Source organism: Sphingopyxis selenitireducens (genome assembly GCF_051550705.1).
GTDB lineage: Bacteria > Pseudomonadota > Alphaproteobacteria > Sphingomonadales > Sphingomonadaceae > Sphingopyxis.
Window position 1 is genome coordinate 626,213 of record NZ_JBPULG010000001.1, and the last position, 112,805, is coordinate 739,017.

General features: G+C 64.5%; 109 protein-coding genes and 1 pseudogene (2 of these 110 running past the window's edge). 50 read left to right on the plus strand and 60 right to left on the minus strand.

The window, feature by feature from the left end; genetic code table 11:
• The 4 genes from ACSYDV_RS02885 to ACSYDV_RS02900 all read left to right on the plus strand — a co-directional run.
• On the plus strand, window positions 1-147 hold the 3' portion of the coding sequence (locus ACSYDV_RS02885; RefSeq protein ID WP_438322233.1) for a hypothetical protein. 771 nt of this gene lie to the left of the window's left edge; 147 of the gene's 918 nt are visible here — the last part of the coding sequence; its start codon lies beyond the left edge, outside the window; its stop codon occupies window positions 145-147.
• Between the two features lie 27 nt (window positions 148-174).
• Window positions 175-627 carry a hypothetical protein gene (locus tag ACSYDV_RS02890; protein WP_438322234.1) on the plus strand — a complete coding sequence of 151 codons (453 nt, stop codon included), beginning with the start codon at window positions 175-177 and terminating at the stop codon, window positions 625-627.
• Window positions 628-705: 78 nt separating this feature from the next.
• Window positions 706-2,001, plus strand: coding sequence for a serine hydrolase domain-containing protein (locus ACSYDV_RS02895; RefSeq protein ID WP_438322235.1), 1,296 nt, complete (start codon window positions 706-708; stop codon window positions 1,999-2,001).
• 44 nt (window positions 2,002-2,045) lie between these two features.
• On the plus strand, window positions 2,046-2,726 hold the full coding sequence (locus ACSYDV_RS02900; protein WP_438322236.1) for a glutathione S-transferase C-terminal domain-containing protein: 681 nt from the start codon (window positions 2,046-2,048) through the stop codon (window positions 2,724-2,726).
• On the opposite strand, the gene ACSYDV_RS02905 is transcribed toward ACSYDV_RS02900, so the two are convergent.
• Window positions 2,723-3,241, minus strand: coding sequence for a sterol desaturase family protein (locus ACSYDV_RS02905; protein WP_438322237.1), 519 nt, complete (start codon window positions 3,239-3,241; stop codon window positions 2,723-2,725). The two genes, ACSYDV_RS02900 and ACSYDV_RS02905, sit on opposite strands and share 4 nt — an antisense overlap.
• A gap of 91 nt (window positions 3,242-3,332) precedes the next feature.
• Here ACSYDV_RS02905 and leuC point away from each other — a divergent pair, with 91 nt between their 5' ends.
• The 5 genes from leuC (at window position 3,333) to ACSYDV_RS02930 (ending at window position 7,009) form a co-directional block, all read left to right on the plus strand.
• Window positions 3,333-4,763 carry a 3-isopropylmalate dehydratase large subunit gene (gene leuC / locus ACSYDV_RS02910; RefSeq protein ID WP_438322238.1) on the plus strand — a complete coding sequence of 477 codons (1,431 nt, stop codon included), beginning with the start codon at window positions 3,333-3,335 and terminating at the stop codon, window positions 4,761-4,763.
• Window positions 4,760-5,359, plus strand: a complete 600-nt coding sequence (gene leuD / locus ACSYDV_RS02915; protein ID WP_438322239.1) for a 3-isopropylmalate dehydratase small subunit — start codon at window positions 4,760-4,762, stop codon at window positions 5,357-5,359. The genes leuC and leuD overlap by 4 nt, the downstream gene beginning before the upstream one ends.
• Before the next feature lie 24 nt (window positions 5,360-5,383).
• Window positions 5,384-6,379 carry an NADPH:quinone oxidoreductase family protein gene (locus ACSYDV_RS02920; protein ID WP_438322240.1) on the plus strand — a complete coding sequence of 332 codons (996 nt, stop codon included), beginning with the start codon at window positions 5,384-5,386 and terminating at the stop codon, window positions 6,377-6,379.
• 17 nt (window positions 6,380-6,396) lie between these two features.
• Window positions 6,397-6,660 carry a DUF167 domain-containing protein gene (locus ACSYDV_RS02925; RefSeq protein WP_438322241.1) on the plus strand — a complete coding sequence of 88 codons (264 nt, stop codon included), beginning with the start codon at window positions 6,397-6,399 and terminating at the stop codon, window positions 6,658-6,660.
• Between the two features lie 61 nt (window positions 6,661-6,721).
• Window positions 6,722-7,009, plus strand: a complete 288-nt coding sequence (locus tag ACSYDV_RS02930; protein ID WP_438322242.1) for a hypothetical protein — start codon at window positions 6,722-6,724, stop codon at window positions 7,007-7,009.
• A 53-nt stretch (window positions 7,010-7,062) separates the two neighbouring features.
• Here ACSYDV_RS02930 and sdhA read toward each other — a convergent pair whose 3' ends face one another.
• The 5 genes from sdhA to ald all read right to left on the minus strand — a co-directional run bounded on the left by sdhA (window position 7,063) and on the right by ald (window position 11,247).
• On the minus strand, window positions 7,063-8,865 hold the full coding sequence (sdhA, locus tag ACSYDV_RS02935; RefSeq protein WP_438322243.1) for a succinate dehydrogenase flavoprotein subunit: 1,803 nt from the start codon (window positions 8,863-8,865) through the stop codon (window positions 7,063-7,065).
• Window positions 8,862-9,254 (minus strand): succinate dehydrogenase, hydrophobic membrane anchor protein, encoded by a 393-nt coding sequence (gene sdhD, locus ACSYDV_RS02940; RefSeq protein ID WP_438322244.1) that lies wholly within the window; start codon window positions 9,252-9,254, stop codon window positions 8,862-8,864. Before sdhD ends, sdhA begins: the two co-directional genes overlap by 4 nt.
• The gene (gene sdhC / locus ACSYDV_RS02945) at window positions 9,254-9,691 is read right to left on the minus strand and encodes a succinate dehydrogenase, cytochrome b556 subunit (protein ID WP_438322245.1); all 438 of its coding nucleotides are present in this window, start codon (window positions 9,689-9,691) and stop codon (window positions 9,254-9,256) included. Before sdhC ends, sdhD begins: the two co-directional genes overlap by 1 nt.
• 186 nt (window positions 9,692-9,877) lie before the next feature.
• Entirely contained in the window at window positions 9,878-10,108 is a 231-nt protein-coding gene (locus tag ACSYDV_RS02950) for a hypothetical protein (RefSeq protein ID WP_438322246.1), read from the minus strand.
• 23 nt (window positions 10,109-10,131) lie between these two features.
• Window positions 10,132-11,247 (minus strand): alanine dehydrogenase, encoded by a 1,116-nt coding sequence (gene ald / locus ACSYDV_RS02955; RefSeq protein WP_438322247.1) that lies wholly within the window; start codon window positions 11,245-11,247, stop codon window positions 10,132-10,134.
• Window positions 11,248-11,439: 192 nt separating this feature from the next.
• Here ald and ACSYDV_RS02960 point away from each other — a divergent pair, with 192 nt between their 5' ends.
• Genes ACSYDV_RS02960 through ACSYDV_RS02970 form a run of 3 tightly spaced genes read left to right on the plus strand, consistent with a single transcriptional unit; the run spans window position 11,440 to window position 14,703 of the window.
• Complete coding sequence (locus ACSYDV_RS02960) at window positions 11,440-12,792, plus strand: methyl-accepting chemotaxis protein (protein WP_438322248.1); 1,353 nt, start codon at window positions 11,440-11,442, stop codon at window positions 12,790-12,792.
• A 43-nt stretch (window positions 12,793-12,835) separates the two neighbouring features.
• Window positions 12,836-13,735: a subclass B3 metallo-beta-lactamase gene (gene bla, locus ACSYDV_RS02965; protein WP_438322249.1), complete on the plus strand. Its 900-nt coding sequence runs from the start codon at window positions 12,836-12,838 to the stop codon at window positions 13,733-13,735.
• A complete protein-coding gene (locus ACSYDV_RS02970; protein WP_438322250.1) occupies window positions 13,732-14,703 on the plus strand; it encodes a 50S ribosomal protein L11 methyltransferase in 972 nt (323 codons plus the stop codon). Before bla ends, ACSYDV_RS02970 begins: the two co-directional genes overlap by 4 nt.
• Before the next feature lie 37 nt (window positions 14,704-14,740).
• Here the strand turns inward: ACSYDV_RS02970 and ACSYDV_RS02975 are convergent, their stop codons facing one another.
• The 13 genes from ACSYDV_RS02975 to ACSYDV_RS03035 form a co-directional block, all read right to left on the minus strand.
• Window positions 14,741-15,361 carry a molybdenum ABC transporter ATP-binding protein gene (locus tag ACSYDV_RS02975; protein ID WP_438322251.1) on the minus strand — a complete coding sequence of 207 codons (621 nt, stop codon included), beginning with the start codon at window positions 15,359-15,361 and terminating at the stop codon, window positions 14,741-14,743.
• Window positions 15,351-16,046: a molybdate ABC transporter permease subunit gene (gene modB / locus ACSYDV_RS02980; RefSeq protein WP_438322252.1), complete on the minus strand. Its 696-nt coding sequence runs from the start codon at window positions 16,044-16,046 to the stop codon at window positions 15,351-15,353. The genes ACSYDV_RS02975 and modB overlap by 11 nt, the downstream gene beginning before the upstream one ends.
• Complete coding sequence (modA, locus tag ACSYDV_RS02985; protein ID WP_438322253.1) at window positions 16,046-16,801, minus strand: molybdate ABC transporter substrate-binding protein; 756 nt, start codon at window positions 16,799-16,801, stop codon at window positions 16,046-16,048. The genes modB and modA overlap by 1 nt, the downstream gene beginning before the upstream one ends.
• 32 nt (window positions 16,802-16,833) lie before the next feature.
• Window positions 16,834-18,201, minus strand: a complete 1,368-nt coding sequence (locus ACSYDV_RS02990; RefSeq protein WP_438322254.1) for a PepSY-associated TM helix domain-containing protein — start codon at window positions 18,199-18,201, stop codon at window positions 16,834-16,836.
• Between the two features lie 13 nt (window positions 18,202-18,214).
• Window positions 18,215-20,215 carry a TonB-dependent receptor family protein gene (locus ACSYDV_RS02995; protein ID WP_438322255.1) on the minus strand — a complete coding sequence of 667 codons (2,001 nt, stop codon included), beginning with the start codon at window positions 20,213-20,215 and terminating at the stop codon, window positions 18,215-18,217.
• Between the two features lie 71 nt (window positions 20,216-20,286).
• Complete coding sequence (locus ACSYDV_RS03000) at window positions 20,287-20,679, minus strand: hypothetical protein (RefSeq protein ID WP_438322256.1); 393 nt, start codon at window positions 20,677-20,679, stop codon at window positions 20,287-20,289.
• A 40-nt stretch (window positions 20,680-20,719) separates the two neighbouring features.
• On the minus strand, window positions 20,720-21,889 hold the full coding sequence (locus tag ACSYDV_RS03005; RefSeq protein WP_438322257.1) for a sterol desaturase family protein: 1,170 nt from the start codon (window positions 21,887-21,889) through the stop codon (window positions 20,720-20,722).
• An 80-nt stretch (window positions 21,890-21,969) separates the two neighbouring features.
• The gene (gene ligA / locus ACSYDV_RS03010; RefSeq protein WP_438322258.1) at window positions 21,970-24,111 is read right to left on the minus strand and encodes an NAD-dependent DNA ligase LigA; all 2,142 of its coding nucleotides are present in this window, start codon (window positions 24,109-24,111) and stop codon (window positions 21,970-21,972) included.
• A gap of 1 nt (window position 24,112) precedes the next feature.
• Entirely contained in the window at window positions 24,113-24,508 is a 396-nt protein-coding gene (locus ACSYDV_RS03015) for a putative quinol monooxygenase (RefSeq protein WP_438322259.1), read from the minus strand.
• Window positions 24,505-25,191 carry a GNAT family N-acetyltransferase gene (locus ACSYDV_RS03020; protein WP_438322260.1) on the minus strand — a complete coding sequence of 229 codons (687 nt, stop codon included), beginning with the start codon at window positions 25,189-25,191 and terminating at the stop codon, window positions 24,505-24,507. Before ACSYDV_RS03020 ends, ACSYDV_RS03015 begins: the two co-directional genes overlap by 4 nt.
• Window positions 25,188-26,858 (minus strand): DNA repair protein RecN, encoded by a 1,671-nt coding sequence (recN, locus tag ACSYDV_RS03025; protein WP_438322261.1) that lies wholly within the window; start codon window positions 26,856-26,858, stop codon window positions 25,188-25,190. Before recN ends, ACSYDV_RS03020 begins: the two co-directional genes overlap by 4 nt.
• Before the next feature lie 47 nt (window positions 26,859-26,905).
• Window positions 26,906-27,700 (minus strand): outer membrane protein assembly factor BamD, encoded by a 795-nt coding sequence (locus ACSYDV_RS03030; protein WP_438322262.1) that lies wholly within the window; start codon window positions 27,698-27,700, stop codon window positions 26,906-26,908.
• Between the two features lie 82 nt (window positions 27,701-27,782).
• Entirely contained in the window at window positions 27,783-28,517 is a 735-nt protein-coding gene (locus tag ACSYDV_RS03035) for a peptidylprolyl isomerase (protein ID WP_438322263.1), read from the minus strand.
• Window positions 28,518-28,615: 98 nt separating this feature from the next.
• On the opposite strand from ACSYDV_RS03035, the gene ACSYDV_RS03040 reads away from it, so the two are divergent.
• The 3 genes from ACSYDV_RS03040 to ACSYDV_RS03050 all read left to right on the plus strand — a co-directional run bounded on the left by ACSYDV_RS03040 (window position 28,616) and on the right by ACSYDV_RS03050 (window position 30,344).
• Window positions 28,616-28,993 carry an ArsR/SmtB family transcription factor gene (locus ACSYDV_RS03040; protein WP_438322264.1) on the plus strand — a complete coding sequence of 126 codons (378 nt, stop codon included), beginning with the start codon at window positions 28,616-28,618 and terminating at the stop codon, window positions 28,991-28,993.
• Between the two features lie 2 nt (window positions 28,994-28,995).
• Window positions 28,996-29,529 (plus strand): SRPBCC family protein, encoded by a 534-nt coding sequence (locus ACSYDV_RS03045; RefSeq protein ID WP_438322265.1) that lies wholly within the window; start codon window positions 28,996-28,998, stop codon window positions 29,527-29,529.
• 503 nt (window positions 29,530-30,032) lie between these two features.
• Entirely contained in the window at window positions 30,033-30,344 is a 312-nt protein-coding gene (locus ACSYDV_RS03050) for a TFIIB-type zinc ribbon-containing protein (RefSeq protein ID WP_438322266.1), read from the plus strand.
• Window positions 30,345-30,455: 111 nt separating this feature from the next.
• Here ACSYDV_RS03050 and pnp read toward each other — a convergent pair whose 3' ends face one another.
• From pnp to ACSYDV_RS03080, 6 genes are all read right to left on the minus strand, one after another.
• Entirely contained in the window at window positions 30,456-32,768 is a 2,313-nt protein-coding gene (gene pnp, locus ACSYDV_RS03055) for a polyribonucleotide nucleotidyltransferase (protein ID WP_438322267.1), read from the minus strand.
• A gap of 192 nt (window positions 32,769-32,960) precedes the next feature.
• The gene (rpsO, locus tag ACSYDV_RS03060) at window positions 32,961-33,230 is read right to left on the minus strand and encodes a 30S ribosomal protein S15 (protein WP_088472857.1); all 270 of its coding nucleotides are present in this window, start codon (window positions 33,228-33,230) and stop codon (window positions 32,961-32,963) included.
• A gap of 26 nt (window positions 33,231-33,256) precedes the next feature.
• A complete protein-coding gene (truB, locus tag ACSYDV_RS03065) occupies window positions 33,257-34,159 on the minus strand; it encodes a tRNA pseudouridine(55) synthase TruB (RefSeq protein ID WP_438322268.1) in 903 nt (300 codons plus the stop codon).
• A 32-nt stretch (window positions 34,160-34,191) separates the two neighbouring features.
• The gene (locus ACSYDV_RS03070; protein WP_438322269.1) at window positions 34,192-34,608 is read right to left on the minus strand and encodes a DUF6491 family protein; all 417 of its coding nucleotides are present in this window, start codon (window positions 34,606-34,608) and stop codon (window positions 34,192-34,194) included.
• A 57-nt stretch (window positions 34,609-34,665) separates the two neighbouring features.
• Window positions 34,666-35,208, minus strand: a complete 543-nt coding sequence (locus tag ACSYDV_RS03075) for a GNAT family N-acetyltransferase (protein ID WP_438322270.1) — start codon at window positions 35,206-35,208, stop codon at window positions 34,666-34,668.
• Window positions 35,201-35,803, minus strand: a complete 603-nt coding sequence (locus tag ACSYDV_RS03080) for a thymidine kinase (protein WP_438322271.1) — start codon at window positions 35,801-35,803, stop codon at window positions 35,201-35,203. Before ACSYDV_RS03080 ends, ACSYDV_RS03075 begins: the two co-directional genes overlap by 8 nt.
• 216 nt (window positions 35,804-36,019) lie before the next feature.
• Between ACSYDV_RS03080 and ACSYDV_RS03085 the strand changes: the two genes are divergently transcribed.
• A complete protein-coding gene (locus ACSYDV_RS03085; RefSeq protein WP_438322272.1) occupies window positions 36,020-37,435 on the plus strand; it encodes a WS/DGAT/MGAT family O-acyltransferase in 1,416 nt (471 codons plus the stop codon).
• 83 nt (window positions 37,436-37,518) lie between these two features.
• Here ACSYDV_RS03085 and rbfA read toward each other — a convergent pair whose 3' ends face one another.
• From rbfA to rimP, 6 genes are read right to left on the minus strand one after another with little or no spacing between them, the layout of a single operon-like run.
• Window positions 37,519-37,920, minus strand: coding sequence for a 30S ribosome-binding factor RbfA (gene rbfA / locus ACSYDV_RS03090; RefSeq protein ID WP_438322273.1), 402 nt, complete (start codon window positions 37,918-37,920; stop codon window positions 37,519-37,521).
• Window positions 37,917-38,474, minus strand: coding sequence for a DUF1697 domain-containing protein (locus ACSYDV_RS03095; protein ID WP_438322274.1), 558 nt, complete (start codon window positions 38,472-38,474; stop codon window positions 37,917-37,919). Before ACSYDV_RS03095 ends, rbfA begins: the two co-directional genes overlap by 4 nt.
• Window positions 38,475-38,510: 36 nt before the next feature.
• A complete protein-coding gene (gene infB / locus ACSYDV_RS03100) occupies window positions 38,511-41,093 on the minus strand; it encodes a translation initiation factor IF-2 (protein ID WP_438322275.1) in 2,583 nt (860 codons plus the stop codon).
• Window positions 41,094-41,110: 17 nt separating this feature from the next.
• Complete coding sequence (locus ACSYDV_RS03105; protein ID WP_438322276.1) at window positions 41,111-41,887, minus strand: DUF448 domain-containing protein; 777 nt, start codon at window positions 41,885-41,887, stop codon at window positions 41,111-41,113.
• Window positions 41,868-43,508, minus strand: a complete 1,641-nt coding sequence (nusA, locus tag ACSYDV_RS03110) for a transcription termination factor NusA (RefSeq protein ID WP_438322277.1) — start codon at window positions 43,506-43,508, stop codon at window positions 41,868-41,870. Before nusA ends, ACSYDV_RS03105 begins: the two co-directional genes overlap by 20 nt.
• On the minus strand, window positions 43,508-44,053 hold the full coding sequence (rimP, locus tag ACSYDV_RS03115; protein WP_438322278.1) for a ribosome maturation protein RimP: 546 nt from the start codon (window positions 44,051-44,053) through the stop codon (window positions 43,508-43,510). The genes nusA and rimP overlap by 1 nt, the downstream gene beginning before the upstream one ends.
• Before the next feature lie 206 nt (window positions 44,054-44,259).
• Between rimP and ACSYDV_RS03120 the strand changes: the two genes are divergently transcribed.
• The 3 genes from ACSYDV_RS03120 (at window position 44,260) to ACSYDV_RS03130 (ending at window position 46,413) form a co-directional block, all read left to right on the plus strand.
• The gene (locus ACSYDV_RS03120) at window positions 44,260-44,535 is read left to right on the plus strand and encodes a metal/formaldehyde-sensitive transcriptional repressor (RefSeq protein ID WP_438322279.1); all 276 of its coding nucleotides are present in this window, start codon (window positions 44,260-44,262) and stop codon (window positions 44,533-44,535) included.
• A gap of 11 nt (window positions 44,536-44,546) precedes the next feature.
• Window positions 44,547-45,491: a CDF family Co(II)/Ni(II) efflux transporter DmeF gene (dmeF, locus tag ACSYDV_RS03125; RefSeq protein ID WP_438322280.1), complete on the plus strand. Its 945-nt coding sequence runs from the start codon at window positions 44,547-44,549 to the stop codon at window positions 45,489-45,491.
• Between the two features lie 94 nt (window positions 45,492-45,585).
• On the plus strand, window positions 45,586-46,413 hold the full coding sequence (locus ACSYDV_RS03130) for an ABC transporter ATP-binding protein (RefSeq protein ID WP_438322281.1): 828 nt from the start codon (window positions 45,586-45,588) through the stop codon (window positions 46,411-46,413).
• Window positions 46,414-46,423: 10 nt separating this feature from the next.
• Here ACSYDV_RS03130 and ACSYDV_RS03135 read toward each other — a convergent pair whose 3' ends face one another.
• Window positions 46,424-47,596: a benzoate/H(+) symporter BenE family transporter gene (locus ACSYDV_RS03135; RefSeq protein ID WP_438322282.1), complete on the minus strand. Its 1,173-nt coding sequence runs from the start codon at window positions 47,594-47,596 to the stop codon at window positions 46,424-46,426.
• A gap of 315 nt (window positions 47,597-47,911) precedes the next feature.
• Here ACSYDV_RS03135 and ACSYDV_RS03140 point away from each other — a divergent pair, with 315 nt between their 5' ends.
• The 6 genes from ACSYDV_RS03140 (at window position 47,912) to ACSYDV_RS03165 (ending at window position 51,668) form a co-directional block, all read left to right on the plus strand.
• A complete protein-coding gene (locus ACSYDV_RS03140) occupies window positions 47,912-48,118 on the plus strand; it encodes a cold-shock protein (protein ID WP_438322283.1) in 207 nt (68 codons plus the stop codon).
• 2 nt (window positions 48,119-48,120) lie between these two features.
• Window positions 48,121-48,378, plus strand: a complete 258-nt coding sequence (gene infA, locus ACSYDV_RS03145; RefSeq protein WP_438322284.1) for a translation initiation factor IF-1 — start codon at window positions 48,121-48,123, stop codon at window positions 48,376-48,378.
• Window positions 48,379-48,597: 219 nt separating this feature from the next.
• Window positions 48,598-48,792 (plus strand): hypothetical protein, encoded by a 195-nt coding sequence (locus tag ACSYDV_RS03150; protein WP_438322285.1) that lies wholly within the window; start codon window positions 48,598-48,600, stop codon window positions 48,790-48,792.
• Between the two features lie 315 nt (window positions 48,793-49,107).
• Complete coding sequence (locus ACSYDV_RS03155) at window positions 49,108-50,100, plus strand: glycosyltransferase family 2 protein (RefSeq protein ID WP_438322286.1); 993 nt, start codon at window positions 49,108-49,110, stop codon at window positions 50,098-50,100.
• A gap of 16 nt (window positions 50,101-50,116) precedes the next feature.
• The gene (locus ACSYDV_RS03160) at window positions 50,117-51,238 is read left to right on the plus strand and encodes a cell wall hydrolase (protein WP_438322287.1); all 1,122 of its coding nucleotides are present in this window, start codon (window positions 50,117-50,119) and stop codon (window positions 51,236-51,238) included.
• A 43-nt stretch (window positions 51,239-51,281) separates the two neighbouring features.
• Window positions 51,282-51,668, plus strand: coding sequence for a VOC family protein (locus tag ACSYDV_RS03165; protein WP_438322288.1), 387 nt, complete (start codon window positions 51,282-51,284; stop codon window positions 51,666-51,668).
• 27 nt (window positions 51,669-51,695) lie between these two features.
• Here the strand turns inward: ACSYDV_RS03165 and ACSYDV_RS03170 are convergent, their stop codons facing one another.
• The 5 genes from ACSYDV_RS03170 to ACSYDV_RS03190 form a co-directional block, all read right to left on the minus strand.
• Entirely contained in the window at window positions 51,696-53,408 is a 1,713-nt protein-coding gene (locus ACSYDV_RS03170; protein ID WP_438322289.1) for a helicase HerA domain-containing protein, read from the minus strand.
• Window positions 53,409-53,490: 82 nt separating this feature from the next.
• Window positions 53,491-54,264, minus strand: a complete 774-nt coding sequence (locus ACSYDV_RS03175) for a TIGR02186 family protein (protein WP_438322290.1) — start codon at window positions 54,262-54,264, stop codon at window positions 53,491-53,493.
• The gene (locus tag ACSYDV_RS03180; RefSeq protein ID WP_438322291.1) at window positions 54,261-55,169 is read right to left on the minus strand and encodes a sulfite exporter TauE/SafE family protein; all 909 of its coding nucleotides are present in this window, start codon (window positions 55,167-55,169) and stop codon (window positions 54,261-54,263) included. Before ACSYDV_RS03180 ends, ACSYDV_RS03175 begins: the two co-directional genes overlap by 4 nt.
• 106 nt (window positions 55,170-55,275) lie before the next feature.
• A complete protein-coding gene (locus ACSYDV_RS03185; RefSeq protein WP_438322292.1) occupies window positions 55,276-56,409 on the minus strand; it encodes a hypothetical protein in 1,134 nt (377 codons plus the stop codon).
• Window positions 56,406-57,845 carry a glycosyl transferase family protein gene (locus ACSYDV_RS03190; protein WP_438322293.1) on the minus strand — a complete coding sequence of 480 codons (1,440 nt, stop codon included), beginning with the start codon at window positions 57,843-57,845 and terminating at the stop codon, window positions 56,406-56,408. Before ACSYDV_RS03190 ends, ACSYDV_RS03185 begins: the two co-directional genes overlap by 4 nt.
• A gap of 148 nt (window positions 57,846-57,993) precedes the next feature.
• Here ACSYDV_RS03190 and nhaA point away from each other — a divergent pair, with 148 nt between their 5' ends.
• From nhaA to ACSYDV_RS03210, 4 genes are all read left to right on the plus strand, one after another.
• Window positions 57,994-59,280 (plus strand): Na+/H+ antiporter NhaA, encoded by a 1,287-nt coding sequence (nhaA, locus tag ACSYDV_RS03195; RefSeq protein WP_438322294.1) that lies wholly within the window; start codon window positions 57,994-57,996, stop codon window positions 59,278-59,280.
• Window positions 59,280-60,632, plus strand: coding sequence for a hypothetical protein (locus ACSYDV_RS03200; protein WP_438322295.1), 1,353 nt, complete (start codon window positions 59,280-59,282; stop codon window positions 60,630-60,632). Before nhaA ends, ACSYDV_RS03200 begins: the two co-directional genes overlap by 1 nt.
• Window positions 60,633-60,785: 153 nt before the next feature.
• A complete protein-coding gene (locus tag ACSYDV_RS03205) occupies window positions 60,786-61,550 on the plus strand; it encodes a tryptophan 2,3-dioxygenase family protein (RefSeq protein WP_438322296.1) in 765 nt (254 codons plus the stop codon).
• On the plus strand, window positions 61,547-62,674 hold the full coding sequence (locus tag ACSYDV_RS03210) for an aminotransferase class V-fold PLP-dependent enzyme (RefSeq protein WP_438322297.1): 1,128 nt from the start codon (window positions 61,547-61,549) through the stop codon (window positions 62,672-62,674). The genes ACSYDV_RS03205 and ACSYDV_RS03210 overlap by 4 nt, the downstream gene beginning before the upstream one ends.
• A 103-nt stretch (window positions 62,675-62,777) precedes the next feature.
• On the opposite strand, the gene ACSYDV_RS03215 is transcribed toward ACSYDV_RS03210, so the two are convergent.
• Window positions 62,778-64,517, minus strand: coding sequence for an N-acyl-D-amino-acid deacylase family protein (locus tag ACSYDV_RS03215; protein WP_438322298.1), 1,740 nt, complete (start codon window positions 64,515-64,517; stop codon window positions 62,778-62,780).
• Window positions 64,518-64,644: 127 nt separating this feature from the next.
• On the opposite strand from ACSYDV_RS03215, the gene ACSYDV_RS03220 reads away from it, so the two are divergent.
• Both ACSYDV_RS03220 and ACSYDV_RS03225 read left to right on the plus strand, forming a co-directional pair.
• Window positions 64,645-65,406, plus strand: a complete 762-nt coding sequence (locus ACSYDV_RS03220; RefSeq protein ID WP_438322299.1) for a class I SAM-dependent methyltransferase — start codon at window positions 64,645-64,647, stop codon at window positions 65,404-65,406.
• Window positions 65,407-65,414: 8 nt separating this feature from the next.
• Window positions 65,415-65,720 (plus strand): alkylphosphonate utilization protein, encoded by a 306-nt coding sequence (locus ACSYDV_RS03225; RefSeq protein WP_438322300.1) that lies wholly within the window; start codon window positions 65,415-65,417, stop codon window positions 65,718-65,720.
• A gap of 103 nt (window positions 65,721-65,823) precedes the next feature.
• Here ACSYDV_RS03225 and ACSYDV_RS03230 read toward each other — a convergent pair whose 3' ends face one another.
• The 13 genes from ACSYDV_RS03230 to ACSYDV_RS03290 form a co-directional block, all read right to left on the minus strand.
• Complete coding sequence (locus tag ACSYDV_RS03230) at window positions 65,824-67,113, minus strand: acyl-CoA dehydrogenase family protein (RefSeq protein ID WP_438322301.1); 1,290 nt, start codon at window positions 67,111-67,113, stop codon at window positions 65,824-65,826.
• A 21-nt stretch (window positions 67,114-67,134) separates the two neighbouring features.
• Window positions 67,135-68,478, minus strand: a complete 1,344-nt coding sequence (locus tag ACSYDV_RS03235) for a phosphotransferase (RefSeq protein WP_438322302.1) — start codon at window positions 68,476-68,478, stop codon at window positions 67,135-67,137.
• Window positions 68,479-68,553: 75 nt separating this feature from the next.
• A complete protein-coding gene (locus ACSYDV_RS03240) occupies window positions 68,554-69,450 on the minus strand; it encodes a TonB family protein (protein ID WP_438322303.1) in 897 nt (298 codons plus the stop codon).
• A gap of 96 nt (window positions 69,451-69,546) precedes the next feature.
• Complete coding sequence (locus ACSYDV_RS03245; RefSeq protein ID WP_438322304.1) at window positions 69,547-70,539, minus strand: cupin-like domain-containing protein; 993 nt, start codon at window positions 70,537-70,539, stop codon at window positions 69,547-69,549.
• 161 nt (window positions 70,540-70,700) lie between these two features.
• Window positions 70,701-71,630: an electron transfer flavoprotein subunit alpha/FixB family protein gene (locus ACSYDV_RS03250; RefSeq protein WP_438322305.1), complete on the minus strand. Its 930-nt coding sequence runs from the start codon at window positions 71,628-71,630 to the stop codon at window positions 70,701-70,703.
• Window positions 71,627-72,376: an electron transfer flavoprotein subunit beta/FixA family protein gene (locus tag ACSYDV_RS03255; protein ID WP_438322306.1), complete on the minus strand. Its 750-nt coding sequence runs from the start codon at window positions 72,374-72,376 to the stop codon at window positions 71,627-71,629. The genes ACSYDV_RS03250 and ACSYDV_RS03255 overlap by 4 nt, the downstream gene beginning before the upstream one ends.
• A 184-nt stretch (window positions 72,377-72,560) precedes the next feature.
• The gene (gene sucC / locus ACSYDV_RS03260; protein WP_438322307.1) at window positions 72,561-73,766 is read right to left on the minus strand and encodes an ADP-forming succinate--CoA ligase subunit beta; all 1,206 of its coding nucleotides are present in this window, start codon (window positions 73,764-73,766) and stop codon (window positions 72,561-72,563) included.
• 185 nt (window positions 73,767-73,951) lie between these two features.
• A complete protein-coding gene (locus ACSYDV_RS03265; protein WP_438322308.1) occupies window positions 73,952-74,263 on the minus strand; it encodes a hypothetical protein in 312 nt (103 codons plus the stop codon).
• 9 nt (window positions 74,264-74,272) lie between these two features.
• Complete coding sequence (locus ACSYDV_RS03270; protein WP_438322309.1) at window positions 74,273-75,391, minus strand: serine hydrolase; 1,119 nt, start codon at window positions 75,389-75,391, stop codon at window positions 74,273-74,275.
• A gap of 172 nt (window positions 75,392-75,563) precedes the next feature.
• Window positions 75,564-76,202, minus strand: a complete 639-nt coding sequence (gene msrA, locus ACSYDV_RS03275) for a peptide-methionine (S)-S-oxide reductase MsrA (RefSeq protein WP_438322310.1) — start codon at window positions 76,200-76,202, stop codon at window positions 75,564-75,566.
• 384 nt (window positions 76,203-76,586) lie between these two features.
• Window positions 76,587-77,801 (minus strand): pyridoxal phosphate-dependent aminotransferase, encoded by a 1,215-nt coding sequence (locus ACSYDV_RS03280; RefSeq protein WP_438322311.1) that lies wholly within the window; start codon window positions 77,799-77,801, stop codon window positions 76,587-76,589.
• Window positions 77,802-77,942: 141 nt separating this feature from the next.
• Window positions 77,943-79,763 carry an aminodeoxychorismate synthase component I gene (gene pabB, locus ACSYDV_RS03285; RefSeq protein WP_438322312.1) on the minus strand — a complete coding sequence of 607 codons (1,821 nt, stop codon included), beginning with the start codon at window positions 79,761-79,763 and terminating at the stop codon, window positions 77,943-77,945.
• 53 nt (window positions 79,764-79,816) lie between these two features.
• Window positions 79,817-80,347 (minus strand): hypothetical protein, encoded by a 531-nt coding sequence (locus ACSYDV_RS03290; RefSeq protein WP_438322830.1) that lies wholly within the window; start codon window positions 80,345-80,347, stop codon window positions 79,817-79,819.
• Between the two features lie 148 nt (window positions 80,348-80,495).
• Between ACSYDV_RS03290 and ACSYDV_RS03295 the strand changes: the two genes are divergently transcribed.
• Together ACSYDV_RS03295 and ACSYDV_RS03300 are read left to right on the plus strand one after the other, a co-directional pair.
• The gene (locus ACSYDV_RS03295) at window positions 80,496-82,163 is read left to right on the plus strand and encodes an AMP-binding protein (protein WP_438322313.1); all 1,668 of its coding nucleotides are present in this window, start codon (window positions 80,496-80,498) and stop codon (window positions 82,161-82,163) included.
• 104 nt (window positions 82,164-82,267) lie between these two features.
• Window positions 82,268-82,558: pseudogene (locus tag ACSYDV_RS03300) on the plus strand (GIY-YIG nuclease family protein).
• A gap of 119 nt (window positions 82,559-82,677) precedes the next feature.
• Here ACSYDV_RS03300 and ACSYDV_RS03305 read toward each other — a convergent pair.
• From ACSYDV_RS03305 to ACSYDV_RS03315, 3 genes are all read right to left on the minus strand, one after another.
• A complete protein-coding gene (locus ACSYDV_RS03305) occupies window positions 82,678-83,331 on the minus strand; it encodes a hypothetical protein (RefSeq protein WP_438322314.1) in 654 nt (217 codons plus the stop codon).
• Window positions 83,332-83,346: 15 nt separating this feature from the next.
• A complete protein-coding gene (locus tag ACSYDV_RS03310; protein ID WP_438322315.1) occupies window positions 83,347-84,225 on the minus strand; it encodes an AbiTii domain-containing protein in 879 nt (292 codons plus the stop codon).
• A gap of 231 nt (window positions 84,226-84,456) precedes the next feature.
• Entirely contained in the window at window positions 84,457-85,740 is a 1,284-nt protein-coding gene (locus tag ACSYDV_RS03315; protein ID WP_438322316.1) for an NADH:flavin oxidoreductase/NADH oxidase family protein, read from the minus strand.
• Between the two features lie 155 nt (window positions 85,741-85,895).
• Between ACSYDV_RS03315 and ACSYDV_RS03320 the strand changes: the two genes are divergently transcribed.
• From ACSYDV_RS03320 to ACSYDV_RS03335, 4 genes are all read left to right on the plus strand, one after another.
• On the plus strand, window positions 85,896-86,330 hold the full coding sequence (locus ACSYDV_RS03320) for a MerC domain-containing protein (protein WP_438322317.1): 435 nt from the start codon (window positions 85,896-85,898) through the stop codon (window positions 86,328-86,330).
• A 101-nt stretch (window positions 86,331-86,431) separates the two neighbouring features.
• Window positions 86,432-86,896, plus strand: a complete 465-nt coding sequence (locus ACSYDV_RS03325) for a Fur family transcriptional regulator (protein WP_438322318.1) — start codon at window positions 86,432-86,434, stop codon at window positions 86,894-86,896.
• 132 nt (window positions 86,897-87,028) lie between these two features.
• Window positions 87,029-88,552: a fumarate hydratase gene (locus tag ACSYDV_RS03330; RefSeq protein WP_438322319.1), complete on the plus strand. Its 1,524-nt coding sequence runs from the start codon at window positions 87,029-87,031 to the stop codon at window positions 88,550-88,552.
• Window positions 88,549-89,058, plus strand: a complete 510-nt coding sequence (locus tag ACSYDV_RS03335; RefSeq protein ID WP_438322320.1) for a hypothetical protein — start codon at window positions 88,549-88,551, stop codon at window positions 89,056-89,058. The genes ACSYDV_RS03330 and ACSYDV_RS03335 overlap by 4 nt, the downstream gene beginning before the upstream one ends.
• A gap of 48 nt (window positions 89,059-89,106) precedes the next feature.
• On the opposite strand, the gene ACSYDV_RS03340 is transcribed toward ACSYDV_RS03335, so the two are convergent.
• The gene (locus tag ACSYDV_RS03340; RefSeq protein ID WP_438322321.1) at window positions 89,107-90,207 is read right to left on the minus strand and encodes a DUF481 domain-containing protein; all 1,101 of its coding nucleotides are present in this window, start codon (window positions 90,205-90,207) and stop codon (window positions 89,107-89,109) included.
• Between the two features lie 318 nt (window positions 90,208-90,525).
• On the opposite strand from ACSYDV_RS03340, the gene ACSYDV_RS03345 reads away from it, so the two are divergent.
• Window positions 90,526-90,801 carry a hypothetical protein gene (locus ACSYDV_RS03345; RefSeq protein WP_438322322.1) on the plus strand — a complete coding sequence of 92 codons (276 nt, stop codon included), beginning with the start codon at window positions 90,526-90,528 and terminating at the stop codon, window positions 90,799-90,801.
• Window positions 90,802-90,804: 3 nt separating this feature from the next.
• Here the strand turns inward: ACSYDV_RS03345 and ACSYDV_RS03350 are convergent, their stop codons facing one another.
• Genes ACSYDV_RS03350 through ACSYDV_RS03360 form a run of 3 tightly spaced genes read right to left on the minus strand, consistent with a single transcriptional unit; the run spans window position 90,805 to window position 93,530 of the window.
• The gene (locus tag ACSYDV_RS03350; RefSeq protein WP_438322323.1) at window positions 90,805-91,725 is read right to left on the minus strand and encodes a TraB/GumN family protein; all 921 of its coding nucleotides are present in this window, start codon (window positions 91,723-91,725) and stop codon (window positions 90,805-90,807) included.
• A 29-nt stretch (window positions 91,726-91,754) separates the two neighbouring features.
• Window positions 91,755-92,894: an MBL fold metallo-hydrolase gene (locus ACSYDV_RS03355; protein WP_438322324.1), complete on the minus strand. Its 1,140-nt coding sequence runs from the start codon at window positions 92,892-92,894 to the stop codon at window positions 91,755-91,757.
• Window positions 92,895-92,897: 3 nt separating this feature from the next.
• Window positions 92,898-93,530, minus strand: coding sequence for a cell cycle transcriptional regulator TrcR (locus tag ACSYDV_RS03360; protein ID WP_438322831.1), 633 nt, complete (start codon window positions 93,528-93,530; stop codon window positions 92,898-92,900).
• A gap of 311 nt (window positions 93,531-93,841) precedes the next feature.
• On the opposite strand from ACSYDV_RS03360, the gene ACSYDV_RS03365 reads away from it, so the two are divergent.
• Window positions 93,842-97,351, plus strand: a complete 3,510-nt coding sequence (locus ACSYDV_RS03365) for a CHAT domain-containing tetratricopeptide repeat protein (protein WP_438322325.1) — start codon at window positions 93,842-93,844, stop codon at window positions 97,349-97,351.
• Window positions 97,352-97,502: 151 nt separating this feature from the next.
• On the opposite strand, the gene ACSYDV_RS03370 is transcribed toward ACSYDV_RS03365, so the two are convergent.
• Window positions 97,503-98,504: an NAD(P)H-quinone oxidoreductase gene (locus ACSYDV_RS03370; RefSeq protein WP_438322326.1), complete on the minus strand. Its 1,002-nt coding sequence runs from the start codon at window positions 98,502-98,504 to the stop codon at window positions 97,503-97,505.
• A gap of 111 nt (window positions 98,505-98,615) precedes the next feature.
• Here ACSYDV_RS03370 and ACSYDV_RS03375 point away from each other — a divergent pair, with 111 nt between their 5' ends.
• The 3 genes from ACSYDV_RS03375 (at window position 98,616) to ACSYDV_RS03385 (ending at window position 99,786) form a co-directional block, all read left to right on the plus strand.
• Entirely contained in the window at window positions 98,616-98,813 is a 198-nt protein-coding gene (locus ACSYDV_RS03375; RefSeq protein ID WP_438322327.1) for a DUF1192 domain-containing protein, read from the plus strand.
• A gap of 306 nt (window positions 98,814-99,119) precedes the next feature.
• Window positions 99,120-99,458 carry a hypothetical protein gene (locus tag ACSYDV_RS03380; protein ID WP_438322328.1) on the plus strand — a complete coding sequence of 113 codons (339 nt, stop codon included), beginning with the start codon at window positions 99,120-99,122 and terminating at the stop codon, window positions 99,456-99,458.
• 67 nt (window positions 99,459-99,525) lie between these two features.
• The gene (locus ACSYDV_RS03385; RefSeq protein ID WP_438322329.1) at window positions 99,526-99,786 is read left to right on the plus strand and encodes a hypothetical protein; all 261 of its coding nucleotides are present in this window, start codon (window positions 99,526-99,528) and stop codon (window positions 99,784-99,786) included.
• Between the two features lie 73 nt (window positions 99,787-99,859).
• On the opposite strand, the gene ACSYDV_RS03390 is transcribed toward ACSYDV_RS03385, so the two are convergent.
• Window positions 99,860-100,732: an OmpA family protein gene (locus ACSYDV_RS03390; protein ID WP_438322330.1), complete on the minus strand. Its 873-nt coding sequence runs from the start codon at window positions 100,730-100,732 to the stop codon at window positions 99,860-99,862.
• Window positions 100,733-101,099: 367 nt separating this feature from the next.
• Here ACSYDV_RS03390 and ACSYDV_RS03395 point away from each other — a divergent pair, with 367 nt between their 5' ends.
• The 8 genes from ACSYDV_RS03395 to ACSYDV_RS03430 all read left to right on the plus strand — a co-directional run.
• On the plus strand, window positions 101,100-101,882 hold the full coding sequence (locus ACSYDV_RS03395; RefSeq protein ID WP_438322331.1) for a hypothetical protein: 783 nt from the start codon (window positions 101,100-101,102) through the stop codon (window positions 101,880-101,882).
• Window positions 101,883-102,329: 447 nt separating this feature from the next.
• Complete coding sequence (clpA, locus tag ACSYDV_RS03400; RefSeq protein ID WP_438322332.1) at window positions 102,330-104,672, plus strand: ATP-dependent Clp protease ATP-binding subunit ClpA; 2,343 nt, start codon at window positions 102,330-102,332, stop codon at window positions 104,670-104,672.
• 63 nt (window positions 104,673-104,735) lie between these two features.
• Entirely contained in the window at window positions 104,736-105,575 is an 840-nt protein-coding gene (gene map / locus ACSYDV_RS03405; protein ID WP_438322333.1) for a type I methionyl aminopeptidase, read from the plus strand.
• Window positions 105,576-105,771: 196 nt separating this feature from the next.
• Window positions 105,772-107,955, plus strand: a complete 2,184-nt coding sequence (locus ACSYDV_RS03410) for a PQQ-dependent dehydrogenase, methanol/ethanol family (protein WP_438322334.1) — start codon at window positions 105,772-105,774, stop codon at window positions 107,953-107,955.
• A 351-nt stretch (window positions 107,956-108,306) separates the two neighbouring features.
• Complete coding sequence (locus ACSYDV_RS03415; protein WP_088472916.1) at window positions 108,307-108,645, plus strand: P-II family nitrogen regulator; 339 nt, start codon at window positions 108,307-108,309, stop codon at window positions 108,643-108,645.
• A gap of 74 nt (window positions 108,646-108,719) precedes the next feature.
• Window positions 108,720-110,132 carry a type I glutamate--ammonia ligase gene (gene glnA, locus ACSYDV_RS03420; RefSeq protein ID WP_438322335.1) on the plus strand — a complete coding sequence of 471 codons (1,413 nt, stop codon included), beginning with the start codon at window positions 108,720-108,722 and terminating at the stop codon, window positions 110,130-110,132.
• A gap of 165 nt (window positions 110,133-110,297) precedes the next feature.
• Window positions 110,298-111,776 carry a PQQ-dependent sugar dehydrogenase gene (locus ACSYDV_RS03425; RefSeq protein ID WP_438322336.1) on the plus strand — a complete coding sequence of 493 codons (1,479 nt, stop codon included), beginning with the start codon at window positions 110,298-110,300 and terminating at the stop codon, window positions 111,774-111,776.
• A gap of 58 nt (window positions 111,777-111,834) precedes the next feature.
• Window positions 111,835-112,805 carry the 5' portion of a M20/M25/M40 family metallo-hydrolase gene (locus ACSYDV_RS03430; protein ID WP_438322337.1) on the plus strand. Its footprint extends 340 nt past the window's final position, so only the first 971 of its 1,311 coding nucleotides appear in the window; its start codon is at window positions 111,835-111,837; its stop codon lies beyond the right edge, outside the window.

Sequence of the window (112,805 nt, forward strand, 5' to 3'; positions counted from 1 at the left end):
GACGGCAGAGGAACCAACGGCGCCGCATTCGATCCCGACGATGCGGATGTCAGCGTGTGGCTGCGCCGCCGACCGGCTGGCGAGGAACCGACGCCGAGCGTCAAATGGAATACATATTGGCGCAGCGGTTTTCCCGGGCCGAAATGATGCCTGCCAGCGATTGATGGGAAGGCAATGCTGACCACCCTGTCACCCAACCCCGGAACCAGCTGGCTACAGCTTGGCGGCTGGCTGTCGGTGGGGGCCGCATTGCTCCACCTGGGCTGCATATGGGGTGGTCCCGAATGGTACCGCTTCTTTGGGGCGGGCGAAGGTATGGCGCGTGCCGCCGCGCGAGGCGAATGGATACCCGCGCTGGTCACGCTGGCGATCGCCGGCATCCTGCTGATCTGGGCCGCCTATGCCTTTTCGGGCGCGGGCTCGCTGCCGCGCCTGCCGTTGCTGCGAACCGGACTGCTGGTCATCACGGCCATCTATCTGCTGCGCGCGATCATCTTCGTACCCCTGCATATGTGGCGTCCGCAGCATTCGGATAGTTTCGCGGTCTGGTCTTCACTGATCGTCCTTGTCTATGGCGCGGTGTATGCCGTCGGGACTTTCAAGGCGTGGCGCTATCTTGCGCCCTGATCCGCTCCGAGGGTGACGGCGGAGGAAGTCGCGGCTAAGACGGCGACGATAATGAGGTCGCAGTCTGATCACGGGTCCATGAAGCGCGTTTACCTTCTTCTAATCGCTATCGTCGCGCTGGGGTCGGCGGGCTGGTTCGGCCTCCACGCCTTTGGCGGGAAGCACCGGCTTGCGAGCGTCCTGATCCCGTTAAGGGCCGCTGAAAACCTGCCCGACACGCCTGCTGAATGGCGCGGCCGGATCGATTATCAGGCGCTCGACAGGCAATTGTCCGACCTCTCGCGGCGACCCGAAATGGCGGGGCTGGCGGTGGCGGTGGTCGAAGACGGCGAATTGCGCTTCGTGCGCACCTATGGCGTCGCCGACAGTTCGACCGGAGCGCCGGTGACGGCGCATACGTTGTTCCGCTGGGCCTCGGTTTCCAAAACCGCGACCGGCGTATTGGCGGCGGCGCTGGCCAATGATGGCACCGTCGACCTTACCCGTCCGGTCGCCGACTCGCACACGACGCTGCGCCTGCCCGGTGGCGCCGAGGCGCGGGTGACGTTGGAAGACGTGCTCGCCCAGCGCACCGGCCTCACCAAAAACGCCTATGACGAGAAGCTGGAGGAAGGACAGAACCCTGCGCTGCTGCGCGGAGGCCTTGCCGCCGCCCCCCTGCAATGCGAGCCCGGCACCTGCCACACCTATCAGAACATCGCCTTCGATGCCGCGAGCGAGATATTGGGTGCGGCCGCGAACAAGCCTTTCCCGAACTCGGTCGAAGATCGATTTTTCCTCCCGCTGGGCATGGTCAGCGCAGGATATGGCATGGCCCGGCTGACGGGCGCCAAAGACTGGGCAAAGCCGCACCGCGGTGCGCAGGTTCGCCCGATCAAGGAAGCCTATTGGCGCGTTCCTGCCGCCGCAGGGGTCGAAAGCGATATCGTCGATTTCGCCACATGGATGCAGGCGATGATGGGCGCCCGGCCGGACGTCTTGCCAGCCCCGGTGCTGCAGCTTGCCCATCATTCGCGCGTCGGCACGGCGCGGCTCTATGGCGGCCCCTTGCGCCAGGCCATCAGCGAGGCGAGCTATGGCCTCGGCTGGCGAAACTTTACCTACGCCGGCCACAGGCTCGAAGGCCATTCGGGCGCAGTCGAGGGTTATCGCGCGACAATGATTTTCGAACCGGCGACGCGGACCGGCGTCGTTGCCCTGTGGAACAGCGATTGGGGATTTCCATTCCGCATCCCGTTCGCGGCGATCGACAGCTATCACAAGCGCGAAGACGCGCGCTGGCTCGACCTCAGCGAACTGCCGCCGCAACCGGGCACCGCCGCCCGGACCATTTCGGTTGCTCAGGATAGGAACGGGCCGGTCCCGACACCCTGATTTCGGATTGCGTGGGACACCCATCACCCAAAGGAGCGCGAAGCATGTATGTGTTGATCACTGCCAACCGCAATTACTCAAGCTGGTCGCTGCGTCCGTGGGCGTTGATGATGGGGCTTGGCATCGCGTTCGAGGACCGGATCGAGCCTTTCACCAAGCCCGCCAATTATGATGATTTCCGCAGCTTCTCGCCGACCGGACAGGTGCCGGCGCTACTGCATGACGGGCGGACGATTTACGACTCACTCGGCATCACCCTCTATCTCGCCGACCGGCACGACGGCGTCTGGCCCACCGACCCCGACGCCCGCGCCTGGGCGCAATGCGCCGCGGCAGAGATGCACAGTGGCTTTTCGGCGCTCCGTAACGACTGCACGATGAATGTCGGGGTCCGCGTAACGCCCAAGCCGATGTCCGACGCGCTCACGGCCAATGTCGCGCGCCTGCGCGAATTGTTCGAAGAAGGACTCGCCCGCTTTGGCGGGCCATTTCTTGCGGGTGACAGCTTTACCGCAGCCGACGCCTTTTTCGCCCCGGTGGCCTTTCGCATCCGCACCTATGGTCTCAACGTCGGCGCGGGACAGGCTTGGGTCGACCATATTCTTGCGCATCCCGCGATGCTGGAATGGGAACGGCAGGCGCTCGCCGAAAGCTGGCGCGAGGCGGGGCATGAGGAAGAATTGCGTGCCTGCGGGGCGATCATCGCGGATTATCGGGCGGGCTAGTCGACCAACGCCTCACGCACCACCGCAATCCCGGCTTCGCGCTGCGCCTTCAATTCGCTCTTCAGCTTTGCCGGATCGCGCGCAAAGACGAAGCCAAAACTGACCCCACCCTCTTTGCCGATCGTCGCGTGGTGGAGTTTGTGCGCCTGCACCAGCCGTTTTGCGTAGCCCCGGCGCGGCACCCAATGAAAATAACGCTGGTGGACCAGCCCGTCATGCACCAGCGTATAGATGATGCCGTAGAAGAGGATGCCAAGCCCGATCCACGTCCCCGGCTCCCACGCCGCCGCGCCCCGGATCATCGGGCTGCCGATCGCGAACATCGAAATGCTCATCGCGGCGCCGAAAATCCCGAACAGATCGTTCTTTTCCAGTCGCTTGCTATGCGGTTCATGATGATCGCGATGCCAGGCCCAGCCGAAACCGTGCATGATATATTTGTGGCTCGCCCAGGCGACGACCTCCATCGCGAGGATGGTGGCGATGACGAGTGCTAAGATGGCGGCGGATGACATGCGGTGGTTATACACGAACTGGCGCGACCGAAAATTGCGTTTTCGTGTCCCACTCGCTTGCATTGTTGTCGCACAGGCTTAAGTGATCCCCATGACCCAGCCCCGCACCCTGTATGAGAAAATCTGGGACGCGCATGTTGTCGAACAGCGCCCCGACGGAACCGCTCTGATCTTCATCGACCGCCACCTCGTCCATGAAGTCACCAGCCCGCAGGCGTTCGCCGGACTACGTGCGAACGGACGGACGGTGCGCCGTCCCGACCTGACGCTGGCGGTTCCCGATCACAATCTGCCGACGACCGCGCGCAAGGATGCGGCGGGCAACAAGCTGCCGATCACCGACACCGAAAGCGCGGCGCAGTTGGCGGCGCTTGAAAAGAACGCGCCCGAATATGGCATCCGCTATATCGACGCCTTTGCGCCCGAACAGGGCATCGTCCATGTCGTCGGGCCCGAGCAGGGCTTTTCGCTCCCCGGAACGACAATCGTCTGCGGCGACAGCCATACCGCATGCCACGGCGGCATCGGCGCGCTAGCGTTCGGCATCGGAACGAGCGAAGTCGAGCATGTGCTCGCGACGCAGACCCTGCTGCTCCAGCCCGCAAAGACGATGGAAGTGCGCGTCGAGGGCGAAGTCGGCCCCGGCGTCAGCGCCAAGGACATCATCCTCCACATCACCGGGACCATCGGCGCTGCGGGCGGCACCGGCCATGTCATCGAATATACCGGCAGCGCGATCCGCGCCCTGTCGGTCGAAGGCCGCCTGACCGTCAGCAATATGGCGATCGAAGGCGGCGCGCGCGCAGGGCTGATCGCGCCCGACGAGACGACCTTCGCTTATCTGAAGGGTCGCCCCTATGCGCCCAAAGGTGCCGATTGGGACGCGGCGGTCGCCTATTGGAAGAGCATCGCCACCGATCCCGGCGCGACCTATGACAAGACGGTCATCATCGATGCCGCCGACATCGCGCCGAGCGTGACCTGGGGCACCAGTCCCGAGGATGTCGTGCCGATCACCGGCACCGTCCCCGATCCCGCGAGCTTCGCCGACCCGTCGAAGCAGGCCGCTGCCGAAAAGTCGCTAGCCTATATGGGCCTGACCCCCGGCACCCCGATGAGCGAAGTTCCGGTCGAGAATATCTTCATCGGCAGTTGCACCAACAGCCGCATCGAGGATCTGCGCGCGGCTGCGGCCGTGATCAAAGGCCGTCACAAGGCCGACAATGTCAAATGGGCGATCGTCGTCCCCGGTTCGGGACTGGTGAAGGCGCAGGCCGAAGCCGAAGGGCTGGACCGCATCTTCACCGACGCCGGCCTCGAATGGCGCGAGCCGGGCTGTTCGGCCTGCCTCGCGATGAACCCCGACAAGGTGCCCGCGGGCGAACGCTGCGCCAGCACGAGCAACCGTAATTTCGTCGGCCGTCAGGGGCCCGGCGCACGCACCCATCTGGTGTCGCCTGCGATGGCGGCGGCGGCGGCGGTCACCGGAAAGCTCACCGATGTGCGGGAGTTGATGGCATGACCCCGATCGAAAAAGTCGAAGGCCGCGCGATCCCGCTAGGCCTCAAAAATGTCGACACCGACGTCATCATCCCCGCGCACTGGCTGAAGACCGTCAGCCGCGAGGGCATGGGCAAGGGTGCCTTCGAAAGCCTGCGCGCCGATCCCGACAATCTTTTCGACAGCGCCGAATATAAGGGCGCGCCGATCCTGATCGCGGGCGACAATTTCGGTTGCGGGTCGAGCCGCGAACATGCGGCATGGGCGCTCGGCGACCTTGGCATCCGCGTCGTCATCGCACCCTCCTATTCGGACATTTTCTCGGGCAATGCGGTCAAGAACGGCATCCTGCCCGTCGTGCTTCCCCAATCGGCGATCGACCGGTTGATGGAGGTCGCGAAGACCGATCCGGTGCATGTCGACCTCGACACCCAGACAGTGACGACCCCGTTCCAGGACCGTTTCGCCTTCGAAATAGACCCGTTTCGTAAAATGTGCCTGCTCGGCGGGCTCGACGAGATTTCGCTGACCGAAAAAAGCGATGCAGCGATCGGCGCCTATGAAGCGAAGATCGCAAAGACACAGTCGTGGCTTCAGCCCGCGACGATCGAAAGCTGATACAGCAATCAAAAGGAGAAGATGATGAAGGCTCTCTTGTCGACGCAAACCGGCGGCCCCGAAACGCTTGAGATCGGCGAGCTTCCGCGCCCGGTCGCAGGAGCGGGCCAGATCGTCGTCGATGTGAAGGCCTGCGCGGTCAATTATCCCGACGTGCTGATCATCCAGGACAAATATCAGTTCAAGCCGCAGCGCCCCTTCGCACCGGGCGGCGAGATCGCCGGCATCGTCGCCGAGGTCGGTGAAGGCGTGACCGCGTTCAAGACCGGCGACCGCGTGATCGCGGCGTGCGGCAACAGCGGCATGGCCGAAGCGGTCGCCGTATCGGTCAACAACGCCTATCCGCTGCCCGAGGGCCGCGACTTTGCCGAGGGCGCATCGCTGTTGATGACCTATGGCACCAGCATCCACGCGCTCGACGACCGCGGCCACCTGAAGGAAGGCGAAACCCTGCTCGTCCTCGGCGCTTCGGGCGGGGTCGGGATCGCCGCCGTCGAGCTCGGCAAGGCGATGGGCGCGCGCGTCGTCGCCGGCGTGTCGAGCGAAGCCAAGGGCGATATCGCGCGTCAGGCCGGGGCGGACGAAGTCGTCGTCTATGGCCATGCACCGTTCGATAAGGACGCATCAAAGGCGCTCGCCGAACAGTTCAAGGCGGCGGTCGGCCGCGATGGCGCCAACGTCATCTATGATGCCGTGGGCGGCGATTATTGCGAGCCCGCGCTGCGCTCGATCGCGTGGGAGGGCCGCTATCTGGTCGTCGGCTTCCCCGCCGGCATCCCGCGCCTGCCGCTCAACCTGACCTTGCTGAAAAGCTGCGACGTTGCCGGTGTCTTCTGGGGCGCCTTTGCCGCACGCGAACCCGAGCGCAACCGCGCCAATATCGCGCGGCTGTTCCAGCTGTGGGAGCAGGGCAAGATCAGCCCGCGGGTGACAGAGACGTTCGCGCTGGCCGACGGCGGCAGGGCGATCGCGAAGCTTGAGGACCGCAGCGCGGTCGGCAAGCTGGTCATCACCATCTGAAATATCGCCCCGACCTGGTGCTGACGGCGGCGCTGCACGATCTGGCAGCGCCGACCGGCCGGCTGGAGGTGCGGGTGACGCCCGGTGCGAGCCGCGACGCGGTGGCGATCGCCGATGGCGCCGTCCAGCTGAGGGTCACCGCGCCGCCCGCCGATGGCGAGGCAAATGACGCGGTGCTGCGGCTGCTCGCCGCGGCGCTGGACCGGCCGCGCCGCGACCTGACGCTGCTGCGCGGAGCTACGGCGCGAATCAAGCTGATCGGGATCGCGAATTCCGGTTAACGCTTTGTCAGGGGCTCGGCGCTATGCACGATGCAGGACTAGTTGGGCCAAGGTTAGAACAATGGCAATTCGCCGTTCGAAGCGTCAAAATGGCGATGTCAGCATCGCGAATATTTCGCGTACCCGCCGCGCGCAGCTGGTTGCCGAATTCGAAGGCGAGCTGGGCATCGATCATAAGGCGCGCGCCAAGGCGGCTGCCGACGAACGCCGCTGGATCCTCATCAAGACGATCATCGTCTGGACGCTCGCGCTCATATTTTTCAGTATCGCATGCCAGAGGCTATGGCTGATGAGCCAGAATGCCGAGCATCCCTTCGCCGAGATCAACCCGTTCGAACACTGGTTTTGACGGGGTGCCAAGGTGCCGCCCCGGCCGTAGCCGGGGCGACCTGCCTGTCCTGATCAGTAAACGCGCGCCTTCGGCTTGATATATTCGACGTCGTCGGACAGCGTATATTCGTGGACCGGACGGTAATCGAGCTTCACGCCACCGCCCTTTCCGCCCCAGCCGTCGAACCAGCTGATCGTGTGCTTCATCCAGTTCGGATCGTCGCGGTTCGGGAAATCCTCATGCGCGTGGGCGCCGCGGCTTTCCTTGCGGTTAAATGCCGAATGCATCGTCACCGTCGCCTGCGCGATCAGATTGTCGAGCTCGAGCGTTTCAATGAGGTCGGTGTTCCAGATCAGGCTGCGATCAGTCACGCCGATGTCCTGCATCCGGGCATAGGTTTTCGCGAGCTTTTCCTTGCCTTCGGCCATCAGCTCGTCGGTGCGGAACACCGCCGCGTGCTGCGACATCGCGCGCTGCATCTCGACGCGGACTTCGGCCGTCGGCGAGCCGCCATTGGCGTGGCGGAAATGGTCGAGGCGGCCGAGCGCGAGGTCGGCGCTGTCCTTCGGCATCGGCGCCTGCGCCGCGCCGGGCTTGACGATATCGCGGAGGCGATGGCCCGTTGCGCGGCCGAAGACGACCAGATCGATCAGGCTGTTCGAGCCGAGGCGGTTGGCGCCATGGACCGACACGCACGCCGCTTCGCCGACCGCGAACAGGCCGGGGACCACGGTGTCGGGACCGTCCTTGCCGAGCGTCACGACTTCGCCATGATAGTTACAGGGAATGCCGCCCATATTGTAATGGACCGTCGGCACGACCGGCAAAGGCTGGCGCGTCAGATCGACGCCCGCGAAAATCTTTCCGCTCTCGGTAATCCCCGGCAGGCGCTCGGCGAGCACCGCAGGATCGATATGGTCGAGATGCAGGTAGATATGGTCATTGTGCGGACCAACGCCGCGGCCTTCGCGGATTTCGAGCGCCATCGAACGCGACACGACGTCGCGCGACGCCAGATCCTTCGCCGACGGGGCATAGCGTTCCATGAAACGCTCGCCTTCCGAATTGGTGAGGTAACCGCCCTCGCCGCGCGCGCCCTCGGTGATGAGAACGCCCGCGCCATAGATGCCGGTCGGGTGGAACTGAACGAATTCCATGTCCTGCAAAGGCAGGCCGGCGCGCAGCACCATGCCGCCGCCATCGCCGGTGCAGGTGTGCGCCGAGGTCGCGGTGAAATAGCAGCGGCCGTAACCGCCGGTCGCGAGCACGACGGCCTGCGAACGGAAGCGGTGGATGCTGCCATCCTCAAGGCACATGGCGATCACGCCGCGGCACACGCCATTGTCCATGATCAGGTCGAGCGCGAAATATTCGACGAAGAAGTCGGCGTCATATTTCAGCGACTGCTGATAGAGCGCGTGGAGCATCGCGTGGCCGGTGCGGTCGGCGGCGGCGCAGGTGCGCTGCACCGGGGGACCTTCGCCCATATTCTGCATATGGCCGCCGAACGGGCGCTGATAGATGGTGCCGTCCTGATTGCGGCTGAACGGCACGCCGGCATGTTCGAGTTCGTAGACAGCCTGCGGGGCTTCGCGCACCATATATTCGATCGCGTCCTGGTCGCCGAGCCAGTCGGAACCCTTGACGGTGTCGTACATATGCCATTGCCAATGGTCGGGCGAATTATTGCCAAGGCTGGCGGCGATGCCGCCCTGCGCCGCGACGGTGTGGCTGCGCGTCGGAAACACCTTGGTGATGCAGGCGGTTTTCAGCCCGGCTTCGGCGCTGCCCATCGTGGCGCGCAGGCCCGAACCACCAGCGCCGACGACGACGGTGTCATAGATATGGTCGATAATCTTGTAGGCGTCGCTCATGCCGGCGCTCCCCCGCCAAAGGCGATACGGGCGATCGCGAACAGGCCATAAGCCGCGCCGCCGATCGCGTAGAAATTCAGGACGACCAGCGCGAACAGACGCGCCGCTTCGCCATGGGCATAATCCTCGATCAGCACTGTCAGGCCAAGTCGAAGGTGCCAGAATACGCTGACCACCATCAGCATCAGCGCGAGCGCGACGGTCGGGTTTGCAGCCCAGCGCAGCACCGCGGCATGATCACCCAGCGGCAACCGGACCAGCGAGACGAACAGAAAGCCGACGAGCAGGATATTGGCGAGCGCGGTCAGCCGCTGCTGCAGCCAATGGTGCGAACCATGGCCCGACGCGCCGAGCCCGCGAACTTTTCCAAGATGCGTTCCGTTGCCCATCAGAGTGCCCCTGCGAGGATATAGAGCCAGGTCGCGGCTGTCGCGAGGACACCGCTGATCATCACGACGGTCGACCAGAGCTTGTTTGTCTTGAGCTCATAGCCTGCCCCCGTGTCGAGCACGAAATGGCGCAGCCCGGAGAAGAGATGCTGGAAAAAGGCCCAGGTCAGGCCGACCAGCACGATCTTGCCAAGGATATTGGTCACCTGATGAAAGGCGCCGCCGGCGGGGTCGTGCCAGACGCAGGCGACAAAGGCCGCATAGGCGTCCGGACCCGCAGCAAGCGCGCCGAGCCACCAGAGGAACATGCACGCGCCAACGATGGCGAGGCCGTCACCGCTGACGCGATGAAGGATCGAGACCGTCATGTGCGGCCCCCATTTATACACCTGCAAATGCGGTGCGCGCGGTCGTCCGCTCGTTTCTTTGCCAGCCATATCAGCCCCGTTTTGTGACTCTCATCGGTCGATGGGCGCCGGTTTAGCGCCGTAGCCGCGATATGCAATTGCTTAGGGCACAAAATATACGCCCCGTCGCCATACAAAGGCCGGGGGCGTCATCGGCCGGGGCCGGACCCGGCGACGCGCTCTGCTTTCGCAATGCCGGCGCCGGGGATTTCGCGCCTATTTCTTGTCGCGGTTCGCGTAGAGCAGCGCGGCAAGCACCGCAGCCGATCCGATGCCTATCCCGGCAGCGGCGGTTTTCCAACCGCGGCCGCGCTTGCCCGCCTTGGCTTCGGCCTCGGCGGCGTCCGCGGCGTCTTTCTGCTGCTGGCGCTCGCGCGCAGCGCGCAGAACCTCATTTTCCTCGTGCTCGTCTTCCTGCCCGGGGAGGGGGTCATTTTGGTCGGTCATTGTCTGTTCTGCATCCTCTTTTATCAGACGAGCGCCTGTTCGACAGGCACATAATCGGTTCCGACCGCTTCCGCTACGGCTTCGAACGTCACCTTACCATTCCAAACGTTCAAACCCTGCGCAAGATGCATGTCGCGTTTCAAAGCGTCTTTCCACCCCAGATCGGCGATGCGCAGCGCATGCGGCAGGGTGACATTGTTGAGGGCATAGGTGCTGGTCCGCGCGACGCCGCCGGGCATGTTGGCGACCGCATAATGGACGATGCCGTCGACGACATAGGTCGGCTCGGCGTGGGTGGTCGCATGGCTGGTTTCGAAACAGCCGCCCTGATCGATCGCGACGTCGACGAGCACCGATCCCGCCTGCATCGTCTTCAGCATGTCGCGCGTGACGAGCTTCGGAGCCTCGGCCCCCGGGATCAGCACCGCACCGATAACGAGGTCAGCCTCCGCCACGCATTCGGCGAGGTTGGCCCGGTTCGAAAAGCGGGTTTTCGCGCGCGCTTCGAAGAAGGTGCCGACGCGTTCGAGGACTTCGGGATCGCGGTCGAGGATCGTGACGTCGGCGCCCAAGCCTGCAGCCATCTGTGCCGCATTGAAGCCGACGACGCCGCCGCCGATGATGCACACCTTACCCGGTGCGACGCCCGGGACGCCGCCGAGCAGCACCCCGCGCCCGCCATGCGCCTTTTCAAGCGCGGTTGCGCCGGCCTGGATCGACATGCGACCCGCGACCTGACTCATTGGCTTGAGCAAAGGCAGGCCGCCGTGCGGGCTGGTGACGGTTTCATAGGCGATGCACACCGCACCCGATGCCATCAGGTCACGAGTCTGGTCGGGGTCGGGGGCGAGGTGGAGATAGGTGTAGAGGATCTGCCCTTCGCGCAGCATCGCGCGTTCGGCGGGCTGGGGCTCCTTGACCTTCACCACCATGTCACAGGCCGCGAAAATCTCTTCGGCCGTCCCGACGATTTCGGCGCCCGCCTCGACATAATAGCGGTCGTGCGCGCCAATCCCCTCGCCCGCGCCAGTCTGCACCAGCACGCGGTGCCCGTGGGCATGGAGTTCGCGAACGCTTTCGGGGGTCAGCCCGACGCGATATTCGTGATTTTTGATTTCCTTGGGGGTGCCGATGATCATCTGCCGCTCTCCAGTCCGGTTCTTGCGCGACAATAGCCGCGCGCATCATCGACTGTATAGCACCGCGTGAAAATTCACCCGCTGGTTAACGACGCTTTTACTATCGGCGCTCCATATCCGACCGGTCAATCCGTCCGCAAAATGCGGGCACAGACCCGCGCGTCGCAAAAGATCGTCCAAGGGAACAGGATCATGGTGAAGGAAAATCCGATTCACAGGCAGCAAATCGATCCGGTGCCGATGGCTGATCGTTTTCCTTTATACGATCTCGACGGACAGCTCGCTGCGAACGCCGCCGAAATTCATGCGATCGTCGCCGGACGCGAAGAAGCGATCGGCAGGGCCTATTGGGATGCCTTCAACGCGCTGCCCACCATTGAGCGCCGGGTCGACGGCGAATTGCTCGCCTCCTATATTCGGGGCAGCGCGCGCCATGCCGCCGCCAAATATTCCGATCCGGCGGGGCAGGAAGTCGCGACGATCGCCTGCCAGAACACCCATATGGCGCGCCGCGTCAAAGTGCCGCTTGCATCGGTCCTGTCGTGCCTCGCCGAAAGCCAGCGACTGACGATCGAATATATCGTCGAAGCCTGTGCCGGCGACGGGCCGCGCATCGCGCGGTTGACCAGCGCGATCAATCGCCTCTCGATCCTAGAGGTCGATATCATGCAGCGTTATGCCGAAAAGCTCGATCGCGCCGCCATTTCGAGCGACCGTCAGGCGCTGGCGGGCGATTTCGACCGCTCGATCGCCTCGCTCGTCCAAGACAGCGACGGGGTGCGCCAGCAGCTTGCCAGACAGGCAGCTTCGGCCGATCAGGCGGCGAAAGGCATGATCGCCAAGACGAGCGAAGTTGCCGCCGCTTCCGAACAGTCGGCGATGGCGATGCGCGAAGCTGCCTCGACCGCGGCGGGCCTGATCCGTGCGATCGAGGATGCGCGCAGCGAAGTCGAAGCATCGGCCAGCGTCGCGACCCGCGCCTCCGAACAGGCTGGCGAAGCCGTCGCCATGTCCGCAACCCTGTCGCACCACGCCGAATCGATCGAGTCGATCCTGGGCCTGATCCGCGAGATTGCGGGGCAAACCAACCTCCTCGCCCTCAACGCCACCATCGAGGCGGCGCGCGCTGGCGATTCGGGACGCGGCTTTGCCGTCGTCGCGCAGGAAGTGAAGAGCCTCGCCAACGAAACCGCCCGCGCGACCGACGATATCGCGGGCAAGATCACCGCGATCCAGCAGGCAACGCGCGGATCGGTCAGCGCCAACCAGTCGATCCAGGCGACGATCATCGAGGTCCAGCAGTCGGCGCAGCGCATCCGCGACGCGATGGACGCGCAGGCGCAGACGGTCACCTCGATTACCGCAGCCGTCGACGAAACCGCGCTCGCCGCCGATTCCATGTCGTCGACGATCGCGAGCATCCGCAATGATTCGGGGATGGTCGCGGGTGAGATCAGCACGCTGAGCGCCGAATTCGGCAAGATGGGCCAGCGCCTTCAGTCGCTGGAAAAGGCCGCGAGCGAGTTCAGCCGCCGGGTCGCCTGATCGGCGGCTTGGCAAGCCCCGTCCCCCTGCCTAAGGCGGGAGGATGTCCACCAGAATCGCCTTCTTCGCCGCGCTCGCGCTTGCCGGCTGCGCGCCGCAAACAACCGCGGCCTCCCCCGCCCCGGCGCCGACTGGAAAGGCGCTCGCCGCCGCCTGCAAGGACCGCGACGGCTGGAGCGACGCCGCACCGCCCGCGAAGATTTTCGGCAACAGCTATTATGTCGGCACCTGCGGCATTTCCGCCGTCCTGATCGACGCGCCGGGCGGGCTGGTCCTGATCGACGCCGCGACCGAGGAAGCCGCGCCTGCGATCCTCGCCAATATTCGCGCGCTCGGCTTCGATCCGAAAAAGATCGCCTATCTGCTCGCGAGCCACGAGCATCTCGACCACGTCGGCGGGTTGAAGGGGTTGCAGGACGCGACCGGGGCCAGGGTTATCGCGCGCCGCGAGGCTGTTGCCGCACTGACCAGCGGCGAACCCGACGCGACCGACCCGCAGCGCGGCGGCATTCCCTCGTTCAGGGGCGTCACGGTTTCGGGCGAACTGCGCGACGGCGAAACCTTGCCCATCGCCGACATCGAACTGACCCTCCACGCGACCCCCGGGCACACACCGGGCGGAACCAGCTGGACGTGGAAAAGCTGCGAAGGCACCGACTGCCACACCATCGCCTATGTCGACAGCCTGAGCGCGGTGTCCGCCGACGGCTATCGTTTTGCCGACCACCCCGAATATGTCGCAGTGCTGCGCGCAACGCTCGACAAGGTGCCTGCCCTGCCCTGCGACATATTGATCACCCCGCACCCGGGCGCGAGCGACCTGTTCGCGCGGCTGGCGGGCGACGCTCCGATCGCCGATCCGGGAGCGTGCCGCAGCTATGCCCAAAGCGCACGCGACCGTCTGGACACACGCCTCGCCAAGGAAGCCGGAGAAAAACGATGAGCTGGATCGTCTCCCTCCCCTGCACCCGCGCCGAAGCCGAGGCACTGAGCGGCGATGTGCCGGCGCTCGACGCACTGGCGCAGGCACCCGTCGTCGTGACGCACGAACTCAATGAAGATCGCGACGAATGGCAGGTCGATGCCTATGTCGACGACAAGCCAAGTGCCGAATTGCTCAAGACGCTGGTATCGCTGGTCGCGAGCGCCAGGGGCTTGAAGCCCAAGGTCGCGGAATTGCCCGAAGAGGATTGGGTGACGCTGAGCCAGCAGGGGCTCGAACCGGTGCAGGCGGGGCGGTTTTTCGTCCACACGAGCAGCTTTGCCGACCGCGTTCCGGCGGGCAGCACATCCTTCCTGATCGATGCGAGCCAGGCGTTCGGCACCGGCGGCCACGATACGACCGCAGGCTGTCTCGCGATGCTAGACCAGCTGAAGCACATGGGGACCAATCCGCGCGACATCGCCGACATCGGCACCGGCACCGGGCTGCTGGCCTTTGCCGCAATGGCGCTTTGGCCGCGCGCGAAGACGATCGCGTCGGATATCGACCCCGCCAGCATTTTCGTCACCCGCGACAATGCGGGGATCAACGGCGTTCCGCTGGGACGCAGCGGCGGGCGGCTGGCGCTCGCGGTCGCGCCGGGAACCAACCATCCGGCGATCAGGCATCGCGCGCCCTATGATCTGGTGATCGCGAACATCCTTGCGGGGCCGCTGATCACGCTGGCGCCCGACATCGGAGCGGTCACCGCATCAGGTGGCCATGCGATCCTCGCCGGGCTGATCGCGCGGCAGATGGAGCCGGTCCTCGCCGCTTATCGCGCGCAGGGCTTCCGCCTTGTCGCGCGCGGGGGCAGTGCCGAGTGGCCGTGCCTGTTGCTGATCAAGCGCCACCGGTACGGATATCGCCGCAAGGAACGCGCCTATCACCGCGCGAGCCCGTCGGATGCGAGTTTCGGGAGCTGGTGATCCGCGGCCGAGCGAAAGCGAGGTTTCAGGCGGCACTTTAGCCGTCTAGCGCAATGACCTCGGTTGCCAGCCGGTCGACCTCGGCGCGGTCGTGGCTGACATAGAGGATCGGCAGTTTCAACGTATCGCGAATCCGCTCGATCACCGTCATGATATCTTCGCGCCGCGCCGCGTCGAGCGACGACAGCGGTTCGTCCATCAGCAGGCATTGCGGTGCCCGCAAAAGCGCGCGGCCGATCGCGACGCGCTGCGCCTCGCCCCCCGACAGGCTGTGCGGCCAGCGGTCGAGCAGATGGCCGATGCCGAGGAACTCGACCGCCTCGTCGAGCGCCATCCAGCGATCCCCGGGATCGGCAAGATGATGGCCATAGAGCAGGTTCGCGCGGACGCGGCGGTGCGGAAAGAGCCGCCCGTCCTGAAAAACATAGCCGATCCGCCGCGCTTCGGGCGGCACGTCGACGCCGTCGCCGAACAAGGTGCGATCGCCGATCCGGATATGGCCGCGATCGGGCTTGAGCAGTCCGGCGACCATGTTCAGAATGCTGGTCTTGCCCGCCCCCGACGGGCCGAAAAGGGCCGTCAGCCCGGCCCCCGCCGTAAAGCGCGCACCGATACGACGGTCGCCCAACCTGCGTTCGACGTCAACGTCAAAGGACATGGCGATCCTGCCCCCTATGGCCGCGCCGCACCAGCCACTCTGACGCGACGAGCGCGGCAAGCGACAGCGCGACCGACAAGAGCGCGAGCCGCGTAACCGTCGCCTCGCCGTCCGGAACCTGCAGCGCAGAATAGATAGCGAGCGGAAGCGTGCGCGTTTCGCCGGGGATGTTCGAGACAAAGGTGATCGTCGCGCCAAACTCGCCGATCGAGCGCGCGAAGCCGAGAACGAGCGCCGCGAGAATACCCGGGAGCGCGAGCGGCAGGCTGATCGTCCAGAAGCTGTGCCAGGCGCTGGCGCCCAGCGTCCGTGCCGCGCCCTCGAGCCGGCGGTCGATCGCCTCGATCGAAAGCCGCATCGCACGCACCATCAGCGGCAGCGCCATGATCGCCGCTGCGAGTGCGGCGCCGGTCCAGCGGAACATCAGGCTGACCCCGAACGCCGTTTCGAGCCAGCGCCCGACCGGACCGAAAGGACCGAAAGCGATGAGCAGCAACCAGCCGGTGACCACCGGCGGCACCACCAGCGGCAGATGGACGAGGCCGTCGATCAGCACTCGCCCGGGAAAGCGCTTGCGCGCGAGGAGCCATGCGAGACCGAAAGCCAGCGGCAAGGTCGCCAGCACCGCGACGCCGCCGACCTTCAGCGACAGCGCGACGATCCCCCATTCTTCGGCTGAGAGCATCAAGGGGCCGAAAAGCCGTGGCGAGCAAAGATGGCGCGCCCTTGCTTCGACAGCAGGAAGGCCCGGAAGCCCGCAGCGTCTTTATGCCGCGACGCCTTGAGCAGCGCGACCGGATAGCGGATCGGCGGATGGCTCGACGCGGGGAAGGTGCCGACAACACGGACGCTGCGCGACGCCCGCGCGTCGGTGGCGTAAACGATGCCGAACGGCGCGGCGCCGCGTTCGACGAGCGCCATCGCGGCGCGGACATTTTCGGCGGGTGCGACCCTTGCCGCGACGCCATTCCATACGCCGAGCGCGGTCAGCGCCGCTTTCGCATATTTTCCCGCGGGCACCGCATCGGGATCGGCGAGCGCGAGCCGCCCGCTTCCGAGCGCGCGTGCAAGCGGAAAGCCGCGCGCGGGGGTCAGCTTGACCGTGCTGCCAACCGGCGCGATCAACACCAGCCGGTTGCCGAGCAGGGTCGTGCGGCTGTTCGCGCGCAGCAACCCCGCCTTGGCCACCGCATCCATCCACGGCTCGTCGGCCGACAGGAACAGGTCGGCAGGCGCCCCCGCGAGCAATTGCCGCGCGAGCGCCGACGAGGCGGCGAAGGAAATGACGGGCTTGGGATGTCCCTTTGCCGCCCACGCGTCGGCGGCTTCGGTGAGCGATTCCTGCAGACTCGCCGCCGCCATCACCAGCGGCCCGCGTTCCGCCGCCGTCGCAGCGGGGGTGAGGAGGAGGGCGAACAGGGCGAGGATAAAGCGGACCATTGCCAACCTATAGAATGGACACCGCGCCGCGCCTAGGCCTTCGCCGCCACCCCCGGCCCGATCCCCAGCCAACGCGCCGCGCGCGGAAGACGGGGCAGGATCAGCCGATCGACGATCCAGAGCAAAATCAAGGACGCCGCCAGCAACGGCAGCAACGCCGCGAGCAGCAGGACGATCGCCGCCACGCCCTTCAACTTCGCAGAATCGCGAGAATGTGGCGGAGCCCCAAGCGTATCGCCCGGCTTGCGGCGGCGCCACATCAGGAAGCCCGATATCGCGAGCGTGATCAACATCAGCGCGGTGAAAACGCCGATCAGCTGGCTGATGATTCCGAACAACGCGCCTTCGTGCCACGCAATGCCGATACCGACGATGCGGTCGATGACATGCTTGTCGGCGAAACCGCTGCGCGACACTTCAATCCCGGTCACGATATCATAGCTGACCTTGCGCACCAGCGGCCGGTTCTGCGTCTGGGTCGTCAGCGTCCAATGATTGCCGTTGGGCGGACCGAACATGTTCGGCGCACCCGGGGGCTGAATAATCACCGGGGCGGGAAGCATTTCATTTTGCGCGCGCAGCACGATGCGATCGAGCGCGACGCGCGGCTCCGCCCCCTCGACAACCGGCGCAGGTATCGCCTTCGCCATGGCCTTATGGTCGTGCGCCGCATGATGATCGGCACCCCCGCTCTTCCAGTCCTGCGTCCCCGAGATCCAGCCCATTTCGGCGCGCACAGCGCGAAAGCCCTGCGCCCACACATCGGTCCAGGGCAAGGCGGTGAACAGCAGCAACAGCGCGAGCCCGGACACCCAAAAGCCGGTTACGGCGTGGAGGTCGCGCAGCGCAGCCCGGCGGCCCAGCATCATCCGCGGCCACACCACCCCGGCCAGCCCGCGCCCGCGCGGCCACCAAAGATAGAGGCCGGTCAGGATCATCACGATCGCCCAGCTCGCGGCGAGTTCGACGATGATCCTGCCGGTCCTGCCGATCAGCAGGCTGCCGTGAATCTTCGCCAACCATGCCGAGATACGGTCGTCGGGGTTGGCCGACCCGATCACCCTTCCCTGCGGCGACACGGCGACGTCGCGCATCGCCCCGTTTGTCAGGCCGACATGGACGATCGCGGCATCGCCGGGTGCCTCCGGCAACCTGTAATAATGAAATGACGCGCCCGGGAAGGCGGCGAGCGCCGACGCGACCTGCGCATCGGCATCGACACGCTCGGCCGCCGGCAGTCCGTGCCACGCCCGCTCCTGCCATCGGTCGAGCTGCGGCTTGAACAGATAGGCCGCCCCCGTCACCGACAGCATCAGGATAAAGGGGATGACGAACAGTCCGGCATAGAAATGCCAGCGCCAGATCGTGCGATAGAGCGGAATCCGGTTGGTGTCGGTCATCCCCGTCCTCCCTTTAGAAGCGCGCGCGAATGCCCGCCGACACGGCGCGCCGCTCGACCGGATAATAGATCGCCGAACTATCGGTCACCGCGATCGCGGCGCTGATATCGCCGATCGCCTTTTTGCCCATGATGTTGCGAACATCGACAAAGGCATCGACCCCCTCGGCGACGCGTGCACCGCCGGTCACGCCGATCAGCGCATAGCCGGGGGTGTTCACCCGGTTATGATAGTCGGCGAAGGGGCCGTCCGGAATCCACTCAAGATTCGGAGCGATATGCAGCGCGTCGGTACCGATCCGGAGTTCGGAGCGATAGACGTGGCGCGGCACGACCGGCAAGCGGTTGTCGCCATAGCTGGCGTCGCCGCGAAAGCGGAAGTTGCTGTAGGTGTAAACCTGCCGCAGCCGCAGCCAGTCGGTGGCTGTCAGTTCCAGCGCCGCTTCGACGCCTTCGTGCCGGGTGCGGTTCGCGTTGAAGGTCGACGCCGGAATGTCAGGCCCGACGACATATTGCAGCATCTCGCCACGAATGTCGGATCGATAGGCGGTCAGGTCCCACTTCACCGGCCCGGACCGCCCGCGCGTTCCAATCTCCGCCGTCCACGCGCGCTGCGGGTCCAGCGCAACGAAACTGGCAATTTGCGCCAGTTCGCTGAAGCCCGGAAATTCGACCGAGCGGCTGTAATTGGCGTAGATCTGAACATCGGATGCCGGCTCGAACAACAATCCGACCTTCGGCGAGAAGGCGTTGAAATCGGCGCGGCCGACCGTGCCCGCCTGCGCGGGAGCGGCCGCGTTGACGTTGATGACCTGCTTGCGCGTACCGTCGGCATAGATGCCGCCCGCCACAAGCGTCAGGGTTTCGACCGGGCGCAGGCGCACTTCGCCATAGAGCGTCGCGGTGCGTGCATCCTGATCGGCGTTGAACCGCACCACACCGCGCTTGCCCGCGAGATTGGCGAAGCGCTTCGAACGAATATCGCCGACGCGCAGTTCGCCGCCCAGCGTCGCCTCGACCCGGTCGCCGGCATAGTCGAGGCGGAAATAGCCGCCGCGATCGAGGCTTTGCTGGTCGATCACCTCGAAGATCGGGTGATAAAGCGACTTGGCGTTGACGAAGCCGCCGACGTCCAGCTTCATCGCGCCCCAGTCGAAGCTGGTGCGGTTCTGGATGCGCAGCGAATCGACGTCGCGCGCATGATCGTTCGCAACGCTCCCCGCATTGGCCACGCGCGGCATCGTCAGCGCGTCCCTCCGGGTCAGCGCACCAGGGATCTGCTGGTCGATATTGTTGAAGCTGACATAGAGGCGGTTCGATACGACATCGCTGAATTTCATCCCGACATTGCCGTGGAAGCGAAAGCTGCGTCGTTTGGCGTGGTCGCGGTCGCCGTCCGAGGTGTCGGCGCTCACCGCGCCCCACGCATCGACGCGCTCGCCCGCAACGCCGGCAGAAACCAGACCCCGGATGCTGTCAAAGCTGCCGACATCGCCGCGCAGGTAAATCCCCTGTGCGGTGCGGCCCGTCGGGGTCACACCATTGACCGCGCCGCCGAGCGTTCCCGACCCGAAGCGCAGCGCATTGGCGCCGCGATACACCTCCAGATGATCGAAGAAGATCGGCTCGAGCTCCTGGAAATCGCCATTGTCGTCGGCGAGATTGATCGGCACGCCGTCCTGAAGCAGCGTCAGACCGCGCATGTGGAAACCGCGCGACAGGCCCGAACCCCGGATCGAAATTCGCACCTCCTGCCCATAGCGCGGCTGAAGATAGACGCCGGGCGAGAAGGCGAGCGTGTCGCGGAGGCTGACAATCGACTTGTCGGCATAGTCGTCGTGGCGGACGATATCGGCGCCGCCGGGCGTCCGGGCAACGCGCGCTTCGGCGGCGTCGGTTATTTCAGGGGCGGTGACGATGATCGTCGCGTCGGCTTCTTCGGCATGGGACGCAGCCGGGACGAACGAAAAGACGAGCGCCAGCAAGGGCGCCGCGCGGAAAGCGTGCAAATTCATGAGTAATCCTTCGGAAGATACAGATTTGGGCCGTGACCCACGCAGATGCGCGGACGGCCGGTCAGACTGGATCAGGCGAAGGCAGGTGGTCCGGTGCTGGGCGGCAGCGGCGAGGCCACGCCCGGGGCATAGCCGATCGTCGGAACGGAACCCGGGGTCGGCTCGGCAACCAGCGGCGCGGTCGGCAGGACGGGCGCGACAGGGACGATCGGTGCGACGGCGAGCGCGCCCCACGGACAATGCTGATCGCTGACGGCGGCGTCATGATCGCCGACTTTTTCGATCGGGATGGTGATCGTGCCGCCCGGGTTGGCGGGGTCCGAACAGACGCGCACGGTGATCGTGCCCATCGCGTCGCTCTCGATCATCCAGCCCGGCGCGACCAGCACCCGCGCGGCGAGCGCGAGCAGCAGCGGCAGCAAAAGCAGGATGCCGGGACGGCGAAAGGCGGCGAGCAGGCTCACGGGCGGTGCCTTATGCTTACGGCCAGCGACTGACAAGCGGCTACTCGGCCGGTGTCTCGTCGATCTTCTTGCCGGTGCGCGTCCACGGATAGAGGAACTGCCCCCAATAATTGCGCGGAACATCCTCGGGAATGCCGTAATTTTCGGGCCAGCGATCCCTCGGCAGGTGAAAGGTGCCGAACATCTTGTCGATCCACGGGAAGTGGATCGCGAAATTGACGTCGAACGCCTCGCGCTCCAGCCCATGGTGCCAGTGGTGGAAACGCGGGGTTGCGATCCAGTGGCCCAGCCGGTTGAAATTGCCACCGACATTGGCGTGAAGCAGCGACGACCAGACGTAAACGAAACCGATATAGGCCTGCATCACCGAAGGCGCGAAGCCGAGCGTGAAAAGCGGCAGCGAGGTGATCGAGCGCAACAGGATGATCTCGACGAAATGCATCCGCGATCCCGCCAGCCAGTCCATCGATTTCGCGCTGTGATGCACCGCATGGAAGCCCCAGAGGAAGGGATAGCGGTGGAAGGTGCGGTGGAACCAATATTGCGCCATGTCCGATGCCACCAGGACGATCGCGAACTGCACAAGCCACGGCAGGCTGGCGACCGCAGCGCGAAACGCGTCCCAGTTGCTCGTGCTGTCATTGATGATCGTCGAGGGCGCGAGCGCGAGGAAACCCAGTACCTGCACGAACATCGTGCTCACCAGATAATAGAACAGATCCTCACGCCATTCGGTGCGGAACAATCGCTGTTTCCGGCGATGCGGAAAAGCGCGTTCGAGCGGCGCGAACATGAATCCGGTCACGAGCAGATTGACGACGAAGAAGTCGAGCCCGAAGAAAATGCCCCAGCTTTGCGTCTCGTCAGGCTGGACATTGGCGCCCCCGATCAGCGCGGCGGCAAGGCCGATCATCAGCGCGGTCGCGCCGAGGGCCTTGCGCGGACGGAGCAGCAGACTGAGCAGTGCCAGCGCATAGCTGGCGAGCAGGGTCAGGTGGACGGCGCTTCGAAACCCGCCCCAATTCTTGACGATCGCGAGTTCGGGGGTCGCGAACCAGTCGGGAAAACGCAGCGCGATGACCATGAAAAAGCCGGCGATCGCAAACAGCAGTCCGAAAAAGCCCGAGAGCCAGCCGCTGCCGAACCGCCGCACCTCGGTATGCGATTCGAGGTCGCGCATGAGGTTCTGAAGATAATCACGCTTGGCCATGTGGTCCCTTGCCTCTCGATCGGGGTGACGAGGATAGTGGTTGTCTTACCCCGCGCCTGTGACGAGGCGCACCGTCCTTATTATCCCGCCGCCGCGACAATCTCTGCCCATTCGGCTTCGTCGATCACCCGGATGCCAAGCGCGCTCGCCTGCTTCAGCTTCGATCCCGCACCCGGCCCGGCGACGAGCAAATCGGTCTTCGCACTGACGCTCCCGGCCGCCTTGGCGCCCAGCGCCTCGGCCTGCGCTTTCGCCTCGTCGCGGCTCATCGTCTCGAGCTTTCCGGTGAACACCACCGTCATTCCTGACACTTCGCTGGCGCGCGTTTCGACCACATAGAGCGGCGGCGAGACCTCGGAGAGAAGATCGTCCCACAGCGCGCGATTGTGCGGTTCGTGGAAGAAATCACCGAGCGCCTCGGCGACCGCCGGGCCGATCCCGTCGGCGCGAACTTCGAGGATCGCTTTGATCGCCTCCATCTTGCGCGCCATATATTTGCCGTCGGATTCGCCCTCCGCGCGCGGGTTGGCGTCGAGCCAGGCCTGCATCTCGGCCGCCTTGCCCGGAAGTCGCGTGATATCGCCGAGCCCCTTGAGCAGGTCGCGCGCGGTCACCGCGCCGATATGACGGATGCCAAGCCCGAAGAGCAACCGCGCCGCGTCAGGCGAACGCTTCGCCTCGATCGCAGCGAAGAGATTGTCGACCGACTTTTCCTTCCATCCCTCACGCGTCAGCAGTTCGGCGCGGTGGTTCTTCAGGCGATAGATGTCGGCGGGGCCGTTCAACCAGCCGGCCTCGATAAATTCGGCAATGCTCTTCTCACCCAGCCCCTCGATGTCGAGCGCGCCGCGGCTCACGAAGTGGCGGAGGCGCTCGAATTTCTGTGCGCCGCAGATGAGACCCCCGGTGCAACGCACGTCGACCTCGCCCTCTTCGGCCACGGCTTCGCTGCCGCACTCGGGGCAATGATCGGGAAAGATATAGGGCGCGCGGTCTTCGTCGCGGGTCAGATTTTCGACGACCTGCGGGATGACGTCGCCGGCACGCTGGACGACGACGCGGTCGCCCGGACGCACGCCAAGGCGGCCGATCTCGTCGCGGTTGTGGAGCGTGACGTTCGACACCACGACGCCGCCGACGGTCACCGGGACAAGCCGCCCGACCGGGGTCAGCTTACCGGTGCGCCCGACCTGAATGTCGATCGATTCGAGCGTAGTCTGCGCGCGTTCGGCGGGGAATTTATGCGCGATGGCCCAGCGCGGCGCCTTGGCGACGAAGCCGAGGCGCTGCTGCCATGCAAGGCTGTCGACCTTGTAGACGACGCCGTCGATATCATAGGGCAGTTCGGCGCGCTGGCGCTCGATCGCGGCATAATGGGCGAGTACGGCCTCGACGCTTTCGAAGCGCGCGAGCAGCGGCGACACGGGGACACCCCAGCTTTCGATCAGCCGCATCATCTCATATTGCGTCGCGGCGGGAACGGCGCTGACTTCGCCCCAGCCGTGCGCAAGGAAGCGCAGCGGACGCGCGGCGGTGACGCTGGCATCCTTTTGGCGCAGCGATCCAGCAGCGGCATTGCGCGGATTGGCGAACTGGCGCGCCTTCTCGGGATCGTCCGCCTCGGCGAGCAGGCGCGCGTTGAGCGCGGCAAAATCCTCCTTCGCCATAAAGACTTCGCCGCGAATCTCGAAGATTTCGGGCACATCGCCTTTCAACTGCTGCGGAATGTCGGCAATCGTCCGCACATTCGGCGTCACATCCTCACCCACACTGCCGTCGCCGCGCGTCGCCGCCTGAACCAGAATGCCCTTTTCATAGCGCAGCGAACAGGACAAGCCGTCGATCTTGTCCTCGGCGGTCAGCGCAACCGGGGCGTCCTCGGCCAAGTTGAGGAACCGCCGCACCCGCGCCGCAAATTCGGCGACATCCTCACCATTGAACGCGTTGTCGAGGCTCATCATCCGCTGGGCGTGGGTGATCTTCGAGAGCGGCGACGCCTCAACCGCCGCACCGACCAGATTGTTAGGGCTGTCGGCGCGGACCAGATGCGGGAAAGCCGCCTCAAGTTCATTGTTGCGCCGGACGAGCGCGTCATAGTCGGCGTCCGAAATTTCGGGCGCGTCCTCGGCATGATAGCGCTTGTTGTGATGGGCGATCTGTTTCGCCAGCCGCATCAGTTCATTGGCGGCGGCGGCTTCGGAAATCTGCGAGACGTCGGTCATGTCAATCCTGCTTCGCCACCGGCTTGAATTCCGCGCGCGTTCCGAAGCCCGCGATCAGCGGGCGGCCTCGGGCGATCGCGGCCTGAACCGCAGGCAGCGTCAGCGACGCCGCATGGGCTTCCTTGTCCCGCCATATCTCGACGATCCACAGCGCATCGGGATTGGCGCTATCCTCGCCCACCAGATAGCCGAAATTGCCCGGCATCGCATCGGTTCCCTCGGTCAGGATAGCCGCAAGCGCGGCGCGTTGGCCGGGCTGTGCAATCATCTGACCGATCAGGCCATATTCGGGAATTATTTCTTCCATCTGCGCCTCCAGCGCGTTCAGCTTGCCCACAGGGAAAAGCATGGCCGCCATCGCGAACAGCGATGTCAGATGCTGACGCCGGTCGATCACCGCGCGATCACCAGCACATGCACCTCCCGCCGGAGGCGGAAGCCGAGTGTTTCATAGAGCGCAATCGCGCCTTCATTGTCGGCATAGCTGTGCAAAAACGGTTGTTCGCCGCGCGTCACCATCGCGCGCATGACATGGCCGATCAGCGCGCGCGCGAGCCCTCGCCCACGGCAATCGGCCCAGGTCGACACCCCGCTGACCTCGGCCATCCCGGGCATCAACATGCGCTGCCCCGCCATGGCGAGGAGGCGGCCGTCCTCGCGAACCCCGAAGAAAGGGCCGTAGAGATGCGTCTTCGACCCCCATGGGCCGGGCTTCGCATGGTCGGCGAGCGCGGCCATTTCGGCGACGTCGGCGTCGGTGAGCGCGATGATTTCGGGGTCGTTCGCGCGCGGTTCGGGCGGCGGGCCTTCGGCGACCATCTGTGCCAGCACCGCGCGTTTGATCTCGCGCGCGCCAGCCGGAACCGGCCAGGGCGCGTCCTCGACGATCCATAGCTCGCCCTCATCGGGGATCAGCGCCGCGAGCGCAGCCTGCGCCTCGGCGCTCTGATCGGCGGCGGCGCCGAACGGTCCATAGCCGCGATCGATCCGCACAGCGCGGGCGCCGCCCTCCGCGATATGCGCCTGCCGGCCGGTGAGCATATTCCAGACGGGACGGTCGAGGGGGTGAGCATCGCTCATGCCGCGACCTCCAGCAAGCGCTTCGCCTGCGCGCGCGCTTCGTCGGTGACTTCGGCGCCCGACAGCATACGCGCGATTTCCTCGCGGCGGCCGGCTTCGGAAAGTGCGTGAACGCTGGTGCGGGTGACAATGCCTTCGCTCGACTTGGCGATGACGAAATGCGCGGCGCCCTTGGCGGCGACCTGCGGGCTGTGGGTGACCGCGAGCAATTGCTTGCCTGCGCCCGCCAGGCGCGCCAGCCGTTCGCCGATCGCGCTCGCCACCGCGCCGCCGACACCGCGATCGATTTCGTCGAAGATGATCGTGTCTGCACCGCCCTCTTCGGCAAGCGCCACCTTGAGCGCGAGGATGAAGCGCGACAATTCACCGCCCGATGCGATCTTTGCGAGCGGTGCGAACGGCGCGCCGGGGTTGGTGGAAATGAGAAACTCGATGCGGTCCATGCCGTCGGCACCCCACCGTTCGGCGGGCAGGCGCTCGACGAGGGTCTGGAAACGCGCGGCGTCGAGCTTGAGCGGCACCAGTTCGCCCGCCACTGCGGCATCCAGCCGGACGGCGGCCTTGGCGCGGAGGTCGGAGAGCGCGGTCGCGGCATGGGTATAGGCTGCGGCGGTTTCCGCCACCGCGTGCTCAAGCTTTGCGAGCCCGGCGCTCCCACCTTCGATGGCATCGAGCCGCGCCGCCATGTCACCCGTCAGTTCGGCGAGCGCATCAGGCTGGCACCCATGCTTGCGCGCCATCGCCCGCAGTTCGAACAGCCGCGTCTCGGTCGCCTCGAGCCGTTCGGGGTCATATTCCATCGCGCGCGCCGCTTCGTGCAACCGCGCCTCAGCCTCGTCGGCCTCGATGATCGCGCGGTCGAGCCCTGCAAGTGCTTCGGCGAGCAGCGGATGGTCGCCCGCCAGCCGGTCGAGCCGCCGCGCCGCGCCGCGCAGCTGAGCGGGGCCGCTTTCGCTGCCCTCGAACGCGGTCATGATCGCGCCGAGGTCGCCGGCGATCTTCTCGCCCTTTTGCATCACCGCGCGCGCTTCGGCGAGTTCTTCCTCTTCGCCCGGTTGCGGGTTCAGCGTCTGGAGTTCGGCGACGCAATGCATCAGCCATTCGCGATCGCGCTCGGCCTCGGCCAGCGCGCTGCGCGCCGCCGCCAGCGCTTCCTCGGCGCCGCGCCACGCGGCGTGGGCGGCCGCCACCCCGGCGGTATCGGCGCGAGCGTAAGTGTCGAGCAGCGCGCGGTGGCCGGCGGGCGCGAGCAGGCCGCGATCGTCATGCTGGCCGTGGATTTCGACAAGATAGCTTCCGACTTCGCGGAGCAGCGCCGCCGAGCAGGGCTGATCGTTCAGGAAGGCGCGGCTGCCACCATCGGCTTTCAGCGCTCGGCGGATCAGCAGCGGTTCGCCCGGCTCCAGCGCGACGTCATTTTCGGCGAGCAGCGCGGCGAGCGGCGTTCCGGCGACGGGCGGCGCAAAGCTTGCCGTCACCTGCGCCTTGTCGCACCCCTGCCGCACCAGCGCATTGTCGGCGCGCATGCCGAGCGCGAGGCCAAGCGCATCGAGCAGGATCGACTTGCCCGCGCCGGTCTCGCCCGTCAGCACGCCCAGCCCGGCCTCGAAATCGAGGTCGAGCCGTTCGATCAGAACGATATTGGCAATGGACAGAGCGGTCAGCACAGCGCGTCCTTACCGCAGAACAAAGCGCGAATCTATTCCCGGCGAAATCAGGCGGTCGGCGCGTGCTTCTGCATCAGCTTATAGGCACGGTCGTACCATTTGGTGCCCGGATAGTTGGCGCCCAGAACCGCAGCCGATTTCTTCGCCTCTTCGGGGATGCCCAGCGCCAGATAGCATTCGGTCAGGCGATAGAGCGCCTCGGGCGTGTGGCTGGTGGTCTGGAACTTCTGCGTCACTTCGCGAAAGCGGATCGACGCGGCGAGCCAGTTGGAGCTGCGCTGATAGAAACGCCCGATCTCCATCTCCTTGCCCGCGAGGTGATCCTGTACCAGATCGACCTTGAGCCGCGCGTCGGCGGCATAGCGGCTGTCGGGATAGCGGCGGATCACTTCGCCGAGCGCGTTCGACGCCTGCTGGGTGATTTTCTGGTCGCGGGTGACGTCGCTGATCTGCTCATAATAGCTGAGCCCGATCAGATAATAGGCATAGGCCGCGTCTTTGTTGCCCGGATGGATCGCAAGGAAGCGCTGCGCCGATTCGATCGCCGGGGTATATTCGCGGTCCATATAATAGGAAAAGCTGCTCATCAGCTGCGCGCGGCGTGCCCAGGGCGAATAGGGGTGCTGGCGCTCGACCTCGTCGAACAGCGCGGCGGCGATCCGGTAATTGCCCTGATTGAGCCGATCCTGCGCCGCACGATACAGCGTGTTGACGTCGCGCGCGACATAACGCGTGTCTTTCTTGACGCCGGCACCCCCGCCGCAGGCCGCCAAAAGCGGCGTGATCACTAGGGTGGCGGCGAGCAGGCGCGCCATGGCACGCGAGGAGGAGCGCTGAGTCATGCGGGCGGTATAGCCACAGCGCGGATGAACGCAAAATAAATGATCGCGCTTTTCTGAGGTCGGGCGCCGGCCCGCTGGAAATTCACGGCGCCTTGACGATACAGCCCGTCGGCGCACCGGCAGGGGCGGGTACGCGGCGCGCGGTCTTGATCGTCACCATCGGCGCCAGCATCTGACCCTTCATCACCCCTTCCCCCAGCGTTTCGGACACCGGAGCGGCATAGATTTTTTCCGCCACCTCGCCGCCCGCGACGATTTCGCCGAACACGGCAAAGCCTGCATTGTCGCCGCCCAGCTTGGGGTCGGCATCGAAACCCTTGATTTCGCTGAGCAGCAAAAAGAAGTCGCTCGTCGCATCGCCGGGCGCCAGCCGCGCCATCGACAGCGCGCCCTTGCAGTTGGTGAGGCCGGTGACGTTGGTCGGCTCATGCGCGATCGGAGGAAAGTTGAGGCGCGGATCGCCGCGATTGCCCGCCTGGATCAGCATATTCGCGGGCCCCCAGCTGCGCGTCGAGCGATAAAATTGAAACCCGTCCATCCGCTTTGCATCGACATAGCGCAGGAAATTTTTCGCGGTGACCGGCGCGCGCTTGTCCTCCAGCCGCACGGTGATGGTGCCAAGGTCGGTGGTGAGGGCGACATAGGGCCGCGTGTCGGGGGCGTCAGGCGCATCGGGCTTGGACGGCACCGGCAAGGCCGGCGGAGGTGGCGGCGGCGCCAGGGTCGGCGCCGGACGCGTCTGCGGCGTCGGGGGCGGTGCGGGTTGGGCCGCTACGGCGGCGGTCAGGGCGAGCGCGGGCAAGACGATGGTCAACATGACCCGAGCATAAGCGGAAAAGGCGTCCGCTGGCGAGTCCGCGCGCATAATTAAACCATATGGTTGACAATATCCCGGAATGCTTCATATTAAACCACATGGTTGAACATGATTCGCAAACACTCGACACGATCTTCCACGCACTCGGCGATGCCACGCGCCGCGCGATGCTGGGCGAGCTTGCGGCGGGTGAACGCACGGTCGGCGAGCTCGCCGAACCTTTCGCCATGTCGCTCGCGGCGGCGTCGAAACATATCAAGGTTCTGGAAAAGGCCGGACTGGTCCGCCGCGACGTCCGCGGGCGGACGCATCATTGCAGCCTCGAACCCGTGCCGCTCGCGAGCGCCGACCAATGGCTCGGCATGTACCGCCGCTTCTGGACCGATCGCCTCGACACCCTCGAACAGCTGCTCCGCGCCGAGGATGTCGCCCCCTCTCCCCCGGAAAAGCCCCTCCGCCCGAGAAAAGGAGAATGACGATGAGCACGTCCCTTGCCGCCGACAATTACGGCCTGTTGACCGAACCCGCGACGCTGACGATCGAGCGCCTGCTCCCCGGCCCGATCACCCGCATCTGGTCCTGGCTCACCGACAGCGAACTCCGCCGCCTGTGGCTTGCTGCGGGCGCAATGGAGGAAAAAGTCGGCGTGCCGATCGATCTCGTCTGGCGCAACGACGAATTGACCGACCCGCCGGGCACGCGCCCCGAAGGCTTTGGCGACGAGCATCGCATGACGTGCGAGGTCATCGCGATCGACGCACCCCGCCTGCTGTCGATCAGCTGGGGCAGCACCGGCGGCGTAACCTTCACGCTCGTGGAAAAAGGCGATGAGGTGCTGCTGACGATCGTCCACAAGCGCGTCGAGGACCCTTCGGTGCTGCTCAATGTCAGCGCGGGCTGGCACGCGCATGTCGATGTGCTGGAGGCACGGCTGCGCGGCACGACACCGATACCGCACTGGAATAATTTTGAGCAGTTGCGCAGCGCCTATGCCGAGCGGCTGTTCGGCTGAGCCTGCCGGAATCGGATCGGGAAGAGGCGACGGAAGCGGCCTCTTCCGGTGTCGGGAACGACCGGTTGTTGACGTACTTGGTCCGTCGCCCCCGCGAAGGCGGGGGCCGCTATCGGCGTAGCGTAAGGTTGCCCGCGGCCCCCGCCTTCGCGGGGGCGACGCCTTGGCCAACGTCTGCTCCCCACCCCGTAACGGTCATTCGCGCCCTCCCCCGCCGCTATGCACGCAATCGGACACCCCATCATAATCCTGCCATTGAATTTGCGCGCGCAGAGCTTATTTCAGGGTTGCGGGCCGGGCCCCTCTGACGATCGCATCGATCGTGATGTCGGACCGCATCGGGGATACTCGATGTTGGCTCGACCTATATGCTTCCCAAGCCACGTCGATACCCCGGTTGGATCAAAACCCGGAGTCTATGTGATGTCGCATCTATTTTTCGCCTCTGCCCGCGGGCAGGAACCCGGCAATCGGTTTCGCCCGGCCAGCGGGAGGATCGCGCGATGAGCGGCCCCGCCGTGGGCATGCCCTGTCCCGTCTGCAAAGTGCCGCTGTCGATGAGCGACCGGCAGGGCGTCGAGATCGACTATTGTCCGCAATGCCGCGGCGTATGGCTCGATCGCGGCGAACTCGACAAGATCATCGAGCGCAGCGTCACCGCCGAACCGGCGCCGTCAGCCCCGCCGCCGCAACAGCGCTATCCGCAAAGCGCCCCGCCCCCGGCCTGGGGTCAGGAGCACCAAGGACATCATAAAGGATATCACAAAGGGTATCCGAAGCGCCGCAAATCCTTTCTGGAAGAATTGTTCGACTAGGCTGTCAGACGGGGCCGGTTTGATCGGCCCCGTCACACTTGTCATCGTTTCCCAACGCATAAAAAAGGGGCCGCTTTCGCGGCCCCTTTCTTTTATCCGATAGCGGACGACTTAGTCCTTCAGGAAGTCGGGCACATGGCCCTGGTCTTCCGGACCGTCGTTGCGCTCGCGGCGGGGGCCGCGATCGCCGCCGCCGTCGCGACGCGGACCGCGGTCACGGCCGCCACCGCCCCCACGCGGGCCGCGATCGCCACGGTCACCGCCGTCACGGCGGGGGCCACGGTCGCCGCGCGGTTCGCGGGGTTCACGCGGCGGGCGCGTGTCTTCCAGCTCTTCGCCGGTTTCCTGATTGACGACGCGCATCGACAGGCGAACCTTGCCGCGCTGGTCGATCTCGAGCACCTTGACCTTGACTTCCTGGCCTTCGCTCAGGACGTCGGCGACCTTCTCGACGCGCTCGTTGGCGATTTCGCTGACGTGGACGAGACCGTCCTTGCCGCCCATGAAATTCACGAACGCGCCGAAATCGACGAGGTTGACGACCTTGCCGTCATAGATTTTTCCGACTTCGGCTTCCTCTACGATGCCCGAAATCCACGCGCGCGCGGCTTCGATTTGCGACGGATCGCTCGACGAAATCTTGATCAGCCCTTCGTCGTCGATGTCTACCTTGGCGCCGGTGGTCGCGACGATCTCGCGGATCACCTTGCCGCCGGTACCGATGATGTCGCGGATCTTCGACTTGTCGATCTGCATCGTCTCGATACGCGGCGCGTGCGCCGACAGTTCGCTGCGGGTTTCGCCGAGCGCCTTGGCCATTTCGCCGAGGATGTGTGCACGGCCTTCCTTGGCCTGATTCAGAGCGGCTTCGAAGATCTCGCGCGTGATGCCCGCGATCTTGATGTCCATCTGCATCGTGGTGATGCCTTCGGACGTACCGGCCACCTTGAAATCCATGTCGCCGAGATGATCTTCGTCACCAAGGATGTCCGACAGGATCGCATAATCCTTGCCTTCGAGGATCAGGCCCATTGCGATGCCCGAAACGGGGCGCTTGATCGGCACGCCGGCGTCCATCATCGCGAGCGAACCGCCGCAGACCGACGCCATCGACGACGACCCGTTCGACTCGGTGATGTCGCTGGTGAGGCGGATCGTGTAGGGGAACTCGTCCTTCGTCGGCAGCACGGGGTGCAGCGCACGCCATGCGAGCTTGCCATGACCGACTTCGCGGCGGCCCGGCGCGCCGAAGCGGCCGACTTCACCGACCGAATAGGGCGGGAAGTTATAGTGGAGCATGAAGTTCTGGTACGACAGGCCATTCAGGCCATCGACCATCTGTTCGCTTTCCTTGGTGCCGAGCGTTGCCGTGGCAATCGTCTGCGTTTCACCGCGGGTGAACAGCGCCGAACCATGTGCGCGGGGCAGGAAGTGCGTTTCGGCAACGATCTGACGGATTTCCGTCGTCTTGCGGCCGTCGATGCGCTTGCCGTCCTTCAGGATGGCGCCGCGAACGATTTCGGCTTCCAGCTTCTTGACCAGCTTGGACGCGGCGAGTTGATCCTGCGGAGCGGCATCGGCGAAAGCTTCCTTGGCCTTGCCGCGCGCTTCGTTCAGCGCGTTCGAACGCGCCGACTTGTCGGTCAGCTTGTAAGCGGCGGCGATATCCTTGCCGATCAGCTTCTTCAGCTTGTCCTTGGCGGCGGTCAGATCGGCCTGTTCGGCCATCGCCCAAGGCTCCTTGGCAGCCTGTTCGGCAAGCTTGACGATCGCCTTCACGACTTCCTTGCACGCATCATGCGCGAACAGGACAGCGCCCAGCATGACCTCTTCCGACAGCTCGTTGGCTTCGGATTCGACCATCATCACGGCGTCATAGGTCGCGGCGACAACCAGATCGAGGTCGCCTTCGGCAACCTGCGCATCGGTCGGGTTCAGGATATATTCGCCATCGATATAGCCGACGCGCGCGGCGCCGATCGGGCCCATGAAGGGAACGCCCGAAATCGTCATCGCGGCCGACGCGGCGACGAGCGCCAGAATGTCGGGCTCGTTATGGCCATCATAGCTCAGAACCTGAGCGATTGCATTGATTTCGTTATAGAAACCTTCGGGGAACAGCGGACGGATCGGGCGATCGATCAGGCGGGAAACCAGCGTTTCCTTTTCGGTCGCGCCGCGCTCGCGCTTGAAGAAGCCGCCGGGGATGCGTCCCGCGGCCGAATATTTTTCCTGATAATGGACGGTGAGCGGGAAGAAGTCCTGCCCCTCCTTGACCTTCTTTGCGGCGGTGACGGCGCACAGGACAACCGTTTCGCCCAGCGTCGCCATGACGGCGCCGTCGGCCTGACGGGCAACCTTGCCCGTTTCGAGGGTCAGCGTTTCACCGCCCCACTCGATCGATACTTTTTTCACGTCAAACATGAGATTTCCTTCGCCCGCCGGGCCCGATGCCGGGCGGGGCCTCTAGTTCCGGGTAATCCGACCCGGGGCGGTACGGGGCGTCTGTCTGCCCCAATGGCGGTCCCGCCGGATGCGGGAGAGCCCGTTTGGCGCCCCATTTTGCGGACGCCAATATGACAGCGGCCCCGGAAATCCGGGGCCGCTGAAAATCTCTTACTTACGAAGGCCCAGCTTCGCGATGAGAGCCTGATAACGGCCCTCGTCCTTCTTCTTCAGATAGTCGAGCAAGCTGCGACGCTTGTTGACCATCATCAGGAGGCCGCGGCGGCTGTGGTTGTCCTTGTGGTGCGCCTTGAAGTGATCGGTCAGCGTGTTGATGCGATCGGTCAGGATGGCGACCTGGACTTCCGGCGAACCGGTATCGCCCTTTGCGCGGGCATTGTCGTTGATGACTTCGGTTTTGCGCTCGGCGGTAATCGACATATATTTTTTCCTTCGAACATCCTGAATTAAAGATTGAAGCCGCGCACGACCTTCAGCGTTCCCGCCAAAGCCTCGATCAGGGCGATGGGACGCATATCGCTGTCCCGTCCCCAATAGAGCCCGTCGTCCGTGCTTACCCCGGTCCAGACGCGACCCTGGCGGATCGCCCCCACCGCTTCCGGGGAAAGGTTCAGAGCCGGGATGTCGACCAGCCCTGCCTCAAGCGGCAGAATGAAATCTGATTGGGCGGCGCCTTGGCCGAAAGCGTTCAATTTGTCCAGCGAAATCGCCTGTTCAAGCCCGAACGGCCCCGCCTTGGTGCGCCGCAGCATTATGACATGCCCGACGCTGCCGACCGCATGCGCGATGTCACGCGCGAGGGAGCGGATATAGGTGCCCTTGGAGACATGGGCGGTGAGGGTGACCGATTCGAGCGGGCCCTCTCCACTTTCCGGGTCCCCGGCATGACGAAGGGAGTGGATCGTCACGCTCCGCGGCTTCATCTCGACGACCTCGCCCTTGCGCGCGAGATCATAGGCGCGCTGACCGTCAACCTTGATCGCCGAAAAAGCCGGCGGCACCTGCTCGATCGGCCCGGTGAAACGCGGCAGCACCGCCGCGACATCGGTCAGCGTCGGCCGCACATCGCTCGTCGCGACGACCTCGCCCTCGGCATCGAGCCCGTCGGTCTGGACGCCGAATTTTATGGTGAAATCATAGATTTTGCTCGCATCGAGCATCCGCCCGCACAGCTTCGTCGCTTCACCCAGCGCGATCGGCAGCACACCGGACGCGAGCGGATCAAGCGTCCCGCCATGGCCGACCTTGACCTTGCCCAGCCCCGCCTCGCGGCACACGCGCTTCACCGCGCCGACCGCCTGCGTCGAGCCGAGCCCCAAAGGTTTGTCGAAGATGATCCAGCCGTTCATGCCGCGCCGCTACGGCCCGGACATGCCGCTTGTCAATTTTGCGCGGGTGTCTTTGCGGCTTCGGCCGCCTTCCGCGCGGCCGCCCTCTCCTTCTTCGTCGGCGGCGGGGCCGAGGTAACGAAGGAGCTCAGCTGGCAGCGCTCACCGCGCACGACGATCGACGCAAAGCGGTCGAGCCTTGAGATACCGCGCGTATCGACCCCGATCACCTGCGCGAAATCGAGGTCGCGGCAGAATCCGGCGAAAGTGCCATAATACCAGTCGCCACGGCGGTCCTGAATCCAGATGCCTCGATCGCGGTCGGCGCGCCAGTTGCGGATCGAACTGTCGCTCGGAAAGACGATGCTCGATTCAACGCCCAGCGCGCGTTCAGCCTTGGCCGGTTCTGCGGCGGCGGCACCCAAGGGAAGCAGCGCGGCTGCGAGCAGGATGGATAGTGTCTTTTTCATGCACGATCCTTAGCAAAACGGGACTGAACCGGCACTGACCCCCTTGTTAGGCTGCGTTCATCCGCGGGCAGCCCATTCGTCGGCGAGCAGCGACCAGAGCCCGGTGTCGCGGACATAACCGGTCCAGATGATCCGCTCCGAACGCAATACGCCTTCCTTGGTGCAGCCGAGCTTCGCGACCGCCGCCTGACTCCGCTTGTTGCGCTCGTCGATGCGGAATTCGATGCGGCGGATACCCGATGCGAAAGCATGATCGATCATCAATCGCTTCACCCGGCCGTTGAATCCGGTACCGCGATGATCGGGATGGATGAAGCTGTTGCCAATCTCGACCGCCTGCGCCGAGACGTCGGGGCGTAGCCAGGCGGTCATGCCGACAAGCGTGTCGCCGTCCATGATCGCATAGGGCATGCGCCCGCCCGTCCCGGTCAGCACATCAAAGCTCGCGTCGAAATGATCGGGATCGAAGCTCGACGAATAGATCGTCCAGATGTCGGCGTCGGCGGCACAGACCGCGCGCAGCGCATCGCGGTGCGCCTCGGTAAGCTTGACGAGATTCAGGTCGCCGTCGGCGAGTTCGACATAAAGACGGTCAAGCATCGATCGACCCCTCGGCGGTCTCGCGCCGTTTCTGCATGAAATGCCGGCGGCACATCGCAACATAGCGATCGTTGCCGCCAATCTCGGTCTGCGCGCCCGCGACCACCGCGCGGCCCTGTTCATCGACGCGAAGGTTCATCGTTGCCTTGCGGCCGCATTCACACACCGCTTTCAGCTCGACGAGCGCATCGGCGATACCCAGCAACGCCGCCGATCCGGGGAAAAGCTCGGCCGAGAAATCGGTGCGAAGGCCATAGCAGAGCACCGGAATGTCCGCCTCGTCGGCCAGCCGCGCGAGTCCCAGCACCTGTTCGCGGGTCAGGAACTGCGCTTCGTCGACGAGGACGCAGGCGAGCGGGCGCTCGGCATGTTCGGCATTCACCGCTGCCCACAGGTCGCTGTCGGGATCGAACTTGTGCGCCTCGGCCATCAGTCCGATACGACTCGTCACCTGCCCCACGCCGTAACGATCGTCGAGCGCGGCGGTCCACAACATCGTTTCCATGCCGCGCTCGCGATAGTTGAAATCCGCCTGCAACAGCGTCGTCGATTTGCCCGCGTTCATGCTGGCATAATAGAAATATAGCTTGGCCATGGGTGTGCGATAACCTGTCCACCCATGCTCGTCACCCCGGACTTGATCCGGGGTCCCGCTTTTCAGACGCCAGAGAGCGGGACCCCGGATCAAGCCTGTCCTGAGCTTGTCGAAGGGTCCGGGGTGACGAAGAGAGGGGAGGCCGCTTGACTCGGCCACTGCCGCTGTCATGCTATCCCTAACAGACGCAGCACAAATAGTGGGGAGAGCTGCCACATGCGCTTGATGCCGGTGAGCGACGCAATGTTCCTTGTGGGCGAAAGCCGCGAAATGCCGATGCATATCGGCGGCATCAACCTCTACACCCTGCCCGACGATGTCGATGAAACCGATTGGCTGAACGAACAGCTCGCACTGTTGCGGCAATCGGAAGGCCTCAGACGCCCGTTCAGCGAGCGGCTCAAGCTGACCCCGTTCGGCCAATATGGCCCGATCCGCCTCGAACCCGACCGCGACATCGACATGCACTATCATGTCCGGGCGGCCGCGCTGCCCAAGCCCGGGCGCTATCGCGAGATGTTCGAACTCGCCTCCCGCCTTCATTCGGGCTTGCTCGACCGCACCCGCCCCCTGTGGGAAATCACGCTGATCTCGGGCCTGCCCAACCGGCAGATCGCGACCTTCAAGAAAGTGCATCACGCGCTGATGGACGGCGCGGCGAGCATTCATTTCTATAATTCGATGCTGTCCGCCGACCCCAAGGAGCGGCGCAACTTCTCACCGCTCTCGGTCGAGGCCTATGAAGCCTATAAACGGCAATTCCCCATGGCGAAAAAGCCGCCGCGCCCCAGCCTGACCGATATCAAGGCCATCGGCGATTTCCTGAAGGAGCAATGGGGCAACAGCGTCGGAGTGACGAAAGCGCTCAACCAATATGTCGCGGCGATGTTCGGGATGGGCGGCGACGGGCTGACCACCCCCTTCAGCGGCGTTCCGCGCACCAGCTTCAACCGCAACATCACCGGGGCGCGCCGCTTCGTCGCGCAAAGCTGGTCGCTCGAGCGCGTCCGCGCGATGGGCAAGGCCTACGACGGAACGATCAACGACGCGGTGCTTGGCATGTGCGCGGGGGCGATGCGCAAATATCTGCAATCGCTCAACGAGCTGCCCGACAAGCCGCTCAAGGCCATGGCGCCGGTCTCGATCCGTCCCAAAGGCGATGTCGATTCGGGCAATTCGGTCGCATCGGTGACCGCCAATCTCGCGACGCATATCGACGACCCCGCCGAGCGGATGGCGACGATCCAGGCATCGATGAACTCGGCAAAGGCGCAGCTGCGCGCGATGACCGCCGGACAGATTCAGCTCTACACCGCGATCACCAGCTTTCCGATGATGCTGACCGCGCTCACCCGAACCGCCGATCGTTTTCCCGCTTATTCGGTAACGATTTCAAATGTCCCGGGGCCGCGCGAGCAGATGTACTGGAACGGCGCGCGGCTCGACGGCATGTATCCCGCGAGCATCCCGGTCGATGGCATGGCGATGAACATCACGCAGGTCTCGAACAACAAGAATATCGATTTCGGCATCACCGCGTGCCGGAAAAGCGTGCCGCATGCCCAGCGGATGATCGACTATCTGGAGGAAGCGCTGGTCGAACTGGAGCAGGCGGCGGGGATCAAGAAATAAGCGTCGCCCCCGCGCAGGCGGGGGCCGCTGGCAACCTTGCACTTCGCCGATAACGGCCCCCGCCTGCGCGGGGGCGACGACAGTTATTCGCCCTCGTCCCGCTCGCCCAGATCGCGCGCCACCTTCGGGTCGCGCAGCAATTTGTCGATGTGGCTCGCCTCGTCGAAGCTTTCGTCCGACAGGAATTTCAGCTTCGCGGCATATTTCATCGTCATTTTCTCGGCGACGCTTTTTTGCAGCCACGCGGTGTTGGTGCGCAGCGCCTTCAGCACCGCCTCCTCTTCCCGGCCCAGCAGCGATTTCACGAACACCGTCGCATGGCGCAGGTCGGACGACATGCGCACTTCGGTGACGCTGACCGGATGTTTGGCCAGAAGATCGTCATGCACATCGCCGCGCGCGAGGATTTCGGACAGGATATGGCGCACCTGCTCGCCAACGCGGAGCGACCGGACCGTGGGGCCTTTTTCCTTTTCGGTTTTCATCGGGCGTCCTTTGCCTCTTCGTCCAGTTTTGCGACGATCCGTGCGATCGAACGCATGTTGCGCGCGGTGCCCTTGCACCCCAGCCGCCTTTCGATCCACGCGCCGGTCAGCTTGCTGTCGGCCACCCCGTCGCCGAAATCGATGAACAGCGCGCGGTCGCCCAGCGCCAGCTTCTCGTTGCCGCGCCCTTTGTGATCGGCGACCAGCGCATCGAATTGCGCCTGCGTCGGCTGCCCGTCGAGGAACATCGTGTGGACGAACTTGTCCTCATTCGTCCCTGCAAACGGGTTGTCGGCGATCGCGGCGGCCAGCTCGTCGCGGCTGCGCACCAGCGCGGCGGCGGTCATGTCGAACCGCTCGTCGACCATCAACGTCAATTTCTCTTCGAGCCCGCGCGTCGGCCGCGCATCATGGTCGAACAGGACATTGCCGCTCGCGACGACGGTCTCGACCGAGGTGAAATCCTCGGCCTCGAACGCCGCGCGCAGGTCGGCCATCTTCAGCCGGTTTCCACCGACATTGATGCTGCCGAACAATGCCACATAGCGAGCCATGCTGGCGCCTCCTGATCCGCGCGGAGCGGACGCCTTTTACAGCGTCCGGTCGCGCAGTTCGACTTCGAAGACTTCGAGGTTATCACCCGCCTTGATGTCGTTGGTATCCGACAGCACGACACCGCATTCCAGACCGGCGCGCACTTCGGCGACGTCGTCCTTGAAGCGGCGCAGCGAGGCGATGGTCGTCGCCGAGACGATGACATCGGCCCGCGTGAGACGCGCATGGAGCCCCTTGCGGATGACACCTTCGAGCACGAGCAGACCCGCGGCCTTGTCGCGCTTGCCGGCAGGGAACACATCCTTGACCTCAGCGCGGCCGACGACGGTTTCGATCCGTTCGGGGCCCAGCTCGCCCGCCATTTCCTTCCGGATCTCGTCGGTCAGGTGATAGATGACGTCATGATACATGAAGCGCACTTTTTCGCGCTTCGCAATATCGCGCGCCTTGGCGTTCGGACGGACGTTGAAGCCGATGATCGGCGCCTTCGTCGCCGCCGCCAGCGTCACGTCGCTTTCGGTGATCGCGCCGGCGCCCGACTGAAGCACGCGGACGCGGATCTCGTCGGTCGACAGCTTGTTCAGCGCATTGACGATCGCCTCGACCGAACCCTGCACGTCGCCCTTGATGATCACCGGATACTGGATGACGTTGGCCTTGTCGGCGAGCGCCTCGAACATGCCTTCGAGGCTGACCGGCGCCTGGACGGTACGCTTGCGCGTTGCCTGTTCCTGACGATAGGTCGCGACTTCGCGGGCACGGGCTTCATTCTCGACGACGGTGAGCGTGTCGCCCGCCATCGGAACGCCGCCCAGACCCAGCACTTCGACCGGCATCGACGGCGTGGCGGTTTTGATCTGCTTGCCCTGATCGTCGATCAGCGCACGAACGCGGCCGCTTTCGGCACCGCAGACGAAGATGTCGCCGACCTTCAGCGTCCCGCGGCGGACGAGGATCGTCGCCACCGGGCCGCGGCCCTTGTCGAGCTTGGCCTCGATCACCGTGCCTTCGGCGGCGCGGTCGGGATTGGCCTTGAGCTCCATGATCTCGGCCTGCATCGCAATCGCTTCGAGCAGCTTGTCGAGACCGGTCTTCTTGAGCGCCGACACTTCGACATTCTGGACGTCGCCGCCCATTTCCTCGACCACCAGCTCATGTTCGAGCAGGCGTTCGCGGACGCGCTGCGGATTGGCGCCTTCCTTGTCGACCTTGTTGATCGCGACAATGATCGGCACGCCGGCCGCCTTCGCATGCTTGATCGCCTCGATCGACTGCGGCTTCAGCCCGTCGTCGGCCGCGACCACCAGAATGACGATGTCGGTGACATTGGCACCGCGCTGACGCATCTCGGTAAAGGCTTCGTGGCCCGGAGTGTCGAGGAAAGTGACGATGCTGCCATCGGGGGTTGCGACCTGATAGGCGCCGATATGCTGGGTGATGCCACCGGCTTCGCCCGCAACGACATTGGCACCGCGCAGCGCGTCGAGCAACGACGTCTTGCCGTGATCGACGTGACCCATGATCGTGACGACCGGCGCGCGCGGCTTCAGATGCTCGGCATCGTCGATATCCTCGTCGTGGCGGATGTCGACATCGCCTTCGCTGACGCGGATGATCTCGTGCCCGAATTCGGTGACGAGCAGTTCTGCGGTGTCCTGATCGATCGTGTCGGTACTGGCCGACGGAACGCCCATTTTGAACAACGCCTTGATCAGGTCGTTGGTCTTTTCCGCCATGCGGTTGGCGAGTTCCTGAACCGTGATGCTTTCGGGCACGACGACTTCGCGGACCTGCTTCTCGCGCGGGCCCGACGACGTCATGTGCGAACGCTTTTCCTTTTCGCGGGCGCGCTTCAGCGCCGCGAGACTGCGCGCACGTGCGCCTTCATCCTCGTTCAGCGCGCGCGTGACGGTCAGCTTGCCCGACTGGCGGCGGCTGTCGCCGCCACGGGTTGCCTTCGGCTCGGGGCGCTTGGGTTCGGGGCGCGGCGGTGCCGCAACGGGCGTGAAACGGCGCGGCGCGGGTGCGGCAGCGGTCGTCGCGCGCGGCGCCGCAGCGGGGGTTGCGGGAGCAGGCGCAGCCGTGCTTTCCGCTTTGGCAGCGGGAGCCGGGGCAGCGGCCACGGGTTCGGCGGCGGGCGCAGCCACAGGCGCGACCGGTTCCGGCGCAGCAACAGGCGCCGGCGCAGCCTTTTCGGCGGCGCGAGCCTTTTCTTCTTCAATCGCACGGGCGCGCGCGGCCTCTTCGCGGCGGCGCGTTTCCTCGAGCGCGTTCATGCGCGATTCCTCGGCCTCGCGCAGCAACTGGGCCTGACGCTCCTGACGCGACATCAGGCTGTTCGCCTCGCTGGCGCGCGGCGGCGGTGCCGGCCTCGGCGGCGGCGGGGCAACGGGGGCAGCCACCGGAGCGGGCGCGGGCGCCGGAGCGACCTCGACCTCTTCCGTTTCGGGAGCAGCGGCTTCGCCGGGACGGCCGAGCACGCGGCGACGCTTCACCTCAACCACCACCGTATTGCGACGGCCGTGGCTGAATTGCTGCTGCACCTGGCCCGATTCGACCGTCCGCTTGAGCCCCAGCGGCTTGCGGGTCAGCGTCGGCTTGTCCTGTTCGTCACTCATCGAAAACCATCATTCCTTCAAAACGCGTCCGAAGCGGCGGTGCCAGCTGGCGCCGTCCCAATTTCTTCCTCGCCCGCGGGCGGCGGAGTCTGCGGATCGGAATCGCGATTGGACGCGTCCCTACTCCATCCTGTGAAAAACTGCCAGCGGCTCAAATGCGCAAGCACACGGGCCGCGGCGCGGGCGTCAGTCAACGCCAGATGCACCGCATTCTCGCGCCCCAATGCCATAGATAGGGTGCCTCGGTCCACCGGCAAGACCAGACCTTCGCGCCCGGTGCCTTCGGCATCCTCACCGACCCGCCACGCCTGCGCCAGTTTCTTGCGTCCATCCTCACCGGCATCGCTGGCGTGGAGGAGCAGGCGAACCTGTCCCTTGCGCGCGGCCTGCTCGATACGTTCATTGCCGCTGATCAATGTACCGGAGCGCGCCTCGAGCCCCAGGCGGTCGAGCGTCGCGCGCATCAGCTGCGCCTCGATCCGCGCGCCCAGATCATCGGGAATGACCAGGGCTTTGGCATTTTCCTGCAGCGCGCGGGCGAGCCCGCCTTTCAGCTTGCCCTTCGCCTGCGCGGCTTCGAGTTCGGCGCGAGGCACGCCGATCCACGCGCCGCGACCGGGCGCCTTGCCATGCACATCGGGTGCGATCTGGCCATCGGGGCCCAGCGCCAGACGCACAAGCTGGCCCGCCGGCGCAACTTCGCCGGACAAGACACAGCGCCGCTCGGGCACATGTTGGCCGCGCCGACCAGCGCGGTCTGGTTCGCTCAGCTGATCATTGTGCGGGGTCCGCATCGGCGGCCTCCCCGGCTTGCGGCGCGGCTTCTTCCACCGGCTCGACCGACTCTTCGTCGTCGAACCAGTGAGCGCGCGCCGCCATGATGATCTCGTTGCCCTGCTCTTCGCTCAGGCCATATTCGCCCAGCACGCCGCCCTTGTCCTCGGCGCGTTCACCACGCGGCGGGCCGCGACGGTTGTCGGTGCGCTTCTTCGCGATCAGTTCGTCGGTCGCAAGGTCGGCAAGATCGTCGAGCGTCTTGATCCCGGCCTTGCCGAGTACGACCAGCATCGCCTCGGTCAGGTGCGGAATATCCGCCAGCGCATCTTCGACGCCCAGTTCGCGGCGCTCGGTGCGGGCAGCTTCTTCGCGGCGCTCAAGCCCTTCGGCGGCGCGGCTCTGCAGTTCCTGCGCCAGTTCCTCGTCGAACCCTTCGATGCTCGCCAGCTCGTCGATGCCGACATAGGCGACTTCTTCGAGTTCGCCGAAGCCTTCGGCGACCAGCAGCTGGGCCAGGGTTTCATCGACGTCGAGTTCTTCCTGGAACATCGACGAGCGTTCGACGAATTCGCGCTGGCGCTTTTCGCTGGCGTCGGCCTCGGTCATGATGTCGATCTGGCTGCCGGTCAGCTGGCTGGCGAGGCGGACATTCTGGCCGCGGCGGCCGATGGCGAGCGACAGCTGATCGTCGGGAACGACGACTTCGATGCGGCTGTCATCTTCGTCGATGACGACGCGCTGAACCGTTGCCGGCTGAAGCGCGTTGACGACGAAGGTCGCGGTATCTTCCGACCAGGGAATGATGTCGATCTTTTCGCCCTGCATTTCCTGCACGACTGCCTGAACGCGGCTGCCCTTCATGCCGACGCACGCGCCGACGGGGTCGATCGAGCCATCATAGCTGATGACGCCGATCTTGGCGCGCGAACCCGGGTCGCGCGCGGCGGCCTTGATCTCGATGATGCCGTCATAGATTTCGGGCACTTCCTGCGCGAACAGCTTCTTCATGAAGTCGGGGTGGGCGCGGCTGAGGAAAATCTGCGGGCCGCGGGTTTCGCTGCGCACCGACAGGATCAGCGCGCGGACGCGATCACCGACGCGCATCAATTCGCGCGGGATCTGCTGGTCGCGGCGGATCACACCTTCGGCGCGGCCGAGGTTGACGACGATGTGGCCGAATTCGACCGACTTGACGACGCCGGTGATGATTTCGCCGGCGCGGTCCTTGAACTCCGCATATTGACGCTCGCGATCGGCTTCGCGGACCTTCTGGAAGATCACCTGCTTCGCCGACTGGGCGTCGATGCGGCCGAGGTCGACGGCGGGCAGCGGATCGACGATGAAGTCGCCGATCTTGGCGTCCTTCTGCAGCTTCTGCGCGGCAGTCAGATCGACCTGCTTGAAATAATCCTCGACCTGCTCGACGACTTCGACGACGCGCCACAGGCGCAGGTCGCCGGTCTGGACGTCCAGCTTGGCGCGAATATCATTCTCGGCGCCGTAACGGGCGCGCGCGGCGCGCTGGATCGCTTCCTCGATCGCCTCGATGACGATCGCCTTGTCGATCATCTTCTCGCTGGCGACGCTATTGGCAATCGCCAGCAGTTCGGCGCGGTTGGCAGAAATGGCAGTGGCCATCAGTCCTGTCCTTCTTCTTCCAGTTCATCGGCGCCGTCGCTCGACAGCGGGATGGTTGCGGCAATTAATTTGTCGGTAAGAACGAGCTTTGCGGTGTCGATCGCATCGAACGGCAACTTATGCTCGACCTCTTGTGTGTCCCGTATCGTCACGACATCGTCCTCGATGCCGATCAGTATTCCGCTAAAGCGCTGACGCCCGTCGCGCTTTTCCTTCAGCGCGACCTTGGCTTCATGCCCGGCCCAGTCGGTGAAATCGGAGCGGCGCGTCAGCGGCCGGTCGATGCCGGGCGACGAGACTTCCAGCCGATACGCCTGATCGATCGGGTCCTTGCCCGCTTCCTCGAGCGCATCGAGCCGGTCCGAAATGCGGCGCGACAGGTCGGCGCAATCCTCGATCGTCAGCTGACGTGTCGTGGGGCGTTCGGCCATCACCTGCAGCGTCGGGTCGCTCTCGCCGCCGAAGAAGGCGACGCGCACGAGCGCAAGGCCCATCGCCTCGGCTTCGGGCGCGATGATCGCATTCAGGACGTCAAGATCGGCCAATATATTATCCCAAAAATCATGGTCGAAAAGCCATGCAGGAACGGCCGCCGCGGCCCGCGGCCCCGACGTCCCAACTGGCTAACCATGTCAAGAAGTAGGCGGCATATAGGCTGACAGCGATGAGTCGGCAAGGGGGAATGCGGATTAAGCCCCGCTCGTCGGAAGCACATTGCCGGCACGCTCATTATAGGATAGGGGGGTACCCTATGTCACATACCCACGCCAACAAAGACCAGCTTCTCGCGCGCACCAGGCGGATCGCCGGACAGGTGGCCGCAATCGAGCGCGCCATCGCCGACGATGCGGGGTGCGGGGCAATATTGCATCAGGTCGCAGGGGTGCGCGGCGCCGTGCTGGGGCTGATGGACGAGCTGGTCGAAGACCATATGCGCGAACATGTCGTCGCCCCCGCGCTGACCGACGCCGAACGCGCCGAGGGCGCCGACGAACTGCTCGCGGCCATCCGCCGCTATGCGAAATAGGGCTGACCGCCATGTCGTTCGATGATGATGTCGAGGCGCTGACCCACGACCATATGTTCCTCGGCGCCCGCCACGACGAAAATGCCCGGCGGACCTTGTGGGTCGTGGCGCTGACGGCGGCGATGATGGTCGGTGAAATTGTCGCGGGCCTCGCCTTCCATTCGATGGCGCTGCTCGCCGACGGCTTCCACATGGCGACCCACGCCGGCGCACTCGGCATTGCAGCCGTCGCCTATGCCTATGCCAAGCGTCACGCGCACGGCGGGCGCTACAGCTTCGGCACCGGCAAGGTTGGCGATCTGGCGGGTTTCGCATCGGCGCTCGTGCTCGGCATCGTCGCTATCGGCATCGCGGTCGAATCGGTCCTGCGCTTCGTCAACCCGACCCCCGTCGCCTTTGCCGAGGCGACGGTCATCGCGATCATCGGCCTGACCGTGAACGTCGCCAGCATATTCCTGCTCGGGGGCCACGGGCACCATCATCACGGCCACGATCATCATCATGACCATCACGATCATCATGACGGCGGCGATCACCATGGCCACGACAATAATATGCGCTCCGCCTATATGCATGTCGTCGCCGACGCCTTTACCTCGCTGCTCGCGATCGCCGCCCTGCTCGGCGGCCGCTATCTCGGCTGGGTCTGGCTCGATCCGGCGATGGGCGTGGTCGGCGCGGTCGTCATCGCCCTCTGGTCATGGTCGCTGATGCGCGATACCGCATCGGTCTTGCTCGACGCCACCGACCCTGCCCTGGAATCGGAAATCCGGCAGTTCGTCGAAAGCCCCGGCGACGCCCGCATCCTCGACCTGCATGTGTGGCGTATTGGCCCCGCGGCGCATGGAGCCATCATCAGCGTCGCCGGCACCGACCGCGACACCGTCCGGGAGCGCGTCCGCCCGGTGCATGAAATCGCGCATCTGACGATCGAGGTCCGGCACGGAGCAGGCTGAACGGGTTGTCCGGCCGCGAATTTTCGGGCAACCGCCCCGGATCGCCCGCGCGGCGCGCGGAATCGACCGCACCGGACATCATGAAGAGCGAATAATGGCCACGACCGCCACCTCCCCCACCCTCGCCCCCCGGCAGATCGAAGACCTGCTCACCGTCGCCAACGCGCGCGTCGTCGCTGACGAGGCCTGCATTCTGGACCTCCCGGCCCTGACCATCCGCCCCGGCGAGAACACCGCCATCCTCGGCGCCAACGGGTCGGGCAAGTCGACGCTGGTCAAGCTGATCACCCGCCAGCTCTATCCGCTCTACGGCGCGGAAGTCCGCATCTTTGGCGCGGATAGCTGGAACATCTTCGACCTCAGGAAGCTGCTCGGCATCGTGTCCTCCTCGATGCAGCTCGATTTCGACGCCGATCCGCCGCTCGAGGCGCTCGATTGCGTGATCTCCGGCTTTTTCGCCGCACGCGGCCTTTGGGCGCATAATGAGGTCACGCCCGAAATGCGCGATCTGTCGCGGCGCGCACTCGAAGAGGTCGGTGCCGCGCACCTGATTGGACGCAGCGTGGCCAGCCTGTCGACCGGCGAAGCGCGCCGCGTCCTCATCGCCCGCGCGCTCGCGCATCGGCCGCGCGCGCTCCTCCTCGACGAACCATGCGCGGGGCTCGACCCCGCCGCCCGTCACCATTTCCTAGATATGCTGCGCACGGTGGCGCAGGGCGGCACGACGCTGTTGCTCGTCACCCACCATATCGAAGAAATCCTGCCCGAAATCGGCCGCATCGTGATGCTGCGCGATGGCCGTATCGAACGCGATGGCGCCAAGCAGGATCTGCTGACCGGCGACGCGCTGACCCGGCTCTTCGGTCTGCCGATCGGGGTCACCCGGCGCGGCGACTGGTTCTACGCCGACATATTGGACTAGGGTCAGGACCCTAGGCAGCGCGCGGCTGACCCAACCAGCGCTTCGCCGCCAGCGCGCCGAAGCCGACGAGCAGCCCCCAAAAGGCCGAGCCCAGCCCAAAGGCCGCGAGGCCCGATCCGGTGGCGAGGAAGGTCAGGATCGCGGCGTCGCGCTCGTCGGCGCGCGACAGCATCATATCGATCGCGCCGATCAGCGCAGGGATCAACGCGACGCCGGTCAGCGCCGCGATCACGTGCGGCGGCAAAGCGAGGAACAAGCGCACAAGCGCGGGAGAGAAAAGCGCGAGCAGCAGATAGAAGCCCGCATAAATCACCCCGACCGTCCAGCGCCGCGCGCGATCGGGATGCGCGTCTTCATTGGTGCAGATCGCGGCGGTAATCGCAGCGAGGTTGACGGCATGGGCGCCGAACGGCGCCATCAGCACCGACATCAACCCCGTCCCGGCGAGCAACCTGCCAGCAGGCGGCGCATAGCCTGCGGTCCGGAGCACGACGATGCCGGGCAGGTTCTGCGACACCAATGTCACGAGGAACAGCGGCACACCGACGCTAAGGATCGCCTGCGCATCGAACTGCGGCCAGACCGGAAGCAGCGCTCCGAATACCGGTCCCGACGGAAGATGCGCGACGTCGCCGCGCACCAGCGTCAATATAAAGCCCGCGACGAGCACGAGCAGCAGCGCATAGAGCGGAACCCGCTGCCGCGCGATCACGAACACAAAGACGAGCAGCGCGACAAGTGCCGGATCGCCGGTGCCCGTGCGAAACAGTCCGAGGCAAAAGGGCAGCAGCACCCCCGCAAGCATCGCCGACGCCACCGATGCGGGAATCCGCTCGGCGATTCGGCCGAGCGCCGGAACCGCGCCAAGCGCGACCATCAGCAGTGCCGCAGCAAGGAAACAGCCGACCGCGACGGGCCACGACACGCCCGGCGCGGTTGCCGCGAGCAGCGCAGCGCCGGGAGTCGACCAAGCCAGCACGACCGGCATGCGCAGGCGCAACGACATCAGCGCGCCCGCGATCGCAATGCCAAGGCACAGCGCGGTTACCGCGCTTCCGGTCTGCTCGACCGAGGCGCCAAGCGTCCGCATCGCCTGTACGACAAGCGCGATCGTCCCGCCGAAACCGATAAGCGCGGCAATCAGCGCGGACGACCAGGCGGCGATGGGTGGCAATCGGAGCATCGCCCATGCCCTAGCCACGCCGCGCCCGATCGGATAGTCCCGCCGTCGCCGACAGGGCAGCGCACCCTGCCCGTCGTGGGACTTCCACCAATAGCGCGCGGTGTGCACTGAAATATTTCTTCGAAAAGAACCGACAATCCGCCGAAATTTCGGCGAACCTTGACTTTTCGACAAAATAATACCAAATTATTGGGGCTAACGTCGCCTGCGACGGAAATTGGATGCCCTCGGGGCTGATACTTCCCTTCACACGCTACCAGCTCTGCCGGTGCTTTTGCCGGTGGATACCCATGTTTTCGTGAAAGGAAACACCCCATGCCCATCGGCACCGTAAAATTTTTCAACACCGACAAAGGCTATGGTTTCATTGCCAATGAAGATGGCTCGGGCGACAGCTTCGTGCACATCACCGCTGTCGAGCGCGCCGGTATGGCGACGCTGAACAAGGACCAGCGCGTTTCTTACGAACTGGAAACCGACCAGCGCGGCAAGACTTCGGCTGTCAATCTTCAGCCGGCCTGATCTTGGCCAAAGAAGAAATTATAACCTTCGATGGCGTGATTGACGAAATTCTGCCCGATGCCCGTTTTGGCGTCGTGCTGGAAAATGGTCATCGCATCATCGCCTATACCGCCGGCCGGATGCGACGCTTTCGCATCCGGTCGGTCGTGGGCGACGCGGTGCGCGTCGAAATGACTCCCTATGACCTGAGCAAGGGTCGCGTGATCTATCGTGAACGCGGCGCAGGGGCCCCCGTCGGTGCGCAGCGCAAGCGCCGCTGACCAACAACCAAAACAAAATGTAAAATTACAGGATAATATGATTCATCAATACCACGACTATTCGCAAAATTCCGCGGGCCGGCCGGCCCCGAAGGCACCAAATGCCAAGCCGGCCAGGCGATCGGCAACCCTCTCGCGCCGCGAGTTGCAACGCCTCATCGCCCATATGATCGACTGATCGCCACTCCGCGATCGGTAAACCCCAAAAGGAGCACGGCCGTGTCGACCACCAGCGACTATTATCTGGCGCAAGCCGCCAAATGCGCTACCGACGCGGCCGCTTCGTCCCTTGTACAAGTCCGCGATCGCAGCCTGCGCGCCGAACAGGCGTGGCTGTCGATGGCTGACCGGCTGATCCGCACCGAAGAGGCGCGCGCCGAAAAGGAAAAAAAGGCGGCCGCGGCCATCGAATGACGCGGATTTCGGCCAGCCCGGAATATTCCCCGCAATATTCCGGCGTTCGCTTCGCCCCGACCTGACCGGCGGGGCAAAGGGCGACGGCCGAAAGGCGCGCCGACTATCCACAATAAACCTCGCCGATGATGTACGCAGGACTGGGCTTATCTTGGTCCGACTCGGAAACCGCGCGGAAATACTCAAACATTATTTATCGCTGGCGACCGATGTCGCAATTCCCGAGCGACCGCTGCTCGGGATAGCCATGTAACTTGATGTTAATCGGCGTTCACTATCACCGTCGCAGACATTCGGAAGGCGAGACAAAAGACGATGCAAGCTCCGAAAATCAGCGTCGTCATGTCGGTGTACAACAACGCCCCCTATCTCCCGAAATCGATCGAGAGCATATTGGGTCAGACGTGCGGCGATTTTGAATTTATCGTCATCGACGACGGCTCGACCGACGGCTCGGCCGCAATCATGGACGGCTATGCCTCGCGCGATGCGCGGATGCGCGTGGTGCATCAGGAAAACCGGGGCACCATCGCCGCGGCCAGCCGCGGGCTGGGACTGGCGCAGGCCGAACTGATCGCGCGCATGGACGGCGACGATATTGCCGATCCCCTTCGATTTGAAAAGCAGGTCGCCTTTCTGGACGCCCATGACGATGTCGGCGCGCTGGGAACGTGGATCCGGGTGATCGACGAAGACGATGCCCCGCGCCTGCCGGGCGGAGACCCGCCGACCGACCCGGCGACCATCACCGAATCGCTGCGGCACAGCAGCCCGATCATGAATCCGACCGCGATGATGCGCAAATCGGTCGCCGACCGGGTCGGCGGCTATCGCCCCGCGTATCGGCATTGCGAAGATTATGACTATTGGCTGCGCTTTTCAGAGCAGGCGAAGCTGGCCAACCTGCCCGAACGCCTGCTCCTCTATCGCTATTATGGCGGGCAGGTCAGCCAGAAGCATGCCACGACGCAGCTGATCGGCACCGTCATCGCCTATGCCGCCTATCAGGAACGTATCGCGGGACGCGCCGACCCAACCGAGGGTCTGACCGAAATGCCCCGCGTCGATGCGCTTCGCCGCCTGTTCGGCCGCGACGACTTGCCCCGTCTCGCCCGCGAATTCGTCCTGCCGCAGATCGAATATCGCCCTGACGCATTTCGAAATGGCGGCACCGAACTGCTGGTCGAGGCACTCCGCCAGCGCGAACTGACCGACCTGCCCCGCTCGCTGAAGGTCGCCGCGCGGCTGCTGCGCACGGGCCAATATGGCAATGCCGCCAGAATCGCCAAAGCGGCGATATTCGGTTAAAGGCGGCAATCCAGCCATGAAACCCGAACTGAACCTCACCGTCCGCGCGACGTGGCGCGACCCGGCGCCCAAGAAGCCCGCAGGGCCGGGGCGCAATTTCTGGGCGGCGCTGGCGGCGGCGGTGACGGTCGCCTGCCTGGCCTTCCTGCTGTCGAGCGGACAACTGCGCGCAGGCGCCGGTTTCGGGGCATATCAAGTCAGCGTGCCGGTCGCTTTCAAGCCCTATGACCCCGCCCGCTGGGCCATCATGAACGCCGAAGATTATGCGGCGGCCTTGAAGATCGACCCGACGCTGCCCGACCCGGCCAGCGTCGGCTATGGCGATGCGGCAGCGATGCCCCCCGCCGACCCCGCGCTGCTGCGCGACGAAGCCTTTGTCGGCCCACCGGCCAAAAGCTATGCTTTTCGCGGCGTCACCGCGCTCGACCGCGAGCGCGCGCATTATTGCCTGACCGCCGCGATCTATTACGAGGCGGCGTCGGAAACCGATGATGGAATGCGCGGCGTCGCGCAGACCGTGATCAACCGCGTTCGCCATCCCAGTTTTCCGAACACCGTGTGCGGGGTGGTCTTTCAGGGGTCGCAGCGCGCGGGCGTGTGCCAGTTCACCTTCAGTTGCGACGGCGCGATGGCGCGGGCGCCGAGCAAGCCGAACTGGCTGCGCGCGAGCCGCATCGCCTCGGCGGCGCTGAACGGATATGTCTTTCCCAAGGTCGGGCTGGCGACCCATTACCACACGCAGGCGATCTGGCCGCGCTGGGGCAAGAGCCTGGTGATGACCAACATCGTCGGCGCGCATATTTTCCATCGCTGGCGTGGCCGCTGGGGCATGCCCGATGCGTTTCGCGCGCCCTATCTGGGCCGTGAGCCGGTGCCCGGCCCCTATCTGCCGGTCGCGCAGCAAGTCGCGATCCTGCGCGGCGGTGCCGCAGTTCCCACGGGGCTGGCCGTCGATCCCGGTGTGCCTGCTGCCCTCCCCAATGTCGCGGCAGCGCCGACCCCGGGCGCGATGGCCGCGCCGACCATCGCGCCTGTCGTCCCCGCCCCCGCCGCGACGCCCGCCTATAACGATCCGCGGCTGGGTCAGTCGGGGCAGGTCCGCGAGGAGTTCAGCAAAAGCGGGGAGTGGATTCGCTAGGACGAACGGCCTAGGCTGCCCCCCTTCCGGCAGGGAGGCTTCCATGGGACATGTGAAGGGTATCGGCGGGCTGTTTTTCCGGGCGCGCGAACCCGATGCGCTCAACGCCTGGTATCGCGAACGACTGGGGATCGGTGCAGGTTGCAACGCCGACGACAGCGGCCCGATCGACGAATGGGCATGGAATGTCGGCGCCGGCCCGGTCGTCTTTGCGCCTTTCAAGGCTGACACCGACTATTTCGCCGCCGACCGGCAATATATGATCAACCTGCGCGTCGACGATCTCGACGCCGTACTCGCGCCTTTTCATGCCGCGGGCGATGCGGTGATCACCAAAGCCGAATGGAACGACCCCGCGACCGGCCGCTTTGCACGCGTGCATGACCCGGAGGGAAATCCGATCGAATTGTGGGAACCGCCGGCGGGATAAGCCCGCCCCGTTCGGGCAAGCGCGACGTTACCGCCCCTGGCTGCGCCAGCGTTTGACGACGCGCTCCAGCATCTCGGGTTCGCCGCCGGTTTCGCGCCATAGTTTGGAAAAGAGCGGATCGCTCGACGCCGGGCGTTTGTCCTCGTCCAGCGTGTCGAGATAGATGCGCATCGGGATCGAGACCCCCTCGCCGCAGACGATGCATTCGCGATTGCGCAGCGCCGGGATCGAATCGATGAAGCCGCGGGCGCCTTCGGGCATCGCGGCTTTCACAAAATGCTGATCGCGTTCGTTGTTGAGGCGCATCGAAATGATCGTGCCGCACTGCGACAGCACGCCCTCGGCCAGGTCCGACGGGCGCTGGGTAATCAGCCCCAGCGACACGCCATATTTGCGGCCTTCCTTGGCAATGCGTTCCAGCACCCTCCGGACCGCCTGCCCCTGACCGACGTCCTTCGCCGGAATATAGCGGTGCGCTTCTTCGCAGACGAGCAGGATCGGGCGCTGCGGTTCGCCGCGCGACCAGATTGCATAGTCGAAGGTCAGGCGCGACAGCACCGCGACGACGACCGAGGTGATGTCGCTTGGCACCCCCGACACGTCGATGATCGAGATCGGCCGACCGTCGGACGGAAGGCGGAAAATCTTGCCGATAAAAGCCGTCATCGTGTCGGCGACAAGCATGCCTGAGAACATGAAATTATAGCGCGGGTCGGCGCGCATTTCCTCGATCTTGCCCTTGATCCGCATGAAGGGCGCGCTCGATGTCGCCTTGTCGAGCTTGCCCATCTCGTTCGAAAGAATGTTGAGCAGGTCGGACAGGAGATAGGGGATCGGCGAATCCACGGTCAGTTTCGACATGCCCTCGGCCAGCCGGTTCCGCTGGCGTGCCTGAAGCAGGCATTTGGCGAGCACGTCGCAATCGCTTTGCCGGTCGCGGCCTTCGCTGGTGATGAAGACTTCGCAATGTTCCTCGAAGTTCATCAGCCAATATGGCATCGCCAGATTGTCGACATCGAACAAGGCGCCGATGCCCTTGAACGCCGCCGAATATTCGCCGTGCGGGTCGATCATTACGATATGGCCCTGCGGCGCGAGCTCGCAAATCTTGTGGAGGATCAGCGCGGCGCTTGTCGACTTGCCCGTACCGGTCGAGCCCAGCAGCGCAAAATGCTTGCCGAGCATCGCATCGACATACAGCGAACCGCGGATATCCTTGGTCGGATAGACGGTGCCGATTTCGACATGCGCGCGCTCGTCGGCGGCGTAAATCTGTTTCAGGTCGGCGCCGGTCGCGGCATAAACCTGACTGCCCGGCACAGGAAAGCGCGTGACGCCGCGGCGAAAATTATGGATGCGGCCGGTGATTTTTTCCTCGTCGCCCTCGCCGAGGAAATCGATCGACGCGAGGATCAGTCCCTGCCCCTTTTCATGGAGTTGCTGGTCGCGGATGCTGCCGAGCAGCCACACATTGCCGACGCGAACCTTGACCTGCGCGCCGACCTGACCCGCCATCGCCACGGCGGGGTCGCTCGACGTCGTGAGGGTCGCGATGGCCGCCGAATCGAGAAGCAGGCGCGAGGCAGAACCCGAAATGTCGATCACCTCGCCGATCAGCAGGTCGTCGCGATGATGGATGGTCGCAGTGGCGACAGGTGCGACGGCGCCGCCCCCCGCCAGCCGCACATGCTGCGCCGCCGTCATGTCTCCGGAACCGAAGCTGCTGCCCTGCATATCCATGTTTCGCCCCGCCTGTTGATTATCCGGCGTCGTTATCGCAGCGGAGGGTAAACAAAGCGCTTATGACGCCGTGCGGGCGGGTTCAGCGGCGGCGGAAAATCGCCGATGCGCCGACGCCGAGCAACAGCGACAGCGCGACTGCGCTCAGGCCATAGAGAAAGCCATGCTGCTCCGCCGCCAGCGCCACGAAACGCTCGAACCCGGCCTTGCGGATCTGGACATCGCGCGATGCCACGGCAAGCACGCGTCCCCGGCTGATCAGATAGGTTTCGGCGCGATAGGTGCCGACGGGTACGCGCGCCGGAACGGGAATGCGGGCGCGATAAAGCACGCCTTCGCTAATCTCCACCGCCGCCGGATTTTCATAGAACAGGCCAAGGCGGGTATAGAGGTCGATCAGCCCCCCCTCGAAACGCTCGAGCTTGCTCGCCTCCGAAAAGCCGGTCGGCGACATCGACAGATTGTTGAGGCCGAGTTCGAAGATCGCGGCGGTGCGTTCGTCGACCAGCTTGTCGATCGGGCGCGACGACCCGATGGCATAAAAGCCGGGCGAGGTGCGCAGGCGCAAGCTGTTGGCGTTGACCCAGATACCGGCGACGCGCCGCTTTTCACGCAGGATGACGGGCCGCACCGGCCCTTTCAGCACGACGACGATATCGGCGCGGTCGTCGGGAAGGCGCTGGCCGGGATAGAGGATCGCGCCGAACAGCAGCAATTCTTCGCCCGTAAAACTATACTGGATATCGATCGCGCGGCTCGACACGTCGGGCACCAGACGCGGATCGGCCGCCTGTGCCGCCCCGGCGGGCGACAGCAGCGCGGCGAGCCACAGCAACAAGGCGCCCGCGCGGGTCATTGGACGGTATAGATTTCGGGCGGACGGATGAAGAGGCCGACCGCCATTTGCAGCGCCACCAGCAGGACGATCGCCGCGAGCGCCAGCCGCAGATATTCGGGCCGCACCTTTTGCGCAAAACGCGCGCCGACCTGCGCCCCGGTGACGCTGCCGAGCAGCAGCAGCCCCGCCAGCACAATGTCGACCGCACCAGTGGTCATCGCATGGACCATCGTCGTCGCGATCGTCACGAACAAGATCTGGAACAAGGACGTGCCGACGACCACCTGCGTCCCCATGCCGAGGAGATAGATCATCGCGGGGACCATGATGAAGCCGCCGCCGACCCCCAGCAACATGGTGAGGATACCGACCACAACGCCGAGCATCAGCGGCGCAAGCGGGGAAATATACAGGCCCGAACGATAAAAGCGCCAGCGCATCGGAAGATTGGCGACCATCGGATGGTGGCGCCGCTTGCGCGCGGGTGCGGGCATGCCCGCCTTGGCGAGGCGCAGCGCCCCTACGGCCTCGCGCCCCATGATCGTCCCGACCGAACCGAGCAGCCCGACATAAAGAATGGCGATAACGGTATCGATCTGGCCCCAGGCGGTCAGCAATTCGAACAATCCGGCGCCGAGCACCGATCCGATCAGCCCGCCCGCGACGAGGACGCCGCCCATGCGCAGGTCGACGCCGCCGCGTTCGAGATGCGCCATGGCGCCCGACACGCTCGCCCCCGTGACCTGCGTCGCGGCCGATGCAGCGGCGACCGTCGGCGGGATGCCGTAAAAGATCAGCAGCGGCGTGGTCAGGAAGCCACCGCCAACGCCGAACATGCCCGACAGGAAACCAACCCCGCCGCCCAACAGGACGATGACGAGGGCGTTGACCGACAGATTGGCGACAGGAAGGTAAAGATCCATGGGCCCCGGTTGACCTGTTTGGCCCCAGGACGGAGCCATTGGCCCCAACCCTAGACCATTTTTTCGGGTCGGGGAATCGGCTGTGACGCCGAAATTTCGGGTTGTTTCAGAAGTCGGCGGCCAGGGTCAGCGCCACCCCGCTTTCGGGGGCCGCATCACCCGCGATGCGTTGCCGCCAATCCAGCGCAATCCGGCTGCCCTCGCCGACATCCGGAAGGCGCAGCGTCAACCGCGGCCCCACATCGACCCGCGCCGCGCCCGGCTGCACCGCCCCCGCCACAAGCGCGCCAATGCGCAACCGCGCATTCTCGTCAGGCCCGATCCGGCGATCAATCACCACCGCGCCGTCGGCAAAGCCATCGCGTTGCCGCATACCCACGATCCCCGCCTGTCCATAAGCGTCGAGCCGGAAATCGCCGCACAGCGCGACCCCACTGACCCCGCCGGTCACCATCGCGGCCATCGCATTGCGCCCTTCCGGCCCGACAGCCAGACGGCGCTCGACCGCAACATCGACGGGCCAGCGGGCGAGCGGCGCAAACGCCATGCCATAAGCCACCTCGCGCTGCCGCGGACGCTGTATCGCAAGAGTGGCCCGGCCATAGGCGCGAAGGCGGCCCGTTTCTCCGAAACCATAGGCGATCCGCATGCCCCCCTGACTGCCGCCGAGCTGGCTCACCGCCCCAATGCCGCCCGGCGCCGACGCGGAAGCCTCCCGCATATGCAGCCAGCTGCCCAGCGACCAGCCCGCCATCTGCCGGCGCATCCAGAATGGTTTATCGCTTGCCGGCTCCGCGCCGCCGACAGCCGGCATCGCCCACCCATCTTCCCATGGGGGCAACGCAGCCGCCCCGCGTCCGGAGGAAGGAAAATGCGGTACCGCCGGCGTCCGGTGGAGGCTGTGACGATCCACGCCCGGGCCCTCCCCGTCCTTGCCGCCCGATCCCATCCCACCGGCGGCGACAACCGGCAGCGTGGGCCTGCTCATCCGCCAGTGTCCCATCGGCGTTTCGATCGCGCGATCGCTGTCGGACCTCTCCTGGACCGCCAGCGCCGTGGCCGTGGCCGCGGCCGGGGGAGCAAGCCTTATGGATGGCGGCACCACATCGAATGGCGACGGAAGAATGACCTGATTTCCAGCCATCACGACCCGCAGCAGCGCCCAGCCGCCAAGGCAGGACAGCAGAAAACGCAGCGGCGACGCGCGGCGCGACGACAAACCGGACAGCCCCGTGGTCAAGGCAGCCCGGCTCGCTGGAGCAATACATCGGGCAAGGCGTCGACCGGCGAATGGTCGGTCTTGTCCCACACGACACGCCCCGACCGGAGCATATGCCAATATTGAACCACAGCACGGCGCGCGGCGAGGATGGCGATGACATTCGCGACAAAGGCGCGCGGAACCGCAAGCAAGCCCTGACGCCATCCGTACCAGCCTGCCGTGAAATGGCCTCTTATCCCCAGCCGCCACATCAGCAGCAAGGCGTTGAAACTCAGCATCAGTTGCATGGCGTCTTCGATGGGCGCGGCGCGCCATCCCAGCCATGCCTGACCGGCCAGGCCCAATGCCCCGACGACCAATGCGGCATAGGCGGCGAGCAGAACGAGCGCCGCCAGTGGCGCGCGCCGATCGCGCCACAGCATCCATCGCGCCGCCCATATGCTCGTCGTGGGACAAGCTGTCGGCCCTCGCCGCACCCCGCTCGCCCAGCCGAGCTGATCCCAACCGGCCAGAGCGATTCCGGTGATCCAGCGCGATTTCTGGCGCACGGCCGCTTCGGTATTCCCGGGAAAGCTGCCGCGCGAGACGATCCGTTCGCCCATGGCGCCGACGACGTTGATAAAGCGCGCACGAAGGCCATAGCGGGCAATCAGCATGCCCACCTCATAATCCTCGGTCAGGCTGTCGGCGCGGAACGGGTCGCCGCCTCGATCGATCGCCATCAGCGCCACGACGTTACGGGCCAGCCCGCAACCGACCCCGGCCGACGGAATCGGCAGGCCCAGGCGCGACCTTACCGCCATTTCCTTGCCATGCGCCTCGGCGAACTCATCGCCGTAATGACCGCCGATCCAGGGCGAATCGCGCGATATGATCGGGACCACCGGAATTTGCACCATCGCGCAATCGCCCAGATGGCGCCGGTAAAGCCCCAGCTCTTCGTGGTGCACCTGATCTTCAGCGTCGTGGAGGATGATCGCTGCAAAGCGCCGCCCCTCCTTCCGCTCATCCTCGCCCAGCGCGGCCCACATCTGGTTCAGATTGTCGCCCTTGGTCGTCGGGCCATCGTGCGCGCAGATGACAAGGCGCAGCCGCCGGTCGCGCGCAACGAGCGACGATATGGCGAGCAGTGTCGCCGCATCATTGGGATAGCATCCGATATAGACCCGGAAATCTTCGCCATTCCAAGCCGTCAGCATGCGCTGCAGCGTCGCGGGAAGTATCGCATCTTCCCTCCACGCTGGCAGGAATATGGCCAATGTCCCTTCGCATTCCGCTGTCATTGCGCGGGGATGGCGTGTAGCTTTACGGCTACGGCGAAGCGTGACGAGCCAAATGATGTCGAATAACAGATCGTCGAGACCTATCAGCAATATGCCGACAGATGCGAAAAGCATCAGTTCATGGCCGGCACCCAGCACCAGCCATTCCAGCCATGCAATCGACAGCTCCACCGTGCCCGTCCATCCCCACCATGGCTTTGCGCCATCCCACGCGGAGAAAACCTAATGATAAGTATTAATTTGTAAAGTGTGACGACAGCAGGCGCCCGGTCTAAGAAGGGCACAATAAATCTCGTAAAAAAAAGGTATTCTCCGCTCTATGTCCTCGAAATCCTCGCCTGTTTCGGCTTTGCGTAGCTTTATCAAAAGCGAAAGCGCTGGCGGGATGCTGCTGATTTTCGCAGCCATTATGGCGATGATTGTTGCCAATTCACCTTTTGGCGACACCTATCATCATGTGATCCATGCCATCACGGGCCCGGTGCTGACCGACAAGCTCGGTCCGATGACCGTCCATCTGTGGATCAACGACGGCTTGATGGCGATTTTCTTTCTGCTTGTCGGGCTGGAAATCAAACGCGAGTTCGTCGACGGGCGGCTCGCAAGCTGGGACCGGCGGCGGCTGCCGTTCATTGCCGCGGCGGCGGGCATGGCGGTGCCGGCGATGCTCTATATATTCTTTGCCGGCAGCACGCCGGGGCTGGCGCAGGGCTGGGCGATCCCGGCCGCGACCGATATCGCCTTTGCGATCGGGGTGCTCGCCTTGCTCGGCAAGCAGGCGCCGACTTCGCTCAAACTCTTCCTCGTTACCGTCGCGATCGTCGACGACATGGGCGCAGTGGCGATCATCGCGCTCTTCTACACCGCAAAGCTCAACCTGATCGCGCTGGCGGCTGCAGCGGCGATCCTCGCCGTGATGACAATCTGCAACCGCTCGGGCATCCGTCACCTCGCCATCTATCTGCTGCTGTTCGCTTTGCTCTGGTATGCGATGCTGCTCTCGGGCGTCCATGCCACGATCGCGGGCGTACTCGCCGCAATGACCATTCCGTTCGACCGCACCCCGGACGCGCCCGACAGCGCGACCTCCCCGCTCCACCGCCTCGAACACGCCCTGCACCCATGGGTCGCCTTTGCCATCGTACCGCTGTTCGGCTTCGCCAATGCCGGGGTCGATATGTCGGGACTGACGATGGACCAGCTGTTCGCTCCCTTGCCGCTCGGCATCGCCGCGGGCCTGTTTCTGGGCAAGCAGATCGGCATCTTCGGCAGCGTCTGGCTCAGCGTCAGGCTCGGCATCGCCGGCCGCCTGCGCGGAGCGACCTGGCTGCAGGTCTATGGTGTGTCGTTGCTCTGCGGCATTGGCTTTACGATGAGCCTGTTCATCGGCGGCCTTGCCTTCCCGGGCGACCCGCTGCTGATCGAAGAGGCAAAGATCGGCACGTTGATGGGCTCGCTCGTCGCCGCACTGATCGGCTTTGCCGTGCTGCGCTTCGCCCCTTCGCACCCCGATCACAACGCGACCGAGGCGGCATCCGATGCCGAAATCGCCCGCGATGGCGATGTGCGCGACACGTCCGAAACTCTCGGGATGGAGAAAAGCTGATGCGCGTTGCCCTCATCCTGTCGGCCATGGCGTCGACCGCCCTCTCTGGTTGTGCGGCGTCCGACACGCCTCGCCCCGCAAGCCCCGCACAGGTTCCGGCCGTAGAGGTCCGCCACATAGCGGCATCGGCGGAGGCGATGAACGCGATCGCCATCGACTATCTGTCACTCAGTCTCGAAATCGGGACGCATGAAGCAGGCTATATCGACGCCTATTATGGCCCGGCGGAGCTCCGCACGGCGGCGGAGGCGAGCCCGCGCGACAAGCCCGCACTGCTCACCGCGACGCGCGCGCTGATGGCCCGGCTCGATACGGCTGCGCGGCGATTGTCCGCACCGCTCGACCGCCGCCGCGCAGCCTTCCTGCGCGCCCAATTGCGCGCTGCCGAAACGCGGTTGTTGATGATGCAGGGCACGCGCTTTTCCTTCACCGACGAGGCGGAGCGGCTCTTCGGGGTGCGCCCCGTGCTGAAACCGCTCGCCAGCTATGACGGCGAACTCGCGAAGATCGCGGCGCTGGTTCCCGGCGACGGCCCGCTCGCAGCGCGGGTCGAAACCTATCTCGACCGCTTCACCATCCCCAAAGACCGGCTGCAAAAAACCTTCGAAGCGGCGATCGCCCGCTGCCGGGGGCGCAGCATGGCGCATATCCCGATGCCGGAGGGCGAGAGTTTCCGGCTGGAGTTCGTCACCGGCAAAAGCTGGAGCGGCTATAATTATTATCAGGGCGGCTATCACAGCCTGATTCAGGTCAATACCGACCTGCCGATCCGCCTGTCGCGCGCGCTCGATCTGGGCTGTCACGAGGGCTATCCCGGCCACCATCTCCTCAACATGAAGCTGGAGGAAAAGCTGGTGAAAGAGCGCGGCTGGCCCGAATTCAGCGTCTATCCGCTCTACAGCCCGCAAAGCCTGATCGCCGAAGGCAGCGCCAATTACGGCATCGACCTTGCCTTTCCGGAGAGCAGCAAGGCCGAAACCGAGCGCGACATATTAATGCCCATCGCCGAAATCGCTGTGCCGGCCGACGACCGCTATTGGCAGCTGCTCGCGGCGATCGACCGCGCATCCGGCGCACGGCTGACGATCGCCCAGCAATATCTCGATGGCCAGATCGACCGGCCCACCGCCGTCGCGCTGACGCAGAAATATCTGCTCGTCTCGCCCGCCCGCGCCGAACAGTCGGTCAGCTTCACCGAACAATATCGCAGCTATGTGATCAATTATGGGCTCGGCGAGGCGATGGTTCGCGGCTATATCGAGCACGGTAAACCGACCCGCGAGGAAATGTGGCGCCGTATGGCAAAGATCATCAGCGAACCCACCCTGCCCAAGGATCTGCTGACGCGATGAAACGCGGCACGTCCCTGTTGTGGCTCGGTCAGGCCGGATCGCCGCGGCGTCCCCCGGCGGGTGTGGCCCCGCACGGCTGAACGAACCGGCGCGCCCGCGCGCGCCGCCAATATTTCCGTTTACCCGTGACACCCAGCAAAGGGACCATGACCCATGCTCGATAAAAATGACGTTCATCTCCGCATCGAAAACCCCGACATGAAGGATTATGGCGTCTATCTCGCCGTCGATCGCCTGCTCGATTGCCAGAAGCCGCTCGCCGATCTTTGCACCCCCGACGAACTCCAGTTCCAGATCGTCCATCAGGTCGAGGAATTGTGGATGAAGCTGATCGCCTTCACCCTCGCCGAAATCGATGGCCATATGGCGGCGGGAGAGACAATGCGCGTCCTCTCGCTCTTCACCCGCGTCCACCAGCTGATGCGGCTGATGACCGACCAGCTCGCGTTGCTCGAGACGATGAGCCCGTTCGACTATCAGTCGATCCGGCTCCAGCTCGGCAACGGATCGGGGCAGGAAAGCCCCGGATTCCAGCTGCTGCTCACCCTGCCCCAGCCCTTGTGGGCGCGCTACAAGGACGCCTATCTCGACCCCACGGCACGCAGCGTCGCCGATGTTTACGACACTGGCTACAAGCATGACGAAGCCTATATGGTCGCCGAGGCGCTGATCGAGTTCGACGAGCTGTTCCAGCTGTTCCGCTCGCACCATATCCAGCTGATCCACCGCTCGATCGGCATGGGGTCGAAATCGCTGAAGGGCCGCCCGGTCGAGCTTTTGAACGCGGGCGCACGCCACCGCTTCTTCCCCGAACTTTGGGATATTCGCGCCGAAATGACCGACCGCTGGGGCGCCGAATATGGTGTGAAGCGCGACAGCATCAGCGGCGCCCCCGCTGGTCATGGCAGCGGACTGTGACCGGCGCGCTGCTCCCGCCCGCCGTCGCGGGCCGCTTTCACCTGCCGGCTGACGCGGTCTATCTCAAAAGCCACAGCGTGGGGTGCCAGCCCCGCGCTGCGGCGGACGCGCTTCAGGCGCGACTGCTCGCTCCCTGGCGCGAGCAGGGCGAGGCCTGGCCCGACTGGATCGCCGCGATCGACGACTGGCGCGCGTCGCTGGGCGGGCTGATCGGCGTCGAGGCGCGCGACCTGTGCCCAGCCACCAATGTCAGCGCGGGCCTGTCGCGCTATATTTCGGCATTGGGTCAGGCGACGACGCGCCGCACGATCCTGCTCGCCCCCAGCGCCTTCCCGACGATCGGCTATGTCGCGAGCGGGCTCGCCGCGGCGGGGTGGACGACGCGCTATCTGCCCGATGATGCCGACGTGCGCGACCCCGCAAGCTGGACGGCGGCACTGAACGACGATGTCGCGCTGGTGATCGCGATGCACGTCAGCTCGAACAGCGGCGCGCTCGCCGACCTCGCGGGGATCGCGGCGGTGGCAAAGGCGGCCGGCGCACGCTGCATCGCCGATTGCGCGCAGTCGGTCGGGGTTGTGCCGGTCACGCCGGCCCTATGGGGCGTCGATGCCGTGTTCGGCACCAGCGTCAAATGGCTGTGCGGCGGCCCCGGCGCGAGCTGGCTGTGGGTCGCGCCGCACGACCGCACCGCGCTCGATCCCGCCGAGCGCGGCTGGTGGAGCCATGACAATCCGTTCGAGATGGATATCCACGACTTCCGCTATGCACCCGACGCGCGGCGCTGGTGGGGCGGCACGCCCGACGTCGCGCCGTTCATCCTGTCGATGGCGGGGATGTCCGAAATCGCGGCAATCGGGGTCGAGGCGATCGGCGCGCACAACCGCGTGCTGCAGACGATGCTGAGCGAACAGCTCGAAGCGAAGACGCCTGAATGGCGCTGGCCGACGGGCGACATCGGCGGCACCCTGTGCATCGACACCGGCGCTGATCAGCCGCGCGTCGCAGCGGCACTGGACGCGCATCGACTTCGCGCCGATTTTCGCGGGTCGATCCTGCGATTATCCTTCCATGCCTATAATGGCGTGGCCGATGTCGAGCGCGTGGTGCGGGCGCTGGCCTGAATAATTCCGTTCGCATCGAGCGAAGTCGAGATGCCCCTCGGTGGGGCACACCCTCCCGGTGTCGCGACTTCGCTCGACACGAACGGAATTCAGAGTCGGTGAACTACTCCGCCGCCATCGCCATTTCGACGCGCTGCGGGCCGCGGATAACGCCGCCGGGGGTCGGCCCCTGCATTTCGCCATCCTTGAAGGTCACCTGCCCCGACTTCACCGTCGCGACATAGCCGTCGGCCTTTTGCAGCAGGCGCTTGCCCCCTGCGGGCAAATCGAACGCCAGCCATGGCTTGCCGAGCTTGATCGCATCCATATCGATGACGTTCAGATCGGCGAGATAGCCCGGTGCAAGCACGCCGCGATCCTCAAGCCCATAGAGGATCGCCGTGTCGCGGCACTGGCGCTTGATCGCATGTTCCAGCCCGATGCGATTGCCGTTGCGGTCGCGAACCCAATGCTGGAGCATGAAGGTCGGCGAGGCGGCGTCGCAGATCGTCCCGCAATGTGCGCCGCCGTCGGACAGGCTGTTCACCGTGTCATCGGCGGCCTGCAGATCCTCGAGGAAATTGAGGTTGCCGTCACGATAGTTCAAAATCGGGAAATAGATGAAGCCCTTGCCGTCGTCCTTCATCAGCAGGTCATAGGCATATTCGGACGGCGAAACCCCCGCCGCCGCCGCGCGCGCCATGATGCTTTCGTCCATCTTCGGCTCGTAATTGAAATCGGGGTCCATTTCGAACTGCACCGGCCAGCCGAGGGCAACGACCTTGAGGAAGTCGATGATGTCGCTTTCGGGCCAGATATTTTCCTCTTCGATCATCCGCGCCTTGAACGCCGGATCGCGCAGCTTCGCGAGCTGCTGGTCCCACGGCAGGTCGATAATCTCGTTCCACGCGGGCTTGAAGCGGAACGGATGCACCGTCCCCTGCCACGCCATGATCACGCCGTTGCCGCGCAGCGCGATCTGCGCGACAATATTCGCGCCGGTCGCATTCTGCTTCCGCATTTCGGAGATTTGCTCCTCCAGCGGCAATTCCTTGGCGATCGACTGGAGCGCGGCGAAGGTCACCGGCAGGCCCGTTTCGCGGCTGAGGTCGCCCATCCACTGAAACTCGTTCCACTCGCGCTTCATGTCGCTCGCCATTTCGAACACGCCATAACCGACGCGCCCCATGGCGCGGCCGATCGCGATCAGCTCTTCCGCGGTCGCGGTGGTTCCGGGCACCAGTTCGCCGTCGATCGATTTGTGAAGCACGGTGCGGCTGGTCGAGAAACCGAGCGCCCCCGCGCGAACGCCTTCCTCGACGATCCGCGACATTTCGGCGATATCCGCGTCGGTCGGGATTGCACCGGGCTTTTCGCGGTCGCCGAGCACATAGGCACGCACCGCGCCGTGCGGGACGTGGCAGGCCACATCGACGGTGCGCGGCAGCCGCTCAAGCGCGTCCATATATTCGGGGAAGGTTTCCCAATCCCACGACATGCCTTCGGCCAGCGCGGTGCCGGGAATATCCTCGACGCCTTCCATCAGCGAAATCAGCCAGTCGTGGCGGTCGGGCTTGGCGGGGGCGAAGCCGACGCCGCAATTGCCCATCACGACCGTGGTGACGCCGTGCCAGCTCGACGGCGCCATTTCGGCGTCCCAGGTCGCCTGACCGTCATAATGGGTGTGAACGTCGACGAAGCCGGGCGTGACGATCTTGCCGCTCGCGTCGATTTCTTCGCGTCCGGCGCCAAGGTTTTGGCCCACAGCGACGATCCGGTCGCCATCGACCGCCACGTCCGCGACAAAGGAATTTCCGCCCGTTCCGTCGACGATCGTGCCGCCGCGAATCACCAGATCATGCATGTCCGCTCTCCCGATTTTTTTAGTTTCACCCAAAAACCTATCATCAAAATCGCGATATGCAAATAAACGCGCAAGCGGCGTTCCAGGGCGCTATGATGCGGGCGTAAATGCCAAGGGAGTCGATGCCATGATCCGCCCGCTTACCCCCACCTTCCTGCTCGCCATCCTGCTCGCCACGACCGCGACACCGCTCGCCGCGAAACCGGTCAAAGCCCCCGATTATAGCGCCGCGCTCGCCGATCCGGCGCGCCCCGCCGCCGACCGGACCCGCGACGCCGCGCGCAAGCCCGCCGAACTGCTCGCCTTTGCCGAGATCGCGCCGGGCAAACAGGTCGGCGATTTCGTGATGGGCGGCGGCTATGTCACCCGCCTGCTCGCCGCCGCGGTCGGCCCCAAGGGCCGCGTCTATGCCTTTCAGCCCGCCGAATTCATCGGCTTCAAAAAACAATATGGCGACGATCAGGCTGCGATCGACGCGGCCTATGCCAATGTCGATGCGGTCGCGGGACCTTTCGCTGCGCCCGCCTTCCCCGCATCGCTCGACACGATCATCACGGTCCAGAATTTCCACGATCTGTACCTGAAACCCTTCCCCGAAGGCACGGGGGACAAGGCGAGCGCCGCGCTGTTCGCGGCATTGAAGCCCGGCGGGACGTTGGTCGTCGTCGATCACAGCGCCGCCGACGGCAGCGGCACCAGCCTGTCCGACAGCCTCCACCGCATCGACAAGGCTGCGGTCGTCGCCGCGCTGACCAAAGCGGGCTTCACGCTTGAAGCGTCGAGCGATCTCTATAAACGCAGCGACGACCCGCGCACCGCGAACGTCTTCGACCCCGCGATCCGCGGCAAGACCGACCAGTTCGCCCTGCGCTTTCGCAAACCGAAATAAGGACCAACATGGCCGACGATGATTATGTCTATGACGAAGCGAGCGGCGAATGGATGTCGGCGAGTGACATTGCCGCGCGCGATGCCGCAGCGGCGGCAGGCCCCGAGGTCCGCGACGCGGTCGGCAATCTGCTCGCCGATGGCGACTCGGTCGCACTGATCAAGGATCTGACCGTCAAAGGCGCGGGCCAGACGCTGAAGGTCGGCACGGTGATCAAGTCGATCCGCCTGACCGGCGACGCCCAGGAAATCGACTGCCGCCACGACGGGATCAAGGGGCTGGTGCTACGCGCGGAGTTTGTGCGGAAGCGGTAAAACAACCGTCGCCCCCGCGAAGGCGGGGGCCGTTGTCGGCCTGTCGCGACGGGGCGGCCCATGTGGCCAGCGGCCCCCGCCTTCGCGGGGGCGACTGCTTTCTTTACCCCAACGTCCCTTTGCGCGGCCCCAGATAACCGAACAGATACGCCCCGACCTTGCGCATCTGAATCTCCTCGGCGCCCTCGGTGATACGATAGCGGCGGTGGTGGCGGTAAATATGTTCGAACGGTTTGTGCCGCGAATAACCGATGCCGCCATGGACCTGCATCGCGCGGTCGGCGGCTTCGCAGCACAGCCGGTTCGCCCAGTAATTGCACATGCTGACCTTGTCGGACAGATTATGCTCGACCTCCTTGTGCGGCATATTGTCCATGTCCCACGCGGTCTTGCGGATCAGCAGGCGCAGCATTTCGGCCTGCGTCGCCAGCTCGACGAGCGGGAACTGGATCGCCTGATTCTTCGCCAGCGCTTCGCCGAACGGCTTGCGCTCGCGCGCATATTTCACGCTTTCCTCGATGCAGAAGACCGCCGCGCCCAGCGATGACGCCGCCTGACGGATGCGGTTCTGATGGACGAAGCTCTGCGCGATCGACAGCCCGCCATCGACGGGGCCAAGCCGTGCGCTGTCGGGCACCCAGACATCGGTGAAGGTCATGCGCGGATGGTCCGTCGGCATGTTGAAGGTCCACATATATTCGTCGACCGTCATCCCCGGCGTGCCAGTGGGGACCAGCAAGCATGAAATCCCCTTGGCATCGCCGTCCTTGCCGCTGGTGCGGCAAAAGGTCGCACAGTGGGTCGCGACATGCATGCCGGTGATCCACATCTTGCGCCCGTTGATCAGCCAGCCGTCGACGCCGTCGCGGGTCTCACGCACGGCGCGGGTTTCCATATGCGTCGCGTCGGACCCATGATCGGGTTCGGTCAGGCCGAATGCGGTACGGCGCTTGCCCTCGAACCCGCCCAGAATGAATTCCTGCTTCTGTTCGTCATTCTGAGCAAATTGTTCGAACATCTCGACGAATGGGAAATTGCCGACGATGCTATGTTCGTTCTGCAGGTCGTTGTGGAGCCCGAGCCCCTTCGCCGCGAAATGCTCGCGGATCACCGCCATCCACAGGTTCGATCCGTCCTTGCCGCCGTACTTCTTTGGCGCCGAGAAACGCCAGTGGCCCGCGGCATCGGCCTTGCGCGTCGCCTGCTTCAGCAACTGCTCCCAGTCGTGGCGCGGCAGTCCCTGATTGTCCCAGTCGGTGCGGCTATGTTCGCGGCGATGGTCAAAGAAGCGGATATTGTCGTCGGCAAGTTCCAGCGGCTTGATCTCGGCCGCGATAAACGCATCGAGTTCATCGAGATACGCCTGCAGGTCGGCGGGCATCGCAAAATCCATATGTGTCTCTCCCGTGTTTTTCTATCCGCCCCACGCATCGCGGGCGCGCGCCAGCGCGGCATATTTGGGGCTGTCGATCGTGCATTTGTCGAGTGCGGCGCGGCGCAGCCTTGCCAGCAACCCCGGCTCGGCGAGTGTCGTGGAGCCCGACAAAAATGCTTCGGCGAGCCCCTTGTCCTCGGCGCGCACCCCGGCGTCGAGGTCGCGCATGATAATCCCGAGTGCATTCATCGCGACCGCCACCTCGAATTTCGCATGGCCTTCGGCGCGCGGCTTGATCGCATCGCCCAGCCAGTTGCGCACCGCCTGCACCATTTCGGCATTGGTCGGCTCGCCCACCGGCGCCGCGGCTGCGGCGGGCGGCGATGGCAGCGCGCGGGCGCGTTCGTCCGCAGGCGCCCCCTCTTCCAGCAGCTGCAACAGGTCGAGCTCCTGTTCGGCGGTGCGCCGCCCGATTACCACGCGCTCGACCGTCGTATCGGCGCCGCTGCGCCACGCCTGCCCCATCTGCAAACAGCCAAGCGCCCACCACAGGGTGCGATAGACAAGCCAGAAGTGAAAGCGGTCACGGTCTACGGTCATGCCGCCCGCGCCCTCATAGGCGGCAAAATATTCGTCGAGGCTGCCGATGCCGAACGCGGGCTTGTCGAGCTGGCCGAACCGCCACACGGTCATGCAGCCGAAGGCCAGATCCTCATGCGCGTCGCCGCGATGCGCCAGCTCCCAGTCCAGCACGGCGGCGAGCCCGTTCGCATCGACCATGATATTGCCCATGCGATAATCGCTATGGACGAGGACCGGTTCGACCGGCGCGGGCAGATGATCCTCGCACCATTTGATCGCAAGCGCGATGACCGGACGGTCGCCGCCATAGGACAGGAAACGCCTCTTCAGTTCTGCAAGCGCGTCCGCCGTATCCATGAGCGGGATCGCCGCCGGAATGACCTCGGCGGGCAGCGCATGGATACGCGCCAGTTCGCGGCCGAGATCGGCGATCAGCGACGGCGGCGGGCTGGCGAGAATCTTCGCCGGGCTGACCTCGGCCATCACGCGCCGCATCACATAGCCGGTCCCCATGCCGTCAGCATCGCCCAGCACGCCCGTCACCTCGGGCGCCTTTACGCCGCCGGCATGCGCCGCCATCACCAGCGCCGCCTCATCGACATGGGCGAAGGGACGGTCGGCCATATATTCGGCCGACGGCGCGCGGCGCAGGACATAGGCTCCGCTACCCCCCGGCCCCGTCCACTCGAACGCCCAGCTTTCCATATTCGCGCCGCCTGACAGGCGCGACAGCCCCGAAAGCGTGCCGGGTCCGGCGGTGCGGGTCATGAAGGCGGAGAGCGGTTCGGTCAAATCAGCCATTACTTACCTTGCTAAGTATTTTGTCTCACGGCAAGCCGCAATCGGCTTTGGATGTCGGTCTTCGTCGATCCGGCGCTACATTGTGAACCGCACCCGGTTCAAATAATAGGAGACCACCGGCTTTCCCGCTGCGTCGAGCGCAGGTTCAAACGCCGCGCGGCGCATGATCCCCTTGCACACCGCCTCGTCGAACTCGGCCGGTCGCGTCGATTGCTGGATATGACAACTGGCGGGCTTTCCAGCCGCGTCGACAACCAGCCGGAAATAGACGAGGGCCTGATTGCCGCGCATGAGCATTCCAGGCGGATAGTCGTTGCTGTTCAACCACTTTCCCGGATTGCCCGTCGGCGTCGCCCGCCGCGACAAATTCCGATGCGCTTCCACGTCGATTTCCCATCCGCGCAGCAAGTCGTCGGTACAGGCTGCCAGCGCCTTCATCGGCGCCCCCATCGATCCCGTCTCAAGCCGCACCGCCGGCTTGCCCCGCATCCGTATTTCCACCGACGTCACCGCCGCATTCCGCGCCGGATCGATTTCAGGGAGCGCGGTGAAGGCGAAATCATCCTTCTTCTGCTTGGCATTATGTTCGGCGACCGCCGCCACCCGCGCCGCGTCATTCCCGGCGACGATCATCCCGTCCAGAAAGATCAGCGCGGATACGCCGCTTTCCATCTTTCCGACCTCGAAACTCGCCTCCTGCTCGACTTCGCCGGGCGCGAACTGCACGACGGCCTCACGATAGTCGCTGCGAACGCTGACCGGCGAACCGGCCAAGGTCATATAGACGGTATCCCCCGGCTGGAACCGGTCGAAAACCATCACGACCTCGTCCTTTCCCGTGCCGAAGGACCGGGCAAGCCTGCAACTGTCGGCGGAATAATTGACGTGCCATTTCGACATGGGCGCCAGCCGCAGCGGCTCCCTCGCGGCAACGGTGGCCGGTACGGCGGCAAGTGCCCCCGCACTTGCCATGATGAGAGCGCCCCGCGCCCATGTCCCCTGTCTCATGATCCGAAATCTATCGGAGCATGGCAGAATGGCAATATGTTCAATGACGTGGCTGCACACTCATAGCGCGCCGTAGGACGCATAATCCTCGGCATGGGCGTTCGACCGGCGAAAGCTGGTGAAGCTCATGCTCGCCGACAGGTCGAGCGCCTCGACCTGATGCCACCAGCCGACGGGCAGGAAAATCGCTTCGCCCGGGCCGATCACCACTTCCAGCACCGGCGGCATGTCCGCGTCGCCCTCCCCGGCGGGCAACGCTTCATTGCCCCAGTCGGAAAAGCAATGCAGCCTGTTCCGCATCCGCGCAAAAGCCCACGGCGGCGCCATCCGCACCCGCTTGCGGCCCAGCACCTGGACCAACAGATTGTTGGTCAGGTCATGGTGCCACGGCGTCAGCGTGCCGCGCGGCCCCAGCCAGAAAAAACCGTCGCGGCCGCCCCGGTCGTCGAGCAAATCGATCGGCGCCAGATCGTCCCACAGAAAGCCGAGCGCTGCCGCGTTGGTGCCGCTGTTATAGGCGGTCAGATAAATATCGTTGCTCGCCTCATCCCCCCGGAGCCAGTCGATCAGTTCGGCGAAGCGGATCAGGCGGCGATGATCGTCCTTCACCAGCTCATAATCGGGATCGCGCGCGCGTTCGACCTGCGCCTCGACCACCGCGCCGCCGCCGGCCGCGGCGAAATGGTCGAGCGACCAGCGCTGGAGCGCAGGCCAGTGATCGATCAACCCGACGAGCTTCGCGGGCCGGTTCGCTTCATAATGGTGGCGATAGAAAAGGTCGGGATCGGGGCGCTCCAGCGTATCGAGCGCAAAGCCGCCGTCTGCCTCAAACGCCAGCCGCTGCTGATTGGCGAGCAGCCAGCCCTGCTTCGCCATTCGCGCCGCCTGCAACCGCAGCGCCGCCGCCAGCGGATCCTTCGCCAGCCGCTCGACCTCATATTTCGCCGCCGCCGCCGAAACGCCCGCCGCAACCAGACGCGCATGGAGCGCGGCATCATTCTCGCCTGCCGCCAGCCCTTCGGCGATCAGCCCGCGCTTGTCTGGCTGGGACATGGAAAACCCTCCTCCGCCCATAATGAGCATTCATGGATCGTGCCCAAGCGCATGCCCATGACAATCTGGTGACGCTCCCGAAACAACAAAACGGCCGTGAGCATCGCCCACGACCGCTTTGTTGTTTCACGCTGTCCGGCGCAGACCGGACGGATCATGGATCAGATCTTGCCGGTCAGTTCGGGAACGGCATTGAACAGATCGGCAACCAGACCGAAGTCGGCGACCTGAAAGATCGGCGCGTCCTCGTCCTTGTTGATCGCAACGATCGTCTTCGAATCCTTCATGCCGGCGAGATGCTGGATCGCGCCCGAGATGCCGATTGCGAAATAGACTTCCGGTGCGACGATCTTGCCGGTCTGGCCGACCTGATAGTCGTTGGGGACATAACCCGCATCGACCGCAGCGCGCGACGCGCCCAGCGCGGCGTTCAGCTTGTCTGCCAGCGGAACGATCACTTCCTGATATTTCTCGCTCGAACCCAGCGCACGGCCACCCGACACGATGATCTTCGCCGAGGTCAGTTCCGGACGGTCCTGCTTGGCGATTTCGGCGCCGACGAAGGTCGAGATGCCGGCATCGCTGCCTGCACCCACGGCTTCGATCGCACCCGAACCGCCGGAGGTGGCGGCCTTTTCGAACGCGGTGCCGCGCACGGTCAGGACCAGCTTAGCATCGCTGCTCTCGACGGTCGCGATCGCGTTACCGGCATAGATCGGGCGGGTGAAGGTCTTGGGACCCTCGACCGAAAGGATTTCGGAAATCTGCATGACATCGAGCAGCGCGGCGACGCGCGGCGCGATATTCTTGCCGGTGGTCGTTGCAGGCGCGAGGAAGGCGTCGTGCGACGCCATCAGATCGGCAACCAGCGGCGCGACATTTTCGGGCAGATTATTCGCAAAGGCAGCATTGTCTGCGACATGCACCTTGCCGACCCCGGCGATACCCGCGGCTTCCTTGGCAACCGCATCGACGCCCGAACCGGCGACGAGCAGATGGACTTCGCCAAGCTTCGACGCGGCGGTAACCACCGCAAGCGTGGCGTCCTTGACGGCGCTGCCGTCATGTTCGACCCAAACGAGCGTTTTCATGAGTGCACTCCCATCGCTTTCAGCTTGGCAACCAGTTCATCGACATCGGCAACCTTGACGCCGGCCGAGCGGACGGGCGGTTCCGAAACCTTGATCGTCTTGACGCGCGGCGCCGTGTCGACGCCATAATCGGCGGGCGACTTCGTATCGAGCGGCTTCGACTTCGCCTTCATGATGTTCGGCAGCGACGCATAGCGCGGCTCGTTCAGACGAAGGTCGGTGGTGACGATCGCGGGAAGCTTCAGCTTCACCGTTTCAAGGCCGCCATCGACTTCGCGGGTCACGTTGACATGATCGCTATCGACATTGACCGCGCTGGCGAAAGTGCCCTGCGCCCAGCCGGTCAGGGCTGCGAGCATCTGGCCGGTCTGGTTGTTGTCGTCGTCGATCGCCTGCTTGCCAAGGATGACAAGGCCGGGCTGTTCGGCTTCGGCGATCGCCTTGAAGATTTTCGCGAGCGCCAGCGGTTCGACGGCATCGTCGGTCTGCACCAGGATCGCACGGTCAGCGCCCATGGCGAGCGCGGTGCGCAGCGTTTCCTGGGCCTTTGCCGGGCCGACGGACACGGCGACGACTTCGGTCGCAACACCCTTTTCGCGCAAGCGAATCGCTTCTTCGACACCGATCTCATCGAACGGGTTCATCGACATTTTGACATTGGCAAGGTCAACGCCCGTACCGTCGGATTTGACCCGCGGCTTGACGTTATAATCGAGCACCCGCTTTACGGGGACGAGGATTTTCATAGCTTCAAAAGCTCCTCTCATGAATTTGTGCACTGCGCCATAATCGCGCTTTACGTTAACGTCAACTGACGTGTCTCTCGCCGGGGGAGGGATGAAAAGACAGGACGGGGCCTGACGCTATTGCACCTCGACCCCATGGAACGTCGCATGACCCCTCCCCCCTCGCGGGAAGAGGGGCCGAAGCTCAGGCTGCGCGGACTTCCGCGACGATCTTCTGCGCCGCATCGCCCAAGTCGTTGGCTGCAACGATCGGCAGGCCCGAATTGGCAAGGATATCCTTGCCTTCCTGGACGTTCGTGCCTTCGAGGCGAACGACCAGCGGAACCGACAGATTCACTTCCTTCGCCGCGGCAACGATGCCGTCGGCGATGATGTCGCATTTCATGATGCCGCCAAAGATGTTGACGAGGATGCCCTTCACGGCGGGGTCCTTGAGGATGATCTTGAACGCCGCGGTGACCTTTTCCTTCGAAGCGCCGCCGCCGACGTCGAGGAAGTTGGCCGGGAATTCGCCGTTGAGCTTGATGATGTCCATCGTCGACATCGCCAGACCCGCGCCATTGACCATGCAGCCGATGTTGCCGTCGAGCTTGATGTAAGCGAGGTCATATTCCGACGCTTCGACTTCGGCCGGATCTTCTTCGGTCAGGTCGCGCAGCTCGGCGAGGTCCTTGTGGCGGAACATCGCATTGCCGTCGAACGCCACCTTGGCGTCGAGCACGAGCAGTTCGTCGCCATCCTTGCCTTCGCAAACGGCAAGCGGATTGATTTCGATCTGCTCGGCGTCGGTACCGAGGAACGCAGCATAAAGCCCGCCAAGCACCTTGGCAGCCTGCTTCGCCAGATCGCCCGACAGCCCAAGGGCCGCGGCAACGCTGCGACCATGGTGCGGCTGAATGCCGGTCGCGGGATCGATCGTGATCGTGTGGATCTTCTCCGGCGTGTCGTGCGCGACGGTTTCGATGTCCATCCCGCCTTCGGTCGAGGCAACCACCGCAATGCGGCTGGTGGCGCGGTCGACGAGCAGCGCGAGGTAGAATTCCTGCTTAATGTCGGCGCCGTCGGTGATGTACAGACGGTTGACCTGCTTGCCCGCTTCGCCGGTCTGGATCGTCACCAGCGTATTGCCGAGCATATCCTTGGCATGCGCTTCGACCTCTTCGATCGTCTTGGCCAGGCGAACGCCGCCCTTCGCATCGGCGGGCAGTTCCTTGAACTTGCCCTTGCCGCGGCCACCGGCGTGAATCTGCGATTTGACGACATAAAGCGGCCCGGGGAGCTGCTTCGCCGCCGCAACGGCTTCTTCGACGGTCATTGCGGCAATGCCCTTGGGGACAGCGACGCCAAATTTTGCGAGCAGTTCTTTCGCCTGATATTCGTGAATGTTCATGAGGTCTGCCGGGCCTTTCGAGTCTGGGGCGGGGAGAATTGGCGCCGCCTAAGCACAAGTTTCGCGGCAACGCTACCCCTACGGCGCCCAGATTATCTTGTGCTCCGACAAGCCGGAGCGATCAGCCCGGCCTTTCTTTCACGATGATGAAAAGGGCGCGGCACCCGGCCGCACGGAAACGCAGCCTAGTTGAACGCGCAGAGCGCGGCCGAACTGATCGTCACCGTCAATATCTCGGGATCCCGCAGCGCCCGGACCTTGTGCGTGAACTGGGTCAGCGTCAGATTGTCGACGCGCTTGTCCTTCAGGCTGGCGAGCGAGCCGATACGGCGCAGCTGGGTCAGCGACAGCCGGTCGACCATGCGATCGGCCATGCAGGCGGCGATCGGTTGCGGCAGGCCCGCGTCGACCAGCCCGGTGCGCAGCCGCGTTTCGGGGGTCGCGCAGGCGGACAGTGCAAGCGGCAGGGTCAGCAAGGGAAGAGCGGCCCATTTCATATTGTCATTCTACCTTCCGTGGAACTCGGCAACCGCACCCGAAACCGCCTGCATCAATGCCATGCGGGCGGGAATGGGCGAGGTCGTGGTGCCGAGCATTACCACGATGGCATAGCGCGTGCCATCGGGCGCGGTCGCGATGCCAATATCATTGTAACCGGCGGTCATCCCTTTGAAATCCTGACCTGTTCCGGTCTTGTGGAGGAATTGCCAACCGGGGGGAAGGCCCGCCTTCAACCGCCGCGGGCCGCTCCGGGTGCGGCTCATCACATCGAGCAGATATTCGGTCGATTCGGGCGACAACAAGGTGCCACGCGCCAGCCGGGTCAATGCGCTGGCGATCGCCGCAGGGCTTGCGCCGTCGACCGGATTGGCGAGATAATTATCCATCGCCGCCTTGCGCTTCGCTTCGGGAAGCGCGGCGCGCGCGGCCTGGAACGCGCGGCCAACCGAATAGCTTTGCTGCCAGGTCAGTCCGGCGGTGCCGCTTTGCAGCAAGCGTTCGCCGGGGCCGAAGCGAATCGACCCCAGATCCTTTTTCGAGATGAAGCGGCGCACGGCTTCGGGCCCGCCGACGGTGCGCAACAGGCTGTCGTTCGCGGTGTTGTCGCTATGGGTGATCGCGGTTTCGATGAGGTCGCGGACGCTCATCGTCACCGATCCCTCGGCCTGAACACGCGCGGCAAGCGGTTGATGGAACAGAGTCAGGTCTTCGCGGCCGATGCGGACCGGCTGATCGAGGCGGACCCGCCCCTGATCGACGGCATCGAGGATGGACAAGACCACCCACAGCTTCGACACGCTCTGCTGCGGGAACAAATCATTGCCGCGCTGCGAAAGCGCCCATTCGCCATCGATGCGCTGAACGGCGATCCCGGTCATGCCGGGGAAACCCTTCCAAAGCTGGGCGATGCGGTCGTTAAGTCCAGCCGGCGGCCGGCGGAAACCGGGATCCATCGTTCCGCGCGGCGCGGGAGCGGCCGAGCGCACCGGCTGCCCGATCGGCACCGAAACCGATCCGCCGGGCCCGCGTGTCACCGGCGGCGCCTCGCGCGGCACGGCGCGCGGCTGCGGTACGATCGCGGCGCTGCTCACGCAGCCCGCCAGCACCACGGCGCCCATCGTCATGGCAAGCAGCGGCTTGCCGGAAACCCTTATTCTCATTCAAACCCCGCGGCTGCGACCGTCATCTCTTACCCCCGACCCTGTCGGCAACATGCGTCCCGCACGAAGCCCGGCCGAACCAGCGATTTGCGGTGAATGATTCCTCTTGCACGACCAGTCGCGGAACCCGCCGCGATCAGGGCGCCGGACGGGCGCGCACCAGCGTCGGATAAAGCCGTTTCAGCGCCGCGAGCTTGGGCGCGTCCCAGCGCACAATATATCCGTTCGACGGATTGCGGCGCATGAAATCCTGATGATTGGCCTCGGCCGGATAGAAACGCTTATAGCTTTCGACCGGCACCACGACGGGCTTTGCGAAATATCTGCCCTTGCCGATCTGCGCCAGATAGGCGCCCGCGACCTGACGCTGAACCGCATCCACCGGAACGATCGCGGCGCGATACTGGCTGCCGACATCGGGGCCCTGACGATTTTTGAGCGTGGGGTCGGCGACGACCGAAAATAATATGCGCAGCAAGGTGCCATAACTGACCTGGGTCGGATCATAGACGATCCGCACCGCCTCGGCATGGCCCGACTTTCCGTCGTGCGTCAGTTCATAGCGCGCGGTCGCGGCGCTTCCGCCATGATAGCCCGATTCGACCGAGATCACGCCTTTCACATGCGAAAAGACGCCCTCGACGCCCCAGAAACAGCCGCCGGCCAGAATGGCGGTCGCGCGCTTCGCCTTGACGGCGGGATCGACCGCTGCGGCTGGAAGCTGGACGGCACCCTCGGCCTGCGCCGGGGCACATTGGGCGACGATCACGCCCAAAAGCAGCGCCGCAAGGGCGCGAGAGGGGAAATGGCGACGCCGCGCCGTCACAGCGGCAGCGGAATCGCCGGGTGCTGGAATGCGACGATCAGGCCGCCAATGGCAAAGCCGGCGAGCATCGTCAGGAACCAGTCGGAGCGGAGCATGGCAAGCATGGGGAGAGCCCTTTTTTCTGTCTTCCGGTTTCGCGGCCAAGGCCGCCCTGTTCACACCGACGATATGGCACGCCCCAACCAGCCGCGCAGTGATGGCAATCACCCTAGGCATCGAGGCTTACTATACAGTGAACCGGGCGCTTAACCGTCGTTCATGTCCCAGATGGGGAGGAACGCCGGGATTACAAGACCGGTCGGTATAGAATGTCTACACCGACCGAAACTTGCCTTATGTCAGCGCGGCGCACGCCTGCTGGATGCGCACGCAGGCTTCCTTCAGCACCGCTTCCGACGTCGCATAGGACACACGGAATGCCGGCGACAGGCCAAAGGCGCCGCCGTGGACGGCCGCAACGCGCGCCGAATCGAGGAAATAGTCGATCAGCGCTTCGTCGCTGTCGATCAGCTTTCCGTCGGGGGTCTTCTTGCCCATGCAGCCCGACGCGTCGGGATAGACATAGAAGGCGCCATCGGGGGTCGGGCAATTGAGTCCCGGTGCGTCGTTGAGCATCGCGACGACCATGTCGCGGCGCTTCTTGAATGCGGCGTTGCGGTCGTCGAGGAACTGCTGCGGCCCGCCCAGCGCGGCAGCAGCGGCGGCCTGTGCGATCGAACAGGGGTTCGACGTCGACTGCGACTGCAGCTTGCCCATCGCCTTGATGATCCATGCGGGGCCGCCTGCATAACCGATGCGCCAGCCGGTCATCGCATAGGCTTTCGAGCAGCCGTTCACGGTCAGGATGCGGTCGATCAGGTCGGGGCAGCGCTGCGCCAGCGTCGAGAAGGCGAAATCGGCGTACCAGACATGCTCGTACATATCGTCGACCATCACCATTACATGCGGGTGGCGGCGAACGACTTCGCCGATCGCGTCGAGTTCCTGCGGCGAATAGGCGGCGCCCGACGGGTTCGACGGCGAGTTGAACATGATCCAGCGCGTCTTCGGCGTGATCGCGGCATCGAGCTGCGCCGGGGTGATCTTGTAATTCTGCGCCGCGGTGCCCTCGATGATCACCGGCTTGCCGCCACAGAAAGCGACGATGTCGGGATAGCTGACCCAATAGGGCGCCGGGATGATGACCTCGTCGCCCGCATCGACCGTCGCGACCAGCGCGTTGAACAGCGTGTGCTTGCCGCCGACGTTGACGCTGATCTGGTCGCGCTCGAAATCGAGGCCGTTGTCGCGGCGGAACTTGCCGCGGATCGCATCCTTCAGCGCGACGGTGCCGTCGACCAGCGTATATTTGGTCTGGCCGTTACGGATCGCTTCGATCGCGGCTTCCTTGACGAAGTCGGGCGTATCGAAGTCGGGCTCGCCTGCGCTCAGCCCAATGACATCGACGCCGTCCGCTTTCAGCTTGGTCACGCGCGCGGTCATTGCGAGCGTCGCCGAAGGCTGGATGCGGCCGAGTGCGGCCGAGACATGGGGCTTGAAAGTCGACATGGTGAAGCGTCCTTGCGAGAGGGCGGGTAACAGGAAATTGGCAGAAAATTGCGCGCGGCCGCGCCTATCGCGTCCCACCTGATTAGGCAAGGGACGCGGTAGACAATTTACGAATGCGAAGCGATTTTCGCGCGATGCGGACTAGATGTCCTCGATCAACCGCGCCGGGATGAGGCCGCGCAACGAATTTCCGATGAAAAACCCCTCACCCAGATCGGCGAGACGCAGGTGCGATTCGACCGCACGCCCCTTGTCGATCAGCTCGGCGCGCAGCACGCCGGGAAGCAGCCCGAGCGACAGCGGCGGCGTGAGCAGCAAACCGTCGCGCTCGACGAAAATATTGCTCCAGCTTCCCTCGGTCACAAAGCCCGGCTCGTCGACGAAGACGATCTCGGCCGCGCCGCTTTCGCGCCGCGCGCCGTCATAGGCGGCGCGCTGGCTGGTCTTGTGCGCAAGGCGATAATCGTCCGCCGCCATCGGCGCAGGGCTGACGGCAACCGGCACCGGCAGTTCGGCGAGCCGCGGCAGCGGCGACACCTCGATCGCCAGCGCGCCCGACGGCGCCAGCCGCATCCGCACCCGCGCCGCGGCGCGCAGGCGGAAGGTCGCCGATTGCAGGCTGTTGCGCGCGCCATGGCGGTCGAAACGGAAGCCCAGCGCCGCCGCGCTCGCGGTCAGCCGCGCCAGATGCGCCTCCAGGCGCAGGACGCCATCGACAGGGTCGAAATGCATCGTTTCGATCAGGTCGAAATTTTCGCCCGCTGCGCTCACAAATTCCCCTTTGGCCAGACATTCGCGCCACTCCTCGGACGGCGCGCTGTCGGCAATGATTCCAGATCCCAGACCCAGCGTGGCGGACAACGGCCCATCCTGCAAGTCATTGGAATAGGGAAATACCAACGTCCGAATCGCGACGTTGAACGCCGCATCACCCCCCGGCTCGATGAAGCCGATAGATCCCGTATACAGGCCGCGCGGCCCTTCTTCCAGCGCGTCGATAATCTCCATCGCGCGCACCTTGGGCGCGCCGGTGATCGACCCGCAGGGAAAGGCCGCGCGCAGCACGTCGACCGCGCCCACGCCATCGGGCAGGCGCGCGCTGACGTCGGACACCAGCTGGTGGATCGTCGGAAAGCTCTCGACGCGAAACAGGTCGGGCACCGCGACCGATCCCGGCACCGCGACGCGCGACAGATCGTTGCGGATCAGGTCGACGATCATCAGATTTTCGGCGCGCTGCTTGGGGTCTTCGGCCAGTTCGCGCGCCGCGCGGGCATCGGCATCGGGACCCTGCTGCCGCGCCGCCGTCCCCTTCATCGGCCGCGCCATCGCCTGGCCGTCCTTCAAGGCAAAGAACAGCTCGGGTGAGAGCGACGCAATCGCCTGCGCGCCTGTCCAGATAAAGCCGCCATAGCCCGCCCGCGCCGTCCGCCGCAGCCGTGCATAAGCGGCCAGCGGATTGCCCAGCACCGCCACATCGGCGCGAAAGGTCAGATTGGCCTGATAAATATCGCCGGCGCGGATCAGCCCCAGCACGCGTTCGACCGCCGCTTCATAATCAGCGCGGTCGATCCGGGGCTTCACGCCGCCGATCCATGCCGACGCCGGATCGGGGAGCAGATCCGCCACCGCATCGGCATCGATCCGCTCGACCCGCTCGAACAGCCCGAACCAGCCTGGCGGCGCGGCACCGGCACCAGCATCTTCCCCAGAATCGTCACCGCCCGCCCCGCGCCATGCGGGCGCCAGCGCCTTCCCCGCCTCATAGGCCAGATAACCGGCGGCATAGAGACCGCGCGCACGCGCCGCCTCCAGCGCGTCCAGCAGCGCAGGAACGTCGGCGACGGTCGGCGCGACCAGTAGCTCGACCGGATCGCGAAACAGGCGCGCGGGTACGGCGCCATCCGACCGTGCATCGTCCAGCAAGACGAAGGGAGGGCAACCCGTTTCCAGAACGGGCATCGCAGGCGCGCCGATCACCACTTTGTCACAATGATCGCTCGCCAGAACGCGGATCAGCGCTCGCGGCGAACGCGAATCGAGGGACGTCCCTCCAGGCTGAGGAAATAGGTTCCGAACGACGCCGACTTGATCTCGATCTTCTGCCCCGGGCGCGGCGCCAGCGGCATGCGCTTGTTGTCGATCTGCACCCACACCGAACCATCGGCCATCGCGATGCGATAGCCGCCGTCGCTGGTACCCGAAGCCGACGCCACGCTGGTTTCGACGCTCTTGACCGCTTCCTCCTCGTCCCCGCCTCCAAACAGACCCAAATCGGGCAGGTCGAATCCGAACAGGCCGCGGCGCGTTTTCTTGATCGTTTCCTTGTCGGCAAAGGAAATCTCACGCTGCGTATCGGCCGTCTGCAATTCGCCGACCTCGCGGTCGAAACAGGCGAGGCGCGCGGCGGCATCGGCAATGTCGCGGCAATCGTAAAGCTGCTGGATCTGCGCCGGGCGCGGCGGAGGCGCCTTATCCTCCGCGGACGCCGGCATGGCGGCGGCACAGACAATCATGACAAATGGTGCGAAGATCCGCAGTGACATGTGCAGCACGGCAATCCCCCCTGAAAATGGCTCCGACCATTGCCTAGACGTCACAGCGATACGCCGCAAGCACCCCCAATTGCACTGACCGCTTACTTACCTTAGTGTCAGGAACCTGCCCCTCGTTTCAGAAGGACAATTTGCGCCGATGAACACGCCTTACGACTGGTCGACCGATTATCACCACCCGACGGACTGGAACCAGTTGTTCGCGCCGCTTTCGCTGCCCGACATGCTCGCGGCCAGCGTCGCGCGCCGGGGCGATGCGCCGATGCTCGACTTCCTGGGGCGGCAATATGGCTATACCGAGGTCGCGCGCGGCGTCGCGCACGTCGCCCGCGGGCTGCAGCAACGCGGCATCGGCAAGGGCAGCCGCGTCGGCCTGTTCCTGCCCAACGTCCCCCATTATGTCGCGGCTTATTATGGCGCCCTCGCCGCCGGGGCGACGGTCGTCAATTTCTCGCCGCTCTACACCGTCGCCGAGCTTGAGGCGCAGGTCGAGGATTCGGGCACCGACACGCTCTTCACGGTCAGCGCGACCGCGCTGCTTCCGACCGCGCTCAAGGTGCTCGACGGATCGAGCCTGCGCCAGCTGATCGTCGGATCGGTCGCCGGCGGCCTGCCCGCCGCCAAATCGGTCCTCTACCGGCTGTTCAAGCGCGCCGAAGTCGCGGCGATTCCAGACGATTCGCGTGTGATCCGCTTCTCGACCCTGATCGACAATGACGGCCAGCCCGCGCCGGTCGCGATCGATGCCGAAAAGGACGTCGCGCTGATCCAGTATACCGGGGGCACCACCGGCACGCCCAAGGGCGCGATGCTGACCCACCAGAATCTGACCGCCAATGCACGGCAGGTGAATGCGATCGACCCCGACCATGACGCCGACGACCGCATTTTGGGGGCACTGCCCTTCTTCCACGTCTTCGCAAACACCTGCGTCCTCAACCGCACCGTCCTGAACGGCGGCATGATCGCGATGCTGCCCCGTTTCGACGCCGGGCAGGCGCTGCAGGCGATCACCCGCACCAGGACGACGGCATTGCCGGGCGTCCCGACCATGTATCAGGCGCTGCTCGACCATCCCGACCTCGTCAAGACCGATTTCTCCAGCCTGCGCATCTGCATCTCGGGCGGCGCCCCGATGCCCGCCGAGCTGCGCGAAAAATTCGTCGCCACAACGGGCGCAGCGCTCGTCGAGGGCTATGGCCTCACCGAAAGTTCGGGCGTCGTGTCGACCAACCCCTATGAGGGTCCGGTCAAGCCCGGCACGATCGGCCAGCCGCTCCCCGCGACGCATCTGCGCCTCGTCGACAAGGAAGATCCGTCACGCGACGCCCCCGCAGGCGAGCCCGGCGAGCTGGTGGTCAAGGGGCCGCAGATCATGCAGGGCTATTGGAACCAGCCCGGCGCCGATGCCGACAGCTTCACCGCCGACGGCTGGCTGCGCACCGGCGACGTCGCGGTGATCGACGACGACAAATATGTCCGCATCGTCGACCGGCTGAAGGACATGATCGCGGTCGGCGGTTTCAAGGTCTACCCCAGCGTGATCGAGGCGCATCTCTACGAACATCCCGCGGTCAAGGAAGCGATCGTCCTCGGCGTCCCCGACGCCTATCGCGGCGAAGCGCCCAAGGCGTTCGTGACGCTGGAGGATGGCTTCAACATCTCGGGCGAAGCGCTCACCGCTTGGCTCAACCCCCAACTCGGCAAGCATGAACGGGTGAGCGCGGTCGACGTGCGCCTGAACCTGCCCAAGACGATGATCGGCAAACTCGACCGCAAGGCCTTGCGGGCGGAGGAGGGGGCGTAACCGCAGCCCCCCGCTCCTCCTCGTAACCCTGCCCTACTTCGTCACCCCGCCCCACTTCGTCACCCCCGCGAAGGCGGGGGTCCAGCTAATGACGGACCGCAGATTTGCAAAAAGGCGGTCACGTTTACATCATGGCCAACCGCTATCGCGGTACCATCTACATCGGCGTAACATCCCATCTCGCCGCCCGCATTTTTCAGCATCGCACCAGCGACGGGTCCGATTTCTGTAAACGCTATCAGCTGGATCGCCTGGTCTACGCCGAACCGCACGCCGATATCGGCGGCGCCATCGCGCGAAAAGGCGGTGAAGAAATGGAACCGGGACTGGAAATTCCGCCAGATCGAAGAACAAACCCCGATTGGCTCGACCTGTTCGACACTCTCAACCACTGAAAGCTGGACCCCCGCCTTCGCGGGGCACCGATGTTATAACTCGCTAGAAGTGACTATTTAAGTTCAGATGCGCATCTGAGAACCGGCGGCTTTGCTTGGAAACCGCCGTTTGAATGTTTCTAAACCAACAACGCGTCATCGATAGCCCGCAATCGATGGGAATATACCGCCCGCTGGCCTTCCCTCGCAGCAGAAAGGCGCGCTGCCGCCACGGCGACGCGGCGAACCTTATCTCTCACCTCTTTCTCCGCCTTCTTCGCCTTCTCGACAGCCTTCTTCTCCTCGTCCTCTGACCAATCGTGGTCCGGATGGGTCCAATGCCATTGAGGGGTGTAAATGGCATCGAGACATTCCGACAAATCATCAAGAGCGAGAATCAAATCGCCTTTGTATTCCTCAACTGGTTCCGCATCGTGATTGCGGAAGAAAATCTCCTTGAGTTCTCTGATGACTGCGCGAATACTTTCGTCTCGTTCGCTCGCCCATTCTGCGATTGAAGGCGGGTCTCCCTGATCTTCGAAATAGCCTAAATCCTGAGCGACTTGGCCAAACCGCTTATCAATAATTTCATGGGTGGACGCCAAATCGCGATCCAGACTGATCATCATTTCGTTGATCGTGGATCGCAGCATGACCTTGTTCTGTTCGCGCATAAGCTTCAACTGACCGTAGACCGGACGTAGCGCTACGACAGCCGCGACGAGGGCGAGAACGCCGGTTATCAGCGTTTGCCACCTGAACAGAAAATCTTCAAAGATACCCCAGCAACTCATGCGACTGACTGCCCCCTAACCAATCAAACCACTTAGCGCTGGCACAAACGGCCCTAAGATTGCCGCATACTCAGCTACATAGCCGACCCACCTTTGAAACAGCGGTTTGTACTCAGGCGTCCCTTGGGCCGCTTGCATTGCTCGAACTATCTCAAGGATAGACTCTCGATCATTCTCGTTGCCGATGCTGCTATCGACCACCTGTATCAACTGATCGAATGTGTCATTTATTTCGAGCGAATTGATCGATTGATCTGAGCTTCCAACGACAGTGCGATTCTGGTGGCCGGTCACATCGCCTTGATGGAGATGACCGTAATTGTGAATGGTGACGCTCTGAGCGACTTCCGCCGCCTTTTTCTTCTCTTCCACGGTGAAGCTGATCCCTTCGCCCAATATCCCTTGGCTCTCCAACGCACAGGCCCAATCCATCACCATGTCTTTGACGTGAGATAGGATGCTGACGGGTACGTTATGGCCAAAACTTATGTGGTACGAGCGCAGATAACCCTCGCTATTTTTGTGAAGCATTTTCTCAAGGTCTGCGTCGAGAGGAGAGCCGAGCGTGCCCTTCGCCTTTGCAAGCTCTTCCAAACTGCTGACGGCTTCTTTCAGAACGACATATGAAAACACCCTCAGCGTTTCAGGATCACCATACGCGGGCTTAATTCCAAAATGTGGGCTTTGCTCCATAAGCCGCCCGGTGAAGTGCCTGTAGAGAGGGACATCTTTGTCCTCGATCCCAGCATATCCTTGAAGTTCCAGATCGACCCATTCGACAGCGTCTTGCAATTTGAGCTTAACCGCTGTCAACTTCACGCGACGAAGTAAATCAGCGACCCTGACAGTCGGGTCCAACGCCAACGCCTGAATCTCTTCGACTAAGCCCGCCATGATCACCCCTCCTCAATTTGGCGAAGAAGGTAAGAACAAAGCCGCAACAATCAAGTCGCGTGACAGCTAGAAAATCGTTGACGGAGGGCTGGGGTAGTAGGCAGCGCGCTAACTCGCGGCCGGTTCACCGCCTGTGGCGGCGGCCCCCTCGTGTAACCGGAAACTACTCGCAGGATTTGAATGTCCGCCGCCGGTTCGCGGGGGCGACGAGGTTGAGTGCTGACCCTACCCCTACCCCCGTGCCTTCATGATTGCCTTGTTGCGCGCCTCCAGCGTGCGAAAGGCCGAAAAGACGCTCAGCCCTTCATCGGCGCGCCCTTCCTGCCCCAGCAGCCAGAGCTGCTGATAAAACCAGTAGATACCGGCAAAACCGTCGACCGCCTTGACCAGCTGAAACCGCTTCAGGAAACCCAGCCAGCCGGGAAGCAAACCGCGATCATCCTCATATCGTGGCAATTGTTCCACGCCCGCAAGCAATTGCTTCGGCGCGTCGGTCATCAGGCACATCGGCCGCCCCAGCCCGATCACGTCGGCCGCGCCGCGCGCGAGCGCCTGCTCCATCGCGGCGCGTGAGCGGAAACCGCCGGTGACCATCAACGGCACCGCGACGCGCGCCTGCATCGCCAGTGCGAAATCGACGAAATAGGCTTCGCGCGCCAGCGTCGAGGGCGCGACATTTTGCGCGGCGCTTTCCTCCATCCCCTCGATGCCGAGCAATTTGGGCTGCTCATAACTGCCGCCCGAAATCTCGATCAGGTCGACGCTGGCGGCCTCCAGCCAGCCGGCGACCGTCAAACTATCCTCAAAGGCGAAACCGCCCTTCTGAAAATCGGCGCTGTTGAGCTTGACCGAGATCGGAAATCCGGGGCCGACTTCCTTGCGGATCGCTGCGATCACCTCCAGCAACAGCCGCGCCCGATTGTCCAGACTGCCGCCATAATCGTCGGTCCGCCGATTGGAGAGCGGGCTCAGAAATTGCGAGATCAGATAGCCATGCGCCGCATGGACCTGCACCCCGGTAAAGCCCGCATCCTGACACGCCTTGGCCGCGACCGCCCAGCGCCGCACCAGATCGCCGATCTCCTCCTGTGTCAGCGGCTCGGGCTGGCCGAACTGGCCGCCCGGCAGCGCCAGCTTGATGTCGGACGCCGATTTGGGATGGCGGTTCACGATCGCAGGCGTCTGCCGTCCGCTGTGGCTGATCTGCGCCCAGAAATGATTGCCACCGCGCGTCGCCGCCTCGGCCCAGCGCATCAGCGCCGCCCTCATCTCCGCATCGGGCGCGCGGTCGATCACGACATTGCCGGGACGCTCGAGATGATCGCGGTCGATGACCAGATTGCCGCCGATGAGCAGCCCGGCCCCGCCGTCGGACCACAGGCAGTAAAGCCGGTCGAGCGCCGGGGTCGGCCGTCCGCCCGGGGTCGCCATCCCCTCGGTCATCGCCGCCTTGGCGATCCGGTTCGGCAAGATCGCGCCGCACGGCAGCGTCAGCGGCTTCTCCAGATCGGTCATATGCACCTCCCCCATATATTTCTTCAGAAAAACCACCCTGCCCCGACAGCTTGTTCGGCGAAAGCGAAGATTGGCGAAGATTCGTGCCATGAGACGTTGTAACCTTCGTCATGTTATGCCATATCAAACACCATAGTCGTTGAACGGAGAATCGGGTGACCCAAGTCGCCAGCCCTGCCCCTGTCCTGACGCGCTTCGGCGCGGCGGTTCGGGCTGCGCGCGATTCGCGGCCGCTCACCGCGCTTTCGGGCGACCAGCTGGCGATGGGCCTGTCGGGCCTGTGCCTCGTCCACTGCCTCGCGACGACGATCTTTTTCGCCTCCATCGCCTCGGTCGGCGGCGTCTTTCTCGAAAATCACCTGTTCCACGAAATCGGCCTGATCGTCGCGATCGGCTTTGCGCTCATCACCCTTGTGTCGGGCGTACTCACCCACGGCTATATGATGCCTTTCGCGGTGGGCAGCTTCGGGCTCGGGATGATGGCGGGCGCGCTGTCGCGGCCCCACGACGGCAGCGAAGTTCTGGCGACGATGATCGGCGTCGCGGTCGTCGCGCTCGGCCACGACCTCAATCGCCGCGCGCGGCACTGACGATTCAGCCAAAACGGCGGGCCGCGCCTTGCGGGCGCCCGTCAAACAGCCTACATTGAGCGAACAGATGGCGCGGAATTATCCGCGCAAGGGAAGCGCCAATGGGCAAGCATGATCATCCGCACGTCGAGGCCAGCGGCGCCTCGCTCGCCAAAGCCGCGCAGACCGCGCTCGAAAACTCGGGCGAAGCGTGGACCGACATGCGCGCGCAGATTTTCGACGCCGTCGCCGAAATCGGCAAGCCCGCGAGCGCCTATGAAATCGCCGACATCGTCTCGCAAAAGCGCGGCAAGCGCGTCGCGCCGAACAGCGTCTATCGCATCCTCGACCTGTTCGTCGCGAACAACCTCGTCCGCCGGGTCGAGAGCGCGAACGCCTTTGTCGCCAACAGCCACCCCGGCTGCCTCCACGACTGCATCTTCCTGATCTGCGACAGCTGCGGCAGCGCGGTGCATATCGACAATGACGCGCTGTCGGGCGGTGTTCGCGCCGCCGCCGATGCGACGGGTTTCGCCGCCGAGCGCCCGGTGATCGAAGTGCGCGGCAAATGCGCCGAGTGCCAATAGGCTGACGCCCCGGCGCGCCTCGCAGCGCGCGCCTTTCCCGCTAGGCTCTGGACCATCGCCCCGCCCCGGGTCTAGGGAGGCCCCGAATCCGAAATACGGACCATCCGAACCACGGACAAAAGGGCTGCACCCATGAACACCGTCATCATCCGCGAAGAAGACCTCGTCGAGACCATCGCCGACGCGCTCCAGTACATCAGCTATTTCCACCCGATGGACTATATCCGCGCGCTGGGTGCCGCCTATGAACGCGAAGTGTCGCCCGCCGCCAAGGATGCGATGGCGCAGATCCTCTCGAACAGCCGCATGTGCGCCGAGGGGCATCGCCCGATCTGCCAGGACACCGGCATCGTCACCGTCTTCATCAAATGGGGCATGGACTGCCGCCTCGACAGCCCGCGCAGCCTGCAACAGGTCGTCGATGAAGGCGTCCGCAAGGCCTATCTCCACCCCGAAAACAAACTCCGCGCCTCGATCCTCGCCGACCCGGCGTTCAGCCGCGTGAACACCAAGGACAACACGCCGTCGGTCCTGAACGTCGAGATGGTTCCCGGCGCAAAGGTTCATATCGACGTCGCCGCAAAGGGCGGTGGCAGCGAGAATAAGTCGAAGTTCAAGATGATGAACCCGTCGGATTCGATCGTCGACTGGGTGCTCGAAATGGTCCCGCAGATGGGCGCCGGCTGGTGCCCGCCGGGCATGCTCGGCATCGGCATCGGCGGCACCGCCGAAAAGGCGATGCTGCTCGCCAAACAGTCGCTGATGGACCCGATCGACATGACCGAGCTGCTCGCACGCGGCCCGTCGTCGCCGACCGAGGAACTGCGCATCGAGCTGTATGAAAAGGTCAACGCCCTCGGCATCGGCGCGCAGGGGCTGGGCGGCCTCGCCACCGTGCTCGACATCAAGATCGCCGACTGGCCGACCCATGCCGCGTCGAAACCCGTCGCGATGATCCCGAACTGCGCCGCGACCCGCCACGCGCACGTCACGCTCGACGGCAGCGGCCCGGCCTTCCTCGAAGCGCCGAAGCTCGCCGACTATCCCGAAATCGACTGGGCGCCCGACAAGGCGGCGATCCGCGTCGATCTCGACACCCTGACCCCCGAAGTCGTCGCCAGCTGGAAACAGGGCGACCGCCTGCTGCTCAACGGCAAGATGCTCACCGGCCGCGACGCCGCGCACAAACGCATCGCCGACATGCTGGCAAAAGGCGAACGGCTTCCCGTCGAGTTCAAGGGCCGCGTCATCTATTATGTCGGCCCGGTCGACCCGGTCGCTGAAGAAATCGTCGGCCCCGCTGGCCCCACGACCGCGACGCGCATGGACAAGTTCATGGACATGATGCTCGAACAGGGTCTCCTCGCCTGCGTGGGCAAGGCCGAACGCGGCCCCGCCGCAACGCAGGCGATCGCGAAGCACAAGAGCGCCTATATGATGGCGGTCGGCGGCGCCGCCTATCTGGTCGCGCGCGCCATCAAAGGAAGCAAGGTCGTCGGCTTCGCCGACCTCGGCATGGAAGCGATCTACGAGTTCGAGGTTCAGGACTTCCCCGTCACCGTCGCGGTCGACAGCGAAGGCCAGAATGTCCACGTCAACGCCCCCGCGCTGTGGCAAAAGCGGATCAAGGACGAAGGGCTGCTGGAAAAGGCGTGACGGCAAAAGCAGCGCCCGGCGAACCGGCCCGGCGCCCGGTCAACCTCTTCTCGCCCCTTCCGCCGGAGGAGGTTGCCCGCAGGCTGAAGGTCGCGATGGACGCCCCGATGGCCGACGCGCCATCGCGCGTCTTCGGCAAGGGGTCGCAGCATGAGATGCAGCTGCGATACCTGCTGCGGGAAAAACAGACCGGCCTCGAACCGGTGCTGATCGCCCGGACGGAAGAGCATGACGGCGGAACGCGCATCACCGGCGATTATGGCCCGCCGGTGTCGCCGCGAATCCTTGCCTGCGGCTGCTACGCCTTTCTGTCGATCTTCGTCGCCATCGGGCTGCTGATCATGATTTCCGACTGGCTGTTCGGCCTGATCTTTGCAGGCGTGCCTTTGCTCATGGCTTATGGCGGCCGCCGCGCGATGCAACAGCAGGCGCGGAAGGTCGATGACAGCTGGGAAAAGATCGCCGCCTTTCTGAGCGCGGAAATCGAGGCGCATCCGGTTTCCTGACACGTCCGCCGGATGACAGATCCTGCCGGCGATCAACCGCGCCCCGAACTAAAACCCGTACACCAGTGTAAAGCGCGTCAGCGTATCGACATTCTCGACCCCCGGCGGCGGATGGGACGCGATTTCGGCCGAATAGGCAATGCGCGCCGACAGTCCGCCGGTCAGCTTCGCGTTGAGCGCGGTCAGCGAGCTGGTCGACGTATTGCTCTCGCCGACGATCGTCGACGCGGTTTGCGTCAGGCGCAGCGTCGGCGACAATTGCCAGCCGAAATCCAGCCCCGCGAGCCCGGAAATTTCGCTATCGCGGCCGGTCCGGACGAAATCGGTCTGGCGCCACGCCGGCCCTGCTTTCAGGTTCAGCGTCATCGCCTTGTCGTCGATCACCTTGTAACCAAAGCCGCCCGAGACGTTCCAGCGCGCCGTATAGCCGAGCATCCGGTCGCGCTCCCAGCGCCCGAGTCCAAAGGCGAAAGCCCGGTCACTGACCCTGACCTGCGGTTCATATTCCACCAGATAGCGTTCCAGCGTCGTCCGGCCGCTGGTGCGCTGGTAATCGGCCTGCGCGCGCATCCGCTGGCTCCAGTCGATCCCTTTGCGCGCCAGTGCGATACCGACATTGAAACCCGTGGACTTGCTGTTGCCGCCGCTGTGCGAGGCGCCGATCTGCCCCTCGCCCTTCCAGTTCTGCCAGAATTTCGCCGCCGCCAGTCGGGCGCGTTCGGCCGCCAAAGCCTCGTCCTTCAACCGCTTTCGCTCGGCGCGATAATCGGCCAGCAATATGTCGATTTCCGCCACATCCTCGGGGCTCGCCGCCTTGGCGAGTTTCCCTACCGCCTCGACATCGCTGTCCTTGCCACTGGCGATCGCGGCATCGAGCATGACGCGCACCGGGTCGGGCGGCGGGATCACCGGCACTTCGATCAGCGGCGGAAGCCCGCGCTCGTAAAAGCCCAGCAACAGGTCGATTTCGATCTGATCGGCAGGGTTGGTCTGCTTTGCCAGTTCGGCGACCACTTCGACGTCGGCGGCATTTCCGTTCGCCATCGCGGCGTCGAGCATCGCGCGCACCGGCGGTGCAAGCTGGGCCTGCGCCGGAAGGGCGGCGCCGAACAGCAGGCCAAGCGCAGCCAGGCGGGGAAGAGCGGCCATCGAGGAAGTCCTTCTCTGGGGGAGGGTCCGGGTTTCGTTCGATCAACGCGGCACCCACCGGTGCCGCGCCTCCTCATCCTATATCCCCAAAACCGCTGGCATTTCCACCCCGGCTGTCCCATTTGACAGGATCACAACCCGCCCATTGCACGGGTCGAAGGGATTTTGTTCGGCGCAAGGAAGCGAGACGCAGGCATATGAATATATTCCAAGGCGCGCTGACGCAGCCATGGACAAAATCGGTCAAATCCCGAAGGGACGCCGAAATGGTGTCGCCATTTCTGCGCCTCGATCGCGCAATGGGCGGGTTCTGACTGTATGTGGATCGCAATCATCGCCATTTTCTGCGCCGGCATCGGCAATTTCGCGATGCACCGCGCCTTCATGGAAAGCGACGATCCGCTGGTGCAGCAGATGGTCAGGCCGCTCGCCGACAAGGTCGGACCCCACGCCACCTATATTTTCGAATTTCTGTTGCTCGTCGGCGCCATGGCGATCGCGACCCACAACTGGTTCACCGCGATGCTGATCTATGGACTTTATACGATCTTCAACGCGATGGCGTTCAGCTGGATCATGCGCCGGCCGCGATAATATCTACCAGGCCGGTCCGCTGATCGGCAGTCCCTGATTTTTGAGCTGGTCCAGAACGCCATCCGTCTCGGCAAGGACGCGCAGCGGCACGACCGCCAGAGTCACCCCGGGCTGCGCCGTCGCCCCCTGAATCGCCCCGACCCAGGTCTGGCGCAGCTCCGTTCCGAAACCGTCATTCGTCCACGGCCAGCAGCGCCCGAGCGCCTCCTCGAGCGGACTGGCCATCACCGCGGGCACATCGAACTCGGTCCACGCCCGCCCGCGTTCGACCACAATGTCGCCCCCCGCTTCGGTCGCCGCCATCGCCGCTTCCAGGCACGGGATATGCGTTTCGGGTGCCGCAGCGAACAGATTGTCGAGCATATCTTCGCCGCGCACTTCGCCGACCGGCTGGGTCGGGACCTTCGACTGCCGCGCCGCCTTGCGCACGACATCGGACGCGTCGTCGGCGGTATCCTTGTTGAAGGAAAGGCGTTTCGAAAGCAGGTCGAACGCCGTCATCAGGAAATTCTGCCGCGCATAATTCTGGCCGAAACGGCTCTCAAGCGCCTGCAACCGCGCCATCTGGCCCGCGTCCAGATAATCGGCCGCCACGCGCCCCTTCGGCAATTTGGTGATCCCGCCGCCCTTGAAGATCAGCCGCAAAATATCGCCCGGCGACACTTTCGCCTTCGTCCCCAGAATGACGCGCTGGGCGCGATCGGTCGCCCCCTCCAGCCGCTCGGGACGCCATGGCGTCGCCTTGGGAACCTCGGCGATCTCGCCGACAAGGATGACCACCCCGGTCCGCGTCTGGATCGTCCACATCGGCGCCCCCGAACGGCGCGCCGTGACGATGATCTCGTCATTGCTGTCGCCATCGGCTGCGGGCGTATCCGTCGCCAAAGCCGTGGGCGGCACCATCATCGCGGCTCCGACCGCCATCAGGGTCGCCCAAAATCGTGTCCGGCGCATTACGCTACCCCGTGATACCACCACACACCGTCGCGATCTTCGCGCTTTACCCGGCCCTCGACCTCAAGCCTTTTCAGATGCGCGAGCGCTTCGCCGGTCGCGAGCCCCTGATTATGCTCGCCGATCGGACGGTTGAACAGCAGAGGAAAACTGTCGACCGCGCGCATCGGCGCCTTCGCGATCGATTCCGCCAGATTGTAAAGCCGCATCCGATGCTCGTCGCGCAGCGCCATCAGGCGAACGTGCAGCCCCTTGAACGGCTCGCCATGCGCCGGGCAAACGATCAGGTCGGGCGGCAGCACCGCCAGCAATTTGTCGATCGACGCCAGCCATTCGCCCAGCGGATCGGCATCGGGTTCGGTGATGTTGACCGACACGTTCGAACTGATCCGCGGCAACACCTGATCGCCCGACACCAGCACGCCCTCGCGCTCGTTCCACAGGCACGCATGTTCGGGACTGTGCCCCGATCCGGTGACGACGCGCCACCGATGCGCGCCCATGTCGATGATGTCGCCGTCCGTCATCCGCACATAGCTGCGCGGCAGCGGGAAGATCATTTGCCGGAACATGTTCCAGCCACGTTTTTTGGCAGCTTCCAGCGCCGCATCGTCCCAGCCCGCGGCGCGCGATTGCACCAGCACCTCGTCGGGCGTGGTGTCGCTGGAATCGGCGACGATCGCCCGCGCGGTCAGCATTTCGCCGCGCGTCATCCACAGCTTCACGCCGCGCTTCTTCGCGATCCAGCCCGCCAGGCCGATATGGTCGGGGTGCAAATGGGTGCCGATGACCCGCGTGATCCGCGCGCCTTTCAGTGCCCCGGCGTACAGCGCCTTCCATTCGTCCGAGCACATGGTCAGGCAGATGCCGGTATCGACGATCGCGACACCCTCTCCATCCGCGTCGGCGTCGTCGAGCAGCCAGCTGTTGATATGGCCCAGCGACCCCGGCATCGGAATGCGCGCCCAGCTGATCCCGGGGGCGATACGGATCGTCTCACCCGTCGTCGGCGCGGCTTCGCCCCACGGATAGGTCAGCCCGGCGTGGCTCGTCGCGGTAAAGCTGTCGTCCTGCGTCAGCGAGGCATCCGGCGAGCCGCTGGCTGCCGGAATATTGTCCTCATCCTGTCCGGACGGCACGCGTCAGGCCTGTTCGTCGCTGGCTTCCTCTGCCGCGCGCGCTTCGGCGGCGGCGGTGCGCTCGGCGCGCAGTTCCTCGAGCAATGCTTCGCGGTCGCCCTCGAAACGGCTGTCCTCGGGCGCCTTGATGCCCGCCTTCTTCGCCGCCTTCGATACCAGCGCATCGAGTTCGCGCTGCGAGCAAAGGCCCAGCGTCACCGGGTCCTTGGCGACGATGTTCGAGCTGTTCCAGTGGCTGCGGTCGCGGATCGCCGCGATCGTGTTGCGGGTGGTGCCGATCAGCTTGCCAATCGCGCCGTCCGACACTTCGGGGTGATTTTTCAGGATCCAGGCGATGCCGTCGGGCTTGTCCTGGCGCTTGCTGACCGGGGTGTAGCGCGGACCGCGGGTGCGGCGGATCGTGTCCTGCGCCTGCTTGGTCATCTTGAGCTTATACTCGGGGTCGTTCTGCCCCTTTTCAATCTCTTCCATCGACAGCTCGTGCGCGCGCACCGGATCGCGGCCGGTATATTTCGTCGCAGCGGTCTCGTCGGCGATCGCCTGCACTTCCAGAATATGGATGCCGCAATATTCGGCGATCTGGGCGAAGGTGAGACCGGTGTTGTCGACCAGCCAGGCGGCGGTCGCATGCGGCATCAACGGGGTGGCATCGGCATTGGCCATGACAAAAAGTCTCCAAGCGGAAATAATAAGGGCCGCCCCTCGCGGGGCGGCCATTCGGCGGTCGGTGTAGACCCGTTTTCCGTGGCGGGCAAGGGGCGGCGTCGCGGACGGCCATGGGGCCGCTTCGACCGCCCAATCGACGCACGTCCAGTGACCGACGTCACATGGCTGCGGCTCCACCTGACATAGGGACAGAACAGCAGCGTTTACATCCCTACGCTTCGCTGGTGACAATAACCCAATATATTCGGTATGTTGGGCCGAAACAGAGGAACCGGACTTTCATGCCAAACCGCCGACACCGCTTTCTGGCGCTGATCCTTGCCGCGCCGTTGCTGGCCGTCGCACCGATGGCCGTCGCGCAGGATCAGCCGCCGGCCGCGCTCGACGCCGATCAGCAGAAAATGCTCGACCTGATCAACAAGGGGATGGAGTTCGACCGCACCGGCAAGTCGCGCGATGCAGAGGCGGTCTATCGCCGCTGGGTCGACGAGGCGACCAAACGCTATGGCGCCGACGGTCTGCTCACCAGCCTCGGCTATCGGCTGATCGCCGGCAATCTGGAAAGTCAGGGCCGGGTCAAGGAAGCCGAAGCCTATTGGCGCCGCCTGCTCGACATCAACAAGGCCGTGCTCGGCGAGAGCGATGACGAGACGCTGACGGCGAGCATCGCTCTCTCCTCCAACTTCATCAAGCAGGGCCGTCCTGCGGAGGCGCTGCCGCTGCGCCGCGCGATCCTGGCGACCCGCATCGCCCAGCAGGGAGAGCGCGATCCCAAGACGATCATCGCGACCAGCAATCTCGCGTCGGTGCTGACCGAAATGGGCCATTATAAGGAAGCTGAGGCGCTCTATCGCAAGACGCTGGAGACCAGCCGCTCCGTCAATGGCGAGGGCCATAGCGAAACCGCATCGGCCTATGGCAATCTGGCGGTCGTGCTGCGCAGCCTCGGGCGCTTTGACGAAGCCGCGCCGATGCTGGACAAAGCGCGTGAGATCGACATCGCACTTACCGGCCCCGACAGCGTCAATGTCGCACTGCGCCATTATAACAGCGCGGTGAATCTGGGCGACATGGGACGCCTTGCCGAGGCACGGGCCGAAGCCGAAAAGGCGCTGGCCATCTGGCGCGCCGCCAAGGGCGACGACAGCATCGAGGCCGCGCAGGGCTATACCGCCGTGGGCTACAGCCTGACCTCCGAAGGCCGCTTTGCCGAAGCCGATGCCGCCTATCGCAAGGCCCTCGACATCAGGGTCAAACGGCTGGGCGACGCGCATCCCGCGACCGGCGAGGCCTATAACAACCTCGCGCTCAACATGGACAAACAGGGCCGCCCGCCCAGCATGATCGAACCGATGCTGCGGAAAGCGCTCGACATCACCCGGTCGACGATCGGCGAAGGCAGCGAACGCGCCGCGACCCTCTATGCCAATGTCGCGCACAATCTGAATTCGCAGGGCCGCTATGCCGAGGCCGACCCGATGTACCGCCGCGCGCTGGACATTCAAAAGGACGTAGCGGGCACCGACCACCCTTCTTATGCCTCGATGATGATCAACCTCGCGTTCAACATGCGCGACGACGGCCATCCCGAACAGGCCGAACCGCTGATGCGTCAGGGGCTCGAAATCTTCCGCGCCAAATTCGGCGAAGACAATCCCGAAACCGCCTGGGCCTACACCAGCCTGTCATCGACCCTCGGCGCGCTCGGCCGCCATGCCGAAAGCGCCGACATGGCCGCCCGGGCGCTCGAAGTCCGCCGCCGCCTGCTCGGCGAGGATCATCCGCTCACCGCTGTCGCCTATAATGTCGTCGGCGCCGCGCTGACCCGCGGCGGCAATGGCGACAAGGCCGCCGAACCCTATTATCGCCAGTCGCTCGCAATCCTCCAGCGCAGCGTGGGGGAGAAACATATCGACACCGCCCGCGCCTATGACAGCCTCGCTTCCAACCTTCAGCGGCAGGGCAAGGCGGCCGAGGCCGAAGCCGCGGCGGCGAAAGCGGTCGCCATCTTGCGCAGCATGACCGATCAGGCCGCAGCGAGCGGCAATGCGGTGACGCTGTCGGCGCTCGACCGCCAGCAAGCGAACCCTGATCGCGGTATTTTCACCACCTATATGAACGCCGCCTTCGCGCTGATGAGCGACACGCCTGACGCCGCCGGACAGTCGGCGCTGCAAGACCGCGCCTTCCGCGCGGCGCAAGATGCGATCAGCTCGGCCTCGGGCCGCGCGGTCCTGCAGACCGCCGCGCGCACCGCCGCAAAAACCCCCGAAATGGCCGAAGCGGTGCGACAGGAACAAGCTCTCGCCGCGCGGGCGAACATGCTCGACAAGAATCTGCTTCGCGCGCTCGGCGACCGCAATCCGGTCGAAGCGACGCGGCTGCGCGGCGAACTCGACAGCGTGCAGGCGCAGCTTTCCGACGTCAGCGCGCTGATCGACAAAAAATACCCCTCCTACCGCCAGCTCGTCTCGCCGCGCCCGATCGGCCTCGCCGAAGCGCAGGCGGCACTCCGCCCCGGCGAGGCGCTGCTGTTGATGACCGAGGCGGCGAACACCTTCCACCTCTTCGTCGTCACCCCGACTGCCGTCGGCTGGAGCCGCCCGAACCGCGAGGTCGACGCCATATTGGGGCAGATTTCGAACCTGCGCTGCGACGTCGATTTCGCGACCTGTTCGGCGGCGCGCAAGGCCGAGCTTGATGCGCTGCCGATGACCGCAAAGGAAATGGACGGCCGCCGCCGCTTCGATCTCAACGCGTCGCACGACCTTTACAAGGCGGTGATGGAGCCGATCGAACCGCTGCTGAAGGACGTCAAACGCCTCTATGTCACCAGCTCGGGCAAGCTTGGCGACCTGCCGCTCGCGATGCTGTCGGCGTCACCGCTGCCCGAAGGCGCCGACCTTGCCGATCCCGACACGCTGGCGCGCGCCGCGTGGCTCGCCGACCGCTATGCCTTCACCAGCCTGCCCTCGGTCGCCGCGCTCACCCTGCCCCGCGAGCCGCGCAAGGTGCGCCGCGACAAAAGCTTTCGCGGCTATGGCGCGCCCGTCCTGCTCGGCGGCGACACCGGATCGCGCGCCGCGGTCGGCGTCGGGGTGTTCGAAGGCGTTTCAGCGTCGGGAACCCCGCTCGCCGATCCCGAGGCGCTGCGCAAACTCGCGCCGCTCCCCGGCACAAAGGTCGAACTGTCGGCGATGGCCGACCTGTTCGGAGCCCGCCAGACCAGCCTGACCCTCGCCGGCGGCGCGACCGAGGCGGCGCTTCGCCAGGACAAATCACTCGCGACGAGCAACATCATCGCGATCGCGACCCACGGCCTGCTCCCCGACCCGGCGCTCGGCCTCAGCGAACCCGGCCTCGTGCTCACCCCGCCGAGCGAACCCAGCGATATGGACGACGGGCTGCTGACCGCGACCGAGGCCGCGCGGCTGTCGCTCTCCGCCGACTGGGTGATCCTCTCGGCCTGCAACACCGCATCGGCCGAAGGCTCGGGCGGCGGCGACAGCCTCTCGGCCCTCGCGCGCGGTTTCCTCTATGCCGGCGCCGACGCGCTGCTCGCCAGCCACTGGCGCGTGTCGGACGAGGCGACCGCAGTGCTGACCGTCGAAACCCTCCTCGCGCGGCAGGCCAACCCCGACATGACCCGCGCGCAGGCGCTGCAACTGGGGATGCAGGCGGTGCGCAGCGGCAAGCGCGCCGACGGCAGCGCGGTCAAAGGATGGAAGGCCGACTGGTCGCACCCCGCCGCCTGGGCCGCCTTCACCAATATTTCCAACCGGGACGACTGATCGGGTTTTCACCCCCGCCGTCCTTCCCGCGAACGCGGCTATCCCGATCTTCTTCACTTTGCGCCTTCGCGCCTTAGCGTGAGATTTTTCTCATTTCACGCAAAGGCGCAAAGGCACGAAGAAGAGACGAAAAAGAAGAGCCGAGTATCGCTCAGCCGACCAGCAAAACGATCTTCCCGACATGTTCCCCCGCCTGCATCCGCGCATGCGCGGCGGCGGCTTCGGCGAGCGGGAAGCTCTGGTCCATCGCCGGTTTCCAGGCGCCTTCGGCCAGCTGCGGCCAGACGGTGCGGTGGATCTCGTCGGCCAGCGCGGCCTTGAAATCGGCGCTGCGCGCGCGCAGCGTCGATCCGGTCAGGGTCAGGCGGCGGCGCATCACATCGGCGATGTCGAACTCGACCTTTGCGCCGCGCTGGAAGGCGATGGTGACATGGCGCCCATCCTCGGCGAGGCAGGCGAGGTTACGCGGCAGATAATCGCCGCCGACCATATCCAGCACCGCGTTGACGCCCTTGCCCCCGGTAAACGCCTTGACCGCCTCGACATAATCTTCGCTCGAATAATCGACCGCCAGATCGGCGCCCAGCGCCCGCGCCGCATCGCATTTCTCTGCGCTGCCACAGGTCACAATAATCTTGATGTCGAACAATTTGCAGAGGCCGATCGCGGTCGTCCCGATGCCGCTGGTCCCGCCATGGACGAGCACGGTTTCGCCGTCGCGCACCCATGCGCGCTCGAACAGATTGTGCCACACGGTGAACAAGGTTTCGGGCAGCGCCGCCGCCTCGGCCATCGAAAAGCCCTTGGGCACCGGCAGACAGCTTCCCTCGGGCGCGATGCAATATTCGGCATAGCCGCCGCCCGCGACGAGCGCGCACATCGCCTGCCCCAGTAATTCGGGATCGCCCCCCGGCCCGACCGCGACGATCGTTCCGGCAATCTCCAGTCCCGGCAGGTCCGACGCCCCCGCCGGCGGCGGATAATAGCCCATGCGCTGCAGCACGTCGGGGCGATTGACCCCGGCGGCGGCAACGCGGATCAACACTTCGCCCGGCCCCGGCGACGGCACCGGCCGCTCGACAGGCTGCAAAACTTCGGGCCCGCCGGGCTCGCTGATGGCGATGGCGGTCATATTCACTGGCAAGCTGGTCACGCTTAAAAATCCCCCACTGGTCGTCTCGTCCCCATGCCCCGCCTTATTGACAGTGCGGCGACACGGGTCAACAGTCGCGCGCTTTCAGGGACCAGCGAGAGAGGACACGCCATGGACGATGACGACCTTCCCCGCCGCCGCGACGATATTCTCGCGGCACTGATCAAACAGCCGCTCGACCCGCTGTCGGTCGACGAGCTGGGCGAACGTATTGCGCTGCTCGAAGCGGAAATAGAGCGGGTAAAGGCGCACCGCGCCGCCGCGACGAGCCACAAGGCAATCGCAGAATCGCTGTTCAAAAAGGGATAGGCGCTCTGCCGGGAGAAGTTGTCCCGCCCCAGTGAGACGCAGGGAGAGGGAACGGGACCGCCGCCCCTAACCACAGCCCGTCTTGCCGTCCGATGAACGAAAAAGTCTCACGCCCAAAACGCGGGCGGGAGCGAGAGCCCTTACGAGAGCCCTTAGCGGACAGCGCATGAATCTACCCATTTTCCTGATATTTGACCCACCAGCCACAAGTCAACATCTGTTGACATAAATTGCGATATTCACTAGATTCGCGATATCGCAGGTGGCCCCTTTCCCCCTTACGCCGCCCGCTTCAGGAGATTTGCCATGCACGCCGCCGAACAGGCCGAAGCGCGGGAATTGCACCGCACACTGGACTTCATCGGACTGCGCGCCCACGCCGCGACCGTCGGCCTGATCCAGCTTTGCGAAGAATTGCTGATGGTCGGAGTTCTCGACGCCGCCGCGATCGAGCGCATCAAGGATGCGATCCACATGGAAATCAGCGTATCGCGCAGCCGGATGACCGGCCACGACAGTTTCGACGACACGCTCAAGACCCGGCTCGACGCCATTTTTCCGCAGGTTGCCAAGGGCGAAACAAAGGACAGGGTCGGCTCGCTCGACGATCTCGCGCAGGCACTGGAGGGCGGCGCGGGCATCTGACCGCCCCCTGCCGCTTTTTCCCACGCGCATCTTGCCAAGCGGGCAAAGTGGGCCAAGGAAGGCGGCCATGGATTTCGACGATCAACTCCGCCGCTATTTCGGCACCGCCGACCTCGCGGCGATCCACCCCGAAGCCCATGCTGCGGGCACCGAACGCATGCGCGTCGACTTCGGGCTGGAAACCAACCCCGGCCGCCGCTTCGCGCTCTGGGCGTTGATGTACATGCTCGGCGTCGCGCCCGATCTTGACGTCGCGTTCAAGGATGAGGGCGCGCGCAACACGGCGCGCGACTTTATGGATATGGTGGATCGCGCGCAGGACGGCTGATCCGGTCAGAAACGGCCGGTTGCGATGCGCAAAGGCTAAAAAGCCGGGGTGGGCGCCGCCCACCCCGTGCATCTTACATGCCGTCGAGGCCCTTGCTGACCAGAATATTCACCGCAACGCGGCGATTCTGGGCCTTGCCTTCGGGCGTGCTGTTGTCGGCCGCCGGATCGGCCTCGGCCATCCCGGTGGGCGTCAGCATACGATAGGGCTTCCAGCCGCAAGCCTGCTGAAGATGATTGACGACGCGGCTCGCCCGCTTCTCGCTCAGCGTCTGGTTGAGTTCCTGGCTTCCCGTGGAATCGGTGTAGCCGACGACCAGCAGCAGGGCATTGTCCATCCCTTCGGCCTGATTTGCCGCCGCGCACAGATCGGCCTGCGCCTGCGAAGACAGCACGGCCTTGCCGGTGTCGAAGTTCACGTTCGTCGTGGCTTTGACATTATACTGGTCGATATCGCCCACGCGGCTGCGCAGCGCCTCGGTGGCCGCGGTCTGTTCGGCAAAGCGCTGGTTGGTGCCGGTATGGATCATCGACGCGGTCCGCAGATCCTTGTTCTTGAGATCGACCTGGCTGGCCACCAGGCCGCCTTCCCACTGCAGGGTATCGACGGTGACGGGCAGGCCGTTCAGCAGCGCACTCGCGGCAAGCTTGTCGCGATTGAGGCCAAGGAAACCGCCGCTGCTCTTGATCTTCGTATAGTCGGCGATCGCGATGGCGGTGTTGTTGCCGTCGGCGGTGGTGACCTGCATACGGCCGTCACTACGCGCGGAGATGATGCCTTCGACCTTGGGCCCCTTGGTCATCTGGTCGGGCGTGGGCAAGGTGCCAACCACCGTCGCCATGACTTCGCCATCGTCCTGCGACTGCGCAGCCACGCCGACTGTTGCTGTGCCGGCCAACATGGCGAGCGCCAACAAGATTTTTGGACTTTTCGAAACGAGACCCATACCCTACTCCTTGTTTTTCAATTGGTTCAGCCGGGCGCACGTCTTCACATGGCCCGTTCTGGCACAGGGATACTCCCGGCCAGCCCCAAAAGTTGCGCAGGTCGTCGGGCGGATTGCACGGCCAGTCGATAAAATCGTGACGCTCGAATGAAGCTTTTGCGTCGGTAAATTTACCATGATGGAAGGTCGAGCGGCATGGCCCCCGACCGACAGCGCATCCTTTCCCCCGAAGCCCCACCCTGCGGTCCAGGATGAGGACGGATAACGACCAATTGCGCGCTTAGTTCGCGTCTGGTCCGGTCAAAAATTCCTTTCCCCGGACTTGCCCCGCGCTAGTATTATAACGGTGATGATACTGGGAGGCATTGTGGACGACAAACCTGACGAGCCGGACTGGGCGGCTATGAGAGGCATCGCTGACGAGGAGCACTGGGTTCAGTTCATTTCCCGCGTAGGTGGTGAGCTGGTCGCGCCTCACATTAAACGACAGGGCGTCAAAAACGCCGACTTCATGTTTCCCAACGCTCGGGTTGTCTTGGAATTAAAGGTTGTCGTCACCGAGTTGGCGCACAGTGAGCAGATGCTCGCTAAGGTAGATGCTCTCTCCGCTCAATACCCTGATGGTCTTTCCGACCTGCGCCTTCAACGTGGACTTCTTTCGATACTCAGGGCCCCACTGAAGCGCATTCTAAAAACCGCAAACCGCCAAATCAGAGAAACTAAGCAGGAGCTGGGGCTCGTAGGATGGCGAGGGCTGATCGTTCTGGTAAACGACGGCTTCAGAAGCGTTCCGCCGGATTTGGTGATGGACTTGGTTAGCGACATTATGGCGAACGAGAGCTATTCTAGTTGCGATGGCTTGATTTATCAGACCAATCATCTGGTTGAACTGCGGGACAATCCCTACGCTAGCTGGCTCTGGGTCCCGATGTATAACCCTCGAAAGACCGACGACTTCGTAGAATTTGTGAACCACATCGGGCGAAAATGGCGCGCGTTCCACGAAGAGATTGACGGGCCATTCGAGTATTCCGCTGAGCAAGAAACGATGGACTTCTCGAACAGCTATGTGGTGACCGGCCCGACGCGCCACGAACGATACGTAGGACCAGCCGAAGTCTTGAACGAGAAATCGCCCAATAACTTTTGAGTAGCGCGGCGCGGCGCCCACCGTGACGGGTGAAAGAAGGGCTACTTACCAACGCTTGGCGTTCCAAAGTTGCTCGTCCGCTTCCCACCCCGAAGCCGACAAAAGGGCAGGCCCGAAAATTCCGCTGTCCTACATTACCCGGAGCGCATAGCCTCTCACTCATGCCCACTCGACCACCCCTCCATCGCTACCATGCGCCACACAGTGTCCCGCCGTGCGCGAGGGCCGAAGTGGAGGGGTACGTAGGGTGTACTTCCTATACTTTGGAATAAAATTGCGCGTTCCAACCCCCAATCCCCGACGCCTGATTGGCCGCAATACAAGCCCTGTCATCGTAATTTCACAAAGCCATCCGCTTTTCCCTTGCAGGGCGGCGGCGGCATCGCCACCTTGTGTTCCTAGGGGCCGCCTCTCTCCCCCCGGCGGGCCTCGCAAGGAGAAAAGTCCATGCCGTCTTTTTCGGAGAGCCTCGAAAAGACCCTGCACAATGCTCTGAAGGCCGCTTCGGAGCGTCATCACGAATATGCGACGCTCGAGCATCTGCTTTACGCGCTGATCGACGACGATCATGCCGCCGAAGTGATGCGCGCCTGCGGCGTCGCGCTCGACGACCTGCAATCGGCGGTCGTCCACTATCTCGATACCGAACTCGACAGCCTGAAGGTCGAAGGGCACAGCGACCCGTCGCCCACGTCGGGCTTCCAGCGCGTCGTCCAGCGCGCGATCCTGCATGTCCAGTCGTCGGGCAAGGATGAAGTGACGGGCGCCAACGTCCTCGTCGCGCTGTTCTCGGAACGCGAATCCTACGCCGTCTATTTCCTGCAGCAGCAAGATCTGACGCGCCTCGATGCGGTCTCCTATCTGAGCCACGGCGTCGGCAAGGGCGGCAAGCCCTCCGCGCAGGCCGAGCCCGAGGAAAAGGAAGAGACGAAGGACAAGGACAGCGGCGGCAAGAACAAGAAAGAAACCGCGCTCGACCAGTTCACCGTCAACCTCAATGAAAAGGCGAAAATCGGCAAGGTCGATCCGCTGATCGGCCGCAGCGCCGAGGTCGATCGCACGATCCAGATTCTCTGCCGCCGGTCGAAGAACAACCCGCTCTATGTGGGTGATCCCGGCGTCGGCAAGACGGCGATTGCCGAGGGCCTCGCGCGCAAGATCATCGAGGGCGACGTGCCCGAGGTGCTGCTGCCTGCGGTCATCTATTCGCTCGACATGGGCGCACTGCTCGCCGGGACTCGTTACCGGGGTGATTTCGAGGAGCGGCTGAAACAGGTCGTCACCGAACTCGAAGGCCTGCCGCACGCGATCCTGTTCATCGACGAGATCCACACCGTCATCGGCGCGGGCGCGACGAGCGGCGGCGCGATGGATGCATCGAACCTCTTGAAGCCCGCACTGTCGGGCGGCGTGATCCGCTGCATCGGCTCGACGACGTACAAGGAGTTTCGCAATCACTTCGAAAAGGACCGCGCTTTGCTGCGCCGGTTCCAGAAGATCGATGTGATCGAGCCCAGCCTTGAGGATACGAAAAAGATCCTCGCGGGCCTGCGCAGCGCGTTCGAGGCCCATCATCAGGTGCGCTACACGCAGGACGCGATCAACGCCGCGGTCGACCTGTCGGCGCGCTACATCAACGATCGCAAATTGCCCGACAAGGCGATCGACGTGATCGACGAGGTTGGCGCGATGCAGATGCTCGTCGCCCCGTCGAAGCGCAAGAAGACGATCACCGCCAAGGAGATCGAGGCCGTGATCGCGACGATGGCACGCATCCCGCCCAAATCGGTGTCGAGCGACGACAAGGCGACGCTCGCCAGCTTGGAGACCGACCTCAAGCGCGTCGTCTTCGGTCAGAACACCGCGATCGAAGTGCTGTCGTCGGCGATCAAACTCAGCCGTGCGGGCCTGCGCGATCCCGAAAAGCCGATCGGCAACTATCTCTTCTCGGGTCCGACCGGCGTCGGCAAGACCGAGGTCGCGAAGCAGCTCGCGTCGATCATGGGCATCCCGCTCCAGCGTTTCGACATGTCGGAATATATGGAGCGCCATTCGGTCAGCCGTCTGATCGGCGCGCCCCCGGGCTATGTCGGCTATGATCAGGGCGGGCTGCTCACCGACGCGATCGACCAGAACCCGCATTGCGTGCTGCTGCTCGACGAGATCGAAAAGGCGCATCCCGACCTGTTCAACATCCTGTTGCAGGTCATGGATCATGGCCGCCTGACCGATCACCACGGCAAGACGGTCGACTTCCGCAACGTCATCCTGATCATGACGACCAATGCGGGCGCCAGCGACATGGCGCGCGAGGGCATCGGCTTCGGTGCGTTCACGCGCGAGGATGTGCAGGAGGAAGCGGTGAAGAATCTCTTCACCCCCGAATTCCGCAACCGCCTCGATGCGATCGTGCCCTTCGGCTATCTGCCGCCCGAAGTGGTCGCCCGCGTTGTCGACAAGTTCATCCTGCAGCTCGAGCTGCAGCTGGCCGACCGCAACGTCCACATCCAGCTCGACGACGGCGCCCGCGAATGGCTCACGTCAAAGGGCTATGACAAGCTTTATGGCGCGCGTCCGATGGGCCGCCTGATCCAGGAAAAGATCAAGCAGCCGCTTGCCGAGGAACTGCTCTTCGGCAAGCTCGTCCACGGCGGCGAGGTCAAGGTGAAGATGAAGACCGGCGACGACGCCCATGTCGGCAACCCGCTGGCCTTCGAAATCGTCTCCGCTCCGCCCAAGGCCGGCAAGGGCAAGCCCAAAGCCGACAAGGCAAAGAAGGCGGCCGAGTAAAGGTGACGGGGCGGTCGATGGCCGCCCCTCGCTTTTTCGGCCTCCAGCGACTATATCACCCTCATGTACGACTATGTATCCGTAACCGCCGGCGACGCAGGCTCGCCCTCCCCCGTCCGCGACGGCACGATCAAGCTTCACGACGAGGCGGGCTTCGCCGGCATGCGCAAGGCGGGCCGCCTGTCCGCCGAAATCCTCGACGCGCTCGTCCCCTTCGTCCAGCCCGGCGTGACCACCGCTGCGATCGACGATCTCGTGCGCCAGATGATGCTCGACGGTGGCGGCATCCCGGCGACGCTCGGCTACCGCGGCTTCACGCACAGCTGCTGCACCAGCATCAACCATGTCGTCTGCCACGGCATCCCCGATGACAAGCCGGTGCGCGAGGGCGATATCGTCAACATCGACGTCACCAGCATCATCGACGGCTGGCACGGCGACACCAGCCGCATGTATCTGGTCGGCGACGTACCCATCAAGGCAAAGCGGCTCGTCGAAGTGACCTATGAATGCCTGATGCTCGGCATCGAACAGGCAAAGCCCGGCAACCGCATGGGCGATGTCGCCCACGCGATCCAGCAATATGCCGAAAAGCATCGCTATTCGGTCGTCCGCGACTTCTGCGGCCATGGGCTCGGCCAGATGTTCCACGACGCGCCCGAGGTCGTCCACGCCGGCCGCCCCGGCACCGGGCCGGAACTGCGCCCCGGCATGTTCTTCACGATCGAGCCGATGATCAACACCGGCAAATATGCGGTGAAGATGCTCCCCGACGGCTGGACCGCGGTCACCCGCGACCGCAGCCTGTCGGCGCAGTTCGAACACAGCATCGGCATCACCGAAACCGGCTGCGAGATTTTCACCGCAAGTCCCAAGGGCCTGAACGCACCACCCTGGGCCTGATCGACCCACCGATTATTCCGTCATCCCGGGCTTGACCCGGGACCCGCCTTCGTTTGCCGCAAGAAAAGGCAGGCCCCGGATCAAGCCCGGGATGACGACAAGACGGCACCCCCACTTTCCCCCTTGCACCGCCGTGCCTTCGGGCGCAGTCTTGACGTTAACGTCAAGCATAGGCGTCGAAACGGGAGAGCATGGAATGGCGAAACGGGTCTTTTCGGCTGCGCTGCTGGGCAGCGCGCTGCTGGCACTGGCAGCATGCAATGCATCGAAGAATGAAAGCGCGAGCGGCGGCCAGCTCGACGCCGCCGAACAGGCCAGCGAGACCCTGCTCAAGACCGGCGGCAACGGCGATGACTGGGGCGCGATCGGCTACAGCTATGACGAGCAACGCTTCAGCCCGCTGACCGACATCAACGACCAGAATGTGGGCCAGCTCGGCCTCGCATGGTCGGCCGATCTGGAAGATGCGCGCGGACAGGAAGCGACCCCGGTGGTCGTCGACGGCGTGATGTACGTCACCCACGCCTGGTCGAAAGTCAGCGCATGGGACGCCGCGACCGGCAAACCCTTATGGAAATTCGACCCCAAAGTTCCCGGCGAACGCGCGGTTTCGGCCTGCTGCGACGTCGTCAACCGCGGCGTCGCCGTCTGGGGCGACAAGCTTTTCGTCGGCGCGCTCGACGGCCGGCTGATCGCGCTCGACAAGAAGACCGGCAAGGAGCTGTGGTCGACGCAGACCTTCGACACGTCAAAACCCTATACGATCACCGGCGCCCCGCGCGTCGTGAAGGACATGGTGCTGATCGGCAATGGCGGCGCCGAATTCGGGGTGCGCGGCTATGTCACCGCTTATGATGCCGACACGGGCAAGGAGCGCTGGCGCTTCTACACCGCGCCCAACCCGACCAAGGCAAAGGACGGCGCGGCCTCCGACGACATCTTCGCCAGCAAGGCCAACACCACATGGTCCGACAAGGGCGAGTGGCAGACGTCGGGCGGCGGCGGCACCGTGTGGGACGCCATCGTCTATGACAAGGATCTCGATCAGGTCTACCTCGGCGTCGGCAACGGCAACCCGTGGAACCATGGCACCCGCTCGAATGGCGAGGGCGACAACTGGTTCCTCTCCTCGATCGTCGCCCTCGACGCCTCGACCGGCAAATATAAGTGGCATTATCAGGAAACCCCGGCCGAAACCTGGGACTATACCGCAACCCAGCCGATCATCCTCGCCGAACAGGCGGTCAATGGCACCCCGACCAAGGTGCTGTACCACGCGCCGAAAAACGGCTTCTTCTTCACCATCAACCGCAGCAACGGCAAGCTATTGGACGCCAAACCCTTCGTCGACGGGATCAACTGGGCGACGGGTTACGACATGGCGACCGGCCGTCCGATCGAAAATCCCGACGCGCGTTTCTACAAGACCGGCAAACCCTTTATCGCCGTCCCCGGCGCACTCGGCGCGCATAACTGGCACCCGATGAGCTACAACCCCAAAACCGGGTTCGTCTACATCCCTGCGCAGCAGATTCCGCAGGGCTATCTCGCCGACATGGACGAGCTCGACAAACGCAAGGTGCTCGGCTTCAACGTCGGCACCTCGCTCAACAAGACGATGCTGCCGGATGACAAGGCCGCATTCCGCGCCGCAGTCGCCGCGACCACCGGGCGGCTCGTCGCCTTCGACCCGCGCACCGGCAAGGTCGCGTGGGGCGTCGACTATCCCGCCGCATGGAATGGCGGCACGATGACGACCGCGGGCAATCTGGTGTTTCAGGGCACCAGCACCGGGCGCTTCCGCGCCTATGCCGCCGACACCGGCAAACAGTTGCTCGACCTCGACATGCAGTCGGGGATCGTCAGCGCGCCGTCGACCTTCCGCGTCAATGGTGTCCAATATGTGGCCTTCATGACCAGCAAGGGCGGCGCCTTCCCGCTCGTCGCCGGAATTGCGGGCGGGGTGACGCGAAAGGTGCCCAATATCCCGCGCCTCGTCGTGCTCAAGATCGGCGGCACCGCGCAGCTTCCCGCGCCGCCCGCGACAACGACGCTCGCGTGGGCCCCGCCGCCGATGACCGCCAAACCCGCCGAGGTTGCAGCGGGCAAGGCGCATTTCGGCCGTTATTGCCAAGTCTGTCACGGCGACAGCGCGATCGGCAACGGCTTCACCCCCGACATCCGCGTCTCGGGCACCCTCGCCAACGCCGACGCATGGAAGTCGGTGATTATCGACGGCGCGCTGAAGGACCGCGGCATGGTCAGCTTCGCCCGCGTGCTGACCCCGCAGGATGCCGAGGCGATCCGCGCCTATGTCATCGAACGATCGAACTGGACCAAGGCCAATCTCCCCGACGCATCGGCGCCGATGGGGAGATAGCCCTCCCCCCACCCGCATCGTCACCCCGGACTTGATCCGGGGCCTGCCTTTTTCGCATGAGAAAAGGCGGGTGCCGGGTCAAACCCGGCATGACGAGAAGGAACCGGGCAAGCCCGGACCCGGATTGCCCAAAATTTAATCACCGTTTTCACGCCCCTGCCTACCCCTTGGGCAGCGGCACCACGCCCCATCAAAAATTGTCCCGAAAGCGCGCGATTCGCCAATTGGCACGGCTCTTGATTGGTGCAAGATGGCGGAACACCGCGGCGACTCACGAGCCAGGACCGGATCAGGCGCGCCTGACCCGGCTTTGTCTGCGAGCAGCGGAGGAAGGCCCAAAGGGGAATGTAAGTGAAGAAGATTGAGGCGATCATCAAGCCGTTCAAGCTCGACGAGGTGAAGGAAGCGCTGCACGAAGTCGGCGTCAGCGGGATCACCGTCACCGAGGCCAAGGGCTTCGGCCGGCAAAAGGGTCACACCGAACTGTATCGCGGCGCCGAATATGTCGTCGATTTCCTGCCCAAGGTGAAACTGGAAATCGTCGTCGAGGACAGCATGGCCGAACGCGTCGTCGAAGCGATCGCGGCGGCCGCGCAAACCGGCCGCATCGGCGATGGCAAGATCTTCGTCAGCCACATTGAATCGGCGCTGCGTATCCGCACCGGCGAACGCAACGAAGACGCGCTTTAAGACACCCCGAAACCCGACAGGTTCAACCCATCCCGGCCCTTGCCGGCGACTATCGCAAGAAGGAAGCTTAGATCATGGCTACGAAGCCCAAGGATATCATCGCACGGATCAAGGAAAACGACATCGAGTGGGTCGATCTGCGCTTCACCGATCCGAAGGGCAAATGGCATCACCTGACGATGGTCGCTTCGGTCCTCGGCGAGGATGAGCTTGAAGACGGCCTGATGTTCGACGGCTCGTCGATCGAAGGCTGGAAGGCGATCAACGAAAGCGACATGATCCTCAAGCCCGATCTCGACGCGGTGTATGACGATCCCTTCTCGGCGACCCCGATGCTGATCATGGTCTGCGATATCGTCGAACCCGCGACCGGCGAAGGCTATTCGCGCGACCCGCGCACCACCGCGAAGCGCGCCGAAGCCTATGTCGGCACCACCGGCATCGGCGACACCGTCTATGTCGGTCCCGAAGCCGAATTCTTCATGTTCGACGACGTCCGTTTCGAAACCGGTTACAACAAGTCGGGTTTCGAGATCGACGATATCGAACTGCCGACCAACAGCGGCCGCGCTTATGAAGGCGGCAACCTCGCCCACCGTCCGCGCGTCAAGGGCGGCTATTTCCCCGTCGCGCCGGTCGACAGCGCCGTCGACATCCGCGCCGAAATGGTCTCGACGATGCTCGAACTCGGCCTGCCCTGCGACAAGCATCATCATGAAGTCGCTGCCGCGCAGCACGAACTCGGCCTGACCTTCGGCACCCTCACCGAAACCGCCGACCGCATGCAGGTCTATAAATATGTCGTGCATCAGGTCGCCCATGCCTATGGCAAGACCGCGACCTTCATGCCGAAGCCGATCAAGGACGATAACGGCAGCGGCATGCACACCCACATTTCGATCTGGGAAAAGGGCAAGCCGCTCTTCGCCGGCAACGGCTATGCCGGCCTCAGCGACATGTGCCTCTATTTCATCGGCGGCGTGATCAAGCATGCCAAGGCGCTGAATGCCTTCACCAACCCGTCGACGAACAGCTACAAGCGCCTCGTCCCGGGCTTCGAAGCCCCGGTGCTGCTCGCTTACTCGAGCCGCAACCGTTCGGCGTCGTGCCGCATTCCTTACGGCGCCGGCGCCAAGGCAAAGCGCGTCGAATTCCGCTTCCCCGACGCGATGGCGAACCCCTATCTCTGCTATTCGGCGCTGCTGATGGCAGGCCTCGACGGCATCCAGAACAAGATCCACCCCGGCGACGCGATGGACAAGAATCTGTACGACCTGCCGCCCGAGGAACTGAAGGAAGTCCCGACCGTCTGCGGCAGCCTTCGCGAAGCCCTCGACAGCCTGCTCGCCGACCACGACTTCCTGCTCAAGGGCGACGTGTTCTCGAAGGACCAGATCGAAGCCTATGTCGAACTGAAGTGGGACGAAGTCCATCGCTTCGAACAGACCCCCAGCCCGGTCGAATTCGACATGTACTACAGCGCCTGATCCGCAAGGTTCAGCGACGCGAAGAGGGGCGTCCGGTTCGGGGGAACCGGGCGCCCCTTTTTTTTCCCGCTTCTCTGCTGGATAGCTGGTTGCGGGGCCTCGCCGCCGGTGGCAGGATGGGCCCAAAGGGCTCCGGAAGCTCCGACCGCGAAAGGCAGCGAACCCATGACGATGCGAGCCTCTTTTGCCCTGCCCTTGCTGTTGCTGGCGTCATGCGGCGGCGGGGGAAGCGGAAGCACGCCGCCCGCGCAAAATTCGCCGCCGGCCTTCACTTCACCCCAAACCGCCTCGATGGCCGAGAACGGCACCGCGGCCTATCAGGCCGCCGCGAGCGATGCCGACGCCAACACCCTCGTCTTTTCGATCGACGGCGGTGCCGACGGGGCGCTTTTCGCTATCACTGCGGCGGGCGCGCTCCGCTTCAATGCCGCCCCCGATTATGATCTTCCCGGCGATGCCGATGGCGACAATGTCTATAATGTCCGGATCAGCGTCAGCGACGGCCGGGTTAGCGCCACGCAGGTGGTCAATGTCACCGTCACCAACAGCCGCGAAGGCATATCGGTCAAGCGCGTCGCTACCGGGTTCGACCAGCCTACCTATTTGCTCGGCGTTCCCGGCAGCAGCGACGTTTATGTGCTGGAAAAGGGCGGCCGAATCTATCGCATGACCCCGTCTGGTGCCAAAACACTGTTCCTCACGGTCGACAACCTTTCGACCGACGGTGAGGGCGGATTGCTCGGCATGGCATGGTTTCCCCGGCCCGCGAATTCCAATCGCTTCGTAATCTATTGCACGAACGCCGCGGGTGATATCGAGCTTCGCGAATATCGTTCCGGCGGGACGCAGCCGGTGGCGACCTTTACGATACCTCATCCCGGGGCGAACAATCATAACGGCGGCTCGCTGGCCTTCGGCCCCGACGGCTTGCTATATGTCGGGGTGGGCGATGGCGGCGGCGCGGGCGATCCCGGAAACAATGCCCAGAATCCCAATTCGCGGCTTGGCAAGATATTGCGGTTCCGGGTCCTCTACGACCCCTATGCGGGCGCATCGGTTCCCAACAATGATTCTTTCTTTAGGCCCGCCGCCGGCAATCCCTATCTCGGCGGCGGCGGCGACCCCTATGTTTATGCGCTGGGGCTGCGCAATCCGTTCCGGACCTCCTTCTCGGGCTCGACGCTGATCATCGGCGACGTCGGGCAAGGCGCGGTCGAAGAAATCGACCTGGTCACCACGGCACAACCCGGCCTCAACTTCGGCTGGCGCTTCAAGGAGGGCACCCGGCCATACACCGGCACGGCGCCCGGCGGGCTTACCGACCCCGTGGCCGAATATGGCCATGGCAGCGGCCCGCGACAGGGCAATTCGATCACCGGCGGCTATGTCTATCGGGGTCCGGTGACGTCACTCGCCGGTCAATATGTCTTCGCCGATTTCGTTTCGGGCAACATCTGGTCGGTGCCTTTCGCGAGCTTCGTCGGCGGCCAGACGCTCGCCTCGTCGCGCTTCGCGCGGCGGAACGAGGATTTCGCCCCCGACGCCGGAACGCTGAGCTCGATTGCCTCCTTCGGTGAGGACAGCGCGGGCAACCTCTTCCTCATCAGCATCGGCGGCGATATCTTCATGGTGCAGCCAGGCTGATCGCTTGCCCTCGCGCGCACCGCGCGCCACAAGGACGGCATCCAGAGGAGTCTTCCCCATGAAATCGTTGCCGCTTGCCGCCCTCGTCGCCGTCCAGCTTGCGCTCGCGCCCGCTGCTTATGCCAAGCTCAGCAAGGCCGAAAGCGGCATGGCAAAGACGATCGAGACCGAACAGGCGCGCTCGATCGCGTTGCTCGAACGGCTCGTCAATCAGAACAGCGGCACGCTCAACCTCGCGGGCGTCGAAAAGGTCGGGCAGATGATGCGCGCCGAGCTCGAACCGCTCGGCTTTGCGGTGACGTGGAAACCGACGCCGGAGACGAAGCGCGCCGGGCATCTGATCGCGGTGCATAAGGGGCGGGATGATGCAAAGCGCCTGCTGCTGATCGCGCATCTCGACACGGTGTTCGAACCCGATTCGCCCTTTCAGAAATTCGTTCGCAAAGGCGATATGGGCGAAGGCCCCGGCGCCGGCGACGACAAGGGCGGGATGGTCGTCATCGTCGCCGCGCTCCGCGCGATGCAGGCGGCGGGAACGCTGAAGGACGCCAATATCGAAATCCATATGACCGGCGACGAAGAGGATGCGGGCGAGCCGACCGACCTGTCGCGCGCCGACCTGATCGCTGCAGGAAAGCGCAGCGACATCGCGCTCGATTTCGAAGGACTGGTGCGCGATGGGGGCGCTGACATGGGCTCGATCGCGCGGCGCAGCAGCGAAAGCTGGACCGTCACCGCGACCGGACAGACCGGCCACAGCTCGGGTATTTTCAGCGATGGTGTCGGCGACGGCGCCATTTATGAACTCGCGCGCATTCTCCACAGGTTCCGCACCGAACTTCCCGAACCCAATCTCACCTTCAACGTCGGGCTGATCGCCGGCGGCGAAAGCGCCAGCGTCGATGCCGGCGGAATTCGCGCCGTCGCGACCGGAAAGACCAACATCATCGCGCCCGCCGCGATCGCCCGCGGCGACCTGCGCACCCTCTCGGTCGAACAGGCAAACCGCGTGAAGGCCAAAATGGCGGC

What these genes read in the sequence shown, in the direction of transcription:
- ACSYDV_RS02890 (WP_438322234.1), top strand. Translation starts at nt 175, where the DNA reads ATGCTGACCACCCTGTCACCCAACCCCGGAACCAGCTGGCTACAGCTT.
- ACSYDV_RS02895 (WP_438322235.1), top strand. Translation starts at nt 706, where the DNA reads ATGAAGCGCGTTTACCTTCTTCTAATCGCTATCGTCGCGCTGGGGTCG.
- ACSYDV_RS02900 (WP_438322236.1), top strand. Translation starts at nt 2,046, where the DNA reads ATGTATGTGTTGATCACTGCCAACCGCAATTACTCAAGCTGGTCGCTG.
- ACSYDV_RS02905 (WP_438322237.1), bottom strand. Translation starts at nt 3,241, where the DNA reads ATGTCATCCGCCGCCATCTTAGCACTCGTCATCGCCACCATCCTCGCG.
- leuC (WP_438322238.1), top strand. Translation starts at nt 3,333, where the DNA reads ATGACCCAGCCCCGCACCCTGTATGAGAAAATCTGGGACGCGCATGTT.
- leuD (WP_438322239.1), top strand. Translation starts at nt 4,760, where the DNA reads ATGACCCCGATCGAAAAAGTCGAAGGCCGCGCGATCCCGCTAGGCCTC.
- ACSYDV_RS02920 (WP_438322240.1), top strand. Translation starts at nt 5,384, where the DNA reads ATGAAGGCTCTCTTGTCGACGCAAACCGGCGGCCCCGAAACGCTTGAG.
- ACSYDV_RS02930 (WP_438322242.1), top strand. Translation starts at nt 6,722, where the DNA reads ATGGCAATTCGCCGTTCGAAGCGTCAAAATGGCGATGTCAGCATCGCG.
- sdhA (WP_438322243.1), bottom strand. Translation starts at nt 8,865, where the DNA reads ATGAGCGACGCCTACAAGATTATCGACCATATCTATGACACCGTCGTC.
- sdhD (WP_438322244.1), bottom strand. Translation starts at nt 9,254, where the DNA reads ATGGGCAACGGAACGCATCTTGGAAAAGTTCGCGGGCTCGGCGCGTCG.
- sdhC (WP_438322245.1), bottom strand. Translation starts at nt 9,691, where the DNA reads ATGGCTGGCAAAGAAACGAGCGGACGACCGCGCGCACCGCATTTGCAG.
- ACSYDV_RS02950 (WP_438322246.1), bottom strand. Translation starts at nt 10,108, where the DNA reads ATGACCGACCAAAATGACCCCCTCCCCGGGCAGGAAGACGAGCACGAG.
- ald (WP_438322247.1), bottom strand. Translation starts at nt 11,247, where the DNA reads ATGATCATCGGCACCCCCAAGGAAATCAAAAATCACGAATATCGCGTC.
- ACSYDV_RS02960 (WP_438322248.1), top strand. Translation starts at nt 11,440, where the DNA reads ATGGTGAAGGAAAATCCGATTCACAGGCAGCAAATCGATCCGGTGCCG.
- bla (WP_438322249.1), top strand. Translation starts at nt 12,836, where the DNA reads ATGTCCACCAGAATCGCCTTCTTCGCCGCGCTCGCGCTTGCCGGCTGC.
- ACSYDV_RS02970 (WP_438322250.1), top strand. Translation starts at nt 13,732, where the DNA reads ATGAGCTGGATCGTCTCCCTCCCCTGCACCCGCGCCGAAGCCGAGGCA.
- ACSYDV_RS02975 (WP_438322251.1), bottom strand. Translation starts at nt 15,361, where the DNA reads ATGTCCTTTGACGTTGACGTCGAACGCAGGTTGGGCGACCGTCGTATC.
- modB (WP_438322252.1), bottom strand. Translation starts at nt 16,046, where the DNA reads ATGCTCTCAGCCGAAGAATGGGGGATCGTCGCGCTGTCGCTGAAGGTC.
- modA (WP_438322253.1), bottom strand. Translation starts at nt 16,801, where the DNA reads ATGGTCCGCTTTATCCTCGCCCTGTTCGCCCTCCTCCTCACCCCCGCT.
- ACSYDV_RS02990 (WP_438322254.1), bottom strand. Translation starts at nt 18,201, where the DNA reads ATGACCGACACCAACCGGATTCCGCTCTATCGCACGATCTGGCGCTGG.
- ACSYDV_RS02995 (WP_438322255.1), bottom strand. Translation starts at nt 20,215, where the DNA reads ATGAATTTGCACGCTTTCCGCGCGGCGCCCTTGCTGGCGCTCGTCTTT.
- ACSYDV_RS03005 (WP_438322257.1), bottom strand. Translation starts at nt 21,889, where the DNA reads ATGGCCAAGCGTGATTATCTTCAGAACCTCATGCGCGACCTCGAATCG.
- ligA (WP_438322258.1), bottom strand. Translation starts at nt 24,111, where the DNA reads ATGACCGACGTCTCGCAGATTTCCGAAGCCGCCGCCGCCAATGAACTG.
- ACSYDV_RS03020 (WP_438322260.1), bottom strand. Translation starts at nt 25,191, where the DNA reads ATGAGCGATGCTCACCCCCTCGACCGTCCCGTCTGGAATATGCTCACC.
- ACSYDV_RS03030 (WP_438322262.1), bottom strand. Translation starts at nt 27,700, where the DNA reads ATGACTCAGCGCTCCTCCTCGCGTGCCATGGCGCGCCTGCTCGCCGCC.
- ACSYDV_RS03035 (WP_438322263.1), bottom strand. Translation starts at nt 28,517, where the DNA reads ATGTTGACCATCGTCTTGCCCGCGCTCGCCCTGACCGCCGCCGTAGCG.
- ACSYDV_RS03040 (WP_438322264.1), top strand. Translation starts at nt 28,616, where the DNA reads ATGGTTGAACATGATTCGCAAACACTCGACACGATCTTCCACGCACTC.
- ACSYDV_RS03045 (WP_438322265.1), top strand. Translation starts at nt 28,996, where the DNA reads ATGAGCACGTCCCTTGCCGCCGACAATTACGGCCTGTTGACCGAACCC.
- ACSYDV_RS03050 (WP_438322266.1), top strand. Translation starts at nt 30,033, where the DNA reads ATGAGCGGCCCCGCCGTGGGCATGCCCTGTCCCGTCTGCAAAGTGCCG.
- pnp (WP_438322267.1), bottom strand. Translation starts at nt 32,768, where the DNA reads ATGTTTGACGTGAAAAAAGTATCGATCGAGTGGGGCGGTGAAACGCTG.
- rpsO (WP_088472857.1), bottom strand. Translation starts at nt 33,230, where the DNA reads ATGTCGATTACCGCCGAGCGCAAAACCGAAGTCATCAACGACAATGCC.
- truB (WP_438322268.1), bottom strand. Translation starts at nt 34,159, where the DNA reads ATGAACGGCTGGATCATCTTCGACAAACCTTTGGGGCTCGGCTCGACG.
- ACSYDV_RS03070 (WP_438322269.1), bottom strand. Translation starts at nt 34,608, where the DNA reads ATGAAAAAGACACTATCCATCCTGCTCGCAGCCGCGCTGCTTCCCTTG.
- ACSYDV_RS03075 (WP_438322270.1), bottom strand. Translation starts at nt 35,208, where the DNA reads ATGCTTGACCGTCTTTATGTCGAACTCGCCGACGGCGACCTGAATCTC.
- ACSYDV_RS03080 (WP_438322271.1), bottom strand. Translation starts at nt 35,803, where the DNA reads ATGGCCAAGCTATATTTCTATTATGCCAGCATGAACGCGGGCAAATCG.
- ACSYDV_RS03085 (WP_438322272.1), top strand. Translation starts at nt 36,020, where the DNA reads ATGCGCTTGATGCCGGTGAGCGACGCAATGTTCCTTGTGGGCGAAAGC.
- rbfA (WP_438322273.1), bottom strand. Translation starts at nt 37,920, where the DNA reads ATGAAAACCGAAAAGGAAAAAGGCCCCACGGTCCGGTCGCTCCGCGTT.
- ACSYDV_RS03095 (WP_438322274.1), bottom strand. Translation starts at nt 38,474, where the DNA reads ATGGCTCGCTATGTGGCATTGTTCGGCAGCATCAATGTCGGTGGAAAC.
- infB (WP_438322275.1), bottom strand. Translation starts at nt 41,093, where the DNA reads ATGAGTGACGAACAGGACAAGCCGACGCTGACCCGCAAGCCGCTGGGG.
- ACSYDV_RS03105 (WP_438322276.1), bottom strand. Translation starts at nt 41,887, where the DNA reads ATGCGGACCCCGCACAATGATCAGCTGAGCGAACCAGACCGCGCTGGT.
- nusA (WP_438322277.1), bottom strand. Translation starts at nt 43,508, where the DNA reads ATGGCCACTGCCATTTCTGCCAACCGCGCCGAACTGCTGGCGATTGCC.
- ACSYDV_RS03120 (WP_438322279.1), top strand. Translation starts at nt 44,260, where the DNA reads ATGTCACATACCCACGCCAACAAAGACCAGCTTCTCGCGCGCACCAGG.
- dmeF (WP_438322280.1), top strand. Translation starts at nt 44,547, where the DNA reads ATGTCGTTCGATGATGATGTCGAGGCGCTGACCCACGACCATATGTTC.
- ACSYDV_RS03130 (WP_438322281.1), top strand. Translation starts at nt 45,586, where the DNA reads ATGGCCACGACCGCCACCTCCCCCACCCTCGCCCCCCGGCAGATCGAA.
- ACSYDV_RS03135 (WP_438322282.1), bottom strand. Translation starts at nt 47,596, where the DNA reads ATGCTCCGATTGCCACCCATCGCCGCCTGGTCGTCCGCGCTGATTGCC.
- ACSYDV_RS03140 (WP_438322283.1), top strand. Translation starts at nt 47,912, where the DNA reads ATGCCCATCGGCACCGTAAAATTTTTCAACACCGACAAAGGCTATGGT.
- ACSYDV_RS03155 (WP_438322286.1), top strand. Translation starts at nt 49,108, where the DNA reads ATGCAAGCTCCGAAAATCAGCGTCGTCATGTCGGTGTACAACAACGCC.
- ACSYDV_RS03160 (WP_438322287.1), top strand. Translation starts at nt 50,117, where the DNA reads ATGAAACCCGAACTGAACCTCACCGTCCGCGCGACGTGGCGCGACCCG.
- ACSYDV_RS03165 (WP_438322288.1), top strand. Translation starts at nt 51,282, where the DNA reads ATGGGACATGTGAAGGGTATCGGCGGGCTGTTTTTCCGGGCGCGCGAA.
- ACSYDV_RS03170 (WP_438322289.1), bottom strand. Translation starts at nt 53,408, where the DNA reads ATGGATATGCAGGGCAGCAGCTTCGGTTCCGGAGACATGACGGCGGCG.
- ACSYDV_RS03175 (WP_438322290.1), bottom strand. Translation starts at nt 54,264, where the DNA reads ATGACCCGCGCGGGCGCCTTGTTGCTGTGGCTCGCCGCGCTGCTGTCG.
- ACSYDV_RS03180 (WP_438322291.1), bottom strand. Translation starts at nt 55,169, where the DNA reads ATGGATCTTTACCTTCCTGTCGCCAATCTGTCGGTCAACGCCCTCGTC.
- nhaA (WP_438322294.1), top strand. Translation starts at nt 57,994, where the DNA reads ATGTCCTCGAAATCCTCGCCTGTTTCGGCTTTGCGTAGCTTTATCAAA.
- ACSYDV_RS03200 (WP_438322295.1), top strand. Translation starts at nt 59,280, where the DNA reads ATGCGCGTTGCCCTCATCCTGTCGGCCATGGCGTCGACCGCCCTCTCT.
- ACSYDV_RS03205 (WP_438322296.1), top strand. Translation starts at nt 60,786, where the DNA reads ATGCTCGATAAAAATGACGTTCATCTCCGCATCGAAAACCCCGACATG.
- ACSYDV_RS03215 (WP_438322298.1), bottom strand. Translation starts at nt 64,517, where the DNA reads ATGCATGATCTGGTGATTCGCGGCGGCACGATCGTCGACGGAACGGGC.
- ACSYDV_RS03220 (WP_438322299.1), top strand. Translation starts at nt 64,645, where the DNA reads ATGATCCGCCCGCTTACCCCCACCTTCCTGCTCGCCATCCTGCTCGCC.
- ACSYDV_RS03225 (WP_438322300.1), top strand. Translation starts at nt 65,415, where the DNA reads ATGGCCGACGATGATTATGTCTATGACGAAGCGAGCGGCGAATGGATG.
- ACSYDV_RS03230 (WP_438322301.1), bottom strand. Translation starts at nt 67,113, where the DNA reads ATGGATTTTGCGATGCCCGCCGACCTGCAGGCGTATCTCGATGAACTC.
- ACSYDV_RS03235 (WP_438322302.1), bottom strand. Translation starts at nt 68,478, where the DNA reads ATGGCTGATTTGACCGAACCGCTCTCCGCCTTCATGACCCGCACCGCC.
- ACSYDV_RS03240 (WP_438322303.1), bottom strand. Translation starts at nt 69,450, where the DNA reads ATGGCAAGTGCGGGGGCACTTGCCGCCGTACCGGCCACCGTTGCCGCG.
- ACSYDV_RS03245 (WP_438322304.1), bottom strand. Translation starts at nt 70,539, where the DNA reads ATGTCCCAGCCAGACAAGCGCGGGCTGATCGCCGAAGGGCTGGCGGCA.
- ACSYDV_RS03250 (WP_438322305.1), bottom strand. Translation starts at nt 71,630, where the DNA reads ATGAAAACGCTCGTTTGGGTCGAACATGACGGCAGCGCCGTCAAGGAC.
- ACSYDV_RS03255 (WP_438322306.1), bottom strand. Translation starts at nt 72,376, where the DNA reads ATGAAAATCCTCGTCCCCGTAAAGCGGGTGCTCGATTATAACGTCAAG.
- sucC (WP_438322307.1), bottom strand. Translation starts at nt 73,766, where the DNA reads ATGAACATTCACGAATATCAGGCGAAAGAACTGCTCGCAAAATTTGGC.
- ACSYDV_RS03265 (WP_438322308.1), bottom strand. Translation starts at nt 74,263, where the DNA reads ATGAAATGGGCCGCTCTTCCCTTGCTGACCCTGCCGCTTGCACTGTCC.
- ACSYDV_RS03270 (WP_438322309.1), bottom strand. Translation starts at nt 75,391, where the DNA reads ATGACGATGGGCGCCGTGGTGCTGGCGGGCTGCGTGAGCAGCGCCGCG.
- ACSYDV_RS03280 (WP_438322311.1), bottom strand. Translation starts at nt 77,801, where the DNA reads ATGTCGACTTTCAAGCCCCATGTCTCGGCCGCACTCGGCCGCATCCAG.
- pabB (WP_438322312.1), bottom strand. Translation starts at nt 79,763, where the DNA reads ATGCCCGTTCTGGAAACGGGTTGCCCTCCCTTCGTCTTGCTGGACGAT.
- ACSYDV_RS03290 (WP_438322830.1), bottom strand. Translation starts at nt 80,347, where the DNA reads ATGTCACTGCGGATCTTCGCACCATTTGTCATGATTGTCTGTGCCGCC.
- ACSYDV_RS03295 (WP_438322313.1), top strand. Translation starts at nt 80,496, where the DNA reads ATGAACACGCCTTACGACTGGTCGACCGATTATCACCACCCGACGGAC.
- ACSYDV_RS03305 (WP_438322314.1), bottom strand. Translation starts at nt 83,331, where the DNA reads ATGAGTTGCTGGGGTATCTTTGAAGATTTTCTGTTCAGGTGGCAAACG.
- ACSYDV_RS03310 (WP_438322315.1), bottom strand. Translation starts at nt 84,225, where the DNA reads ATGGCGGGCTTAGTCGAAGAGATTCAGGCGTTGGCGTTGGACCCGACT.
- ACSYDV_RS03315 (WP_438322316.1), bottom strand. Translation starts at nt 85,740, where the DNA reads ATGACCGATCTGGAGAAGCCGCTGACGCTGCCGTGCGGCGCGATCTTG.
- ACSYDV_RS03325 (WP_438322318.1), top strand. Translation starts at nt 86,432, where the DNA reads ATGGGCAAGCATGATCATCCGCACGTCGAGGCCAGCGGCGCCTCGCTC.
- ACSYDV_RS03330 (WP_438322319.1), top strand. Translation starts at nt 87,029, where the DNA reads ATGAACACCGTCATCATCCGCGAAGAAGACCTCGTCGAGACCATCGCC.
- ACSYDV_RS03340 (WP_438322321.1), bottom strand. Translation starts at nt 90,207, where the DNA reads ATGGCCGCTCTTCCCCGCCTGGCTGCGCTTGGCCTGCTGTTCGGCGCC.
- ACSYDV_RS03345 (WP_438322322.1), top strand. Translation starts at nt 90,526, where the DNA reads ATGTGGATCGCAATCATCGCCATTTTCTGCGCCGGCATCGGCAATTTC.
- ACSYDV_RS03350 (WP_438322323.1), bottom strand. Translation starts at nt 91,725, where the DNA reads ATGGCGGTCGGAGCCGCGATGATGGTGCCGCCCACGGCTTTGGCGACG.
- ACSYDV_RS03360 (WP_438322831.1), bottom strand. Translation starts at nt 93,530, where the DNA reads ATGCCGCATGCGACCGCCGCCTGGCTGGTCGACAACACCGGTCTCACC.
- ACSYDV_RS03365 (WP_438322325.1), top strand. Translation starts at nt 93,842, where the DNA reads ATGCCAAACCGCCGACACCGCTTTCTGGCGCTGATCCTTGCCGCGCCG.
- ACSYDV_RS03375 (WP_438322327.1), top strand. Translation starts at nt 98,616, where the DNA reads ATGGACGATGACGACCTTCCCCGCCGCCGCGACGATATTCTCGCGGCA.
- ACSYDV_RS03380 (WP_438322328.1), top strand. Translation starts at nt 99,120, where the DNA reads ATGCACGCCGCCGAACAGGCCGAAGCGCGGGAATTGCACCGCACACTG.
- ACSYDV_RS03385 (WP_438322329.1), top strand. Translation starts at nt 99,526, where the DNA reads ATGGATTTCGACGATCAACTCCGCCGCTATTTCGGCACCGCCGACCTC.
- ACSYDV_RS03390 (WP_438322330.1), bottom strand. Translation starts at nt 100,732, where the DNA reads ATGGGTCTCGTTTCGAAAAGTCCAAAAATCTTGTTGGCGCTCGCCATG.
- clpA (WP_438322332.1), top strand. Translation starts at nt 102,330, where the DNA reads ATGCCGTCTTTTTCGGAGAGCCTCGAAAAGACCCTGCACAATGCTCTG.
- map (WP_438322333.1), top strand. Translation starts at nt 104,736, where the DNA reads ATGTACGACTATGTATCCGTAACCGCCGGCGACGCAGGCTCGCCCTCC.
- ACSYDV_RS03410 (WP_438322334.1), top strand. Translation starts at nt 105,772, where the DNA reads ATGGCGAAACGGGTCTTTTCGGCTGCGCTGCTGGGCAGCGCGCTGCTG.
- glnA (WP_438322335.1), top strand. Translation starts at nt 108,720, where the DNA reads ATGGCTACGAAGCCCAAGGATATCATCGCACGGATCAAGGAAAACGAC.
- ACSYDV_RS03425 (WP_438322336.1), top strand. Translation starts at nt 110,298, where the DNA reads ATGACGATGCGAGCCTCTTTTGCCCTGCCCTTGCTGTTGCTGGCGTCA.